Origin of the sequence: Candidatus Accumulibacter phosphatis (assembly GCF_000024165.1) — a bacterium.
In the GTDB taxonomy this organism is placed as follows: domain Bacteria; phylum Pseudomonadota; class Gammaproteobacteria; order Burkholderiales; family Rhodocyclaceae; genus Accumulibacter; species Accumulibacter phosphatis.
Genome location: NC_013194.1, coordinates 1602284 through 1717626, shown reverse-complemented (window position 1 = coordinate 1717626; position 115343 = coordinate 1602284). Strand labels below are relative to the sequence as shown.

The following is a 115343-nucleotide window of genomic DNA, read 5'->3' as shown; positions in this document are numbered from 1 at the left end:
CTTCGACGACCGCGAAGGACGACATCTACGCCTTCATCTTCAGTCAGAAGGGGCTGATGGCTGGCCTTGGCCTGCAGGGGAACAAGATCACCCGACTCAACGACTAGAACCATCGCGTCTTCCCGGGGATGTGCCGAGCGGGCTGGCGAGCCGGCCCGCCGTACGACGCCGCGCAGCGCGACGAACGGCGGCCCTTGCCGCCGGCCACCCCGGCCCGTATCACCCTGAACGGGTCGGTTGAACCGATCCGCCGCCGCGTCGGAAGAGATGACTGGCCTGCCACCCTCGCACGGTTCGCTGGCCGCAGCGAACCCCGCTCAGACAGGGACGCGCGACGAGAATCGACCGACAGCACCCATTGCCGACTCCTCGCCAGGGCGGCGGGCCTGCGGACCGCCGCCCGCAGTCGTCCGCCCCCGGCCCGGGACTTGCCGCCGCCAGGCAGACGGATCCAGCCAGCGCGGCGCGTTTCGCGACGGCCAAATGCAGGTTAGCATTACGGTTTTTCCTGGCCCGCCAGCGGCCGATCACCCGGATCAACACAAAGGACCAGCATGACTTCACTTCCCCGCCAGAGCGGCATTCTCCTTCACCCCACTTCACTCCCCGGTCCGCATGGCTCGGGCGACCTCGGCCCGGCCGCCTACCACTTTGTCGACTGGCTGGTCGCCGCCGGCCAATCGCTCTGGCAGGTGCTGCCACTCGGCAGCGTCGGACCGGGCAACTCCCCCTACATCAGCCCGTCGGCTTTCGCCGGCAACGAACTGTTGATCGACCTGTCGCAACTGCGCGACGCCGGTTGGCTGACCGACGTCGACCTGGCGTCGGTCCCCGAATTCCCTGAAACCCGGGTCGATTATGCGAGCGTGCGGGACTTTCGCGTCGCGCGCTTGCGGCGCGCGGCCAAGCGGTTCTTCGGCCGCAAGAACACGCCGGAACAGAGCGCCTTCGAAGCTTTCTGCAGCGCGGCCAGGGACTGGCTCGACGACTACGCCCTGTTCATGGCGCTCGACATCGCCCATGGCGGCAATGGCAGGATGTGGCAGGACTGGCCCGCGCCGCTGGCCCAGCGGCAGCCCGTTGCGCTCAAGGAAGCCCTCCTCAAGTACGCCGACGAAATGAAGTTCTGGAAATTCTGCCAGTGGCGCTTCCACGACCAATGGGCGAAGCTGAAGGACTACGCCAACGCTCGGCACATCGAGATCGTCGGCGACCTGCCGATTTTCGTCGCCGCACACAGCGCCGATGTCTGGTCGAATCCAGGACTGTTCGATCTCGACAAGAAGGGCCGGCCGCGCGTGGTCGCCGGCGTACCGCCGGATTACTTCAGTGCCACCGGCCAGCGCTGGGGCAACCCGCTGTACCGCTGGCCCGCACACGCTGCCGAGGGCTATCGCTGGTGGATCGAGCGAATGCGGCAGACGATGAAACTCTGCGATGTCGTCCGCATCGACCACTTTCGTGGCTTCGAGTCGTTCTGGGAGATTCCGGCCACCGCCAAGACGGCAATCGACGGCAAATGGCGGCCCGGGCCGGGAGAAGCCGTGTTTGCGGCCATGCGCCGCGAACTGGGTGATGCGCAGGGCAGGCTGCGCATCATCGCCGAGGATCTCGGCATTATCACTCCCGAGGTCAACGCGCTGCGCGAGGCGATCGGTTTGCCGGGCATGCGCATCCTGCAGTTCGCCTTCGACGGTGACGCCAACAACCTCTACCTGCCGCACAACTACGACGCCAACACCGTCGTGTATACCGGAACCCATGACAACGACACGACCCTTGGCTGGTGGAAGTCACTGAGGCCGTCGGAGCGCGACCACATAATCAACTACCTCGGCGGCGGCGCCGAGGCCCGGGCAGAGCCACAGTGGCATCTGATCCGCCTTGCCAATTCCTCGGTGGCCGCACTCTGCGTCATCCCGATGCAGGACGTGCTCGGACTCGACTCGACGCACCGCATGAATCAACCGAGCCTCAGCGAAGGCTCGTGGGAGTGGCGCTTCACGTGGAAGTGGGTGGACGCATCGCACGCGCATCGGCTTGCGGAACTGGCGCGCCTGTACGGCCGCCATCGCGCCTGAGCGAAAGCGCTACCGGAGATCGGCGAACGGCGACTGCCGTTCGCGCCAAGATTCTCGGCCGCGGCGGCCGCGGCGGCCGAGAATACGCCAGCATCAAGTGGGGATGGCGCGAGCCCAGCAGGCAGGTCATTCGCGAAGCTGGCGAGCGCGGAATCCCGGACCAGTTGGCGATGACGGCCTCGAGCGCGAGGCCCCGACATGGGAGTCGGTGTAGCCCTCGCCGACGCGATCATGCACGGCGGGACCCTGGCGGTCGTTTGTAGCGCTGGCCGCTATGAGCGGCAACCGGCGGCCTAGCTCGCCTCGATCTTCGGGTCGCGGCTCAGCAGCGTCTCGACCGCCAGTGCCGCTGGTTCATCGCGATAGAGGATGGCGTCGACAGCCCGGGTGATGGGCATGTCGATCCCCATCTGCGCCGACAGGCGCGCAACTTCGCGTGTCGTGCTGACGCCCTCGGCGACATGACCGAGATCATCGAGAATCTGCGCCAGCGTCTTGCCCACACCCAGGGCAAGACCAACGCGCCGATTGCGCGACAGGTCGCCGGTGCAGGTGAGGATCAGATCGCCCATGCCGGCCAGCCCCATGAAGGTTTGTGGATGACCGCCAAGGGCGACTCCAAAACGGGCAATCTCGGCCAGACCGCGCGTGATGAGGGCCGCGCGCGCATTGAGACCGAGCCCAAGACCATCGCAGACCCCAGTGGCGATCGCCATGATGTTCTTCACGCCACCGCCGACTTCAACGCCGGGCAAGTCATCGTTGGCATAGATCCGGAAATGCGGGCTGTGCAACGCACGCGCGGTCCGATGGCCGAACTCGGCGTCGTTGGCGGCCAGCGCCACCGCCGCCGGCAGGCCGCGCGCGACTTCCTCGGCGAAACTGGGCCCGGAGAGTGCGCCGCAAAGCGCCTGCGCACCGAGTTCTTCAGCGACGATCTGGTGCGGCAGTTTTGCCGTTTCGGCCTCCAGGCCCTTGCACGCCCAGAGTAGCGGTTTGACGACGCCGGCATCGCGCAGGCGAGCGACGGTAGCGCGCAGGCCGGAAACGGGGGTAGCCACCAGCAGCAGATCGGCATCGGCGGCAGCCCGCTCGAAATCATCGCCGATCAGCAACGCGTCGGGGAAGCGATGCCCTGGAAGAAAGCGGCGATTCTCCCGATCGTCGCGCAGGACGCCTCTCACCTCGGCCCGGCGCGCCCAGAGCGTCACCGCGTGCCGCGCACTGAAGGCGATGGCCAGCGCGGTTCCCCAGGCGCCGGCTCCCAGCACGGCCAGTTTCATCGGCGCTCAGAGACCCCAGATCTGGTTGATGCGGACGAAGCCGGACTGTCCGTCACGATGGCGCACCTTGACCCAACCACCCGGCACCACTTCGACGAAATCCAGCGACACGTTCTTCTCGGCTTCGAAGCTGACTGGTGCCGAATCGTCGGCGTTCTGCCTGATCTGGCCGCGCGCCGTGGTCACGATCAGCGTCCGCCGCTTGCCGAGATACTTGCTCTCGATCCAGGCGAGACTGCCATCGGCATCGCGCACCTTCGACCATCCCTCAAGAACCACCACCAGTTCGACCGGTGTCCCGCGCTTGATGACGAACAGCTTGCTGCCTTTCTGGGACGGGGCATCGTAGAGAACGGTCGCCGCGTCGACGGTACGGTACTCGATGGCCAGCGCGGGCCCGGCAAGACCCGCGGTAAGCAGCAGCGTCAATAGTCGCTTCATCGACGGCTTTCTGCCGACTACTGAATCGTTGCCTCGCCCGCTGCTGCCTTGGCGGCCTCCTGCTGTTGCTGACGCGCCATGTACAGTGCTTCAAAATTGACCGGTTGCAGCATTACCGGTTGGAAACCGGCACGTGTAACGGCATCCGAAACGACTTCGCGAGAGTAGGGAAAGAGAATGTTGGGACAGGCGATCGACAGCAACGGCTCCATGTTCTCGCTGGGCACGTTCTGGATGCGGAAGATGCCGGCCTGACCGACCTCGACCAGGAACACCGTCTTGTCTTCGAGTTTCGAGGTCACCGTGGTCGTCAAGGTCACCTCGAAAACTCCCTCGCCAACACCTTGGGCATTGGTCTGCAACTGGATGCTGATCTGCGGAGTTTCACGCTCCAGAAAGATCTGCGGGGCATTGGGCACTTCGACGGAGAGGTCCTTGACGTAGATCTTCTCGATCGCAAAAACGGGGGCTTCTTGTTCGCTCATTGTCGGCTCATGGAGTGTGGAGAGGTTGGTAACGGCTCGGGGGGCAGGTGTCAGGTGGACTCACCCGCCAGCAGGGGCAGCAGCTTGCCGGCACGATCGAGGGCCATCAGTTCATCGCACCCACCGATGTGCGCCTCGCCGATAAAGATCTGTGGAACGGTGCGCCTGGCGGTCTTTTCGACCATCTCGAGGCGGCGCTGGGGATCGAGGTCGATGCGCACCTTCTCGATCGCGGCAACGCCACGCGCGCGCAGCAGTTGCTCGGCGCGCACGCAGAAAGGGCAGACGGCGGTGGAGTACATCAGAACGCGCGGTTCGACACTCATCTGCGCGCGCCTTTCTTGAGCGGCAGACCTGCCTCGGCCCAGCCCACCACCCCACCTTCGAGCGTGTGCACCCGCGAGAAACCAAGCTTGCCCAAAGTGGCGCAGGCCTCGGATGAACGGGCACCCGACTGGCAGACGAGAATCACCGGTTTGTCCTTCAACGGCTCCAGTTCGCCGGCACGCTCGGCGAGCGACCCGACAGGAATGTTGCGTGAGTCCGCAACGTGGCCATTGACGTACTCGTTGGGTTCGCGAACATCGATCAACTGCGCATTCTCGCGATTGATCAGCATCGTTGCCTGGGTCGCGGTCAGCGATTTCGCGCCGCCGGGACGACGTACCGAAAGGGTCAGGAGCATCGTGCCACTGACCACGGCGACGGCTACCAGAAGAAGGTTTTGCTGTATGAATTCCAATCGAAGCTCCACAAACCAACGCGGCCAAGAAACGAGATTCGCCGAGACCTGCCGGGCGCCGGACGGCTCGCGCGGGCGCGGCGCCACCACCGCCAACACTCCACCGCGACCGCTAGCCGCCGCAGAACACCTCGCGCATCATGCCAATCAACTGCAAGGTGCGGGCATCGCCGACCCGATAGTAGACACGGTTGGCGTCCTTGCGCGCGAGCAGCACACCCTTCTCGCGAAGGATGGCAAGATGCTGGGAAATGTTGCTCTGCGATGTACCCACCGCGTCCACGATCTCCTGCACGCAAGCGTCCTGATCGCCGATCACGCACAGGATCTTGAGGCGCAGGGGGTGCGATATCGACTTCAGCGCGCGTGCCGCCTGTTCGATATGCTCCTGCTTGTCGATGAGACTGGTCCGGACAGGCACGTTCGCCAAGACAATTGATTATAATGTAATCTATCATTATAGAACAAAGCCTTTGACAATGGGTGTGCCACACAGCCCGACGCCGCCCGACGCCAGGGGCGCCGGCACCCGGGGTTGCCTCCCGTTGCGCATTACCCGCCTGGCTTGCGCACTGACCTTGACGCTGGCGTTCGTCGGGCCGACCCTGGCCACGAGCAGCAAGCCCGGCGGCAAGGACGCGACCGCCGCCTCGGCCGGCGAAGTGGCCGAACGGCAAGGCGATCTTAGGTCGCTGCGCGCCCAGATCGAGACTCTGCGCCGGGACATGGCCGCCGCCGAGGGATCGCGCAAGGATGTGGCGGATCAGTTGCAGGACGCCGAACGGGCTATCTCGTCGACGCAGCGTGAACTGCACGGCCTGACGACGCAGATCGGCAAGCTGCAGGCCACGCTCAGGAATCTCGACGCCGAGTCGCGCGAACTCGAGAAGGGACTGCGCGCGCAACAGGGTCAACTCGAGAAGCTGCTCTATAGGCAGTACTTGCGTGGCAATCCGGATCCCCTGCGCCTGCTGCTCAACGGCGAAGACCCGAATCAGTCGGCTCGCGATCTCCGGTACCTCGAGGCGATCGGCCGGACACGCCGCCAGTTGCTGATCGACATCGAATCGACGCTGCAACGCAAGCAGGCGCTGGCCAGCGAGACTCGCCAGCAGGCCGAACAACTGTCCGCGGCGGAACTGAGGCAGCAGGAAGACCACGCCCGTCTGCTGGCGCAGCGGGAACAGCGGCAGGCGATGCTGAACAAGGTGGCGGACCAGATCCTGACGCAACGACGCGAGATCGGTAACCTGCAGCGCGATGAGAAGCGCCTGACAGAACTGATCGACCGCCTGGCGAGAATCATCGCCGCCCGGCTAGCCGACGCGCGAGCCAACGAAATTCGCGAAACCGCGCGCCGGGAAAGCGCACACCGGGAAGCGCAGCGCCGGGAAATGGCGAGACCCGAGTTGCGCCAGGAAAGGCTGCCACGCTCCGCCGCCCCGCCACTCGAGACGGACCCGGCGGCGAAGGCTCCGGCAGCCGCCGAAGGTCGTAGTGAGCCAGCGCCGCCGGTGGCGCCTTCGGCGGGAGGCCTGGCACGCCAGCGGGGAGAACTGCGCCTGCCGACAAGGGGCGCCGTTGCCAATCGATTCGGCAGCGCACGCCAGGAGGGAAGTACCTGGAAGGGCATCTTCATTCGCGCGAACGCCGGCTCCGATGTCAGAAGCATCGCCGGCGGGCGCGTCGTGTTTGCCGAATGGATGCGCGGTTTCGGCAATCTGATGATCGTCGACCATGGCAGCAGCTACCTGTCGATCTATGCCAACAATGACGCGCTGCTGAAACAGGTCGGCGACGACGTGCATGGCGGCGACATGATAGCCACCGTCGGCAACAGCGGTGGCAACCCGGAATCCGGTTTATACTTTGAAATTCGTCATCAGGGAAAGCCGATCGACCCGCTGGCCTGGCTCAACCTGAAATGAGATGCGCACTGGAGCGAGACAAATGGGCAAGTTGAAACAGGCCGGGCTGGTTTGCGCCGGCATGCTGGGGGGCGTTCTGCTCAGCCTGCAGTTTTCGGCAATCGCCGACAAGGAGACCCGAGCAAGCCTGCCGGTCGAAGAGCTGCGAACCTTCGCCGAGGTGTTCAACGCCATCAAGCAGGGCTATGTCGAGCCGGTCGAGGACAAGAAACTGATCACGCACGCGATCAGCGGCATGCTTTCGAACCTGGACCCGCACTCCAGCTACCTCGACGCCGACGCCTTCAAGGACCTGCAGGTCGGCACGCAAGGCGAGTTCGGCGGAATCGGTATCGAAGTCGGCATGGAAGACGGACTGGTCAAGGTCGTCTCGCCGATCGAGGACACTCCCGCCGACCGTGCCGGCGTCAAACCTGGCGACATGATCTTCAAGATCGACGACACGCTCGTCAAGGGCCTGACACTGAACGAAGCCGTCAAACGCATGCGCGGCAAGCCGAAGTCGCAGATCAGACTGTCCATCCTCCGCAAAGGCGAAACCAAACCTCTGGAAGTAACGCTCACGCGCGAAGTCATCAAGGTGCAGAGCGTCAAGTCGAAGCTTCTTGACGGCGGCTACGGCTACCTGCGCATCACTTCCTTCCAGGAGAATACCGGCGCTGCCGTGGTCAAGCATCTCAACGACCTGACCAAACCCGGCCCGCTCAAGGGACTGGTTCTCGATCTGCGCAACGATCCGGGCGGCTTGCTGAACAGCGCCGTGGGTGTTTCGGCGGCCTTCCTGCCACCCGACACGCTGGTCACCTCGACCGATGGGCGTACTGCCGATGCCAAGCACCGCTTCTCGGCATCCCCCGCCGATTACCTGCGCGGCAGCCGCGACGATTACCTCAGGAATCTGCCACCCCAGGCGCGCAAAGTGCCAATGGTGGTACTGGTAAACGGGGGTTCCGCTTCGGCGTCCGAAATCGTTGCCGGCGCGCTGCAGGACCACAAGCGAGCCCTCGTCCTCGGCACGACGACCTTCGGCAAGGGCTCCGTGCAAACCGTACTGCCCTTGCCGGGAAACACCGCGATCAAGCTGACCACGGCACGCTACTTCACGCCGTCGGGCCGCTCCATTCAGGCCAAGGGCATCGTTCCCGACATCGTTGTCGAGGAAAGCGCCAACGGCAGCTCGGCACAGCGTTTGCGCGAAGCCAACCTCGACCATCACCTCGACGGCAGCAAGGACGGCACGCCACCGGCCAAGGAGACGCCGGCCAAGCCGGCCGCCAAGGCCGCACCGGCCAAGCCGAAGAGTGGCGCGCCGCGGGAAGAGGCCGACGAGTCATCCGAGTTGCCAAGCCGCGAACTTGCGTCGCCCAAGGACTACCAACTCACCCAGGCGCTGAATCTGCTCAAGGGGATGCAGATCATGCAGGCCATCCAGTGAGCTCGGCTCCCGGAGGAGAAATGTGAAACGACCGGTCGCCACGCCGCAACGGCCGATCCGCAAGGAGCGGAACATCCTGTTCGCCAAGTTTCCGCCCGGACAGGTGCGCGAGGCCTCCGACTTTCTCTCCCGGGTCGACCAACTGGAAGTGGAACGGCGTGAGCAGGCGAGAGTGGTCGGCGTTGCCTACGATCTGCATCACCACTCCCTGCAGGAACTCGAGGGGACGCTCGAAGACAAGGGCTATCACCTCGACAACACGCTGATGAGCAAGATGATGCGGGCGCTGATCTATTACGTCGAGGAAACACAGCTGCACAACCTCGACGCTCCTCATCGGCCACTCAAGCGCTCGCAGTCGGAAGCCTACACGCACGCCTGGGAGCGCCACCCACACGGCGACCACGACGACACCCCACCGGAGTGGCGCGAATACAAATAGTGCCGACCCGATGAACGACGGACAGTTGCTGCGCTACAGCCGCCACATCCTGCTCGACGAAGTCGGTATCGAAGGACAGGAGAGGCTGGGTCAAGCCAGAGTGCTGATCGTCGGTGCCGGCGGCCTGGGGTCGCCGGCGGCGCTCTATCTCGCTTCTGCCGGGGTCGGGAGAATCACGCTGGCGGACGGTGACACGGTGGACCTCACCAACCTGCAGCGCCAGATCCTGCACACGCTGGAGCGCGTCGGCCAGCCCAAGGCCGTGTCCGGACAGACGGCATTACGGGGCATCAACCCCGAAGTGACAGTCGCAGCGATCACCACCCGGCTGGCCGGCGACGCGCTGGCGGCGCAGGTCGCCGAGGCGGACGTCGTTCTCGATTGCTGCGACAACTTTGCAACGCGGCACGCGGTCAATCGCGCCTGCGTCAGGCACCACACTCCGCTCGTTTCGGGCGCCGCGATCCGCTTTGCCGGGCAACTGGCGGTGTTCGACAGCCGACGCGATCACACGCCCTGTTACAACTGCCTGTTTCCGGAAGGTGATGATGTCGAGGAGGTGCGCTGTGCGGTGATGGGAGTCTTCGCGCCGCTTACCGGGATCATCGGCGCCATGCAGGCCGCCGAAGCGCTGAAACTGATCATCGGTGTCGGCGAGGTGGCCGTCGGCCGCCTGTGGTTGCTCGACGGACTATCTATGGAATGGCGCAGCGTCAGGTTCGGCAGGGATCCGGAGTGTCCGGTCTGCGCCTGCGACAGCCTCAGTTGAAGCGCGCCAGCAGACGCAGGTCGGGGCCCACCGAACGCAGGTCGCGGATCGACAGTCGGCGGCGACCGGCAAGCGACGCGAGCGGTGGCAGGTCGAACATCCCGCGTGCCGCGTCGCCCACCAGGCAGGGCGCCAGGTAGAGCAGCAGCTCGTCGACCAGGCCGGCATCGAGCAGCGAACCACCGAGTGCGAAACCCGCCTCGCCGTGCACTTCATTGATACCGCGCCTGGCGAGTTCATCGAGCAGCGCCGCCAGATCGACCCGGCCGGCCGGCCCGGGCAGCAGCAGCACCTCGGCACCACGCTGCGCAAGCGCGTCGACCTTCGCCCGGTCGACAAGCGCGGCGGCGACCAGGACCTGGCCATCACGCAGCAGTCTGGCGTCCGGCGACAGCTCGAGCCGACTGTCCACGACGACCTTCAAGGGTTGGCGGAGCTCGCCGGCGAATCCCTCGACCCCACGCACGTTGAGCTGCGGATCGTCGTGGCGGACCGTGCCGATGCCGGTGAGGATGGCGCAGGCACGGGCTCGCCAGCGGTGCCCGTCCTGCCTGGCCGCCGGGCCGGTCAGCCACTGGCTGGCGCCATTGCGCAGCGCCGTCTTGCCGTCGAGGCTGGCTGCCAGCTTCAGGCGCAGCCATGGCCGGCAACGCGTCATGCGGGCGACGAAGCCGATGTTGATTTCCCCCGCCTCGGCCGCCAGCAAGCCACACTCGGCGCGCACGCCAGCGGCCTGCAAGCTGGCCAGCCCGCTTCCCGCCACCTGCGGATTGGGATCCTGCATCGCCGCGACGACACGCGCCACCCCCGCCGCAAGCAAGGCCTCGACGCAAGGTGGGGTGCGACCATGGTGACTGCACGGCTCGAGCGTGACGTAGGCGGTGGCACCGGCGGCTTTTTCGCCCGCCGCCTGCAGGGCGTGCACTTCGGCGTGCCGCCCGCCCGCCCGCACGTGCCAGCCTTCGCCGACGACTTCACCGTCGGCGACGATGACGCAGCCGACGCGTGGATTGGGTGTCGTCGTATACAGCCCGCGTTCGGCAAGCCGAAGCGCACGCGCCATGAAGTCGTGATCGGCGGCGCTGAACACCGGCTCTCTCAACGACCGAGCGGCTGCGGCGAGCGGGAGACTTCGCGAATGACCTTCGAGAACTCGTCGACGTCCTCGAAATTGCGGTAGACCGAAGCGAAGCGAACATAGGCCACCTTGTCGAGCTTCTTCAGCTCGCGCATGACCATTTCACCGATCTTTTCCGAGGAGACTTCACGCTCGCCGAGCGCCAGCAGTTTCTCTTCGATGCGGACGATCGCCGCATCGACCGCTTCGCTGCTCACCGGTCGCTTGCGCAATGCCAGCCAAAGACTGGCGCCGAGCTTCTCGCGTTCGAAGTCGACACGCGAGCCATTCTTCTTGATGACCTGCGGCATGCGCAGTTCTGCCCGCTCGTAAGTGGTAAAGCGCTTGTCACAGGTGAGGCAGCGCCGCCGGCGCCTGACTATGTCGCCGTCGTCATTGATGCGTGTGTCGGCGACCGCCGTCTCGTCGGCGCCGCAGAACGGACACTTCATCCCGCCGGCGCACCATACACCGGGAATTTCCGGCACAGCGTCGAAACGTCGGCGCGAACGCGTTGCAGAACGTCCTGGTCACCGGGCGCGTCGAGCACATCAGCGATGAGGTGCCCGACCAGTTCCGACTCGATCTCGGTGAAGCCGCGAGTCGTCATCGCCGGCGAGCCGATACGAATCCCCGAGGTAACGAAGGGTTTCTGCGGATCGTTCGGAATCGCGTTCTTGTTCACCGTGATATGCGCGGCCCCCAAGGCCGCCTCGGCTTCCTTGCCGGTGATGTTCTTGGCCCGCAGATCGACCAGGAAGACGTGCGACTCGGTACGGCCGGAAACGATGCGCAGGCCGCGTTCTTCCGACAACACGCGTGACAGGACACGCGCATTGGCGACGACCTGCTCCTGGTAGGCGCGGAAACCGTGCGTCAGCGCCTCCTTGAAGGCCACCGCCTTGGCCGCGATCACGTGCATCAGCGGCCCGCCCTGCAGACCCGGGAACACCGCCGAGTTGATCGCCTTTTCGTGCTCGGCCTTCATCAGGATGACGCCACCGCGCGGACCGCGCAGCGTCTTGTGCGTCGTCGACGTCACGACATCCGCATGCGGCACCGGGTTCGGGTAACAACCGGCGGCAATCAGGCCGGCGTAGTGCGCCATATCGACCATGAAGATCGCGCCGATCTCCCTGGCCACGTTGGCGAACCGTTCGAAGTCGATATGCAGCGAATACGCCGAGGCGCCGGCGATCAGGATGCGCGGCTTGTGCTCGCGCGCCAGCGCTTCCATCTTCTCGTAATCGATGGCCTCATGCGCGTCGAGACCATAGGCAACGACCTTGAACCACTTGCCGGACATGTTCAGGGGCATGCCATGGGTCAGGTGCCCGCCTTCGGCCAGGCTCATGCCCATGATCGTGTCGCCCGGCTTGGCAAAGGCCATCAGCACGGCCTGATTGGCCTGCGACCCCGAGTTTGGCTGCACGTTCGCGGCCTCGGCATTGAACAGTTTCTTCAGTCGCTCGATGGCCAGCTGTTCCGCGACATCGACATGCTCGCAGCCTCCGTAGTAGCGCTTGCCCGGGTAGCCTTCGGCATACTTGTTGGTCAGCTGCGAGCCTTGTGCCGCCATCACGGCATGGCTCACGTAGTTCTCGGAAGCGATCAGCTCGATGTGCTCTTCCTGACGGCGATTCTCGTTCTCGATCGCCTGCCAGATCTCGGGATCCACTTTCGCCAGGGTGTCTTTCGCGGAAAACATCGTGTGCCTCGCAAGCCTTGAAAAGATTTCGATTGTAGCATGCGGGCGCTTGCCCGGTCGGCGCCACGCCTGCTATCTTCGACAGCAAACGAATGGAGGCCCATCGATGACCAGCAAGCTGATCACCACCTGGAGCGAGCACGATAGCGCGGTACAGGAAATCCTCGACCTGTCGCCGACGACACTCCTCGTTTTTGACGAGAACCTGTCGCCGCTCAAGCTCGAACGCCCCGCGCGGATCGCCGCGCTGCGCCGCTTGCTGAGCGCGCGGCAGCCCACCACACGACTGACGATCGTCGTCCAGAAGGCGGACTTCGTCAGGCAGTACAGCCCCCAACTGATGGACCTCCTGGCCGTCCATTCGCCGGCGCTGACGATCATCCAGTCGCCGCCGCATCTCGCTAGGCTCAAGGATTCGCTGCTCATCGCCGACGGCCGGAACGCACTCGTTCGCTTCCACCAGGAACAGCCGCGGTCCCGACTGATCATCGACGACAGCGAGGAATGCGCCCCCTACCAGCAGCGCTTCGACGAGATTCTCGGCGAAGGCGGCGATCCGCTGAGCCCGATGACCCTGGGTCTTTGAGCCGGCGGAAAAGCACCGCGGGGCGCTGACCGGCCGGGTTCGGACAAGCTCGGCAATAGACGCTTGACGCTCCACTTTCTGTCATGATACTGTTTTTTCGTACAGCTCTTGCGAGAGCCGTGGAGGCGATGTGGGGCCCCTCCTCCCGGGCTAGCGACAGCATCTGGCCTGCGGCCTCTCGAACGCGAAGAAATCGAGCGTTCTGCCGGCGCCTGTGACAACGAAGGGAGGATACGCACATGACAGGGACACGACGATCGTTGCTGTATGGCGTGCTGTTGCTTCTGATGCTGTGGGCAGCCTTCCCCGGCCGCTGGGCGTGGAACGAGCATCTACTGGCCAAGGCGGAAGAAGAAAAGAAGGCGGCCCTCGCCCGGAAGGCCAGGGCGCTTTACGAAGAGAAGTGCAGAACCGTCGCCGGCGAGAAAATCTACCGCACCGTGCTGGACGTGGAAGGGATCGTCCTCTTGAAGGTGCGCCCGCAGGCCGGCGGTCGCGAGTGGGCGGACCTGATGTGGCCGGGCGCGGCGTTTGCCCTGGAAAGCCGGGCTGACGAGTACATCACGACCTTCCTGGGCTACGAGCAGTCTTCGCGAGAAGGCGTGCCGGTAACGCCCGATCGTCGTGGCTACATCAACACCAATTACGTCCCGGAAAATGCATCCAATCTTCCGGGCTATCGCTACGTGGATGTCATCGACGAGAAGGACGGCCAACGGTATCGCTATACGGGTTCAAACAAGGTGGTAGGCAAGAAGGACATCACAGCCCCTAACGTTCAACTAGGAATCAAGAACGACCCCACGTACGATCTCAATGTTTACCAGTGGACACTGGTAAAGAGCCTTGCCCCCGATCCTTCTCCCCGCTACGGTGTTACGTTCGAGGACCATGTCATTCCCGACGAGCGCGCTTTGGGCGTTGCCAGCAGCACGGTCAGGGTCCTAGACATCAAGACGGGTGAAGTACTGGGCGAGATGACGCGATTTGCTTGGGGATCAACCAAGCCCAGTGGTTTCAATCCGACCCCTTGGCTGACTGCCTGGAAATGTCCCGCACATGGTGTGGGAGCCAACGCGGCAACACGGAAGTTTGTTGACCAAGTCCTTGTTCCAAGGAGTAACCACTGATCATGCCCACCATCGCCGACACCCTAGAGCACGCCAGTCTTCAGATGGCTGCCGAAGCACTTTACGACTTCGACGCAAATGTGACTCCTTCACAAACGCCAGGGGAGAAGGCACTAAACATCCCACTCACCGTCGAGAACCTCACCACGGGCAACCGCCACGCCAGCAAGTTCCCACAACTCGAAGCGGAGAAGTTCGCAACCCGGTGGACGGTGGTCGAACACCTGTCAAACACCACGACGGGCTTCAGCGGCACGCTGTTCAAGGAAAAAGGTACCGACAAGCTCGTCCTCAGCTTCCGCAGCACCGAGTTCGTGGACGACGCCGCGCGCGACAATCAGGCCACCAACAAGATGGAAATTGCCGAAGGCGGCTGGGCCATGGGGCAGATCGCCGACATGGACGACTGGTACGCCAGCCTCAAGAGCAGCGGCAAGATCCCCGCCGGTTCCAGCCTGACGGTTACCGGTTACAGCCTGGGTGGCCATCTGGCGACGGCGTTCAACCTCTTGCACCCCGGCGAAGCGGGGTCCACCTACACCTTCAATGGCGCGGGCGTCGGGAAGATCAACGCCGGCCAATCGCTGCGCGACATCGTGGATCGCTTTAACCTCCAACGCAAGAATACGGACGGACTCCAGATCGTATTCACCGATGGCAACATGAAGTTGTTCTACGACGGTGTCAGGAGCCGGCTCAACAGCGGTAGCCGACCTACGCATGCGGATTTTGTCCGGCTGGAAAGCACGAGCACGGCATCCCCAGCGGAGAAGCTCCTGCTCCGTCAGGCTCTGGCAAATCTCAGCGAGGTTTACGACGAAGTCATCCGCCTTGCCACGCTCACCAGTGGCTCCACGAGCCCAGGAGAGCCGACCTTTCCCGCGCCCATCCCGGTTGTCCACATCGAAGCCACTCGCCTGGATTACCAGCTTGCCGTAGCTATCGCCCAGCGCGACACCCAGGCCTACAGCAAGGTGCGTGAAGCCTGGAACATCGCCACGGATGGGCGCAACACCGTCTCTCCACCAGAGCCCAATGTCTTCGACATCTTCGGCGCCACCTACCCGTCGGTCGTCTCCAGCTCCCAACTGCACTACGGAGCTCCGACGCCGGTCTTCGTCGAAGACCAGCCTTTGTACCGTGGCAGCGTCATCAAGGAGGTGATCAGGGCGAGCCTGGACGCCTACGGCCTCAAGTTCCTGGTTGACCGCTACGCGCACAACGACTTCGGGGACACCCACAGTCTCGTGTTGCTGGTCGACTCACTCAATCTGCAGAACACTCTGGCGACTCTCGACCCGCTGGTCACGACGGACACGCTCAACGCGATTCTCCAGGCGGCCTCCAACGCCAGGAGCAAGTCCGTGGCGGGTGACCAAGGCAAGGCGGAAGGCGACGTACTGGAGAATGTCCTCAACAGTCTCTCCCGGATGATCCTGGGCAGCGCGGCCCCTGCGCTGCCTGCGCGACTCGATGGCAACACCTGGGCCGACATCACGGACCGCAATGCATTCTACAAGAACCTCAACGCGCTGACGGGTGGCAAGCGCTTCACCGATCTCATCGGCAAAGTCACCGTTACCCTCCCGGGCGCGGACCTAGGCAACGCCGCCCGCACCGACTTCGCCAGTCTGTTGACTCTCCTCACGCTTTCCCCCGTCGCCCTCAGAGCCACAGTCGGCAACGCAACGGCCGTCGCAGAGACGCTCAGAGCCCAGTGGGACAGCGAATACAATGATTGGAAGGCCGATGGGGACTTGACGCCCCAGGAACGGGCCGACGGGCGAGGAAACTACACTGATCGATACCTCGCGGATCGGGCCGCTTTCCTAACCCGCATCGTCGCCGCCAACCTGGCCAATACGGGTACCGGCAAGGATTTGCGCGTCGACGTGCTGTCAACCGACACGCTCTATTTCGAAGACAGGGCCACCGGCATGACCCTACAGGAAGTCAATAGCCTGACCGCCACGAGCGATGGTTCGCGCTACCTGTTCGGCGGCGACGGCAACGACAGCTTCTTCGGCGGCGATGAAGCAGACCACCTCTACGGTGGCGCCGGCATGGACCGCCTTGACGGCGGCAAGGGTGACGACCATCTCGAAGGCAACGCCGGCAGCGACATTCTCAGCGGCGGGGAGGGCCAGGACACGTTGCTGGGCGGCTCCGGAATGGACCGCCTGGAAGGCGGAAAAGGTAACGACCTCCTCGACGGGGGCGCCGGCGACGACACCTACGTCCTCGATGTCGGTGGCGGTTTTGACACCATCCGCGACAGCGACGGCATCGGCCACATCCGCATCGGCGACCAAACGCTCTCGCTTGCCGACTGGGTCGCCGACGGCTTCTGGCAGAAGGACGGTATCAGCTACCGTTTCAAACCCGACGACAGCGGCCGTGGCGACCTCGTCATCACCTCGCCGGCCGGCATCACCACCGTCAAGGATTACCGAAAGGGCCAGCTCGGCCTCACCTTGGCCGACGCCTCAACAACAGGCGCAGTGCGGCCTACGACCCGCGACATCCTCGGCGATTTCCAACCGCTCGACCACGACCCGGTGACGCCGGGCGTACAGTCCTTGCGCGACGACCTCGGCAACGTCATCGGCGACCCCGACCAGCCGGACCCCGCCTACGCCGACACCCTCAAGGACAGCACCGGCAACGACCACATCCAGTCGGGTGGTGGGCGTGACCTGATCGATGCCCGGCGCGGCGGCGCCGACTGGATCGAAGCGGGCACCGGCGACGACTGGGTCGATGGCGGGGCGGGCGCCGACCGCATCCAGGGTGGCGACGGGCGCGACATTCTCGAGGCCAGCGACGACGCTGACACCGTCGAAGGCGGCACCGGCTACGACCTGATCACCGGAGGGAGCGGTGGCGACCACCTCTTCGCACGCGACAAGGTCGAACTGCGGGCAGCGTTCGCCAACAACGATGTGCAGATGGCCAGTGGCGCACCCGGCGAGTCGGGCGACCTGCTCGACGGTGGCGAGGACGACGACACGCTGGTCGGCGATGCCGGCAACGATTTCCTGGCCGGCGGTGCCGGCGATGACCTGACGATCGGTGGTGGTGGCGACGACAACCTGTCGGGCGACGCCGTCGTTCTCACGGCTACCCGCGACTGGCAAGTAATCCGCCTTGTCGAGACCCGTGGCGACGTAACGACCTTCCGACAGGACTTCCGCTCCCTGGAGATCACTCGCCGCGACGGGGGTGCCGACCTGATGTTCGGCGGAGCCGGCAACGACTGGCTGTTCGCCGGCCCCGGCGACGACTTCGTCGACGGCGGCGCCGACGACGACGTGGCCTTTGGCGGAGAGGGCAACGACCAGATCTACGGCGGCCGCGGTGTCGACATCCTCTCGGGCGACGAGCCGGCTGACCCGGACGATCCGACACGTGGCCTGCCCGGCATCCTGCATGGCAGCGACTACCTGGACGGCGGCGACGGCAATGACCATCTGTCGGGCAACGGCAACGGCGACCGGCTGTTCGGCGGCGCGGGCAACGACCAGATCAGCGGTGACGACGGCCTGACACCAGGCGAGTACCACGGGCGCGACTATCTGGATGGCGGTGACGGCGACGACAGACTGTGGGGGGACGGCAACGACGACGGGCTGTTCGGTGGCGCGGGTAACGACCGCCTCAAAGGTGACAACAGGGTAACGGCGGGCGAGTACCACGGCCGCGACACCCTCGATGGCGGCGATGGCGACGATAGTCTGTGGGGTGACGGCGCAGACGACGAACTGATTGGCGGCGTCGGCAACGATTACCTCGACGGCGACGACCCTACTCTCGACAGTCGCTATCACGGCCGGGACACGCTCGACGGCGGCGCCGGCAAAGACAGCCTGATTGGCGGTGGTGGCAACGACGAACTCTACGGCGGTCAGGGCGACGACGTCCTCGCTGGCGACGATACGCCGGACACCCCGCTCGCCACGTCGGCGCACGGCGACGACCTTCTCGACGGCGGCAGCGGCAACGACGGCCTGCGCGGAGGCGGCGGAGCCGATACGCTGATCGGCGGCACCGGCACCGACTACCTGGAAGGTGGCGCCGGCGATGACATCTATCTCTTCGCCGCCGGCGACAGCCCGCGCGATGCGGACGACTTCGTCGAACACGTCGTCGATGCCGACGGCGACAACACCATCGTCTTCAGCCAGGCCACGCCGACCGACCTACGCATCGCCAAATCCGATGATTCGCTCCTCATCACCTACGGCACCAGCGATCAACTGCTGATCAAGGATGGCCTGGCGGGCAGCATTGGCCACTACCGGTTCGCCAACGGCGAAACCCTCAGCTACAGCGAACTCATCGGTCGCCTCGTCGATACGCCGATGGGCGCGGCAAGCGGTGGGCGAAGATTCTGGTTCGGCGGCAGCCTCGGCGACTACCTCACCGCCACGGACGGCCACACCACGTTCTCGGGCGGCCGGGGCGACGATACCCTCATCGGCTACGGCGGCCGCAACACCTATCTCTACAGCCGCGGCGACGGCACCGACCGGATCATCGACACCAGCGCCAAGACCGATGCCGACGGCACCGCCCTCCCCAACACCCTGCGCTTCGGCGCCGGCATCACCGCGGACGACATCCGGCTGGCGATCGGCTCGCTCAAGATCCTGGTCGGCAGCAACCCCGACGACGCCATCCACATCGACGGATTCGACCCCGACGACGCCCTCGGCACCAAGAAGCCACCGGCGATCGACCGTTTCGAGTTCGCCGACGGCACGGCACTGAGCTACGGCGAGCTGCTCGCCAGAGGCTTCGACCTCACCGGCACGACCGGCAACGACACGCTGACCGGCACCAGCGTCAACGACCGCCTCGACGGCGGCGCCGGCAACGACAGCCTGCGTGGCGGTGCCGGTTCCGACACCTACGCCTGGGGGATCGGCAGCGGCCAGGACAGCATCGACAACACCGACACCTCGGCCGGCAAGACCGACACTCTGGTGATCGGCAGCGGCCTGCTGCCCGCAGACCTCCTCTGCGGACGCAGCGGCGACGATCTGATCGTCCGCGTGCGCACCACCCGCGAGCAGGTCACCGTCCTCAAACACTATGCCGGCGCGCCGATCGACCGCATCCGCTTCAGCGACGGCAGCCAATGGCAGGCCAGCGAGATCGACGCGCACCTCGACAACCGGCCGACCGACGGGGACGACATCCACGCCGGCACCTCCGGCAGCGACCGCCTCGACACCCTCGCCGGCAACGATGTCGTCAGCGGCCTCGCCGGTGACGACGAAATCGCCGGCGGACCGGGCGACGACACGCTGTACGGCGGTGAGGGCAACGATCGGCTCAGCGGTGGCGACGGCGACGACGATCTCACCGGTGGTGCCGGTGACGACAGCCTCGACGGCGGCGCCGGGGCAGACCGTCTCGCCGGCGGCAGCGGTGGCGACACCTACCTGTTTGGCCGCGGCGACGGCAGCGACCGCATCGTCGAGGGCGGCGATCGGACATCGACCGACGTGATCCGGCTGTCGGCGGGCGTACTGCCGAGTGACCTCAAGCTCAGTCGGCAAGGCAACGATCTCGTCATCGACATCCTCGGCACGACCGACCGGCTGACCGTTGCCGACGCCTACGCACCCGGCGGCGGGCCGACTGCCGGGATAGAGCGCATCGACTTCGAGGCAACGGCCACGTCGTGGACGGCCAAGGACATCCTCGCGCGACTCCTGGCCGATGCGGCAACCGCGGGCAACGACGTGATCGTCGGCGTGCCGGATGCCGCGAACCGCATTTATGGCCTGGACGGCAACGACCGGCTGACCGGCGGCGGACTCGCCGACACCCTCGACGGCGGCGCCGGCGCTGATTCGCTGGTTGGCGCGGACGGCGATGATCTCCTGCTCGGCGGCAGCGGCGACGACTTTGTCAACGGCGGTGCCGGTTCCGATACCTATTTCTGGGGGCTCGGCAGTGGCAACGACACTGTCGACAACAGCGATTCCTCGCTCGACACCGACCGCCTGATCATCGGCAACGGCCTGCTTGCGGACGATCTGATTTTCGCACGCAGCCACGACGACCTCGTCATCCGCGTGCGGACGAGCGGCGAACACGTTCTCGTCCTCCGGCACTTCGCGGGCGCACCGATCGACCGCGTCCGCTTCGCTGACGGCAGCGAGTGGAACGGCGCCGAGATCGCCACACACTTGAGTACCGAACTCAGCGAAGGCGCCGACATATACACCGCCACCCTGGCCTCCGACACGATCGACGCACTGGGTGGTGACGACCTCGTAGACGGTCTGGCCGGCGACGACGTGATCACCGGTGGGCGTGGCAACGACACGCTGCGGGGTGGGGCGGGTAGCGACCACTATCGTTTCGCCGTCGGCGACGGCAGCGATCTCATTGTCGACGATGACGTCACCGCCGACCACGCCGACGTCGTCGAGTTCTTGGATGTCGCTTCCTCGGTAGTCACCGTCACGCGTCCGCATAACGGCAATGACCTGGTATTGGCCTACGGCGGTTCGGATCGGCTGACGATTCAAGCGTATTTTGCCGGTGCCAGCCACCAGATCGAGGAGTTTCGCTTCGCCGACAGCGTGCGCTGGAACGTGGGCGACCTCCAGGAGCGCGTACTCGTTACCGGTACTGCCGGCAAGGACGTGATCAACGGTCAGGCGGGGACCGACAACCGTCTTTACGGCTTCGACGGCGACGACAGCCTCAATGGCGCGGAAGTGGCCGATACGTTGGCCGGCGGTCGCGGCAACGACCGGCTGGCTGGCGGATTCGGTGCCGACATCTACCTCTTTGCCAACGGCGACGGCGCCGATGTGATCAACGAAACCAACGACACGAACGGTACCGTCGATACCCTGCGCCTGACCGACCTCGCTGCCGCCGCAGTCAGCGAACTCGCGCGCGTCGGTAGCGACCTGATCGTCAGGCTCGGCGGCAGCGATCAAGTGACCGTCAGACAGCAATACAACGCGGCAACATCCGCCGGCATCGAGCAGATCACTTTCGCCGATGGTCTCACGTGGACCGCTGACGACATCAAGGCACGCCTGTCGACGCTCGGCACGTCAGCGGCGGACTCACTGACCGGCTTTGACGGCGTCGGCAATCGACTGTTCGGTTTCGACGGCTCCGACACGCTGAGCGGTGGCGATCGCGGCGACCTGCTCGACGGCGGCAACGGCAATGACTGGCTCGAAGGACTGGCCGGTGCAGACACGCTGGTCGGCGGCGCCGGCAACGATGTCTACGATATCGATGACGCCAACGACCTCATCATCGAGCACGCTGGCGAAGGCCGAGACACCGCCTACAGCTGGGTGTCGTTCGATCTGGCCAGCCAGGGTAGCGGCGTCGAGGTCCTGACCTTGCTCGGGTCGAACCCGCTCGGCGCTGCCGGCAATGAACTGGACAACGTGATCAACGGCAACGCGGCAGCGAACGTGCTCAAAGGCGGCGCCGGCAACGACACCCTCAGGGCTTATGGGGGCAGTGACAACCTCGACGGCGGCAGCGGCCGCGATGACCTTTGGGGTGGTGAGGGCGACGACACGCTCGACGGCGGAACCGGCGACGATACACTGAGTGGTGTCTTCGGCGCCGACACCTATCTCTTTCGCCGCGGTTCGGGTACGGACCGTATCATTGACGACCGGCGCCTCGGCGCGCCCGTCGACCGGGACAATATCCGGTTCGACGAAGGGATCCGCATGCAGGATCTGACCATCGCCGTGTTGTCTGACGAGAGTTGGCAACTGACGCTGGCAGGAAGCAGCGACAGCCTCGTTTTCGTCAAGGACGCGGGCTCGCGCTTTGCCGATGGGCAACCGGTGATCCCGATCGAGTCCTTGCAGTTTGCCGACGGCACGCGCGTCGACCTCACCGGTGCACTGGTGGGAACCGCGGGAGCCGACAGACTGGCGGCTTCCTTCTTCGCCATACCGACGTTTGGTCCGGTGACCACAGCGACCATCAACGTCAGGATTGACGCCCAGGCCGGTAACGATACGGTCACCGGCGGTGGTGGCAACGACTCCTTACGCGGCGGCGACGGCGATGACGTCCTCTACGGGGACAGCGGCAGCAGGTCCAGCAGCGACGACCAGCTTTACGGCGATGCCGGCGACGATACCCTCTACGGCGGCAGTTCCATGTCTGCGCGGGAGGGTGCGGACCTCCTCGATGGCGGCGCCGGCAACGACCTTCTTTACCATGCCAGCACGGTACGCTACGGGCGAGGATACGGCCAGGATCGCGTCATCGGCAAAGTGGAGCGGATCGACCTTTTCGACCTCCTGCCCAGCGACGTCACGCTTCAGTACCAGCCCGACGGACTGTATTTCCGTGTCAAGGACAGTGCGGATTGGTTGAAGCTCGAAGCTGACGGGCGCCGCATCACGGTCGAGCAGGTGAATTTCGCCAACGGTTCGTCGTGGGACCGTCGAGCCATCGAGGCCATGGCCGCCACCCAGGGCAACCTGGCTCCGCAAGCCGACGTGCCGCTGTTGCCGGTCTCGGCGCGCGAGGGCGAGGCGTTCACCGTCGTGCTGCCCGAAATCGCCTTCCGCGACCCCAACCCAGGCGATTTGCTGACCTGGTCGGTGAACCTGCCGGACGAACCCGCCTGGCTTCGCTTCGACCCGCTCACGCGCACGCTCAGCGGCACCCCCACCAATGCGGATGTCGGGAGCCACGACCTGTTCGTCACCGCCGCTGATCGGAGCGGCGCGTCGGCCTCTCAGGCCCTGAAAGTGATCGTCGCTGACGTCAATCAGGCACCCGTCGTCAACGCGCCTATCGAGACGCTGACCTTTCGCGAAGGCATGCCGATCCGCTGGACGATACCTTCCGACACCTTCGCGGACGAGGACCCGGGCGAGGTGCTGACGCTGCATGCCGCGCTGACCACTGGCGACCCCCTGCCGTCATGGCTGGCGATCGACGCCCGCACCGGGGACATCAGCGGCATCGCACCGGTCGGCGCCAGAGGCAACCTCAATCTACGCATCACGGCCACCGACCGAGCCGGTGCTTCCGTCGCCACACCATTGACGCTCCAGATTGCCGCCGCGTCTCCCGCCGCGCTTCTCGGAACCGCCAACAAGGACGTACTCGTGGGCACCTCGGGGAACGACTTGCTCAACGGTGCCGCTGGCGCCGACACGATGCGCGGCGGTGACGGCGACGACACCTATGTCGTCGATGAGCGCGGCGATACCGTTGTCGAACTGGCGAATCAGGGGAGTGACACCGTCTGGAGTCTGGTCAGCCACACCCTCGCCGACAACGTCGAGAACCTCGTCCTGGCGGCAGGCGCCTCGATCAACGGCACCGGCAACGCACTGCGCAACCGGCTGACCGGCAACAGCGGCAACAACGTGCTCGATGGCGGTGCCGAAGCCGACACGCTGGAAGGCGGCACAGGGAACGACACCTATTACGTCGGCGACAAAGACACCGTGATCGAGGCGGCCGACGCCGGCAAGGACACGATCGTCTCGGGCATCCGGTGGACACTCGGCGCCAACGTCGAGAACCTCACTCTCACCGGAACGGCGGCGATCAACGGCTATGGCAATGATCTCGCCAACACGCTGCGTGGCGACACCAACAGCGCCGCCAACGTCCTCACCGGCGGCCTCGGCGACGACATCTACTACCTCGGCGCCGGCGACCGGGTGGTCGAAGACGCCGACCAGGGCAACGACAGCGTCTATGGCTACGCCACTGAGCACACGCTCGCCGCCAACGTCGAACACCTCTTCCTCGCCGTCGCCACGGCCGCGACGCTCACCGGCAACGACCTCGCCAACCGCCTGCGCGGCAACGCCGGCGACGACCGGCTCGCCGGCCTCGCCGGCAACGACACGCTCGATGGCGGGCTCGGCGCCGACACCCTCATCGGCGGCACGGGCGACGACAGCTACACCGTCGACAACCTCGCCGACGCGATCCACGAAGACGCCGACGCCGGCTTCGACACCGTCTACAGCAGCGTCACCTGGACCCTCGGCGAGCACCTCGAACGCCTCTACCTGACCGGCGGCACCGCCATCGACGCCACCGGCAACGCCCGCGCCAACACCCTCTACGGGCACGCCAACAGTGCCGTCAACATCCTCTCCGGCGGCCTCGGCGACGACATCTACTACCTCGGCGCCGGCGACCGGGTGGTCGAAGACGCCGACCAGGGCAACGACAGCGTCTATGGCTACGCCACCGAGCACACGCTCGCCACCAACGTCGAACACCTCTTCCTCGCCGTCGCCACGGCCGCGACGCTCACCGGCAACGACCTCGCCAACCGCCTGCGCGGCAACGCCGGCGACGACCGCCTCGTCGGCCTCGCCGGCAACGACACGCTCGATGGCGGGCTCGGCGCCGACACCCTCATCGGCGGCACGGGCGACGACAGCTACACCGTCGACAACCTCGCCGACGCGATCCACGAAGACGCCGACGCCGGCTTCGACACCGTCTACAGCAGCGTCACCTGGACCCTCGGCGAGCACCTCGAACGCCTCTACCTGACCGGCGGCACCGCCATCGACGCCACCGGCAACGCCCGCGCCAACACCCTCTACGGGCACGCCAACAGCGCCGTCAACATCCTCACCGGTGGCCTCGGCGACGACATCTACTACCTCGGCGCCGGCGACCGGGCGGTCGAAGACGCCGACCAGGGCAACGACAGCGTCTATGGCTACGGCAGCGAGCACACGCTCGCCGCCAACGTCGAACACCTCTTCCTCGCCGTCGCCACGGCCGCGACGCTCACCGGCAACGACCTCGCCAACCGCCTGCGCGGCAACGCCGGCGACGACCGGCTCGCCGGACTCGCCGGCAACGACACGCTCGATGGCGGGCTCGGCGCCGACACCCTCATCGGCGGCACGGGCGACGACAGCTACACCGTCGACAACCTCGCCGACGCGATCCACGAAGACGCCGACGCCGGCTTCGACACCGTCTACAGCAGCGTCACCTGGACCCTCGGCGAGCACCTCGAACGCCTCTACCTGACCGGCGGCACCGCCATCGACGCCACCGGCAACGCCCGCGCCAACACCCTCTACGGGCACGCCAACAGCGCCGTCAACATCCTCACCGGTGGCCTCGGCGACGACATCTACTACCTCGGCGCCGGCGACCGGGCGGTCGAAGACGCCGACCAGGGCAACGACAGCGTCTATGGCTACGGCAGCGAGCACACGCTCGCCGCCAACGTCGAACACCTCTTCCTCGCCGTCGCCACGGCCGCGACGCTCACCGGCAACGACCTCGCCAACCGCCTGCGCGGCAACGCCGGCGACGACCGGCTCGCCGGACTCGCCGGCAACGACACGCTCGATGGCGGTGCGGGCAACGATGTTCTCGAAGGCGGGGCCGGCAACGACACGCTCCAGGACAGCAGCGGCAGCGCGCTATTCACTGGGGGCGCCGGCAACAACACGCTCAGCGGTGGCGCCGGCTCACAGATCTATCTGGGTGGCACCGGCAACGACACGCTGCGCACCGGTCCCGGCAACGACATCATCGCTTTCAACCGGGGCGACGGTCAGGACACGCTCGCGGCGGGGGACTCCGGCCAGGATGTTCTGTCGCTCGGCGGCGTCGTCGCCTACACGGATCTGTCGCTTGACAAGGTCGATCGCGACCTCGTCGTGACGATCGCTACGGGCGACCAGATCACGTTCACGGATTGGTATGCGTCGGCTCCCGGCGCGGCCAGCCGCAGCGTGCTCCGACTGCAGGTGATCGCCGAGGCGATGGCCGATTTCGACGCCGGCGGCAGCGATCCGCTGCGCGACGAGAAGGTGGAGAGCTTCGACTTCGGCGGCCTGGTCGATGCCTTCGACGCGGCCCGCGCGGCTACTCCGACGCTCACTCACTGGGCCCTGGCCGATGCGCTGAGCCGCCACCAGCTCGCCGGCTCGGACAGCGCGGCATTCGGTGGCGATCTGGCCTACCAGTACGGCAGAAGCGGCAGCCTGGCGGGTATCGGCGTGACGCCGGCGATCGGCATTCTCGCCGATCCGGCATTCGGCAGTGCAGCGCAGGCATTGACACCGCTCGCTGGGCTGCAGTCTGGCGCGCAGCGGCTCGCGTGATGATCATCGCCACCGCGCAGCCGCTCAGGCTCGACGCTTCCACCTCCCCCTGATCGCGTCACCGCCATGCCGACCCCGTTCACCCGGAAACCGCCCAACCCCGACGCGCTCGACTTCTCGCCGCCCTTGCTGCGCCTCACCGACTCGCCCCCGAACCCGCTCGGTCGCCAGGTGTTGTGGACCTTGCTGGCCCTGCTGGCGGCGCTGCTGGGCTGGGGCCTGATCGGCGAACTCGACATCGTCGCCGTCGCCGACGGCAAACTGATCCCGCAAAGCTACCTGAAGATCGTCCAGCCGGCTGAATCCGGGATCGTCAAGGAAATCCTGGTCAGTGAAGGCCAGTCCGTCGCGGCGGGGCAGGTGCTGATGCGCATGGATACTCTGATAAGCGACGCGGACTTCAACGCACTGACCACCGACCACCTGCGGAAGCGTGCGACGCTGGCGCGCATCGACGCCGAGCTGGCGAACCGGCCGTATGCCCCGCCCCGCGGCGATGCCCCCGAACTCGCCCGTGAAATGGCCGCCCAGTACCATGCCAATCGTGCCGCTCTCGCGGCCGCGCTCGCCGAAGAGGAAAGCCATCTGCTCAAGGCTCGCCACGACCTGGCATCGGCCCAGCAGATTCGCCGCAAACTGGCCGACACGCTGCCGCACTACCGCGCGCAGGACGAAGCCTTCGAGGGACTCGCCCGCGACGGCTTTGCCGGTGCGCTGCTGGCCAGCGACAAGAAGCGGGAACGCATCGAGAAGGAGCAGGAACTCAAGACACAGGATCACCTGATCGAGTCTGCCCGGGCCGCCATCTCCCAGTCCGAGCGCAAGCTCGCGCAGATCGCCAGCGAGTATCGGCGCCAGCTGCACAGCGAGCGCAACGAAATCCAGGGGCACACCGACAGGCTGGCGCAGGAACTTGCCAAGCAAAGCCACCGCCAGACGTTGCTCGAACTGAAGGCCAGCCAGGAGAGCGTCGTCAAGGACCTGGCGACGCACAGCCCGGGCACCGTGGTTCAGCCGGGCACGGTCCTGCTGACGCTGGTGCCGAAGGACGACATCCTGCGCGCGGAAGTGTGGGTGTCGAACGAAGACATCGGTTTCGTTCGCCAGAGACAGCCGGTCAAGCTCAAGTTCGCCGCCTTCCCGTTCCAGAAGTACGGCATGGTCGAGGGAACGGTCGAACACATCGGCGCCGACTCGGCGGACGGCCCGGGCAGCGGCGCATCGGAAGCGGGCAGGAATGACTCGCCAGCCAGGAGCCGGCCGTTGGTCTACAAGGCGCTGGTTGCGCTCAAGCAGCCGCATCTGGAGATCGACGGCCAGCGTTTCGCGCTCAGCGCCGGCATGCAGACCCATGCCGAGATCCTCCTGGGTCGGCGCACGGTGGCCGAATATTTGCTCTCACCGGTGCGCAAGGCCTGGCATGAGGCGGCCAGGGAACGCTGAGTCCGTGCCCTGGTGGACGCTTTCGGCGTGGCGCGCACGTTCCGGAAGAAGCAGCAAGCGTCCAGCGGATGCCCAAGAGCGGCGACCGCCGATGGCTTTCCAGCGGCCAGGAGACTAGACTCAGGGGTTTATCGAGGAACGCGTCTTGAAGCGCTCGCACGCCAACCTGCTGCTGCTCGTCGTCGCCGTGATCTGGGGCTCGGCCTTTGTCGCCCAGGTCGTGGGCATGACGGGTGTCGAACCACTGACGTTCACCGGCATTCGCTTTCTGCTCGGAGCGGCGATCGTCTGCCCTTTCGCGTGGCGTGAATGGAGGGCGCTGTCTGCGCACGGCGCGCAGCCGCTGCCTGGTGACGCCCTCAGCGTCGCCACCCTGGGCGTGCTGCTGATGCTCGGCGCCGCTTTCCAGCAGATCGGCATGACCAGCACGACCGTGACCAACGCCGGCTTCCTGACCGCCCTCTACGTGCCGCTGGTGCCGCTCCTTGCCTGGCTGATCCTGCGCACGCGGCCACATTGGTCGGTCTGGCCGACATCGATCGGCTGCCTGGGCGGCACCTGGCTGCTGTCCGGCGCGCAGGCGCTCGATCCCGTCGTCGGCGATGCCTGGGTGATCGCCAGCAGCCTTTTCTGGGCCCTGCACGTGCTGCTGGTCGGACGCATCGCCGAGCGCATGGCGGCGCCTTTCGTGGTCGCCTGCGGGCAGTTCCTGGTCTGCGGACTGATCAGCCTGCTCTGGGCCGGACTCAATGAAACGATCACGCTTGCCGGAATTCGCCAGGCGTCACTGGCCATCGCCTACGCTGGTGTCGTTTCGGTGGGCATCGGCTTTACCGCGCAGGTGATCGGACAGCGCTATGCCCAGCCCGCCGATGCTGCGATCATCCTGTCCGCCGAAACCGTGTTCGCTGCCCTCTTCGGCTTCCTGCTCATGGGCGATCGCCTGAACGCCAGCGGCATCGCCGGCTGCGCGCTGATTCTGGTCTGCATCATCGCCGTTCAGCTTGCACCCTTGACGATGGCCGGCAGGCGCTCGGCCAGCAGATCAGATACGGCGGAAGCCGGCCGTTGACCTGGCCGGCGGGAAACTGCCGGATCGACGCTCAATAGCCATGCCGCACTTGGGACAGGAAGGCCTTGGCACGGTCGTGTTCCGGGTTTGAGAAGAAACGCTCGGGAGTCGTGTCTTCGAGAATGACGCCTTCGTCGAAAAAGATGATCCGGTCGGCAACTTCCCGGGCAAACCCCATCTCATGCGTGACGACGAGCATCGTGATACCGCTATAGGCCAGTTCGCGCATCACCGCCAGGACTTCGTTGACCATTTCCGGGTCGAGTGCCGAGGTCGGCTCATCGAACAGCAGGACCTTGGGGTCCATCGCCAGGGCGCGCGCGATCGCCACCCGTTGCTGCTGGCCGCCCGAGAGTTGCACCGGGTATTTCGCCGCCTGACTCTTCAGCCCAACCCTCTCGAGCAGGTTCATCGCCTTGGTCTCGGCATCCACCCTGCTCATCTTGCGGACGCGCATCGGCGCCAGCGAGACATTGCGCAGAATGGTCAGATGCGAAAACAGGTTGAAACTCTGGAACACCATCCCAACCTCGCGGCGGATGGCATCCAGGTTCTTGAGATTGTCGTTCAGCACGATGCCGTCGATGACGATCTCGCCCGAGTCATGGGCTTCCAGGCGATTCAGGGTACGCAGGAAGGTCGATTTCCCGGAACCCGACGGCCCGACGATCGCCGTCACCTGCCCCTCGTAGAAGGTTGCCGAGACGTCCTTCAGCGCATGAAAAGTGCCAAAGCGCTTGTCAACCCGGCGCGCCGCGATGATCGGCCGGAGTTCGCTGTTCATCTCGCGACTCCTGTCAACGCTTCTGACCGACGTCGAGCTGAGACTCGAGCGCCGCCGTCAGCGTCGTGAAGGCGGTGGTCAGGATCAGGTAAATAGCCGCCACCGTGATGAAAACGGGGATGGGCTGATAGCTTTCGGCCTGCACCCGGTAGCCGACCATCGTCAGCTCGACAACGCTGATCGCGTAGGCGAGCGACGAGTCCTTGACCAGCGAGGCCAGATTGTTGGCCAGCGCCGGCAGGGCGACGCGCATGCTTTGCGGCAGAACGATGTCCATGAACGTCTGCATCGGCGTCAGGCCGAGGGCGCGCGCGGCTTCCACCTGGCCGTGCGGAACCGCGAGAATTCCCGCGCGCACGCATTCGGTGTTGTAGGCCCCGACATTCAGCGAAAGAGCGATCGCCGCACAGGCAAAATCCGAGAGTTCGACACCCTCGGGCATGAGCAGCGGAAAAGCCAGCCAGACAAACAGAATCTGCAGCAACAAGGGGGTGCCGCGAATCAGCCAGACGTAGCTATCGCAGAGCCAGCGCAGCGGCCAGAACCGCGACAGCTTGCCGAGCCCGGCCAGGACGCCGATGACCACGCCGACGGAGCCGGCGATCAGTGTCAGCCCGACGGTGATTCTCGCCCCGTCGGCGAACTGCTCGGCGGCCGGTCCGATCGGCGCCGGTGCCGCCGCGAGCGGCACCGCCATCCCCCAAAGAAAGACGAGCAGGCCGACCATCGCGGCGAACATCGCCCACCCCGGGTGTTGCCTGGTCCAGTCCATGTGGCAGGATCAGCGTCAGGAACGGCAGGAAACGTCTTCCTTGAAGTACTTCTCCGACAGCGCCTTGTAGGTACCGTCCTTCATCACCTCGGCCAGCGCCTGATTCAGCTTGTCGGCGAGCTCCTTGTTGTTCTTGCGCAGGATCATCGAGACGCGCTCGACGAAGACCAGCTCACCGCCAGTGATGCCGGCATCCGGGTTCTTGTCGAGAGTCGCCTTGACCGTGAACTTGTCGGAAATCCACGCATCAACCTTGTTGGCACGCAACGCGGCGAAAGCCTCCGGGTCGCCCTTGTAGGTCTTGATGGTCTTGATTCCCTTGACCTTCTTGGCCGCATCCGCGTAGCTGGTGGCCAACTGGACGCCGACCGTCTTGCCGTTGAGCGCCACGACGGTCAACGGCCCGTCCTTGTGAGCGGCGATCTGACCACCGGTGCAGTAATGAGGATTGGCGAAATCGACCGACTTGGCGCGCTCCTCCGTATAGCCATGCGAGGCAATGGCGAAATCGAAGCGATCCTGCTTGAGCGCCGCAATCTGCCCATCAAAGGGAACCACGCGCCACTCCAGCTTCAAGCCGAGCTTCTTGGCAATGGCTTCGGCGAGATCGACCTCAAAACCGGTCAGCTTGGGGCCGTCATAGTAATTGAAAGGCTGAAACCCGCCTTCGGTTGCGGCGACAAGGGTACCGGACTGCTTGATCGCGTTCCACTCGCGGGCCTCTGACGGACCGGCAATCATCAGCGAAAGAGGAATGACCGCACTCAACAACCTGGCTAGAAATCGCATGACAACTCCTGTTGATAAAGATCAGACGTGGCAGACGTGGGGTCGCCGTGGCGCCACGAATTCGCGTGCACGCGGGCGAGAGGGCAAAGACGGCGCACAGAGTACAACAAACCGCCACCCAGGGGAGCAAGAAAAACGACTGCAGAATGGCACGGACTCGCCGAGATGCCGATCGAGAGCTGATTTAATGAGTTGTCACAGGGTTCCCGGCGTTGCCGGTGGCACCCCGGCGTGAGCGCCGCCAGCGTCCCAGCAAACCGGCTGGCGCTGGCCAGTCGATCTACTGCGGGCGTTCGACCGCTGATGCGACGGCGAGAAGGCCAGCCTGGCGACGTTCCGTGCGGCGAACCAAATCCTGTCCGCCGAGGCTGCTCCTGTCGCGTTGCGAGTAGCCGGCGAAGCGCAGAACACGCCGCACGTATTGCTGCGTTTCGGGGTAAGGGGGAATTCCGGCGTAACGGTCGACAGTTCCTTCGCCCGAGTTATAGGCCGCGGCAATCAGCCGCCAATCGCCGGCAAAGCGCTTGCTCAACCACTTCAGATAGGCCAGCGCACCGCGGACATTGTGCTCGGGATCGAAAGGCCGGGTCACCCCGAAGCGCTCCTGAGTTGCCGGAATCAGTTGCATCACGCCCTGCGCGTTCTGTGGAGAGACCGCTCCGGGATCGAGATTCGACTCCACCATCGCGATGGCCAGTGCGAGGCGTGAATCGATGCCGTGCTGACGCGCCATATGCCGGATCAAGAGGGCAATCTTCTGCTTTGCCGGCGACTGTCGCGCCAGGTAGCCGTCGAGGTCGAAATGATCGACCGCCGCGCCGTCAACGTCAGCACCACACTCCTCGCCGAGGATCGCGTTGGCGACCTGTGGATCATAGTACCTGAGCGCCTCGTGGTTGCCGAGACGGGCAGCCAGCGCGAGATAGGCGTTCGCCAAGGCCGGATTGCGCAGCGCTCGCGGAGCCGTCGCAAGCACGCGTCCTACGCGAAAGAATCCCTCCGGACTGCCCATCGTGCCGGCGTCACAGTAAAGCGCAACCGCCAGCAGGAGATTCTTCCTGATACCTATCCCCAACTCGGCCGCACGCCCCTGTTCCAGAGCCGCGGCTACACGCGGCGCCTCGATGTAGCTATCGGCTCGCGCCGCCTGGCCAGCCAGACCCATCGCCAGAGCAACCAACATCAGAGCGGTACGCACCATCTTCCTGCCTTGGATCCCTGTCGTCACTTTGCGGCTCGCTGGTCACGCCCGCTTCGACCGACGGCGGGTTGGCCGCGCCAGCGTGTCGCGCCGCCCGCAAGGGTCGCCCGAGAATGGCGACAGGAACGTGAATTAATTCACACTTTCGACGATTCTCCGGCTCCGGGATGGCTTTCCCGACAGGCCGAGGAAAGGCCGGCAGCGAATACTAGACCGTCGGGTACCCGGCCTCCTCGATGATCTGGCGAATGTCGCCCTCGGAAACCATCGTCGTGTGCTCGATGCTGGCTTCGCCGGTCTCCAGCGAAACCTCGACGTAGCCGATGCAGGGCAGATCCTGGATCGCATTCATGACGCTACGCAGGCAATCGTCGGATCGCATTCCGGTGATCATGAGAGTGGTGATAGGCATGATTTCCTCCTCGCCTCATTGTTCGTGTAATCGGTATAGCGGCTTGCGAAGACGCCACTGCCCGGCACGCGCCGCGCGAGCCCATCGGCGCGTCGCGCCAGCAAGGCTCACGGCGTCCGCAGCATGCGCGCCGGAACGACTCCCCGCTTGCCGTTCTCCAGGCTGACATCGTAGTCAAACCGTGGTCCGCCCGGGCCATTGCTGTGCTGAACCCGGTTCACGCGCGCACGCACCCAGTCGCTCCCGTAGCGGGCGAGAACCACCTGGCCGACCGCAAACTCACTCTTCGACGAACTCTGACTCGCGTTGGCAGCAGCGCCCGCCGTCGTGACAGGCGCTGGCGACGCCGGCGCGCCTCTGGCAGACGCGGGGCAGAGGACTTCCCACTGCTGCGAAATCGCCAGTCCACCACTGGCGTTGTCGCGTCCGACGATCTTGCCGGAAGCATCGCGCCACCTGCTGCGGCCGCCGCCGATGTCGCTCTGGTCCCACACGCCAGCGAAACTGTAGCTCCTGCCGTCGATCGGCATGATTCGCCCGGCCGGGCAGTCGGCAGTCGCCCGATAGACCTTGTTCAGATCCTCGGCGGCAAGCTGCTGCTTGACACAACTCCTGTCGCCGGGCTGCCAGTTCGCGCACCAGGCTTCGACCTCGGCACGCGTGATCCTGGCCTCGGCGACGGCCTGCGCCGTGCCGATCCCGGACTTGGAAAAGATCGTCGGGCTGATGCACTTGCTGCACACCGCAAGCCACTCGTTCGCCGCAGCGGCCGCGGGCGCCGCCCCGAGGGTCACCAGAGCCACAAGGAAGGCCCCGACAACCGGGACCGGGTAAGAAATCGTCTCGCGCATTCATCACCTCCAGCACGCATGGGAGAATCGTGGACCGGCAGGCCAGAGTCGGCAGCCGCGCCGTTCCGGCTCCGGGAAGTGCCGCAAACGGAAATTGGACACGACCAGCCACGAAGAGTTGTGCGTATCCGCGGCGCAATGCACCACCGATCCAGCCCCGAACCCCTGCCCTGCGAGCCACACGATGGCGCAAGGGACCGCCCACCCGGTCTTTACCGATCTTTTCGGCCTGCAGCCGTCTGGGCACATTCTGCCATGCTCTGCCGGATGCCGCGCTGCTCAAAGGCCGAAGGCCCGGCGCGCGAGGCGAGCCGGCAAGGCCGAGGCTGGCGGCCTCGGCAACATGATGTCCGAAAACGGCGAGCAAAGCTCGCCGGGCGGCGCATAATCCGTCCCATGCTTACCGACGCCGCTTCCCTCTATGCCGCGCTGCTGGCCCACGATCATCGTTTCGACGGCCGCTTCTACGTCGGCGTGACGTCAACCGGAGTGTACTGCCGGCCGGTCTGCCGGGTACGCACACCGCGAGCGGAGAACTGCCGATTCTTCGGCAACGCGGCGGCAGCCGAGGCGGCCGGCTTCCGGCCTTGCCTGCGCTGTCGCCCCGAGCTGGCACCGGGACAGGGGGCAATCGACGCCTCGACGCGCCTTGCCTGGGCGGCGGCGCAGCGGATCGAGGCCGGACAACTGGCCGAGTTCGGACTGAACGGGTTGGCCGACCGCCTTGGGGTCAGCGACCGCCACCTCCGACGGGTCTTCGCGGAGGCCTTCGGCGTGACACCGGTCGCCTACACGCAGACGCAGCGTCTGCTGCTCGCCAAACGCCTGCTCACCGACACCACCCTGCCGGTGACCGAGGTGGCCATGGCCGCCGGCTTTGGCAGCCTACGTCGCTTCAATGCCCTCTTCCAGAGCCGCTACGGCCTCTCACCCAGCGGCCTGCGTCAGGCAAACCCGTCGTCGGCCGCTGGGGATGGCTTGCGCTTCGAGCTCGCTTTCCGCCCGCCCTTCGATTGGCCCCGCCTGCTGGCATTCCTCGCCGGGCGCTGTGTCGCGGGTGTCGAGGAAGTCGCTTCAGGGTGTTACCGGCGCAGCGTCTGCTGCCGATCGGTCGGCGTCGTGCATACCGGCTGGCTTTCGATCAGCCTGGGCAACCGGCATCCGGCCATCGCGGTCAGCGTGTCGCCAAGCCTGGTGCGCGTGCTGCCGATGGTGCTCGCCGGCGCGCGACGACTGTGCGACCTTGACTGCGAGCCGCAGGCAGTGGCCCAGGCGCTCGGCCCGCTGGCCGCCGGCGCACCTGGACTGCGCGTGCCCGGCGCTTTCGACGGTTTCGAGATGGCGGTACGTGCGGTGCTCGGCCAGCAGGTCACCGTCAAGGCGGCACATACGCTCGCCGGACGCCTGGCCGCAGCCTTTGGCGAGTCGATCGAGACGCCGTTTGCGGCGATCGGCCGCTTGTTCCCGACCGCGGAGCGCCTCGCTCAGGTCGCCAGTGAAGAGATCTGCTCGCTGGGAATCGTCCGCCAGCGGGCGATAGCCGTTCTCGCACTGGCCAAGGCGGTGGCCAGTGGGCGGCTCGATCTCGGACCTGCCGCCGACGTACCGGCGACGCTGGCGCAACTCGAAGCCTTGCCCGGCATCGGCCGCTGGACGGCGCAGTACGTCGCCTTGCGCGCCCTTGGCTGGCCGGACGCCTGGCCGAGCGGCGACAGGGCGCTGATCACCTCGCTCGGTGCTGCCAGCGCGGCCGACGCCGACGCCACCGCCGACGCCTGGCGGCCATGGCGCAGCTACGCCACACTGCACCTGTGGCGACGTCTTTCAGAAAGCACGGCAAAACAAGGAGAGCACGCATGAGCACGATCTGGCGGCAACACGCAACACCCCTTGGTCCGATGGTCCTGGCGGCGGCACCCGAGGGTCTGCTCGGTGCCTGGTTCGTGGATCAGGCGTACTTCGCCGGCGTCGCCGCCGGCTGGTACGAGGAGGCGGCGAATTCCCTGCTGAGCGAGGCGGCGGCGCAACTCGACGCCTGGTTCGCCGGCCGGCAGTGCCGCTTCGACCTGCCACTGGCGCCGCGCGGCACGCCCTTCCAGCGCGCCGTGTGGGAACAGATCGCGGGCATCGGCCACGGCCAGACGCGCGCCTACGGAACAGTCGCCGCCGCTCTCGGCAAGTCGGGTGCCGCGCGTGCCGTCGGCGCAGCGACCGGCCGCAATCCGCTGTCGATCATCGTGCCTTGCCACCGCCTGCTTGGCCACCGCGGCGCGCTCGCCGGCTACGCCGGCGGGCTGCACCGCAAGCGTGCCTTGCTGGCCTTCGAGGCGGGAAACGCGCCTCTGGCGCTGGCCGGCTGACCGCGTGAGCAAGCGTCGATTCACCCGAACGCCGCACAGCCCCGCCGGGCGGAGCACAGGAAGGCAAAATCGTGCGCGCGCGTGACCTCACCGATCTGATCCTGCTGGCCGCACTCTGGGGCGGCTCGTTCCTGTTCATGCGCTACGCGGCGCCGGCCTTCGGCCCGGTGCCGCTGATCTGGTTGCGGGTCGCGGTGGCCGCGCTTTGCCTCGCACCCTTGCTGATCCTGCGCGGGCAACAAGGGGTGCTGCGCCAGCACGCCACCGGCATCGCACTGATGGGTGTGTTCAGCTCGGCGCTTCCCTTCGTGCTGATCGCCTGGGCCATGCTGTCGATCACGGCGGGACTGGCATCCATCCTCAATGCCACGGTGCCGATCTTCACGGCGTTGATCGGCGCCCTGTGGCTGGGCGAGAGGCTCGGCGCCTGGCGAACCTCGGGGCTGGCCGTGGGTCTCGGCGGCGTGCTGCTGCTCGCCGCCGACAAGGCGGACTTCAAGCCCGGCGGCAGCGGCTGGGCGATCGCTGCGATGCTCCTCGCCACGCTGTCCTATGGCTTCGCGGCCAACCTCGCGAGACGCCGGCTCACCGGCGTTCCCGCACTCGTTAACGCCGCCGGCTCGCAAATCGTCTCCGCCATCGTCCTGTTGCCCTTTGCCGTATGGTCCTGGCCACCCACGACGCCAGGCTGGATGGCCTGGTCGGCGGCCGTCGTCCTCGGCGTCGGCTGCACGGCGCTGGCCTTCCTGCTCTTCTTCCGCCTGATTGCCAACGTCGGCGCTTCGCGAGCGGTGACGGTGACCTTCCTGATCCCCCTGTTCGGCGTGCTGTGGGGCAACCTGTTCCTCGGCGAAACGCTCAACGCCGGGATGCTCGTCGGCGGCTCGGTGGTGGTCCTGGGAACCGCGCTGGCTACCGGCGTACTCCATCTGCCCGTGCGCGCCTGACCGGCCAGCGCTCGCCGGCCTCACGCGCGCGCCCGCTTACCGGAACACGCCCAGTGGCTGCATGGCGCCAATCGCCGCGCTCGCCGCGGCGTCGGCAGTCGCCGGGCTGAGGCCGGGGCCATGAATCTTGCCCACGCAGACGACGGCAGGGTCCTTCAGGCGTACCAGTTGCGCTTGCACCGTCGCGTCGGTGATCGTCGGTGAGCTGCCGTTCATCGCCTGCGTCGACTGCGGCTCCATCATGTTCACCTGGCTTTGCCGGATCGTCGGACTGTAGAGCCGATCTGCATCCTGGTGCGTGACCAGCACCAGGATCGCGCCATCGGCCCCCGACGCGAGCAGCGACTGCAGCAAGGCATCGCTCGACAGATCGTTCGCATTCGGCACCACCACGTAGCTCGGCCGCGCCTCCGAGCCGCTGACCTGCTTCACCTGGGCGACGAAGGCGTCTTCGACGGCGCGGCGCGTGCGCGGATCAAGCTCGGTGGCAACAACCACCAGCCGCCTGAAAGGCGTGCCGCCGAACTGCGGATTCACCCACATGCCGGAATCTCCCAGCACATAGGGTGGCGCGAGGATCTGTCCCGCGTCCGGGCCACCAGCAACCACGGTGACGCAGTTGCTCCCCTGGTAGGAATCGATGTCGGCAGCGCATTCCGTGAGCAGCGCATTGCCTCCCGATCCCGCGCAAGCGCCGAGGGCGAGGGCAAGCACCAGCGCGCAGTGCAGACCGTGGTACTGCGGGGCGGCACATTTCATCTCTTGTCTCTCCGCGAATTGGCGACACGCGGACAGGCCACGCGTCCGGTGCGCGGGCGGTCCCGCCACACCACTGTCGCTGACGCATGACCAGGCCGTGCCTGTCAATGGAGTATCGGCGGCCCCGCCGTCCCTGTCAAACAAGCGCAGCCATCGTCAGGATCCCGCACCTGCCGCCGGCGAGCCCGGGCGACAAGCTGCGGCCTGCGCCGCCAGCGACAACGGCACCGGTTGCGGCAGCGAAGCGGTGGCGCGCCTGCGGCGGCCGTGCATCAGCGTCCAGGCAAGCACCGTCAACAGCTGATCGCGCAGCCGCACCCAGACCGGCACCTTCGCGCCGCAGATCAGCGGTGGCCAGTCGATTGCGGAGCGGCGGCTCATCGGATTCCCCGGTCAGGACTGTTCCAGGCGCCGCGTGCCTGCTTCGAGCGCATCAGCGCCAGCGGCAGACCGACCACGGCAGTGAGGGTCTGCAGTAGCCAGCACAGCGCCTTGGCTTCGAAAGCCACCTGCCAGCCGGCGAGCTGAATCCGCCAGGTGACTTCGACATCATCGGTGAGCGCTGCCGGCGACCACCAACCAGCAGCGGCCAAAGCCCGCTTGCGAAACGCGCAAACGACCCCGGAGACGGTGAACACCCTGCCATAAACCGTCTGTGCGCGCTTGATCAGACCGACGATCGACGAGAATTCGCCTACCTGCAGACGACCGAGCAGCGCCGCGCGCTTACGGATGCGCGGGTTGCCGGTGAGCGCGCCGAGCAGGTCGCCGACGAGAAAGCGGCGCGCAGGGGCCACCGCCAGCGCTCCAGGGTCGTCAGCGCGCGCTCGGCCAGCGCATCGCCGGGAAATGCCGGCAGCCGAACGCCGGCGAATTTGACGAAACGCGCCAGGTCGGCCAGCAACGCGCTCTGCGCCCGCCACCCCATCACCCTTTCGCTGTCGGCCACGCCACTGGCTCGGCAAGCGACAAGTGCTCGAACGCGCCGATCATGGCCTCTTGCGCGCGAGCAGATCGTCCGGCAGGCGGAACTGTATCGCCGAGGCACGGGGTGGTCAATCGCACCGCACGCGTCGGCGACTCACCGCCAGCCTTGGCACCACAAGTCTCGCGGGAACCCGCATGCGCGCCAAACGCCGTGGTGGCGTCGTACAGCGCAGGAGCGATCTTCGGTCGCGTGGGAAAACCCGGCAGCGCAAAACCTCATCGTGTTAGCATCGTTGATTCCCGACCGTCCAGGTCGGGAATCAACGCCTGCACGAGAGGGGTAGCGCGAGGATCGCGCCGGGAGGCTTCGTTTGATCGTAACAGTCTGGATGGAGGGCCTGCGCTGTGGAACTATCGATCCGATTCAAGAATGACAAGCTGGTTGGTGATTTCTGGGGAGGGCTTGCGGCGATGCTGGTCGCCCTGCCGTCGGCGATCGCTTTCGGCGTTACGATCTACGCCTCAATCGGCCCCGCTTATGCGGGTCTCGGCGCGCTCGCCGGCATTCTCGGGGCAACCGCTCTGGGACTGGTGGCACCGAGTCTCGGCGGTACCAATCGTCTGATCACCGCACCCTGTGCACCGGCAGCCGCCGTGCTCTCGGCGTTTGCCATCGAACTGGTGCAGCATGACGTCGACCCGATGTTCATCGTCCTGATGCTGACCGCGCTCGGCCTGGTTGCCGGGTTGATCCAGTTGCTGCTCGGCTTCATGGGGATCGGCAGCCTGATCAAGTACATCCCGTTTCCGGTGGTCAGCGGCTACCTTACCGGGGTCGGCCTGATCATCATCGGTAGCCAGATCCCGAAATTGCTCGGTGCTTTCGGCGGTCAGTCCTTGTGGCGGACGCTCATCTCGCCGGAAACCTGGCAGTGGCAGAGCGCACTGATCGGCGTCGTTACCGCGTCCGTCATGCTGGGCGCACCGCTGCTCACGCGTGCCGTACCGGCGGCCATACTCGGCCTGCTGGCGGGAGTGCTTACCTATTTCGGACTCGCTCACTTCGTGGACCCGTCGATGCTGGTCCTCGAAGGCAACAAGTTGATCATCGGTCCACTCGGGGGTTCCGCGTCGAGCATGTTCGAGGCGATCACCGGCCGTTGGCGGGACATCGGTGAACTCAAGCTCAGCCAGATCGGCAGCCTGATGGGAACGGCGCTCACCCTTGCCGTGCTGCTGTCGATCGACACGCTCAAGACGGCCGTCGTTCTCGACGCGCTGACGCGCAGTCGCCACGATTCGAACCGCGAGCTGGTGGCGCAGGGTCTCGGCAACGTCGCCTCGGCCTGCGCCGGCGGTATGCCGGGTGCAGGCCAGATGGGAGCGACGCTCGTCAATCTGGCGAGTGGCGGCCAGACCCGTGTCTCCGGCGTCGTCGAAGGCGTGCTGTCGCTGATCGCCTTCCTTGCCCTCGGCGCCTTCATCGCCTGGATTCCGGTGGCTGCCCTGGCCGGCATCCTGATCGTCGTCGGCATCCGGATGATCGACAGCCACAGTCTGCATCTGCTGCAGTCGCAATGGACGATGCTGGACTTTGCCGTGATCGTCGTGGTGGTCGGCGTGGCGCTCGGCTACAGCCTGATCGCCGCCTCGGCGGTGGGTATCGCGCTGGCCATGCTCCTGTTCATTCGCGAGCAGTTGGGCAGCACGATCATTCGCAACAAGGTCGATGGCGGCAACCGGTTCTCGAAACGGATTCGCCTCGGCCACGAGATGGATCTCCTCGAGCGACGCGGCGACCGCACGGTCATCGTCGAACTACAGGGCAGCCTGTTCTTCGGCACCAAGGACCAGCTGTACAGCAGCCTCGAACCTGAACTGGGCAAACGCACCTACATCGTTCTCGACATGCGCCGCGTGCAGTCGGTCGACGTCACGGCGGTGCACTTGTTGACCCAGATCAGGGACTCGCTGATCGAACGTGGCGCCTTCCTGATCTTCAGCGACCTCACCCATACCCTGCCCAACGGCCGGAACATCGCCGATCTCTTCGACCAGATGGGCTTGACCACCACGACCGACCACGTGAAGGTCTTTCCGGTGCTCGACGACGCCGTCGAATGGGTGGAAGACCAGCTGCTGGGCGACAATCTGCTCCAGGCAGCCGAGCTTCCGCCACTCGAAATCTACGAACTGGAAGTCTTCAGCGACGCCAAGGAGGAGGCGCTGATCGCGCTGGTCGAGTGTCTCCAGCGGCGCTCGGTGGCCAAGGACGACCGAGTGTTCTCCTCGGGAGACCCGGCGGATCAGCTCTACCTGATCCGCAAGGGTGCCGTCCGTATCACGGTACCGGTTCCCGGCAAGGATATCAGCCGTCACCGTCTGACTTACGGGCGTGGCGACTTTTTCGGCGGCCTGTCCTTCATTTCCCGGGCGTCGCATTTCAGCAGCGATGCCACGGCAGTAGAAGATACCGAGCTCTACGTGTTGCGGCGGGAAGACTTCGAGATGCTTCGCGAGCAGCACAGGCGGCTCGCCTTCCACCTGATCGAGGCCCTGGCGCGCGTGCTGGCGATGCGCTTGAGCTACGCGGACAAGGAACTCCTGGCCATGCAGGATTAGTGGAAGGTCGACCGTTCGCTGGAATTGCCACCGTGGCCCGGGCACGGCGGTGCATTCCGCCGCCTTCCCGGGGCAGCTAGCCGCCAGCCGGCAGGCTGCCGTCTCCTGGCCAGGCAGCGGATTGCTCTCGCATCCCGGTGGTCCCGCGAGCGGCGCTCGACGCGTCGTCCCGGCGCTCGGGAACGGGCGCCGTCAAGGGAATGTCGATCGTGAAGCGTGTGCCGCGGCCGGGAGTACTGTCGGCGGCAAGCGTCCCGCCCAGCACACTGACGACGATGTTGTGCGCAATATGCAGGCCGAGGCCCGTTCCGCCACGCCCCATGCGCGTGGTCACGAAGGGGTCGAAGATGCGTGGCAGGAGAGACGTCGCGATACCCTTGCCGTTGTCGGCGACTTCGACGACGACGCGACCTCGCACGCTGTTGTCGGCCGAGATGGCCACCTCAGCCTTCTGGTCGTCCGCAAAGGCATGCACGACGGCATTGTCGATGAGATTGGTGATGACCTGCCCCAAGGGGCCAGGGTAGCTGTCGAGAACGATGCCGGCGGCAATCGACACTTTCACCGTAACGGCGCGGTGCTTGAGGACCGGTTGCAGCGTCAGCAGGATCTCGCGGGCGACTTCGCCAAGATCGAACGGGCGGCGTTGCGAGCTGGCTTGATCGACCGCGACCTGCTTGAAACTGGTGACGAGATCGGCAGCTCGTCCAAGGTTGCGCACGGCGATGTCGGTCCCGGTGTCGACCGCCGCCAGCAGACGGTCGAGATCCGAGCGGCGCACTCCCGCGCGCGTCTGCTCCTCGAAATCCGTCAGTCTGGCGCGCATGGTGGTGACCGCCATCACGCCATTGCCGATCGGGGTGTTGAGTTCATGGGCGATACCGGCGACCAGCGAGCCGAGCGAGGCGAGCTTCTCCGTACGTACCAGTTCGTCACGCGCGAGCTGCAGTTGTTCGACGGTGGCCGCAAGCTCGGCGTTGGCAAAGCGCAGTTCTTCCGTGCGCTGGCGCACCCGCTCCTCGAGTTCGGCGTTGAGGGTACGGACTTCGTCCTCGATTCGGCGGATGTGGGTGATGTCCTTGGCGACCCAGATCGTTTGCGGCCGGTTGCCGATCACGAGGGTCCGGGCGCTGATGGCGGCGAGGACGATGCTACCGTCGCGACGCTTCAGCCAGCCCTCGACTTCCCCATAGCCCTCCGCCTGCAGCAGGTCGTAGAGACTCCGCCGCACGCTGAGGTCACACCAGAGACCGAGGTCGAGCCCGTTTCTCCCCAGCAACTGTTCACGTTGATAGCCCAGCAACTGCAGGAGTGCATCGTTGACGCGGACGAAACTGAAATTACTTGCCGGCTCCAGCAGGCCGATGCCGACTGGTGACGCGTCGAAGATAACTCCGAGCGCCCGCTCTCGGTCGCGCACGGCCTCGGCCATCCGTTCGAGGTCGGCCGACAGTTGATTGAGCTCGATGGTCCTGCTGCGCGGCCACGGACCAAGCGTCGTCCCGGCAGCGATCCACCGGGCACGTTCGGTGATACTGCTGATCGGGCGCGCCAGATAGGTCGCCCAGAGCGGAGACAGGACGAGCCCGAAGACGATGGAACTGACCAGCGCGGCCACACCGAACTCGATGGTCGCGGCAATCTGCGGGTTCTTCAGCCCGCTCGGGCTGCGTACGACGAAGTACCAGTCGAGCAGGCGCGAGTGGGCGACTGCGGCGTCGAATACCTCGCCTTCGAAGCTGACCTGCCCGATGCCACCGGCGCTGTCGCCGAGGCTGGCAAGCAACGGCTGATTGGCGAGATTGGCGACGCCGACCCGCGCCGAGTCCTCATCGTCGGCGAGGATCTCGCCGCGCTGGTCGATCACCCAGACGCGCGCATGCCGCTTGCCGCCGGCGATGCGTAGCGACTTGAGCACCTGGGCGAGTGGCATTTCGCCGACGATGACGCTGTCGCCCGACGGCACGCCGACGGCGACGCTGATCACCCCGGAAATCGGCGAATGGTGTTTGTCGCTCCACACCGGTGCACCGGTCTCTCGGACACGCTGAACGAGGAAATGGCGCGACAGATCGTTGCCGAGCAGTTCGGCGCGACGGCCGACGCCAACACGCGAATTGACGGCGGCGCGCAGAACCGTGCCATCGGCGGACACCTGGTAGATCGCCTGGAAAGCGCTGGTGTCCGCGACGGCGTGTTCGATAACCGCCTGCAGTCCGCTGTACGGCACCAGAGCAAGCGTGGACGCTATCAGCTCGATCTGCGTCTGCAGGGCAGCGAGGAGCGCTTCGGTACCCTGCGCAAGGTCGGCGCTTTCCGTCTGCAAAAGCTTGCGGGTTTCCAGATCGATCTGCGGTGCTCTGACCAGGAAGAGGACAGACCCGACGGCGACGAAACTGACCGAGAAGATCGCCGTCAATACCCATGCCAGAGACGTTCGCAGTCGCCAGGCTTTCGGCGCAGTCATTTGTCGCGCACGAAACGACCGTCGCGAACGACCATGAAGTGGGCCGTACGTTGCGCATCGCCATTGGCGTCGAAGAGGACCTCCTGCTGCAGGCCCTGGTAGGGGCCGAACTTGAGCACCGCATCCTTTACTGTCATGTCGTTCGGGCGACGCGCGAGCGCGCCCATGACCACGCTGGCGGCGTCGTGACCCAGGACGCTGGCGAACACCGGGGGCTTGCCGAAGCGCTTCGCATACGCATCGCGGAAGGCCACATAGCGTGGCGAGGTATCGTCCTGGTCGTAGTTCTGAACGAGCATCAGACCTTCCACGGAACGTCCTCCGAGTTCGATCAGTTGCGACGTCGCAGCCCACTCGGCGGCGATCATCGGGATCCCGGGGCGGAACTTGTAGGCCTGCTGGGCAAGGCGTGGGACATCGACCGAGTTACCGATGAGCAGGAGGCCGTCGGGTTGTGGCGCGAGCAGGCGGTCGACAAGGTCGCGATAGTTCTCGGCAGCTGAGTCGAAATAGTGGCTGGCGCTGATGGTCCCACCGAGCGACTCGAAGACAACGCGAAACTCGGCCAGCCAACTGTCGGCAAAGACCCGGTTGTTCTCATTCACGGCGACACTGAGACGGCGCAGGCCCTTGGCGTGGTAGTGCCGCGCATAGTTGCTGCCGTTGTCGCGAGTGGTCCAGTTGATGCGAACGAGCAGATCGTCCTTTCCGTAGAACTGAGTGGCCGTCGCGCTCGGCGATACGAGCAGTATCCCGGCGTTCTCGGTGACCGACTGCACGGGGGGCACCATGCCACTGGTCATCGGCCCAATGATCACGTCCACACCGGCAGCAACCAGATCTTCCGCGGCCTTTTGTGCGGATGAGGCGTCGGCGCCGGTGTCTCGAATCAGGACATCGACGCGCCGACCCTTGAGCAGTTTGCTATCGCGGGCGCTCTCGATGGACATCAGCACGCCGTTGCGACCGGCCTCGGCAAGATCCGATGAGCGCCCGGTCAGTTCCGCGAGGAAGCCGACGCGCAATGGCGGCTGCTCATCGCAGCCGGCGAGTGCCAGGGCACCCGCGCACAACAGACCGACAAGCGCCCAGCATCGACTCATCCGGCGGCACACCCGCCAGCGGCGAGCCAGGCGACGAAATCGGCCTCGACCATCGGTCGTGCGAAGTGGTAACCCTGCGCTTCGTGGCAACCGAGCGCGCGGACGGCAAGTGCGACGGATTCATTTTCTACGCCTTCGGCGATGACGCGCAGACCCAGTTCGCGACCGAGGGCGATGATGGTCCGGGGGATGCGCGCCGCGCCTTGGCCACGCTCGAGCCCCTGGACGAAACTGCGGTCGATCTTGAGGCGATCGGCGGGCAGGCGCTCGAGATAGGAGAGCGACGAGTAGCCCGTCCCGAAGTCGTCGATGGCAACCGTGATGCCGCTATCGCGCAAGGGCGCGAGCGTTTCGATGGCCGCCGCCAGGCCGCCGACGGCAACCGATTCGGTGATCTCGAGTTCGACGGCGTCGGCCGGCGTCGCTGTCTCGCCGAGGATCTGCAAGACGCTGTCGGCGAAATCGGGACGACGCAATTCGATCGGCGAGACATTGACCGCCATGCGCAGATTCGGCGCGCCTGCCGCACGCAAACGATGCAGAGCCAACATCGCTTCGCGCAGGAGCCAATGGCCGATGTCGATGATCAGACCTGATTGTTCGGCCAGCGGAATGAAGCGGTCCGGGGGAATCATCGTGCCGTCAGGCAAGCGCCAGCGCAACAGTGCTTCGGCGCCGATCACCCGGCTGGTAGCGAGATCGATCTGCGGCTGGTACACGAGATGCAGGCGATGGCCTTCGAAGGCGCGGCGAAGGTCGTCGAGAAGACGGGCGCGCGAACGAACTTCGTTGGCGAGATCGGCCGTATAGGTGACGATCTGGGCAAGTCCGGCGGCCTTTGCGCGCTTGAGCGCCAGGTAGGCGTCCTGGACGTATTCCGCGCCGGGGCGAAAGCCGGCGTTCAGGAAGACGATTCCGGCGGAAGCGGACACGGACTGCCGGATCCCCATCAGCGAGAACGGTTCGGCGAAGCAGAGACCGATTGCCTCGGCAGTGACTACCTCACGCTGCCCGACCACAGCAAAGGCATCGCCGGAAAGACGTGCGATGTAGGCCACCGGACCAAAAAACTCGCGCAGACGCGCACCAGTCATCTTCAGTACCAGGTCGCCGTAGTGTTGTCCGAGGATGTCGTTGACGGTGGCGAATTGATCGACATCGACGACCGCCAGGACGCCGTCACCGTTCGGAGCGATCTGGGCTCGCTGATTCAGTTCGACGATCAGTGCGTTACGATTGGGCAAACCAAGCTGACGGTCGAAGAAGGCGTCCCGCCGCAACTCCGCGACGAGGTCGACGTTCTTTGCACACAGGGCAATGTTGCTGCAGAAGACCTCGATCAGATGCTGGTCGAGCGGCGGTATGGGACGGGCGGCGTCGATGAAGGCGGCAAAACCCTCCTGCTCGGACTTCGCGAAGTAGAGTGTCGCGCTGTGGCGTCCGATACTGCTGACCCGACTCTCCAGGGCAGCGGTCAGAGCAGCAACGATGCGCAAGTCGTCGATCTCTTTCAGCCGGTGGTGGATGAGCGAACGGAAGCTTCCAGCTGCAGCAATCACCTGATAATCATTGGGTCCGGCATCGCCGGCGCGGGTCTCGGCAACGGCGCAGACCAAGCCTTCCGGCGGTACTCTGACGAGCGCCGCGATCTGCGTGATCAAGCCTTCAGCGAAAGCCTGCACGCCATGCTTGGCATTGAGCTGGTTGCTCGCCGCGACGATCATTTCCAGGCCCCGCCTGTTGGCCTCGAGACGCTGCAACTGATCGTAGGAGCGGATGGCCATGGTCAGACTGGTGAACAGCTTGCTTTCGCTCAGTTCGGCCTTGGTCTTGTAGTCGTTGATGTCGTAACGGGAGATCGTCTCGGCCTCCGGAGCATGGCCCGGTTGCCCCGTGCGCAGGATAATGCGCGTATTCGCCAACGCCTCATCGCTGCGGATGGTCTCGACCAGACGAAGGCCCGCGTCATCGCTTTCCATGACCACATCGAGCAAGACGACGGCGATGTCGGGCTGCGCGCGCAGCACGGCCAGCGCCTCGGCACCCGAGTGCGCGTGCAGCAATGCCAGAGGTCGGTCGAGGATGGTCATCGTCGCCAGCGCAAAGCCCGTCACCTCGTGCACACCGTCGTCGTCGTCGGCGACGAGAACGAGCCAAGGTCTCCGGCCGTCGGGATCTTCGCCACGCGGCTGCCCATCCTCGATGAACAGAATGTGATCGTCGCTTACAGACATCTTCTACCTCACCTACCACAGTGGATTTGTCCGCGTCCGTCGGCGCGAGCGAAGCGGACCCGATCGCTCGAGCCTGGGGCCTGCAAGGGCAAACACCCACTTTGCAAGTATAGGCTAAAACCAATCAGACCCTGACAGCCTGATGCGGGAGTGATGGAGTACGCGGGTCTGCCGGCGAAAGAAGGGAAGCGCGAAGCGGCCAGACGCCGCACGCGTGCGCTAACGTGCCGAGCTTTGCTCCGGCACCTGGTCGATCCTGAGCATCGCCACCAGTGCCAGCAGACCCAGAGCAACGGCGAACCAAAGGGTTGTCAGGCGGATGATCACGGTAGCCGCCAGCGCCAATGGCTGAGTTGACCCGATCAGGATCAACAGCCCGACCATGGTCGCTTCAACGCCTCCCAAGCCACCTGGCAAGAAGCTGATGGCGCCGACGAGCATTGCAAACGCATAGATGAAGACGGCAGCCTGCCAGCCTATGGGCGCTTCCATCCACTGCAGGACAAGATAGAAGGCATAGGCCTCGGCGCCCCAGGCAGCGATTGAAAGCACCAGTCCGAGCAAGAGATGGCGGCCGTGCAAACACGTCTGAACGTGTCCGAAGACCCCGCCGACAGCTTCCAGCCCCGCATGAAAGCGGCCTGGAACAAGCCGCGTAACCCACACGCCCACGCGGGCACGCCAAGTGGGAAGACGCAGGACCAGGAGCACCGTCAGGACGACGAGGCCCAGGCCAACCAGCACGGGGCGCGCCGAGTCGAAGGCCCAGAAGCCGATGGAAGCGAGGATGAGCACGCCGAGCAGGTCGGACAGCCTCTCTGCGAGAAAGGCCCCCAGGCTGCTCCGGTAACTCATTCCGCGGCTACTCAGGAACAGGCTGCGCACGGCTTCGCCGGCCTTCCCGGGAACGATCGTCAGACCGAATCCGGCCAGGTAGATCACCAGGCTCTCCCCACTCGGGATGCCGCACCCCAAAAGCCGCAGGAAGTATTGCCAGCGCACGAACCGCAACAGGTAATTGACCAGCGACAACACCAGGGCGATCGCCACGCCGCCGGCGCCCACCAATCCAAAGGCATGCGAGACCTCATGCCAGCCCCCCGATACCGACACGCCGAGATAGGCCAGGCCGCTCAGCACGGAGGTCCAGACCAGCCAGTGCTGATTGCGGCCGGACAGGAAAGTGGACAGTTTTGAATTCATGGTTGTCAAGAAATCAGCATCAGCGTCGCGGCAAGCCAGCACGCCACGGCGCCCCCCAACCAGGCATCGCGCACGATGTCGTGGGCGGTATCCGTCCCTTTGTGTTGATGATGCAGCAGGTAGATGTAGCGAAACACACCGAAGATAACGAAAGGAACCGTATAGATCAGGTTGGCCGTGTGATGGACGCGAATGGTGTCCGGACTCATGGTGTACAGGCTGTAACTCATGATGACGCCCGACGCGGTGATGCCGATCATCTTGTCCAGCAGCACCGGGCTGTAGTGCTCGAGAACGCGACGATGTGCAGAGTGTCCATCACCGAGCGTCAGCACTTCGGCTCGGCGCTTGGAAAACCCCAGAAAGAGGGTGATCATCACGCCACAGAGCACCAGCCATTGCGATGGCGGAATGCCCACACCCACCGTCCCCACCAGGATTCGCAGCATGAAGCCAGTGGCGATGATGAACACATCGATCAGGACCACATGCTTGAGATGCACCGAGTAGGCGATGTTCAGCACGCCATAGCCGAAAAGCATCGCCAGGGCCGCGGGCGACACCCACCAACCGAGACCGAGGCCAAGCGCCATGAGCACTATCCCGAGCGCCGCCGCCGCCGTCACACTGACCCGCCCCGCAGCCAGCGGCCGGTTCCGCTTGGTGGGATGCGCGGCATCGGCAGCGCGATCCAGGATGTCGTTGAGGGTGTAGACGCTGCTCGAAACCAGGCTGAAGCCAAGCGCCGCGCCAATGACCTTCAGGACGAGGTCCGAATCGCCCCATAGATGTCCAAAGATCAGGCCGGTAAACACGAAGGAGTTCTTCACCCATTGATGCGGGCGCATCAGCTTGATCAGGTCCAGCAGCTTTTTCAATTTCGTTCACCTTTCGGCATGGTGCGGTAATACGGATGGTCCGCCATCGCCAGCATTTCCCGGTCACCCCGGCTATCGCCGTAGGCATGAATGATTGCCTCCCTGGCCCCCAGCCACGCACGCAGTCGGCTGGCCTTCTGTTCGCCGTAGCAATTCCCGCCGTCCAACCGGCCCGACACCAGTCCATTGTCGTCACTGGCCAGTTGCGAACCGATCACGTGGTCGAAACCAACCGACTTCGCCCACGGTTCCAGGTAGTGGACCAAGGAGGCACTCACCAGAACGCAGACATGCTCTTGCCGCTTGTGCCAGAGGAAGCGGGCGTAGGCATCGTCCAGCAGCATGGCGGGCACGCGCTCTCGGGCGAAGCGTGTGCCGATGGCCTCGATGTCCGCCAGTGGGCGCTGGTGAAGGAAGGTGCGCAACAGCTTTTCCTTGGCCGCGTCATTACGCATCAGGCGGGCCGCGTAAGCGAGCAGGGCCGGTGAAGCCCTGGTCATCTTGATGGCGAAATTGACCGGCCCTGCGGCGTAGAGGAGAAACGGCAGGAGGCTGTCTCGCCGGGTGAGTGTGCCATCGAAGTCGAAGGCGGCAACGGTAATCTTCCCGGTATCCATTCAGAGTTTCAGTCGCTTGAAGAGCTTCTCTGGAATGTGGCGAATGATCAACATGATGTAGCGCCAGAACCAGGGAACATAGACGACGTCGCGTCGCGCCAGGACGGCGCGAACAATGCGCTCGCCGACGTAAGCCGGGCTGGCAACGAGGAACATCCCGGGAAGTCCGTAGGTCATCGGCGTATCGACAAACCCCGGCTTCACATCGACCACGGTCACCCCAGAAGTGAAGAGGCGGTTGCGCAGTCCTTGCAGATAGATGCTGAAACCGCCTTTGGCGGCCCCATAGACATAATTGCTTTGCCTGCCCCGGTCACCCGCCACGGAGGAAATGCCGACGATGAATCCCGCTCGCCGTTCCTCCAGGTAATCCGCACATAGAGCGAGAATCGCCGCGGGACCGACGAAATTGGTCAGCAACACGCGCTGCAGTTGTGGTTGATGGCGTGACGACGGAGAATCGCCAAGGTAGCCCACGGCAACCACCACGCCGTCGATCCCGCCGGGGAGGGACTGTACCTCGGAGAAGAATACGCCGTGCGTCTCCAGACGGTCGACATCGAACTCGCGGTGGCAGGTCTGATTGCCGAAACGGATAGCCAGATTGGTGGCGTCCCGTTGCAGTTCGTCGATGTCACGGCCCGCCAGGCACAGATGGTAACCTGCCGCCGCCAGGGTGCTTGCCGTCGCCCGCGCAATGGCGGACGTTGCCCCCAGAATCAAGACCCACCCTTTCATGCGGCGCCCCCAATCTCCAGGCGTCGGGCCAGACTCGAGGTGATCCGGTGCTGCGGATCCAGTTTGTTCTTGACGGTCAGCCATTCCTCGTAACGTGGATACATCCTCCGGAACGACGCCGCGCTCAGGCGGGCATCCTTCGCCAGATACACGCGCCCGCCGTGTTGAATGACCAGTTCATCCAGCGCATCGAGCAGCTTGAATAGATCGGGATCCCGCAAACTGAGGTCCAGTGCGAGAGTGTAACCGGGCATCGGGAACGAGAGCATCCCGTTTCCTGCCGGCCCCATGCGCTTCAGCACGGCCAGGAAGGACGCGTGCCGACTGCTGGCAATCCGCTCGAGCAGCTTGCGCATGGCATCGAAGGCGCCGGCTTCGGGGATGACGCACTGGTACTGAACGAACCCCCTCGTCCCATACATCCGGTTCCAATGGGAGATGTTGTCCAGCGGGTAGAAGAAGGAACGATAATCGGCAATGAAAGGGGCACGCTTGCGCGCTTGCGCAGCGAAGTAGGCCCCGTTGAACAGGCTGACACACGTCGGGTTGAGCACCCAGGCCGGCAGGTTGACCGGCACGGACAAGGCCCTGCCTGCTGGCAAGTCGTAAGGTTTGGCGCGGGCCTCGACCGGCAGTTCGTCGCACGCGGCATGATGCCCGGCCATGAGTACGCCGCGACCCAATCGCTTGCCAGCGGACAGACAATCGATCCAGGCGACGGTGTAGGGGGCATCGCGGTCCGGGTCGGAAAAGTGACGGAACAGTTCTTCGAGATTCGTCGCCGCGTAGTGCCTGGCTTGCACGTAAGCGCTGGAAATCGGGCGCAACTGCAATTCCACTTCGCCGATGAACCCGGTCAGACCCATTCCACCCACGGTTGCCCAGAACGTCTCCGGATTCGCGGTCGGCGAACAATCGATCGGGCCAGCCCCCGGTATCGCCAGGTGGATGGAATTGACGTAGTTGCCGAAGGAGCCATCGCAATGGTGATTCTTGCCATGAACGTCGGACGCCACCGCACCGCCGAGGGAAACGAAGCGTGTCCCCGGAGTCACCGGGAGAAACCACCCACGCGGCACAATGACGCGCAGCAGATCGTCCAGGCTGACGCCCGCCTCGGCGCGCAGCACCCCACGCTCCGGATCGAAGACCGAGATTCGGTTCAGCCTTTCGCTGAGAAACACATGCCCACCCTCGTTGAGGGCGGCGTCGCCGTAACTCCGTCCCAGACCGCGGGCGATGCCCGATTCCACGTCCGGCGAGAACTGCCGATAGCGCTCCGGTCGATGCAGGGTGCAGACCTGTCGTGGATAATTGTTCCACGAGGCCACGGGTGCAATCATTGTCGTCAAAGCGCATCTCTCCCAAGCGAACACCCAAAACCTCGTTGCCCCCGTGTCGCCAACCAGACCATGACGCAAATCGCGCCGCCGCGGATGTCACAAAGCGCGGCCCGATTGTGCCGGGCCTGACGTCAGCAGCGGTCCGTACCTCCGTGACCTCCTGTTGACCGACCATGCGTCTGGATCCCCTGTCTTCTTGTCTAGTGGGCTACCGAGGAGCAACAAGAGGACGCTCGCCGACAGCGCCGGTGCTTGGCGGACTACGTGCTCGTGCCCTGCGGCAGTTACTCGTCCGGAGAATCGCTGTCGATCGGCACTTCGTCGGTCTCGGCGTTCTGGTCGGTTGTTGCCCGCTGTTGATCGGCCGCCTTACCGGGGACCAAGTTCTTGACCACCGGCACGATCTCCGAATGCCTACCCCCGAGCAGGCGATATAGCTCCACTAGCATCTTCGCATGCGGGGCATGCTCCAGGCCAGTCTTCACCAATTGCTTGGCCTCCGCCTGTCTGCCGGTTTGCATCAGGTGCTCCGCCCAATGGGAATAAGCGGGCCAGTAGTCCGGTTTGATTGCCCGCGCCCGTGAAAACGCCTTCTCGGCAGCACCTAGATCCGAGGCCAAGAGTCGAGCCTCTCCGATGCGCGTGTAGATCTCCGGCAACAGTATGAAATTGGGGTCTTTGAGATTGTTCAAGACGTAGGTGTATTCACCGGCTGCGCCTTCTAGGAGGACCTTCCGTTCCCTTGGCGGCACTCCCGGCCGAAGTGCCCTGTTGCGATTGACCAGACCGCGACAATAATGATGCATGGCCCAAAACGTCTCACCCATTTGGGCCACCCACTTCTTCGCCAATGGTGATGCATTGCTGCCCCATTTATCGCCGTAGCCGGCGAAGCCCTGAGTATCCTTGCAGTATATTGGGAGCACAGCCCGTTCAGCATCGGTCGTCTCATACATGGCGAAGGCCTGGCCTGATGCCCACATCAGTACTACTCCGGCAACCAGCCGAAGCCGGCTTCCCATGTGGCGTGTCTTCATCGTCTTGCGCTCGTGCATGCCTTGCCTACTCCCTCGTACTTGAATGCAGTGATCAATGCTGGCGGCCCCAAGTCCTTCCACCACCCAAACTCCACAGCTGCCCCCGTCGGCCACGGCCAAACGACCCTCCCGAGGTTGAAAACGCAACCAGCGCAGCGGCGGCACTGGCAACGTCAGAACTGGAGCCGAACGCGATACCACCGGACAGCGTGCGTCGCACGGCCCCTGTCTAACGGTCATTGCAGGACAGGTAGCCACCCCGTATCATGAAATATTCAAAGGCGCGGTCTGCTCGCCAGCCAAAGTTCGAGGCACCAGGGGTGGTGCTGACGGAGGCACCTGAGCGATCCTGCCATGCTCTTTTCTTGGCATCGCGACGTCATCGTCGGCGATGTCTATTGGCGACGGAAAGCAGGGTTGTTTCACATTGAGTGCTCATCGAGTGGATTGGGCTCAAGATCATATTTTGCCAAAATATTCTCCATTGGTCTGTGGGAAATACCACGGATAGGCGCTCAAGCCCGGCATCATGGAGCCACCACCCCCAGCGGCTGACGCTCAGCCCGGCGAAAATTCTCTTGTTTTCAACGAACAGGAGCATTGTTCATGGCGGAGAGCCACGTGGTTACGGCCCTGATCAGCAAGCGCGCCGAACTGGCTGGGCTGATCGAGCATCATCAGAAGGAAATGGATCGTCTGGCGGATGATCTGGCCCACCTTGACGCGACCCTCAAGCTGTTTTCCCCGGAAGTCGACCTGCGGACGATCCGGGCCAAGGCCCACCGGATGCGGAGCCGTTTCTTCCGGCCGGGGGAATGCCAACGCCTGGTTCTGGACATCTTCCGCGAGGCTCAAGGCGCGGCGTTGAGCAGCCGCCAGATCGGCCAAGCGCTGGTGGCACGCCAGGGACTGGAACCGACCACCGTCATGATCGAGCAGATGCGGAAGAACGCCATTGGCGTGGTGCATCGCCTGGAGCGTACCGGCACCCTGATCCCTGCCGGCCGTGACGGGCACGGCGCCACCTGGGCGGTCGCCTGACGCCTTCACACCGCCAGGCTTTCCCCCAGTCGGTGGTTGCCCTGCCAGTACCCGCACCAATCCCGACTCACCAGGGCACGGGTGCGCTTGCCGAGGATGTCCCGGAAGATGTCACCGTTGCTCCAGCGCCGGGTGTCTTCCCGGTAGGCCATCTCGTTGGCGTAGTTGTCGAGGTACTTCGGAGCCGCCTTGTGGATCTGGCCGATGTGGAAACGGCGGAAGCGGGAGAAATACGATTCCGCCAGATTGTTGGTCGTGCCGTCATCGGCGCGGTACTCCTTGCCGTGGTTCACCCGGCGAACCGCGTACTTGGCAGGGAGCCGGTCGTAGGCGTCCGATTCGTCGGCACAGATCACCGAACCTGGCGCGATGTAGACTGGCGCCAGTTTGCCGAGGTCGGCCTGGTTCTCATTCTTGACGATGAAGGTCAGCGTCTTCTTGGCCCCGGCGTTGCCGGCCTCTACCTCCGCCTCGGTGTGCGCCTGACGCCTCACCAGGATGCAGCGCTTGTCCGGGTCTTGATTCTCCGCCAGGCGCCGGTCTACCCGGTCTTCCTTCTTGTTCTCCGGCCGGACCTTCCCGCCGACATACGCGCCATCCACGTGTATCTCGCCCTGCAGGGCGGATTCCTCCCGGTCCACCAGCAGGCTCTCCCGGATCTTGTGCAACAGCACGTAGGCGGTCTTGTGGGACACGCCCAGGTCGCGACCCACCTGCAGCGCGGAAATGCCCTTCACGGCGTTGGTAAACAGGATCACGGCCGCCAGGTACAGGCGCAGCGGCAGCTTGTGGAAGGCAAAAATCGTTCCGGACGTGACCGAAAAATCCTCCTGGCAGCCCGCACAACGCCAAATCTTGCGCGCCGGGCGAAAGTAGTGCCGATGCTCCATGCCGCAGTGTGGGCAGACCACTTTCTCCCCGTCGCCCCAGCGCAAGCCGCGGAACAGCGTAAACGCGTCGTCGTCACTCATCGCCAGGACCTGAACCACGGACAGGGTACGGGCTTTGGCTTTCAGGAGGAAATGTAAACTCATCGCACGGGCTCATGGGGTTGGGTCATGAGCCGCAGTGTAGGGCGCTAGAGGCTCACAGAATGAGCTCGCCAGAAGAACAGGGGCGGCGTCGCCGCCAAGCCCGGCGGACGAGTGGGGTGGCTGCTCCATAATGCCGCGGTTTTCGGCAACTGAGGCGCAGAGAGGTGGCCCCGTTTGTTTGGACAGAAAACGTGCTTTGATAAGTGGAACCTTGCCAGTTGTGGTCGACTGACCGGTGATACGGTTGGTTTTGACCTTCCGGGATTTTATACAAAACGAATAGAGCTCGGTGGAGCTTGTGGGCGAAGGGACGCGCGGTGGGAAAGTCGCCAGACTTTTCCACGGCAAGCGGCCCGGTGCGCGACAGCGCATCGTCCACAAATCCACGGAGTCCCTTCCTCATGCCTTACGCCGCTGGTCGGGTTGCGGACGCGATTGCCGCGAAGTAGGCGACGTTCGGCGTCTTGCCATCCAGGGAGCGATGGGGTCGTCGCTCGTTGTAGAAGCGTAGATACGTGGCCAGGTTGGCCTTCGCATCGGCGACGCCGTCATAGGCCTTGAGATAGACCTCCTCGTACTTGACACTCTTCCACAGACGTTCGACAAAGACGTTGTCCCGCCAGGACCCCTTGCCGTCCATGTTGATCCGGATGTGGTGCATCTTGAGCAACCCCGTGAACTCACCGCTGGTGAATTGACAACCCTGATCGGTGTTGAAGATCGCTGGGCGACCGTAGCGGTGGATGGCTTCTCGCACCGCGTCCAGACAGAAGTCGGTCGTCAAGGTGTTGGAAAGCCGCCAGGCAAGGACCCGCCGCGAGAACCAGTCGATCACGGCGAACAGGTAGAGAAAGCCCCGGCGCATCGGGATGTAGGTGATGTCCGCCGCCCACGCCTGATTGGGCCGCTCGATCGCGAGGCCGCGCAGGAGATACGGATGGATTTCATCACCCCGCTGCCGACGAGAGGTGTTGGGCTTCCGATAGAGGGCTTCGATCTCCATGCGCGCCATCAGGGTGCCGATGTGCTTGCGCCCGGCCTCGAAGCCCTCGGGGCGCAGAAGATCGCGCAACATGCGTGTGCCGGCGAACGGGTGCTCGATATGTAACTCGTCTATCCGCCGCATCAGGGTCAGGTCCGCCGGCGAGACCTCACGTGGCGTGTAGTACGCGCTCGAACGGGCAAGCCCAAGCACGGTGCACTGATGCGATACGGGGAGCTTGTGGTTGCGGTCAATCATCGTCTTGCGCTCAGCAGGCCCGCCTTGGTGAGCGCATGTTCTAAGAAATCGTTTTCCAGCGCTAACTGACCGATCTTGGCGTGCAGTTTCGTCAGGTCCGGATCACTGCTTGCGGGGCTGCTGGCGTCACCAAAAACCTGGACCGCACGCTCCGTCAGTTGCCGCTTCCAGTCCGTGATCTGATTCGGGTGAATGTCATACTGCTGCGCCAGCTCCGCTAGCGTCTTGTCGCTCTTCAGCGCCGCCACTGCCACTTGCGCCTTGAATGCCGGTGTGTGGTTCCGCCTCGTCCTTCTTGCCATGCTCTTGCTCCTGGTGTGGCCGCTTACGCAGCCGTTCGTGGGGGCAAGGCTACCACCTATCCTCCTGTCCGAATTTCCGGGGCCCGCTCTCCCGGCGCTGGAGCAACGGCCACATTCTCCTGGATATCGTCGGCAAGTGCGCCCGTGCCCTGGTCAGCCGGGATTGGTGTGGGTACTGGCAGGGCAACCACCGGCTGGGGGAAAGCCTGGCGCTGTAAGGGTGTCATGCGACTGACCAGGTCGCGCCGTGTCCGTCACGGCCCGCGGGAATCAGAGTGCCGGTGCGCTCCAGGCGATGCACGACGGCAATGGCGTTCTTCCGCATCTGCTCGATCATGACCGTGGTGGATTCCAGGCCTTGGCGTACCGCCAGGGCTTCGCCGATCTGGCGGCTGCTCAGCGCCGCGCCCTGAGCCTCGCGGAAGATGTCCAGAACCATGCGCTGGCATTCCCCCGGCCGGAAGAAGCGGTTCCGCGTCCGGTGCTCCTTGGCGCGGAGCGTCCGCAGGTCGATTTCCGGGGAAAACAGCTTGAGGGTCGCGTCTAGGTGGGCCAGATCAACTGCCAGTCGCCCCATTTCCTTCCTGTGATGCTCGATAAGCCCGGCCATCTCGGCATGCTTGGTTACCAGGGCCGTCACCACGTGGCTCTCTGCCATGAAAAATGCTCCTGTTCGTCGAAAACAAGTGCATTTTGGCTGAGCCGACGGCTACGCGCTGGGGGTGGTTGCTCCATAATGCCGCTAAATCTCAGTCTGTGATAACATCCCGCATCTCTTAGCAGAGCGCCCAGCTTGCGCGGCGCGTCACTACAGGACGTTCGCTTGGGCTCTGTCCGCAAGTCCGTTTACTACTCCCTGGCGCAGAACTATCTTCTCATGGTTCTACAGCTCGCCACCACCATGGTCCTCGCCCGCATCCTGCGGCCCGATGAAGTAGGGATATTTTCGGTCGCAGCATCGCTTGCCGCGCTGGCTTCCGTGGTCAGGGATTTTGGCGTCGCCGAGTACCTTATTCAGGAAGCCAATCTTACGCGCGACAAGATCCGTGCCGCGCTGGCGATCAATATCATGGTCTCGTGGACCATGGCGGCGTTGATGTTTGGGGGCAGTTTCGTGGCCGGGGAATTCTATTCTCAAGCGGGAATCGGCAGCGTCATGCGCGTTCTGGCCTGCAACTTTCTGCTGATTCCCTTCGGCGCCATCACGATGGCCTACTTTCGGAGGCAAATGAACTTCGCTCCGAACTTCCGCATCACCATGGTCGCCGGCGTCGCTTCTTCCATTGCTGCAGTGGCCTTGGGAATGTCGGGTTTCAGTTATATGAGCATGGCTTACTCATCCCTGTTGGGCGTCGCGATCACGGTGGCGATGACTCTCGCCATGCGCCCGCCGGAGTTGCCACGCTGGCCGGGACTCAAGGAAATCCGAGGAGTCCTGGCGTTTGGCGGGTTCGCCAGTGGCATCTACGTCTTTGGCCAACTGGGCAGAAGCGCGCCCGACCTGATCATTGGCCGCACCTCCGGCATGGAGGATGTAGGCTTCTTCAGCCGCGCCAGCGGCTTGCTGGAGTTGTTCGTACGCACGGTCATGTCAGCCGTCCACAGTGTCGCCCTACCCTATTTCGCGGCAACGCGACGAGACGGTGGCAACGTCAGCGAGGGTTTCCTGAAGACCGTCCTGATGACGACCTCGATTGGCTGGCCCTTCTACGCGGTCTGTGCGTGTCTGGCTTTACCGGTGATTCGTGTCCTCTATGGCGACCAATGGGACGCGACGGTGCCCTTGGTGCGTATTCTCTGCTTTGCGATGGCTATCGACCTCGTCCTCCTGATGTCCACGGAGCTGCTTCTGGCCCTCTCGGAGGTCCGGAAAGCCAGCCTGCTGCAGGTGAGCATGCAGGTCTTGCGCACACTGATTATCCTCGCCGCCGCCCCTTTCGGCCTCTCGACAATCTGCTACGGCCTAGTTGTGACAAGCATCTTGAATGTGGTATTGGCATTCTTCTTCTTGGCTGGCTCGATCACCCTGCTCGGTCGCGATGTTGCGAAAGCCTGCCTGCCAGGCTGTGGAATCACGGCTACCGCGGTACTTGGCGCGCTGAGCGGAGTATTCATCGCAGAACAACTGACGGCCCCGTACATCGGCCAACTGGCGGCAGGAGGCGTGCTGGCGTTGACGGCGGCCCTTGCCGCCGTTTGGCTGACTAAGCACCCCTTCGCCAACGAACTCAGGCTATTGCGGAAACGATTGCCGGTCGGCGCTAGGCAGGACCGATCCAAGTGAGAACCTAATTAGCAATGAGCGTCAGCTGAGCGCATCTGGTGAGCCCAGCGGGGCTTAGCCTGGACTCCGTCACTACACGGAGAGCAGCGCCATGGCCATGAATCGAATCCAGTTTCAACCGGGGTTGTCGATGCCGGAGTTCACCCAGCGCTTCGGAAGCGAGTCGCAGTTCGCAGCAGCCTTGGAGGCGGCACGTTGGCCGAACGGGTTTTCCTGTCCGCGCTGCGGTGAGCGGGCGCACTGTGTGCTGCGCGGGGGGTCGTGCAAAGTGTTTCAGTGCAACGCCTGTCGGCATCAAACCTCGCTGATCGCCGGAACGGTGTTTCAGGGCACCAAGCTGCCGCTGACCGTGTGGTTCCTGGCGATCTACCTCATCAGCCAGGCCAAGACGGGTCTGTCGGCGCTGGCTCTGAAGCGGTATCTGGGAGTGAGTTATCCCACTGCCTGGCTTATCCACCACAAGCTGATGCGGGCGATGGAGCAGCGGGAAGAACGCTATGTGCTAAATGGCCAGGTGCAGGTCGATGACGCTTACCTGTGCGGCGAACGAACGGGCGGCAAGGCAGGGCGGGGTTCTGAGGACAAAGTCCCGTTCGTGGCCGCGGTTTCGTTCAGCGATGAAGGCCACCCCCTGCGTGCCAAACTCACGCTGATTCCCGGTTTTACCCTGAAGGCAATTGCCGAGTGGGCCAAGAGCAACCTCGCACCGGGATCGACGGTGCTGTCGGATGGTCTGGCTTGCTTCAACACCGTCACCGACGCCGGCTGCGTTCATCAGCCGACCGTCGTCGCCGGGCGAAAGCCCAAAGACCTGCCAGAGTTCAAGTGGGTCAACACGGTCTTGCGCAACCTCAAGACCAGCCTTTCGGGTTGCTACCACGCGCTTGCCTTTCGCAATCCGTTCGGGTGGGGTAGGTTGCGCCTGCTGCATGAAGAATGACGGGAAATGAGGGAACTCCAGGGCTTCCGTACTCGGATAGCATAGTCTACTTCGTCATATTCAGAGAGGCAAAAATTGCTGACGGCCAGACTTTATGACAATAGCTTGTAAACCCGCGCGAAATCGGGTCTACTCTCGTCTTTTGGACGACAGAAATGACTCTGACGAGGGGGGCAAGCCTGATGTGCTGTTTCCGGGAAGTGGATGACCCGCGTAAACGCAGCAATGGGACACTGCATGACTTCCAGGAAGTTCTTGTGATTGCTATCGCAGCCGTCCTCTCCGATTGTGACACCATCGAAGACATCGCCCTTTGGGGACGTGAGAAGGAAGATTGGTTGCGTCAGTTCCTGGTGCTGCTGAACGGCGTGGCCTCCGAGGAAACGTTTCTGCGCATCTTCCGAGCCCTCGACCCGAAGCAATTTGAGGCGGCGTTCCGCCGTTGGGTGGCTGGGGTGGTCGGTACCCTGACAGGCGGCCTGGGGGTGGATGGCAAGACGGTACGCGGGTCGGGCAGTGGCGGCGAGAGCGCCATTCACATGGTCAGCGCCTTCGCGACGGAACTGGGCGTCGTTCTCGGCCAGGAAAAAGTCGCCAGCAAGAGCAATGAGATTACCGCGATCCCGGAACTCCTGAAGGCACTGTATATCAACGGGTTGCTGCTCACCATCGACGCCATGGGGTGCCAGAAGAACATCGCCCGTCAGATCACGGACCAGGGCGGCGACTACCTGCTGGCGGTCAAAGGCAACCAACCGACGCTGCTGGACGCGATCGAGACGGAATTCATTGACCAGTACCAATCGGACGACGTCGACCGCCACCGCCAGGTGCACCCGTCCCATGGCCGGATCGTCGCTCAAATCGCTTCGGTGCTGCCCGCGGAAGGGATCGTTGATCTGGCCGATTGGCCCGAATGCAAGAAGATCGCTCGGGTCGACTCCCTGCGTAAGGTCGGTAACCACGAGTCGAAGCTCGAGCGGCGCTACTACATCAGCTCTCGTGAACTGACGGCCGAACAACTCGCCGCCGCGGTGCGAGCCCACTGGGGCATCGAGAACCGCCTTCACTGGGTTCTCGATGTCAGCTTTGGCGAGGATGCCAGCACCATACGCAAGGGCAACGCCCCACAGAACCTCTCCCTCCTGAAGAAAATCGTCCTCAACCTGATTCGTCTGGATACCGCCGACAAGACCAAGACCAGCCTGCGCCTGAAGCGCAAGTGCGCCGCTTGGACGGACGACGTCCGGATGAGGATACTGGGTTTCACTTCCCTGGGCTTCACTTCGCAATGACATCCGAGTGAGCAAGCCCTGGGGGGAACTCATGCCGGAAATGAGAAATCCAGCTTCATGGAATATTGGCATTGGCTAATAGGGCACCAACGCCTTAGGGAAACGCTGATTTAATCGCAGCATATCCGCATGGTATAATACGGGCATTGAGCACACGCCGGGTAGCGAGATGAAGCAGATCAGTTTTTCCGAAGTGGAATTTGAAGGCAAGAAGCGGACGACGCGTCGAGAGGTGTTCCTTTCCGAAATGGAGAAGGTAACCCCGTGGGCGGAGGTACTTGAGGTGATCGGGCCGCACTACCCGAAGGGGAAGCGGGATCGCCCGCCGGTGGGTCTGGAGCGGATGTTGCGGGTGTATCTGGTGCAGCAATGGTACGGCCTGTCGGATGAGCAACTGTGTTCCAAGTCAAGCGTTTTTAGGGGCGTTTGGGTGTTCTGGATTCCAGGGGATACCCGATTTGACGATCGCGTTCATAATCGTCAGCATCTTATGCATGCAAGCGACCAAGGCGACCTTTTTGAGCTTGCCTTTGGCGAGCAACCGTTCGTAGAAGATCTTGATCACCGGGTTGTACCGTATGGCGCTCAGGGCCGCCATGTATAAAGTGGTACGCACTGTCGCGCGACCCCCCCAGGTGATGCGCTTGCCCTTGTGGCGACCGCTGTCCGCGTTCAAGGGAGCCACGCCGACCAGCTTGCCAATTTGCGCATGGGTGAGTTGCCCCAACTCAGGCAAGGCGCCCATCAGAGCCGCTTGCATGCAGGGCCCGACTCCTTTGAAATCCTTGAACAACGCGAGCTTCTGAGCAAAATGTCCCTTCAACATGCCATCGATGTTCTTGTCAATCAGCGCAATCTGCCGATCGAGCATCTTGAGTACCAGCTTGATGCTTTTGTGCTGCGACGGATGGCTCGTGGCCAAGCGGTTTGCCTCCGCCACGCGCATGGCGACCAACTGGTTGTGGCGCACCAGCAAGGCTTCCAGTGCCTCCTGGTTGGCGTCGGGCAGTTTCATCAACAGCCGCTCCCGCTGCGCGGACTGGTGCAGCGTTCTCCCAAAGTGCGAGAGCACTCGCGCATCAATGGCGTCCGTCTTGGCGAGGTATCCCATTGATTTCGCGAAATCCCTCGCCTGCCGTGGATTCACCACCATCACCGGCAGACCGGCCGCACAGAGCGCCGCTGCCACTGGGCGCTCATAGCCACCCGTGGCCTCCAACAGGATCACGCCAATTCGCTCCGCAAGCAGCTTCAGCCGGTTCACCAAGGCTCCGATCTCCTTCCCGCTGTTGGCGATGCATTCGGTCTTGGACTGGTCGTCCAGAGCAAGTTCGAGCGTGTCTTTCGCAACATCAATGCCGGGGAAAATCAATTCCGGAACGTTCATCTATAGCCATCCTTGCAAATACGAGGTCACGCTCTTGCGACACGCGCCAACAAGCAACTGTTCGGTATCCAGACAAACGGCTGACCAAGCATGCCAAGTGCTCATCCACGGGCTTGAGGTCCCAGAGGGACAGCGGGCTATGCCTGGCCTTCCGAACTCTCCTCGACAACATTCATGCGGCTCTCCGTCACCCACACCTTGGGGCTCTGCCCCAAACCCCGCACTCGCCGTGAGGCAGGGCTGGGGATGATACACCCCTCCCCAGCCCCTGCCTCCAGCGTACTTGGCTTACAGGGCGTCAAGAGACTTTCGCGGCATAAACGCGAGAGAAAAAACCTCTCTCGCATTTATTCCACGGTTCTCTTGACCCCCTTCCAGCCATTCCTTCCCGCCCTCTCCCAGATGAACCAAAAGCCACGAAAGAAAGCATACAAGGGAGTCGAGGATGCGATCACCGACAGCCAAGCGTTGCGGGCGTTTGTCAGGATCGACCTGTCGCGGGAATCGGCACCGGATGCGACGACGCTGCTGCAGTTCCGGCACCTGCTGGAGAAACATGAACTGACGAAGAAACTGTTCGAGGCGATCAACGGCAAGCTGTCTGCCGCGGGGCTGATGATGCGGGAAGGAACGATCGCGGACGCAACGATTATTGCCGCACCGCCGTCGGTGAAGAACGAAGCCAAGGCGCGCGACCCGGAGATGCACCAGACCAAGAAGGGTAACCAGTGGTACTTCGGCATGAAGGCGCACATTGGTGTCGATGCCGAAAGCGGCTTGGTGCACACGGTGGTGGGCACGGCGGCGAACGTCGGGGATGTGACGCAGACCGCACAGGTACTGCACGGAGACGAGAAGACGGTGTATCTGGATGCGGGCTACACCGGCGTCGAGAAGCGGGAAGACCTGAAGGAGCGGGACATTGACTGGCAGGTCGCGATGAAGCGCGGCCAGCTCAAGGCCGTGCCGGAAGACCGCGTGCTGGGTCAGTTGTTGCGCAAGTTGGAATCGGTGAAGGCCAGCATTCGGTCCAAAGTCGAACACCCTTTCCACATCGTCAAGAACCTGTTCCACTTCAGGAAAGTGCGTTACAAGGGCCTGGCCAAGAACACGGCGCAGCTGCACACCCTGTTCGGCCTGGCCAACCTGATGATCGCCAAGCGGCGCCTGTTGGCGCTCAACGGCCAAGTTGCGCCCTGATGGACGAAGAAGGCCCGGAAACGGGTGGAAAAATGGGGAAAGCCACGTCTGATCGACCGAAACTCATGCCCAAGTCATAACGGGCCAAGTTTGGCACTGCCGCGGCTGGTTTCGCGTCGTCGAGTCTGTCGAAAAAGGGCGTTGATCAGCGTTTCCTTAGCCAGGGCCTGAAAGAAAAAGTTCCAACATTTTGATGAAAGGAAACGCGGTGGACAATCGTGATGTGAAGGGAATGGCCAATGTCAATGACGGTCAGAGGCTGCCTATACCGACAAGTAATCCGCATGCAGCAGCACGATTCATCGGAGAATGGGTTTCCAGCCTCAACCCGTTTTGGTTGCCGGTCGGCCTTTTCCTCACCGTGCTACTCTCTCGAGCGGCTTTTATAACAGACGGTTTCGGCTCGCATCCGGACGAATGGCGAGTAGTTCGCAGCGGGGCAGTTTTCTGGCTCGATGGCATGTACGTACCATCCCGTCTCCCAGGCTACCCTTTCAATGAGCTCCTTATGGGAGGCGCAGCACTGCTCGGAGGGCCAAGACTATGCGCCCTCCTGACGACGCTCGTCTCTGCGGTTACGGCATTGTTGTTTCTGCGCTGGGTACGCCTTAACGCCGTGGAAGGACCAAGCTGGCCCGCGTTCGCACTCGCCTTGCATCCTTGGTTCTGGGCTAGTGGAATCACCGCCCTCGATCCAGCTTGGGGCCTGGGGCTCCTTGTCGCGGCACTTCTCGCGATCGAGACGAGAAATTACTTTTGGGCGGGCTTTGCGAGTGGTCTCGCGATCGGCTTCAGACCGACTGCGGCGCTTTGGGGCGGAGTTCTTCTTCTAAGTACCATCCACAGAAGCAGATCCTTGCATAGTGCCATTGGATTCGTGGTCGGCGCCTCAATTCCCGTTGGACTCCTACTGGCGTTATTGTTTTCTGGCGACAATTACCTCAAGAATACGTCCAGTCTTTTCGATAGCCTCGCGAAAGTTAACGTTAGACAGATAGTGCTTGCCGCCGCTCGTACCGTCGAGTTTCTCGGCGGAATTCCGGGGGCCGTGGCAATCTTGACTATTACCGTCTGGAGGATGGCAAGTGTCCGAGCATTTCTTGGGAAAAACTTCGGCGCCGTCTGGCCTTTGGCAGCTTGCTGCATCCTGTTCTTGATTCAGTATGTAATCATCTCCGATAAGCCGGAATACCTTTTCCCGATAATGCCCTTCATGCTTTTGACCTTGGCGGGTGCGGTTCGTTGGCAGGACTGGACGGCATTGTTAGTAATCTTCATTGTCACTACGTTTGTGGCTCTTGATCTGGGCTCTTGGGGCCATGGGGATAAGCCGGTCTTTGACGTAAGGCTTGTATCGGGGCCTGTCCCGCACTACGTAAGCCGGATACAAAGTCAGACTCAAACGGCGGCGCGCCTTGCTTCACATAGCCGAGAACACGATGCCGTGATTCGCGAAGACGTACCGTCCTATCATGTTTTTGAGCGTGCCTACATAATAGACCTCTTGCGGTACTCATCAGTACGCGGAACGCAAAATGAGCAGATACCCCTCTTGCTAGAGTTTATAAGGAGATCACGAGGTGAGCCTTTGCTGGTCCGCGAATGGAACGAAATCCGGATTTCGGAAGGCAGCCTCGTCGGTTTGTATTATCCGGCCAAGAATACCCTACTTATTGAGTCTGGTAGCCCAGACTCAGATCAGGCGTTACTCATGGCTGCACGAAGTGCGAGCGAGTTCAAGAAATCCAGACAGCGGGAGGGTTCTTGAGAGTTTATGTCCAGGGCCTTTCCACTCGAAAGTCATAATCCCCCAGGACCTCGCCACTCGGACGACATAATCTCCTTCGTCATATAGAGAAAAGGGGGAAGCCGTTAACATTCATAGCTTTATGCCATGGTTGAGTAACTTCTCAAAAACTGGTTTCTCAAAAACTGGTGGTACGGCTCATGCGGCCCGTTGGCGCATGAGGTCGGCGAGGGGTGGCACTTTGCCGGCGTTGGTGAGGCGGTCAGTGAGATAGGCCCAGAAGGAGACGCCGAGCTTTCGGCAGGTTTTCTTCAGACTGGCGAAGGTGTCGCGGCACTGGCGGCCGAGATCGCTGCGGGTGCCGCCGCTGATTTTGCGCACCTTGACGTAGTCCCGGATGTCGGTTTCGCTGGCGTTGGTGTGCAGCGGCATGTCCGGTCGCGCCAGCACCCGGAGCAGGTCGCCTTTGTGCTGTCGGATACGCCGGAGCTGTCAATTTGCGGCACATTAAGGCCAGCGAATCGCGGCGTAATGCGGCCAGCAGAAGTGGCTGTTTTAGCGGTTTCGGACGGGTCGGTTTTACGCCGTTTTCAGGCTTCTTGCAACTTGGCAAGAGGCGACCGGAAGGGTGTCCAGGGGACCGTGGAATAAATGTCGGCTGTTTGGCGTTTATGCCGCGAAAGGGCGTCGGTGTAGTATATTGGCATGATCCCGGGGGTGGCGGGGTGTGGGTGTCCGAGGAGGTTGGCATGGCAATGCGAGTGAAGCCGGAGACAGGCGAGGTGGGCCTCAAGCAGCGGTATCGGGTGACGAACTGGTCGGAGTACGACCGGGCACTGGTCAATCGAGGCAATCTGACGATCTGGTTCGACGAGGCGAGTATCCGGGACAGTTGGACGCCACCGCGTCCGATCGGACGCGGCAAGCCCGGGTGGTACTCGGAAACCGCCATTCAGACGTGCCTGACAATCAAGACCTTGTTCCAGTTGCCGTACCGCGCGACGGAAGGACTGATCAAGTCGCTGATGCGCCTGTGTCACCTGGACCTGCCGGTGCCGGACCACACCCACATGTCGCGACGTGCCGGAGAGCTTTCGGTGAAGATACCGCGCCGCCCGCGTCAGGGGCCGACGCACGTGGTGGTCGATTCGACCGGTCTGAAGATCCTCGGCGAAGGCGAATGGAAAGTGCGTCAGCACGGGGTGGGCAAGCGCCGCACCTGGCGCAAGATCCATCTGGCGGTCGACGAAACCACCAAAGACATCATCGGCATCGAAGTGACCACCACCGCTTACCGTGAAAGAACCCTGTGGAGAGGCCAAGCGAAGGCTTGGCGCCTGATGCCATGAAGGAGCGGCTCGACGGGAGAGATAGTCAGGCGGCGGCGGGGATAAAGCCGTGCTTTCTGAGCATTTTCAACCAGCGAGGGGCGTTACGTGTAACCGACATGGCTTCGAAGTCGACGACCGAGTCCCGGTAATGCGTCTGTCGGCGGATCAACAAGAAGACGGTTTTGAGGACCTTGTGGGCGATGGCGACAATGGCGCGTTTATGGCCTCGTCGCAAGCGTAGGGCCTCGAATTTGGACTTGAAGGCGCATTGGGTACGACTGGCGGCGTGAGCGAACTGGCAGAGCAAGCGACGAACCCAGGGGTTGCCTTTTCGGATGCGCCCGGACTTCCGCTTCCCGGCGGACTCGTTGTTGCCAGGACAGATGCCGGCCCAGGAGGCCAGCCGATCCACCGAGCCGAAGGCATCCATGTCGTTGCCGATCTCGACCAGCAGCAAGGCGGCGCCAATGGCGTCGATGCCGGGGATGGTTTGCATCAGCGCCAGGGTGGTCCGATAGGGCTCTAGTAGTTCGTTTCAACAATAGACATGAAGATTCGGCGATACTGACATGATTTCAAGACGTTTGTGTGTGAGGTGTGGTCATGTCGGGAAAGACGAGTCGGGTGGCACTGGCCTTGACGGCGGCGGAAGAGGAGATGCTCGGGGATCTGGCCCGGTCGAGAACGGCGCCGGTACGTGAAGCCGAGAGGGCGAAGATTCTCCTGGCGTACGTGGAGAACCGGTCGATTACTGAAGTCATGCGTCGAGTGGGAGTCGGACGTTCGACGGTGTACAAGTGTATCGACAAAGCCCTGGCCGATGGTGTGGCGGCTGGCCTGAAGGATGCCTATCATCGCCCGCATGAGCCTGAGATTGGCGAGGAGGCCAAGGCTTGGGTCGTCAGTTTGGCGTGTACCAAACCGAAAGATCATGGACGGGCAGCGGAAGTGTGGTCGATTTCGGCGTTGGCGGAATTTGTCTCGAGCCATGCCGAGGAGGTCGGCCATCCGCGTTTGGCGCAAGCGGGCAAGAGTACCGTCTGGCGGATTCTCAACGAGCGGCAGATCAAGCCGCACAAGATCCGCTATTACCTGGAGCGGCGTGACCCGGATTTCGACCGGAAGATGCAAGAGGTTCTGATGGTTTATCAGGATGTGGCTTTGTACCGGGAGGGGGCTGTTCATGATGCGCGTCCCAATCCGATCTACACCGTGAGCGTCGACGAGAAGCCAGGTGTTCAGGCGCTGGGTCTGACGGCGCCGGACTTGCCCCCGGTGCCTGACAAAGCGGCCACCCTCGGGCGTGATTACGAGTACGTTCGCCATGGCACCGTCTCGATTCTGGCTGGCATCGATCTGCACTCCGGTCATATCTTCGAGCGAGTCGAGGATCGGCACCGTAGCGCCGAGTTCATTGAGTTGCTCAAGGATATCGACGCCCACTATCCTCCAGAGGCGCTTGTTCGTCTCGTCCTCGACAATCATTCGGCACACATCTCGAAGGAAACCCGGGCGTTCCTTGCGACGCGTCCTGGGCGCTTCGAGTATGTCCACACCCCCAAACACGGCTCGTGGCTCAACCTCATCGAGTGCGCCTTCTCGAAGATGGCTCGCACCTTCTTGCGACATATCCGCGTCAGTTCTCTAGACGAACTCAAGACACGCATCCGCCAAGGGGTCGACGAGATGAACGCGGCCCCAGTCGTCTTTCGTTGGAAGAAGTTCGATCTCGCCATAGCCTAATCTGTATAGGTTTTAACGGAACGCACTACTAGTTCGTTGAGGAGATGGCGGTCGAAACGATCGATGCGCTGCTCCAACTCCTGAACATGGGCCATCAACTCACGCAGCACGAAACGGTGTTCGGCCGTGAGGTCGCCATCGAGGGCGTCGAGCAGTTCCCCGCGGTCGGCCTTGAGGCGATTGCCGGCCAGCATCAGCACCTCAGCGGGAGCCTGGCCTTCGATCAGCGCCTTGACCATCGCTCGCCCGGCGACCCCATGGATGTCACTGACGACGACCGACAGACGAATGCCACCATCGGAAAGCACCTTGTGCACGCGGTTCTTCTCGCCCGAGAGGATGCCGACCAGTTGCTGGCGTTGCCGCGCCACATGGCGCAGCTCCCGCAACTTCGCGGGCGGCACGAACGAGGCACGCAGCAGTCCGGATCTCGCCAGCGTTGCCAGCCACTGCGCATCCGCCCAGTCGGTCTTGCGACCCGGAACGGTCTTCACACGCCGAGCATTGACCACCGTCGACACGATGCCGACCTTCTCCAGCGCGGCATAGGGGCTTTTCCAGTAGATGCCCGTGCTCTCCATGACCACGACTTCCGGGCCACGGGTGGCCACCCACTCGGCCAGCGCCTGCCGGTCACGCTTGAACCCGCCGAACTCGGCCAATCCTTGGCGCTCACGAAACCTGACCCTTTTTTGCTCACGAGAATTGAGCCAGCGGTAGCGCAGGCCTAGGTGGTGAGCGCGGCTGTGTGCAAGGGTTGAAGCGGTTGAAGAAGCGGCCTTCGCCAAGCCGTGCGGAGGGTTTTTCTCGTGGCTGGCGGAAGCCTTGGGGGGAGAGGCGCCCTGGAGCTGGGTCAAGGGCAGGCTGCGGCTTTTCGCAGCCTGGCGAAGCGTCCCTTGACGCAGCGGAGGGGCGATACGCTGGGGCGTGGCAGTAAGGGCGGCAGTATCGCGCTTACTGCCATGCAGACCAGCGTTTTAGGCGTCGGAGCCGCGCGGCGGTCATCGAGGAGAAACGGTGATGCTGGGCGAGCAAGCCGCCGCCGTTCACTGATGCCTTCAAGCGCTACGCGGAGTCATCTGGCGAGGTCTTTTTGCGAGACGTCGCGCGGCTGGAGGCAGCTGTCGGGGCCGTCGTTTGGGTTGCCTGGGAGCCAGCCGGCTCGCTGCGCAAACTCGCACCACTCAAGCGCAGGAGGGTGCAGCGATGCTGCAGGCGGTCGAGCAGCGCATCGACCAGCGGTTTCTTCTGAAACAACTCGTACCAATCGGGCAGGTCGACATTCGTTGTGACAATCGTCGACAGACGCAGATTGTAGCGCTGGTCCATCAGGCGGAAGAACGCGTTGACCTGCTCGGGCTTTAGGTTGAGGTAGCCGAGTTCGTCGATGACGATCAACGGCAGGCGGCACAACTGATTGAGAAGCCCAATCGTCGAGCGGTCAGCGAGCGAAGCATACAGTTCGTCGAGCAAGGCCTGTGCGTTATAGAAACGGGCGCGGTAGCCATTCAGACACGCTTCGCGCAGGAGCCCGATGGCGATTCCCGACTTGCCGGTGCCGGGCGGGCCGATCAGCAGGAGGTTCTCGCCGCGGCGCAGAAAGTCGAGCCCCGCGAGGGTCAGGACCTGCGCCTTGTTCACGCTCGGCTGACGGGCGAAGGGGAACGACTGCAAGGTCCACGGCCAGGGTAGATGGGCCTGGGCCAGACGATAGGCCAGGCTCTTCTCGCGCCGCGCCGCTTCTTCGGCGCGAAGCAGGCGAAAGAGCACCTCGGGGACCGGCGTCCCCTGCCGTTCGGCGAGGTCGAGTTCCTCGTCGAGGACGCGCTCCATTCCGGACCAGCGCATCTGCGCAATCAGCGCCTTGAGCGGCTCACGCATCGTCGTCTCCGCGGTCGAGGCGGAAGAAGTCCCCGGCCACCTGCTGCAGGATCATCGCCTCCAGGCGGCCGAGGTCGAAGAGACCAAACTTCAGCGCCTGCGCGACCGCCGCGAGGAAGGGACTTTCCGGGTAGCTTCGCCGGAACCCCAGCAAGCGGCGTAGGGGCCGCACCCCGCGCCCGTGCGCCTGCTTGACGAGCGCCGCGACGTACGCGTCGAGCACAGGGTGGTGGCCCTGCAGCAAGGTGGCTTCAGGCGGCGGGGTACGATCCTGACGCTGCGGCGTCGGGTGATGCCCGGGCAGCTTCTGCTTGGCATCGCGTACGCCGATCAGCCGCGGGTGGACCGCGACCAGTTGCTCGCGGGCACAGATCCTGAGTTCGCTGGCGTACAGATAAACCGTCAGCGTCTTGCCCACCCAACGTTCGGGCACCGAGTAGCGATTGGTCTCGATCGACACGAAGCCGTACAGATCGACCACCCGCTCGGCCACCTGATAGACCGGCGGCAACACCGCCGGCAGCGGCTGCAGACAGGACCTCTCCATCGCGTAGGCCGCGCTTGGCGCCATCCCCAGGACACGCTTCGGCTTGGCATTCGCCACCTTCTCGCACCAGGCTCGCGCCTGCTGGTTCAGGTCGGCGAAATCGGCGAACGTCCGCCCGGCCAGGAAATTGCCTTCGACCCAGGCAAAAGGTCTTTCGACGCGCCCCTTGCGGTCGGGTTGGTTCACCGGGTGGGCACGGAAGGCGAATCCCAGCGTGCGCGCGAACGCCACCATCTCGGGCGCGAACACGGCATCGTCGCCGGCGCCGTCGACGACGATCACGCTGGTGTTGTCGATGACGCAGGTCGGGCAGCAGCCGGCCAGGAAGCGCACGGCCTCGAGCAGGAACTGCTTGGCTTCAAAGCGCGTAAAGCGCGGGTAGTACTGGAGGAACAGGCAGCGCGAATAGGCCAGGATCAGCGACGCGCATTGCGCCGTCAGCGTCTTGCCGGCCAGGATCACGCGATGGGGCGAGGTATCGTGCTGCATCTCCTGGCCGGGCGCGAAGACATACTCGCCAGCGCGTTTGGGCGGCGAGCGCAGACCGGCTTCCCGGATCCATCGGGTGAGCGTGCTGTAGCCGGGATGGAGGCCCAGTTCCGCCTGCAGCATCTCCTGTAGGCGGACCCCATAGCCGCGCACGCGCGCAAAAGCGGCAGGGAGCCAGAGGCGTACCGGCGCCGGGCACGCGGGCTCGCGCGCGTCGGCAAGAACCGGCATTCGCAGGATGCGGCGAATCGTATTACGCGACAGCTTCAAGAGCCGGCTGATCTCGCGAACAGCCAGGCCTTGCTGATGCAGCGTCTGGACGGATTGACGAATCTCGGGGGATATCATGCGGGCAAATCCTGGTCAGATGGCGCTGAAGCGACGCGAGCGCCGGTTGCAAAGAAGCCACCGCCGCCGTGACGGCGGGCGGCATAGCGGTCGATGGCGAACTCAAGGCGGACAAACGCCGCTTCAGACGGGCACCGACGGCTTCCAGGATGCGCAGGTCGGCGAGCACCTCGCCTTCCGGCCCCTCGCGCAGACGTTCGGCAACCTTCTCTTCCTGCCGAGCGGCGACGGCTTCGAGCAACAGCTGCGGCGACTCGACCATGCGCTCGCGCACCGGTCGCGCAGCGCGTTGATACTGCGCAAACCAGTTGGCCAATTGCCGAGTTGACAGGGGCGTCGTGCGCAGGGTCGCGAGCAGTTGTTCGGCGTGCGCGCTATTGGCGCGCGCCAACGGTCCGAGGATGCGGACCGCCGCCCAGGTCGACACCTGCCCCTGGCGTACGGCCTCGAGCAAGGCGTCCGACAGCCCCCCGAGCAGTTGCAGACGGCGACTGACCCAGCTCACATCGCGCCCGCAACGCCGGGCGACTTCGTGTTGACTCAACTGCCCGCCCGAAATCAACTCGCGCAACAGGAAGGCTTCTTCGATCGGCGCAAACGATCGGCTGCGCGTCCGCGCCAACACGCCCAACAGCGCCTGCGCGAGATCCGCCTGCCAGCATTCGACCTCGGCCGTATCGCGCCCGAGGTGACGCAACGCGGCGATGCGTCGATAGCCGTCGACCAGGATGAACGCCTCGCCCTCCCCGGCGACCGCAATGCAGGGAACCAATTGACCATCGGCCGCGATTGACCTGGCCAGACGCGTGATCGCCGGAGGGTCCGGCAAGCGAAGCGATGCGTAGCGCAAATCGAGGCGGTGCAAGTCGAGGGTAAGAACCCCCGCAGCAGCCAATTGATCCATGCGAGATACCTCCTGTCGGACCTAGCGTACCGGCCTGGTGCCGCCAGGGCGAGCAAGTCGTCTTTTGCAATTCGTAAGTATTCGGTGAACCCGTAGTCGGAGGCGGCGGCCGATAGTCGGCGACTGAGCAGATGGCGGAGGGCTGGACACAGAAGCCGAGTTTGGGTAGACTTCGGCGTATGGGCTCTGGATCGGACATCTCGTACGCAGGACCATCGACAAGCAACGGCAAGCCGACGCCGTTTGCCCAGGTGATGGTGACGCTGAGCAAGGAAGCGGAGATCAAGCTCCGTTCCGAGGCCAATTACTGGAAGAGTCAACATCAACAAGCGCTTGCCCGTTTGGCGCAACGGGAGGCTGATCATCGCCTGGCGATGGCGCAAGCGGCGGCGCGTGAGGCGGCTTTGCGCAGCGAGTTGGAGAAGGCCGAGGGCAAGCTCCGGGATTTGCAAAAGCGCCTGTTTGGCCGCAAGTCCGAGCGTCGTTCGAGGACGGAAAAGGACGCCGCATCGAATGACCAGAAGTCGGCAAGGCCGCGAGGCCAGCGGCCGGGAGTCGCCGGTCACGGACGGAGGCTCGAAAGCCACTTGCCGGCACAGGTCGAAACCATCGAACTCGACTGCCCCCATTGCCCGGAGTGTGGTCTCGGCTATGCCGACTTTCCCGGCACGGAAGACAGTGAAATTCTCGAAATAGACGTCAAGCCGTACCGGCGAGTAATCCGCCGGCGGCGCTACCGGCGGACCTGTCGGTGCCCCGGGACGCCGGGCATCCTGAGCGCACCCCCCCCCGGCGCGGTTGATCACCCGCGGCAAGTACGGGGTGTCGATCTGGGTGCACCTTCTGCTCGCCAAGTTCTCGTACGGCCAGCCGACTCATCGCCTGCTCCGAGACTGGTCTGACTACGATCTGACGCTCTCGCCCGGAACCCTTACTGGCGGACTACGCACCTTGGCCCCGCTGTTCGAGCCGCTGGAAGACGCGCTGCGTTGCCGACTGCAGAGCGAGAATCGCTGGCACGCGGATGAAACCCGCTGGATGGTGTTTGCCGAGACCGAAGGGAAGATCGGTCATCGCTGGTACCTGTGGGTGTTTCACTCCGAATCGGTGATTCACTTTGTGCTTGACCCGACGCGATCGGCGCCGGTGCCGATCGCAGAACTGTCCGCCAGCCAAGGAGGGATCGTCATCTGTGATCGCTACTCGGGCTACAAGAAGCTCGCGAGAATCCTTGGGACGATCCTTCTGGCCTTCTGCTGGGCCCATCAACGGCGTGATTTCATCGAGTTGGCCAACGCCCATCCGGAGCTCTCGGAATGGGCCCTGTCCTGGGTCGAACGGATTGGCGAGCTCTACCTCTTGAACGACGCGCGCCTTGCCGTGCGCGCCGATCCGGTTCAGTGGGCCGCACGTGACGACGGCTTGCGGCAAAGGGTCGCGCAAATGGCGAACCAACGCGAGGCCGAACGGGCGAACCCGGCGCTCAAGGCCCCGGCCAGGAAGGTGCTGCAGAGCATGCAGAAGCATTGGTCCGGCTTGACGGTGTTTGTCGACCACCCCGAGGTGCCGATGGACAACAACGTCGCCGAGCGGGACCAACGCACGCCCGTCGTCGCGCGCAAGAACTTCTACGGTTCCGGCAGTCCGTGGTCGGGCGCCCTCGCGGCCACGATGTTCAGCTTGCTGATGACGATGCGCCTGTGGGGGATCAATCCCCGCACCTGGCTGACGGCGTATCTGGACGCCTGTGCGGCGAATGGCAGCCAGCCGCCGGCGGACCTGAGTGTCTTTCTGCCCTGGGCGATGGACGCTGACCTGCTGGCACAGAGGCGTCGTGCCGCGATGGACCCGGCCGACCCCATCGACAGCTCATGAAGCCTTATTGCGGGCGTCAGTTCACCCTTGACGAACTGCAGACCCTCCGCCACCTGATCGAGGCCAACCCCAGTGCCAGCCGCGCGCAGCTCTCGCGTCAGGTGTGCGCGCTCCTCGACTGGTTCAAGCCGAATGGCGAGCTGAAGGACATGACCTGCCGAGTCGCCATGCTACGCATGCAAGCGGACGGCCTGCTCACCCTGCCGGCGGCACAACGGTGCGCCCCTCGCCAACCCGAGTATCTCGCCACCGCCGCTACCGATCCCCAATCGCTGCTCGTGCGGCCAGTGCATGAGCTGCCGCCGCTCCACTTGCGCCAAGTCTCCGGTTCGGCCCACTCCCGACTGTGGAACGAGTACATCGCCCGTTACCACTATCTCGGCTACACGCCCATGGCCGGTAGTCAGAGCCGCTACTTCGTCTTCGCCGGTGAGCATCGGGTTGCCTTGTTGAGCTTCGGCGCCAGTGCCTGGAAGCTTGCCGCACGCGAGCGCTTCATCGGCTGGCAGGAGGACGAGCGGCAAAGAAACCTGCCGCTCGTGGTCAACAATGCCCGCTTTCTGATCTTGCCCTGGATCCAGTCCAAGGGCTTGGCCTCGAAGATCCTCGCGATCATCCACAGGCAACTGCCCAACGACTGGCTGGCGCGCTACGGCTACCGCCCCGTGCTCCTCGAAACCTTTGTCGAGACTCCCCGTCATCGCGGCACCTGTTACCAGGCCGCCAACTGGATCAAGGTCGGTCAAACCACCGGACGCGGCAAGAAATGCCCCACGTCCAAGCCTATCCTGCCGATCAAGGATATCTGGCTCTATCCCCTGCACAGGAGCTTCCGCTCAATTCTGTGTCGCTAGCGCCGATCGTCAAGGTCAGACTTGGCCCACGGGTTCACCGAATACTTACTGCAATTCCCTCAGGGCGAGGCACAAGCCGCTGTAATCACGGTGATTTCGACCATCCACGCGTCACTCTTTGCAAGCGACGCGTCCACTACCGGGGACAAACGGTAAGTGCCTGAAGGAATTGGCATTTCAACCTTTGACGCGTTCATCTTTGCAATCTGCCCGGCCGCCTCGTCCTTTGCGCGTTGCCGCTGCCGGACGCGGTTGCGCTCGGCGTACTCCGGGTGTTGGCGTCGATAGTCCCGCCAATAGTTCGGGTGGCGCTCCGCCCAAGCCTGTTGTACCCGCTTCTGGTTCTCGCGATAGTCGGGATCGTTCTGGCGCCTGGTCGCCTGCCAACGCCGTCGCCGTTCGCGTTGGCAGGCCGCAGCGGAACAAAAGCGTTGCTCTGCAATTTGCGGGCGTGGCCGAAAGGGGGCCTGGCACGCCTGACATTGCCGGAATTCCATAGTGGGTTCTCCCCGCACGAGGTCGTGATGTCGTGCGGGAAGATACGGCGGCCGGAGGTGATTCCTGGCTGTCGGCGGGCTGATGAGGTCCGGGAGGGATTTGTTGGGGACAGCGGGCGCCGCGAGGGGCTTCTCTGCCGCACCGTCAGGAAGACGCGCCTTCGGACTGAGGCGCTATCGCTCCGGATAACAGACGAGGAACACCGACCGCCATCGGTAGCCGTTGCGCATCAACGGGGCCACCCACGTCTCTCGCCATCTCACCAGCTCAGACAGTCCTACCTGGGGCAGGACTTCTTCTCTCCTTCACATGCCACGCGGCAAGCCCGAGCAGTGGGTCCGGTCTGGTGAGCAGAAACGGGTCAATTCTGGTGAGCGCCAAGGGCCAATTCAACCGTCACCTCTCCCGACTCATCCTCGAGAATCGCACAGGCCGTGATCTTCGCTTGATGCACGTCCAGCCCAACCACCCGCTTGTAAAGTGTAACCAGCTCCATCGTGGACTCCTTTCCCATAAGCTCCGCAATGGGTAGAAGACGGGGCTGAACCGAAACAACCTGCAGGGTCGCCCCTGCGGTCCTATTACCGTGCGCTCTGAACGAGGCAATCCGGGGTACGAGTCGGTTCGGCGGGTCACGTTGGGGATCAGGGTGCTACCGCCATGTCATTGCTCGACCTCTCCCGCTTCTGCCCACTTGCATTCTCTTTCATCCTCCGGGGTGGCGCGACTCAGATCTCGCAATGATCGTTGGGGCGACAGCGAAATCTTGCCCGGCCTGCTCGACCAAGTCGAAGGCGAGATCGCCCAAGTCTCGGCCGATGGCGCCTACGACAGCCACGGCTGCCATGCGGCAATCGCCGAGCGGGACGCGCGTGCCACCATTCCGCCACGCGACGGCGCGGTCACGTGGGGAGGCGACCACGCTCGCGACGCCATCATTCAGGAAATTGGAGCCAAGGGACTCGACGGCTGGAAGAACGATAGCGGCTACCACCGGCGCAGCATTGCCGAGAACATGATGTACCGGTTCAAGCAACTGGGGGACAGCCTGTTCTCCCGGCGTTTCGAGCGACAAGTGAACGAAGCCCACGTTCGAGCCGCCATCATCAACACCTTCACCTACCTGGGCATGCCGCAATCCGTCCGGGTAGGGCAAGTTGCGCCTGCGGCATGACGAAGGACGGGAAATGGGGGAACTCGTGCCGGAAACGAGGAATCCAGGCTCATGGAATATCAGCAATTACTAATAGTGCACCAACGCCCCGCGAAAGCCCCTTGACGCCCTGGAGGTCGCAGACGCTGACGGCAGTTGTCGGGGATGTTTTTTCATCCCCGGCGGCTGCCTCACGGCGAGTGCGGGGTCTGGGGCGGCGCCCCAGGGTTTGCTCGCCGCTGAGGGTCTAACGTGCGGCCGGGGGAGGCTTGGAAGCGTCCCTGGCCGCCGTGGCCTGGACGGGCGACCGGGCTTCCGGCAGGGGCCGCGGTTTGCGCCGGGTCTCGCCGTCGAGAATGATCTGATAAGCACGGTCGCGCAAACGGTCGAGCGTCGCCGCCCCCATCAACTTGTTGGGAAACGCCGCGCCCCACTCGTCGAAGTGCAAATTGCTGGTCAGCAAGGTGGTCGCGCGCTCATAACGGGCATCAATCAGATCGTGGAAATCCTCATCCTGCGGCGAGCGCATAGGACGCAGCGCGAAGTCATCAATGGCCAGCACATCGACGCGGGCCAACTGACGCAGCTTGCGCTCAAAGGAATCGGTCGCCCGCGCCGCGTGCAGCTGAGCCAGTAGCTTGGCGTGCGAAATGAACAGGACCTCATGGCCGGCGCGCAGTGCGCAATGGCAGAGCGACTGGACCAGGTGAGACTTGCCCGTACCGGTCGGACCGGCGATCAGAACCGGCGCCTGTTCGAGGACGAATCGGCAGGTTGCCAGCTCGGCAATCAAGGCGTGATTGACCGACGGACTGTGGCTGCAATCGAAACGTTCCAGAGTCTTGTCGCCGACCACCTGCGCCTTGCGCAGGCGCTGGGCAAACTGACGCTGATCACGACGGGCGACTTCGTCCTCGACCAGCAACGCCAGGAAGTCGGTGTAGGCCAGCTTGGCCTCGATCGCCTGACGGTTTCTCGCCTCGAGCGAGTCGAGGATGCCGGACAGGCGCAGTTGCATGAGCAGGGGTTCAAGTGGGAGCATGGGATTCATGAGAGGATTCCAGATAGATAAGGGATGAGCAAGGAGCGGCGCGCCGTGCGGCGGCTCAATGCAACAGATCGGAGGGTTGGCGGCGGAAGTGGCCGCCACTCAGATAGGGCGCTTCCAGCGTCGGCGCGTCGATCAACTCCGGCTGCTGGTCGAGTCCGGTCTGGAGGATCTGCTTGATCGTGCGATAGCTCGGCGTACCAAAGTTCAGCGCGCGGCTACACGCCGCGTCGAGTCGGTTGCGACCGAACTGATCGGCCAAGCGCAGCAAGCCCTGGACGGCGCGCAGCTGATCGAGCACACGCTTCGCGAACAAGCTCTCGACGACCGCCCGACAAGCCGGCCCGACCGCCGTGGCCTGGGTCAAGCACCACTGCGGATCGCGCATGAAGTAAGCCTGGGCGTCGGGTGGCAGATGATCCGCGACGGTCGACCGCGTACCCGCTTTGAACAGGCGCGGATGGATCGCCACCAGCTCGTGCTCGTGATAGAGGCGTACGACATCCGGCGTGATTTCCAACCACAGCGTCTGGTGGATCAGGCGAAACGGCGCTGAGTAGTGGCAATACGCATGCTGGACGTGGCCGTTGCCGTGCAGCTTGGCCTTAGCCCAGGTTGGGCACGTTGGCGCGACGGCGGGCAGCGGCTGCAGCAGCGCTTGCTCGGTTTCGTTGAAGCGCATGAGCGGCCGCTCACGCGTACTGCCGTGGAGGCGATTGCCTGCCTCGCCCTGAATCCACGCCTCTAATTGCGCATTCGCGTGCGCCAGGCTATGAAACTCGCGCAGCGGCATGAAGTTGCCCTTGACATATTTGACTCCCGACTCCACGCGGCCTTTCTTGGCCGGGTCCGCGACCGGACAGGGGTCGATTACAAAGGCATAGCCGAGCGCGAGTTCGGCGTAGGCGCGCTGCACCGTCGGCTCGTAGTAGCAGGCGCGCGTGATCGCGCACTTCGGGTTGTCTATCCGTACCTTGCGCGGGACGCCGTTGAACCACTCGAAGGCGTGCCGGTGGCAGGCCAGCCAGGTCTCGACGCTCTGGTTGCGCACCACTTCGGCGTACTGGTGCCGACTCCACGACAAGGTCATGACGAAGAACCAGGTCTTGAACACCTCGCCGGAATGGCGGTCGGTGATCAGCGGTCCCGAACCGAAGTCGACCTGCGCTTGTTCGCCGACGGCAAAGTCGAGCATCACGGTCGCCACCGGGGCGGGGGCCGCTTCGCTACGCAGGAAGCGATAGACGGCATGCACGCTGCCGCCGTAGCCGTACCGGCGGGCCAGCGCCTGGCGGATGCTGCTCACGGCAATGCCCTGACGGTGCCACTCGAGAACGTTCTCGCGAAAGGGCTCCACAGTGGACAGGTGGCTCGCGTTCTTGACCGCCCCGCCGCCCGCCGTCTGGTAGTAACGCGCCATCGTCGCGTCGTCCGGCAGCGGGCTCGTCGCCTCCAGCCAGTTCTGCGCGGCGGCGATGTCTCGCACACGTGCGACGGTGTCGCGCCCGACCCCCTGTGCTCGGGCGACCGCCCGATTGCTTTCGCCCAGTCGCAGGCGTTGAATCATTTGTCGTATTTCGTACATTTCGAACTTCCTGTTAGCCATTGCGCCTGCCCCCGACAAAATTGCCAGAGGTTACACAATCGGAAGTCCGAAACCGTCTCTACTTGCCTTCTACGTGGCCTTATTGCGCCGCGATTGCTCTGGCCTCATTGCGCCGCGAGTCCAGTGGCCTCATTACGCCGCCACCGAAATGGCCTTATAGCGGCGCGAATTAACAGGAGCAGACGGTCGAGCGTTGCCCAGCCGGTGCGCTGGCCGAACAGGGATTCGAATCGCGCGGTCAGCGCCTCTGTGTCCGCCGGCGCTGGCGCGGCCCGGTAGACCTTGAGATCGGCGTAGTAGGCCCAGATTTCCCCGCGCACGCGTTCTTGCTCGCCGCGCTGGACCGCGTTGGACGGAATCAGCTTGTGTACCAAGCGCTCGGTATGCACCCAGCAGAGGCCGTGCTCCAGGAGGTCGAACTGCCCCCGGCGCCATCGCTGACGATGGCCAGCATCGGATGGATGCCTTTGGCCACGAGACCGCCCAACAAGCCGGCCTCGGTGGCGATGCGGCGGTGGCGCTCATCGCAGATGCCGAGGCGGTTGAGATACGCCGCCCAATCGTCACCGGCAAACAGGTTCGTCTGCAGCCGCTCGACCAGAGCCGCCTTCAACCCCTGCTTCTGCAGGTGGCGCAGGGCGATGTCGTTCAGCGCATAGGACGGCTGGCCGTCATGCAGGTGGGTCAGGAAGCCAATACGGCTCTTGTTGTCGGCGCTGCCGAACCAGGCGAAGGTCGGGCCGCTGACGACGGTGACGTAGCCATTCTGGCCTCGGTGGCGCGCACCGGAGTCGTCGACCGTGACGGCCGAACTGACTGCCAGGCCCGTTTTGAGCAGACCGGACTTCTCGGCCGAGAAGGCCTCCTGGCCGGACGCCAGCAAGGCGTCGATCTGGCCGACGGAGAGGTCGAGGCCCCATTCGCGCAGTTGCTCGTGCAGCTTCGGCTGCGTGACGTGGCAGTGGTGTCAGCAACGGAAGTAAATTGATACAGCGCAACGATTGAAAGTTGATACACCGAACTGAGAAGATCGGCGATTTTTTTTGGGCGCCGATGATTACGAAGGAGGTGTATGTGGAAATTGAAGTATTGAGGAAGCATGGATTCAGTCTGCGCAAGATTGCGGCCGAAGTGGGCTGCGCGGTGAATACGGTTCGCAGCCACTTGGCGCAGGGCAAACAGCCCCGCTACCAGCGTCAGAAGAAGCGGGCCACCAAACTCTCGACCCATGAAACGTACCTGTGCGAGCGACAGGCTGCAGCGCAGCCGCAGTGGATCCCGGCCACGGTTCTGTTCAGGGAGATTAGGGCCCTGGGCTACGCCGGCGGCGTCAGCCAATTGCGCGCCTTCATGCGTACGATCCGGCCGCAGGGGGCTGCTGATCCGGTGGTGCGTTTCGAAACGGCACCGGGCGAACAGTTGCAAATCGACTGGGTCGAGTTTCGTAAAGGTGCTGATCCGCTGTACGCCTTCTGCGCGACCCTTGGGTACAGCCGGGCGAGTTACGTCGAATTCGTCACCGACATGAAAGTCAGTACGCTGATCGACTGCCACCAGCATGCCTTTGAGGCGCTCGGTGGCGTGGCCCGGCGCCTGCTCTACGACAACATGAAGACCGTTGTTCTCGAACGCGACGTCGACGGCCCAGGCGAACACCGCTATCACGCGGGCTTTCTCGACTACGCCAAGCACTGTGGCTTCGTCATCAACCTGTGCCGTCCCTATCGCGCCCGGACCAAAGGCAAGGTCGAGCGCTTCAACGGCTACCTTCGCCGCTCCTTCTACGTTCCCCTGATCAGTCGGCTCAAGCAGGCCGGCCTGCCACTGGACGCCGTGACCGCCAATGCCGAGGTCAGGCGCTGGCTCAAGGAAGTGGCCAACGTGCGTATCCACGCCAGCACGCAAGTACAGCCCGCACAACGCCTGCAGGAAGAGCAGGCGCATCTGCAAGGCATTCCCCCGCCATGGCGCGGCGATATCGCCGCCGCTCGTCCCCTGGACGCCCCGCCGCCGGTCGAGGGGGCCACTGTCCGCCCGACGGTTGCCGAGAGAATCGCCTTGCCCACGCCGGAGCAGCATCCGCTCGCCGTCTACGCGCAACTGCTGACCCAACTGCAGGCCGCTGCAGAGATGCAGCCATGAACCTCCAGTACGAACGAATGCTCGCCTTGTGCGACAGTCTGAACCTGCCGTTCGTGGCGCAGAACTACGTCGGCGCCGCCCAGGAAGCCGCTGCGCAGGAAAGCGCCTACAGCGACTTTCTGGAAGCACTGCTGAAAGCGGAAGTCGCGGGACGCCAGGTGCGCAAGCAAAGCATGTTGACGCGTCTGGCGGGATTCCCGGCGATCAAGACGCTGGAGGAATTCGATTACGCCTTCGCCGCCGGCGTCAAAAGGAGCCAGATCGACGAACTGGCCGGTCTGGCCTTTGTCGAGCGCAACGAAAACGTCGTCCTGGTCGGCCCCTCCGGGGTGGGCAAGACCCATCTCGCGATCGCCCTGGGCTATCGCGCCGCGCAAGCCGGCATCAAGACCCGTTTCACGACCGCCGCCGATCTCTTGCTGACCCTCTCGGCCGCGCACGCACAGAACCAGTTGAAAGCGGTCATGCACCGGGCGATCGCCGCTTACCGTCTGCTGATCATCGACGAAATCGGCTATCTGCCGATGAGCCGCGAGCAGGCCAACCTCTTTTTCCAGGTGATTGCCGCGCGCTACGAGAAGGGCAGCCTGATCGTCACCAGCAACCTGTCGTTTGGCCAATGGGATGCCACCTTTGCGCAGGATGCCACGCTGACGGCGGCATTGCTGGATCGTTTGCTGCACCACGCACAGATCGTACCGATCGCCGGGGAAAGCTACCGGCTCAAACGTCAGCGGCAGACGGGAATGGTTCAGGCCAGGAAGGCGATCGCCGGAGGGTAGGCGCCGCCGCGGTGGTGGGGCCTCCTTCCGGTTGGGCCTACGGCCCGCCCTCCAGGAGGCCCCACCACCGCCATCAAGCAGCATTGGGGGTGTATCAGTTTTCAATCGGTGACAAAGGAAAAACTGTGTCAGTTTTCAATCGGTGTTGACAAGTGGTGATGCTGGTACAGAATGAAGGCACGCAGGTGTTACGTCCGCCCCTAAACGGGATTGAAGGGCTTTGAATATCGCGCGTACTTTGAGCAGGAAGATCGAAGGATCTCCTGAGCGAAGGCGGAATGAAGAAGGACGGAGAAGGGCTGGAACACCTCTGCTATCGTGGGAAGTTATCGAGACGACCGAGATAGAAAAGAGCCCAGCCCATGCAACGAATTGTAGCCGGCATCACCACGCTTGAGCAGCACGTTGAGACGACTCAAAAGGCCGCTGAAGTGTATCGACCGAAGTCGTGCCCGCACTGCGGGCTGGGAGTGGTCCATCAGCATGGTCACTATGAGCGAAAGGCCGACCGCCGAGCCGTGCCGCCACGGCTCAACCCGATCCCCATCCTTCGCTACCGTTGTGCCGGATGCCGACGCACGTGTTCGCGCCTGCCGGAATGTATCGCACCGCGACGCTGGTATGACTGGTCGGTGCAACAGCAAGTCCTGCAGCAGCGGCTGAACGGCGCGGCAGAGCACCCCGGCGGTCCACCTGACCGGCACACGGGCGCGCGCTGGTGGAACTGGTTGCAGGAGCGGGGAAAGGACTTTGTGTTTCACCTGCGCGTGCGCTTTGCCGAACTCGGCCGGGCCGTTGACACGCACGGCTTTTGGCACCAGGTGTTCAACAGCCTGGGTCTGCCGCGGGCCATGTTCTGGCTCGATCAAGAGATGAGCGTCCCATGATTTCCTGACACCGAGCGAGTGGCGGACGGTGGGGACCCCGCCCGGGCGGGGTCCCCACACAGTTTGCTCGTGGCATTATTTCGGCCCTTTTGTTTTGATGACGACTCCCATTCACCCCGAGGAGTCGTCATGAATCGAATCAATCCGATCGCCTTGTTTCGCCTGTCCGTCCTGGGTTCGCTGACCAGCCGGGAACGGCTGGATCACGGCGAATTGCAGCAGACCATCCGCGCCCTGGCCGAGCGCGAATACACCATTCCCGGCACGCGTCGGCGCCATGTTGCCGAGAAGACGATTCAGGGCTGGTATTACACTTACCTTGCCCAGGGCATCGATGGCCTGACACCCAAGACCCGTATCGACCGCGGGCAATCGAAGCTATCGCAAGCCATTCAGACCGCGATCCTTGCCGCGAAGCGCGACAACCCGCGCCGCTCGATCCGTCAGATTCGCCAGTTGCTCGAAGCCACCGGAACGGTGGCTCGCGGCAGCCTGTCGCGCTCGACGGTCCACCGGCTGCTGCAACAGCACGGCCTGTCGCGGATCAGCGGCTCGGCCAGCCTGCCCGAGGAGAAGCGCAGCTTCGTCGCCGCTTCCGCGGGCGCCATCTGGTATGGCGATGTGATGCACGGTCCCCGCGTGCCTCACGAGGGCAAGCTCGTCAAGGGGTATCTCGTCTCGCTGTTCGACGATGCCTCACGTCTGGTGGCTCACAGCGCTTTCTGCCCCGGCGAAACGGCGCTCGACATCGAAGGGGTGCTCAAGCAGGCGCTGCTGAAGCGAGGCATCCCGATCAAGCTCGTCGTCGATAACGGCGCGGCCTACCGCGCTGAGACCCTGCAGGGGATCTGCGCCCGCCTGGGCATTCACCTGATCTATTGCCGGCCCTATGCGCCCGAGGGCAAGGGCAAGTTGGAGCGCTGGCACCGGACCTGCCGCGACCAGTTCCTGTCGGAACTCGACGAGCGCCACATCAACAGTTTCGAGGACCTCAATGCGCGTCTCTGGGCCTGGCTGGAGCGGGTCTATCACCATACGCCGCATGCCGGCCTCGACGGGATGACGCCGCTCGCGCGCTACCAGCAGGATTTGTCGAAGATTCGTTCGCTGGGAGCGCTGGCCGCGCAGCTCGATGCCTTGTTCCGGTATCGCGTCAGCCGTCGAGTCAGGAAGGATGGCACGGTGTCGTATCAGGGGGCGCGCTTCGAAGTGCCTTTCGAACTCTCCGGCAAGACGGTGTGTCTGGTCGTCGATCCGCATAGCGGGGCGGTCATCGAGGTCGAGGACGAGCACGGCAAGGGGATCGGCGCCGCGACCCCGCTCGATGCCCTGGGCAATCTCGATCGCCAACGAAATAAATCCGACCCGACAGACGCCGCTCCCGCCTCGCCGTCTGGCCCGAATCTGATCGAACTCACCTATCGTCAGTATTACGACCGCAAAGGAGACTGAAGATGTATCTGCAACACTTTGGTCTGCGCCATCCGCCTCTGGGCAAGGACGCCGCCGAGCTGTGGGATGACGGTGCGCTGGCGCAACTCGCCGAGCGCTTCCAGTGGCTTCTGCAATCGCCGGGCCTCGGCCTGCTGACCGGCGAGGCCGGCGTGGGCAAGACGGCCGCCTTGCGCCTCGTGACCGCCAAGCTCAATCCGCATCGCTACCAAGTCATCTACCATGCCGAGACCGATTTCGGACGGGCAGACCTTTACCGGTGCCTGGCCCAATCCCTCGGCCTTCAGCCGAGTTATCGTCGCGCCCAACTGTGGCGCGACATCAAGGCGCATATCCATCATCTGGCCGACGCCAAGCAACTTCTGCCGGTCTGGATCCTCGACGAGGCGCAGAATCTGCCACCCGAATTCTTCCGCGATTTCCCCGCTTTTCTCAACTTCGCCTTCGATTCGCGCGATCTCATCACTGTCTGGCTGGTCGGTCACCCGATCCTCGCCCAAACCCTCGAACGGGCGTCTTACGCCGCACTCGCCGGCCGCATCCAGGCACGCGTGCATCTGCGACCGGTGCTCGAACGCGAGCGCTTTGCGCAACTCGTCGGCCATGCCCTCAAGAGCGCCGGGTGTGCGCATACCCTGCTCACCGATTCCGGCCTGGAACTCCTGCGCCAAGCCAGCAAGGGCCTGCCGCGCCACGCCGGGCGCATCCTGCGCACCGCCATGCGTCTGGCGGTGCCGCGCGCACTCAATCATTTGCCCGACGATCTGCTGCAAGCGGCTATCGAGGAGTTGCGATGAAACGCCGCCCTCACTCCCTCTTCCCCGACGGCCTCTCCGACGAAAGTGCGGCGGCGATCAGCGAGTTCCTTCACCAACTCGCCGCTGCTTGTGAGGCCCGCTACCTCGTCCAGCTTCGCCGCCACCGCAGCCGTCAGATGAACCTCTACGATCCCGAAGCCCCTTGGAGAATACCTCCAGGCGAGCCCTTCTAGCCCTCTCGTCCCACGCTGACGCCGGAACCTCTTCTTCCGGCGTCAGCGTGGGACTTTGCCATCATCTCAACCTCGAATGGCTCGGGTTGAAGAGTTCCAGATATCGCGGGACGTAACACAGGCCCGGACCGAAATGCAGTCCGCCCAGATCCGGCGGGCAGGCCGCCGTGAGTACCCGGCCGTCCGGGGTCGCCCACCGTTCGAGCAGGAAGCGGGTGTTGTGCGGCCCGATCCTCAGGTCCTGCACCGTGAAGGCGCGGTGGCCGAGAAAGCGCGAACCTTCCGGCACGTCGTTGACTGCCATCGTGCGCTCTTCATGAATGTCGAGGCGGGCGGTCTTCGCCGGCTGACCAGAATTACGGTATTTGCCACGCCCTCTGCCGCCGGTCGGGTTATTCTTGTCCTTGTCCATCTCCTCGTCCATCCGGCTCGGCTTCATCGCTGGCCGACCCATCTGACCCTTGAGCACGGCAATCTCGTCCCGCAACTCCCGAATCGTTTCGGCCTGCTGCAACACCCGTTCCTTCAGTTCGGCATTCTCGCCAGCAAGCTGGTCGAGACGCGCGACCAGTGACCGCAACCACGGCAAGCCGTCCTCCGGCAGCGGCGAGGGCAACTCAAATGGGAATCTGGCTGGCGGCGAAAGCATCCAGCGCATTTAAGCACAGTTAACAGCTACATGCACGGGAAAGTTCCACCACTTTCTGAGAAGTTACATGGTTGACAACCGGCTACGCATGAAGCGCAAGAGAGCGGCTTGGGATGACGACATCCGGGCAAGGATCCTGGGCTCACGCCACTTTGACATCCGAGTGGCGAGACCCTGGCTCTCTTCGTCCTCCGGCGTAAGGAATGAGCGGGTTTAGTCCGTTTCGTGTGGAACGGGGCCCCGGCACCCCAAGCTGAGCCCTTCGGGCGCCCCACCCCTTGTATCTTTCGTTTTGTGGTTTGTCGTTCATTGGAGGAGGGTGTGAATTGATGGCTGGAAGGATGTCAAGAGGACCGTGGAATATATGCGAGAGAGGTTTTTTTCTCTCGCGTTTATGCCGCGAAAGCCTCTTGACATCCTGGAGGCCAATGACACTCGAGGGAGTGGTCGGGGAGGGTTTATCATCCCCGGCCGCTGCCTCACGGCGAGTGCGGGGTTTGGGGCGGAGCCCCAAGGTGTGCATCGCCGATTGCTGCATGGATGTTGCGGGAAGGAGTTCGGAAGGCCAGGCATAGCCCGACGCCCCTCTGGGACCTCAAGCCCGTGGGTTAGCACTTGGCATGCCTGGTTGCCCGTTTGTCTGAATACCGAACAGTTGCTGGTTGGCGCGTGTCGCAAGGCCGTGACCTCGTATTTGCAAGGATGGCCTGAGATGAACGCTTCTGAATTGATTTTTGTTGGTATTGACGTTGCCAAAGAGACGCTGGAGGTGGCGGTAGACGACAAATCCAAGACCCGATGTATCGCTAACGCCGGCCGAGAGATCGAGGCCTTGGTCAAGGAGTTCATCCCGCTTTCCGAGCGCATTGGTGTGGTGCTCCTGGAAGCCACGGGAGGCTTCGAACGGCAGGCCGCCGCCGCGCTATGTGCGGCCGGGCTGGCGGTGATGGTGGTCAACCCCAGGCAGGCGCGAGACTTCGCAAAATCCATGGGATACCTGTCCAAGACGGACGCCATTGACGCGCGGGTGCTATCGCACTTTGCACGAACGCTGCACCAGTCAGCGCAGCGGGAGCGGCTGTTGATGAAGCTGCCCGATGCCAACCAGGAGGCGCTGGAAGCCTTGCTCATACGCCACCACCAGTTGGTCGGCATGCGCGTGGCGGAAGGAAACCGCTTGGCCCAAAGCCATCCCTCGCAGCATAAAAGTATCAAGGCGGTACTGAAGATGCTGGACCGCCAGATTGCATCGGTTGATAACGACATGAGCGGCATGCTGAAAGCACATTTTGCCGACAAGCTCGCTTTGCTCAAAGACTTCAAAGGGATTGGGCCCTGCACGCAAGCGAGTTTGATGGGGGCGTTGCCCGAATTGGGACAACTCTCGCATGCGCAAATTGGCAAGCTGGTCGGTGTCGCACCATTGAACGCGGAAGCGGTCGCCACAAGGGCAAACGCATCACCTGGGGTGGTCGAACAGCCGTACGTAGCGCGCTATACATGGCCGCCTTCAGTGCCGTCCGTTACAACCCCGTGATCAAGGCGTTTCATCAGCGCCTGATCGCCAAGGGAAAGCCCAAAAAAGTGGCGCTGGTCGCTTGCATGCACAAAGTCCTCACGATCTTGAATGCCATAGTCAAATCGGGTATCCCTTGGAACCCAGGGCATCACAAATGCGCCTGAAAACGCTTGACACCGAACACAGTTGCTAACCCCGCCCCAAGGGCGGGGAAGTCCTCGCCGCCGGACGGGCTCGGGATCTGGCCGCGAGAAGCCGCAACCAGCCCCAGGCCCTTGAGCGTATTAGCGTTTCTGACGCAGTAAAGGGTTCGCTTCGCCGGGCTGCGCCCGCCCTTGACAGCGCCATCAACGCGCGCGGCAATGCGGCTTGGGGTTGCCCTGCATCGGTGGCAATCGAGGGCGGCTGGAGGCCCGTTCCACACGAAACGGCATAGACCCGAATGAGCTTGCCGGTTCACGCGGGCTTGGATCGCTGTCCGTTCGCGCAGGGAGGGGCCAACTGGAAATCCCGACGCCTTTGATGCGCCAGCAAGCGCATCGACCACACTGGCAGAGCGTTACCCCAAGGCGTATAGCGCGGCAGCTGGAACAAGTCATCGCCAGTTTGCGCGACTCCTCTGGAGGTAGTCACAGCACCGCGAAACCCTACCTTTTCTACCAGCTTGACGTGCTCCGCTTGGTAGTCCTGACCCGGCTTGCCATTCGGGTAGGCAAAGACGTCGACCGGCGCGTCGACCATCGCTTCGAGGCAGCGCTTGCCCTCAACGATCTCGATTTCCGCTTCCGCCAGGGTCAGGGACGCAAGGATGGGATGCCTGACCGTATGCGCGCCGATTTCCATGCCCGCCGAATGCAGCGCCCGGATCTGGTCGGTGCGCATCATCAGGTCGGCAGGCAAGGCGGCGACCCCGGTTATCGCCTGCAATTGAACAACGGCCTCCTCCCGCTGCGCAAGCGTCAAGTACTTGATGCGCGGTAGAAGTTGCTCGATAGCTGCCCGGCGGTCGCTGAGCTCGGGCAGCGGCAACCGCCCCAGGCCAAACGCCTCAAGGTCAAGCGCTGGCTTGGTGCTGGTACGCAAGCACTCGATGACGGAATCGTTCCACATGCGGCCGCCGTCGAGAAAGCCGGTGGCCACGAAAAAGGTCGCTGTCAGCCCGTGGCGACGGAGAATCGGCAATGCCACTTCAGCGTTGTCCGCGTAGCCATCGTCGAAAGTGATCGCCAGCGCCCGAGGTGGCAAGGTACCCGCAGCCAGATGATGGACGGCCTCTCCCAGGGACAGGACATTGAAACTCCGGGCGACGAAGCGCATGCGCTGATCGAAGCTCCTGGTATCGGGCTCGTGCGGAAATAGGGAGTCCGGCCGGGCATGCACGCGGTGATAGATGAGGATCGACAATCGGCGCGGGGTGATGACATCCAGAGCGCCGAGGGTTGCCTTCGCCAGTGTTGCGGTCAAGAGTTCCACAGTCCCTCTATTTCACAAAAAGTGTCTCGGATCAGTTGCCGGAGGACGCGCCGTCAACAATAGTGCGGACGAACCGCAGCAGGTTGGCGGTGGTGCACTATTAGCCAATGCCAATATTCCATGAAACGGGATTTCTCATTTCCGGCATGAGTTCCCCCATTTCCCGTCATTCGTCATGCAGCAGGCGCAACTTGCCCTACCCGGACGGATTGCGGCATGCCCAGGTAGGTGAAGGTGTTGATGATGGCGGCTCGAACGTGGGCTTCGTTCACTTGTCGCTCGAAACGCCGGGAGAACAGGCTGTCCCCCAGTTGCTTGAACCAGTACATCATGTTCTCCGCAATGCTGCGCCGGTGGAAGCCGCTATCGTTCTTCCGGCCGTCGAGTCCCTTGGTTTCAATTTCCTGGAGGATGACGTCGCGAGCGTGGTCGCCTCCCCACGTGACCGCCCCGTCGCGTGGCGGGATGGTGGCACGCGCGTCCAGCTCGGCAATCGCCGCATGGCAGCCGTGGCTGTGGTAGGCGCCATCGGCCGAGACTTGGGCGATCTCGCCTTCAATCTGGTCAAGCAGGCCGGGCAAGATTTCGCTGTCGCCCCAAGCGGTGGTGGTCACTTCGATGCCGATGATGTCCTTGGTGGTTTCGTCGACTGCCAGATGGATCTTGCGCCAAGTGCGGCGCTCGCCGACACCGTGCTGACGCACTTTCCATTCGCCTTCGCCGAAGATCTTCAGACCGGTCGAATCGACCACCACGTGCGTCGGCCCCTGACGCGGGCGGCGCGGTATCTTCACCGAAAGCTCTCCGGCACGTCGCGACATGTGGGTGTGGTCCGGCACCGGCAGGTCCAGGTGACACAGGCGCATCAGCGACTTGATCAGTCCTTCCGTCGCGCGGTACGGCAACTGGAACAAGGTCTTGATTGTCAGGCACGTCTGAATGCCGGTCTCCGAGTACCACCCGGGCTTGCCGCGCCCGATCGGACGCGGCGGCGTCCAACTGCCCCGGATACTCGCCTCGTCGAACCAGATCGTCAGATTGCCTCGATTGACCAGCGCCCGGTCGTACTCCGACCAGTTCGTCACCCGATACCGTTGTCTGAGGCCCACCTCGCCTGTCTCTAGCTTCACTCGCATTGCCATGCCAACCTCCTCGGACACCCACACCCCGCCACACCCGGGATCATGCCAATATACTACATCAACGACCAGCAGGTCCGTATTGATCGAGAGCGATCGATCCTGCCGACGGCTAGCGGTGGAAGCACGCGGGATCGGCGACTCAGGAGGTCGGTCTGGGTACTGCCTCCTGAACTTCTCTTGTGCTGGCGGACTTGCGCCTTTCATTGATCGTCGCGTCAACCAGAACCACGAAACCGACCATGTAGTACGGAAGGTCGAAATGGACCAACGACAGGAAGGCACCACCGACTGCAAACCCCGCCAGGCTGGCTTGCGACATTCGCATCAACAGGGGCGCCCACGCGGCAAATTCCGGTTCGTGCCGCGCCTTCGCCGCCACCTCGTTAGCCTTTCGCCACGCCAGAATCCCGATGAGCACGTAGAGAAGCAGGCCGGGGAAGCCGTGCTCACCCAGCGCCTGGAAATAGATGCTATGGGCTACGTAGACCTGGCCTTGCCAATCGAAACTCATGTCTCTCGGAGCATACATGGCGAAGACTGTGGGGATATCCGCGTTAAAGCCGGCACCAACCAGAGGTCTGTCCAGCGCCAATGTCCAGAGGGTCTTCCAGGTATAGATTCGCGACATCGCCGACGAGTCCTGATCGAAGGATTCAATGGTACTCATGCGGCCAGTCCATGTTTCTGGCATAAAAAGAATCCCTAGCAGGAGCACACCGCCGAGGATCAGTGTCGTCAACACCGGTTTCTTGCTCTTCATGGCCACGAAAAAAGTCATCCCCACCACCGCCAGGAGGGCACCCCGCGACTGGGTGCCCAGAATGCCCAGGAAGTTCGTCGCGATCAGAAAGACCATCCCGTAACGCACATAGCGGTGCGTGGCTGTCTGAAAAAGGTAGTACATGAATGGGACGACCATGACCAAAGCGACTCCCAGCTCATTGTTCCCCGCGATCACCCCGCCTCCGGGCCCCCATACGCGCCCGCCTCCGCCGGTAGTAACGGTCCAAAGGCCTCCCTTCATTCCATAGAAACCGATTGATAGCGTAATCACCCAGAGCAGAGCCTCAATCTGCTCACGTCCACGTATCAGCATCACAGTGAGAAAAATAAAGAAATGAATCTTTACGACAAAAACCCACCGGTCGAATATGGCAGCCCCGCTATCAATGGCAAAGAAACTGGTCACCGTCATCCATAGCAGAAACAGCAGGTAGGTCGTGGTGATGGACGACGAGGGAAACGGGTGTCGGTCGCGCGAAAAGAGGAAGCCGGCGAGAGTGGCCAATGCCACCATGTGGGAAAACGGCATGGTCTGAGCAAACCCGAAGGCCATTCGATGCGGAACCATCATCGCCAGCCAGGCCCAGACGTAGACACCGACCCTCGGCTTGCCCAGAATGAAGGGAATGAGACCGAGGATGATCAACGTAATCAGAATGTCACGCATGGTCGTCGGTCAGTTGCGAGTTGCTTGGGATGTGGCGGCCGACACACGGCTGACGACGTAGCGGAACTTGCCGGACGCCTCGCTGGCAATCGCGGCAACCCTATCGACCCGAACATCAACCGTTTCACCCAGGCGCGCTTTGAAGTCGCGCACGATCCGCTCCTCCGACGCCCGCTCAAATGCCGGCCCGGCAACCACCTGGACAAGCGTCTGGTCGATCGATACCTGCTCGATCCTGAAACGCTCGACACCCGGTAGATCGCGCAGCGTGTAGATCAGCGCGAGGCCGTGCATCACGGTCCCATCACGCGCAACGACGAAATCTGTGGTACGTCCCTGGACGTCTTCCAGAACCGGCAAACCGCGACCACAGGCACAGGTCTTGTCGCTCAGCAGACCTATATCTCCCGTACGGTAGCGAACAAACGGAAAGTCTCCTGTCGCCATGTGCGTGACGACGATCTCACCGGGTTCCCCAGGCGCTGCCGGCTTGCCATCGGGACGTACGGTCTCGACAACGATGTCCTCGGCGCTGAGATGCAGGCTGCCGGCAGGGCACTCGTGGGCGATGAAGCCAGCATCGCGCGCCCCGTAGCCATTGGCCACTGGGCAGCCGAACACCTGACTGATCACGGCGCGTTGTTGATCGTACAGCTTCTCTGAAGTCACGAAAACCACCTTGATTCCAAGGCCACGCATATCCAGATTCCTCTGCTGCGCACGCTGGGCGATCAACGAGAGGCTCGAAGGATAGCCGAAGAGCATTGCTGGACGTCTGTCGCGGATGGCGTCGACGAAGTGGTCGAGGTTCGCAGCTGACATTTCGAAAGCTGGCAACAGGTGGCTTCTCATGATTCCGTCACGCAGGCGCCGAAGCCGATCCTGGGCACCGAGTTCAATCGGACTGCCCCAGACCACCAGTTCACGATCGCCAATGTCCACATCCCACCACCGTGTAGCGCGCCACTTCGCCGCAACGTCGTGGCTCTTTCGTCCCTTTCCCATGTAGAAGATCAGTGGCTCGCCCGACGATCCACCGGTGTTGTAGCGCGTCAGCGGTCCATGGCCATCCGCCTTCAGCCGCTCGACATGGGCCCGTATATCCGGCTTGTCGAGCAGCGGCAACAGCGACAGCTCGGCCGTTGTACGGACGCTTGCAGGATCGAAGCCCAGGCGGCGGAACAAGTCCCGGTAGTACGGGACTCGCGCCCCGATGGCCACCAGGAAGTCGCGCAAGCGCAGAGCCTGCTCCTCGGCTACGCGATCCACGGGCCACCACTGGCTCTTCTCCAGCCGCTGCCGCCTCGCCACCGAATCGTGGCCTTTGAGGCGTTCATGCAGCGGGAACAGAAGACGCGAACAAATCCCGGTATACAGACTCAAGCACTTCTCCTTGTGCAATAGACACTGCTCGCGTGTTGGTTGGCGGGTCGCGATCTCCGGCTGACCGTCCCACCAGCAATACCGATCAACGCACCACGCCAGGTTTGCGCAGCGTTACCAGGATCCAGCCGCGCAGAAAGCCAAGACTGTCGAAACGACTGATCAGTTTCTCGTAGCAGGTCCCCAGGAAGAAAAGACCAGCATTGAACATCAGATAGTTCGGATACTGGCTCAGATACTCGAAGGACTCTACTGTGAGCCGTGCCGACGCTGCCAGCCGTTCGACGTCGGCGCGTGTATTGGTCCGATAGGCTGTTGGAAAGGTATCCTCCTCGGCCCTTCCTTCCACCTTGCTGACGATTCGGGCATGAAAGCGATTGGGAACCAGACGCGCCACCAGCGTACCGTAGTCCCACATGTTGGCGGTCAGGAAAAGCACTGCCCCCCCGGGGCGCAAGACGCGCGAGAGTTCCTTGTACACCGCTTCCGGGTCCGTCAAATGCTCGAACACGCTGCGCGAGATGATGAGGTCGACACTCGCGTCAGGCAACGGCATCGCCGAAAGATCAGCGTTATAGGCGTCGATTCCAGGAGGAACATCGGTGAAACTCACCAGTTCCACGCCGATGAGGCCGCGTGCTCGTCCCAGATACTTTCTGAGGACCGGAACGGTGCGACCGCAGCCGGCGTCAAGCAACACGCTGTCGGGTGTCAGCAAGGACTCGACGCGCTCCTCATACACCCGATAGGGATGCGGGCTGTTGGCGTAGTATTTCCGCAGCAGTGTTTCGGAAAGGGCAGTCATGGCAGTTTTCCAAAGGACAGGTCACAGCGTTCCAGCGCTCTCGGGCACGACGATTTCCGCATGGACGGTGACCGAAACCACGTAATACTCAGGATTCTCTTCGTTCGGCAGCAACCCGACGATACGCGTCAAGCCACTGCCTCCGTACTCGGGGCCAGGCGTACGTGTGTGCCTGTTCCAGGCCGGCCTGCCTGAGAGCCGCAGCCAGGCCGGCATCCCGCAAGACGCGAAGGGCTTCAGTGGCCATCGTTGCATGGTCGCCGACCGGCACCAGCAGGCCACTGACGCCCTGCTCGACCAAGTCAGGAATGCCACCCGCACAGGTACTGACAACCGGCACACCACTGGCAAACGCCTCGAGTATCGACACCGGCATGTTGTCGACTGTGCTCGGGTTGAGCAGGCAGTCCGCCGATGCGTAAAGCGCCGGTATATCCGCGTTGGCAATGCGTCCAGTGAAGCTCACCGCGGTCTGGAGACCAAGGTCGGCAACCAGAGCCTCCAGGCGCGAAAGCTCCGGCCCAGTACCGGCAATGGTCAAGCGCGCACATCGGAAACCATCCCGGATTCGCGCGAAAGCGCGGATCGCTGTCGGAATGTCGTAGATAGGCTCCAGGTTACGCGTAACCACGAGATGCGGCGCATCGCCAAACATTCGCGCGCGCCCCGGTACGAAACGAGACAGATCGATAATGTTGGGAACCACTTCGGCCGACAGGCCATAGCGGGAGAAAACCCTGAAGAGGAACTTCGAAGGGGTCACTCGCAGCGATGCGCCGGCAAGCATGCGGAGCACATGGCGAGGTGCCGACGCAAAGAATGCATCGGCGTTCCCGCCTCGGTAGTTGATGATCACCGGAGTCCCTCGGAGTCGGGCAATGAGCAGTGCGGGTGCAGCACACAAGTGCCAGCTCCAGCCCGAGTTGGCAAGGACGTGCATCACCTGCGCCCGCCCCGCGGCCTGCCAGAGGCGCAGCAAGTAGGGCAGCAAGCGAAAACCTGCACGCAAGAAAGGCAGTCTGCCTGCCCATGCCGGTCGATACGACGCGTTGGTACACACCAACTCGGCCTCGACGCCTTCATCGCGCAGGAGGCGAACGAGTTGCTCACATTGGTTCGCCATACCACCAGACGGCGGTGGGAGTGGCCCGACAACGCAAACGGCCGGCCACAGATCGGCGTCCGCGAGGATCGGTCGTGCTGCGTCGACCAAAGTGCTCACCGTGCGCCTCGCGCCGCCAAGCGCCGCCCTGCCGTCCACCAGGCGACCAGACAGACCAACAGCACCAGCAGGGCAGCAGCACCCGTAGCGCCGACCCACAACAGGTGGCTGCGCACCGACTGAATGGCCTCGACCTGCCGTCGATTGTTCGGCTCTTCAAGAATCCTCACGCCCGGATATACGCCTTGAACGATACCGCCGAGTTGTTCGAGCGCACGCGACACCGAGCCAAAGGTGCGCACGAGTTGCGCCTGGTCATAGGAGAAGACATTGTTGCCCCACACGGCATACCACTCATCCAGGCCACGGCGGTAGTATTCCCACGCCCGCTCCGGCGTCGCAGCGCCGGAGCGGGCCGTCGGATGGAGTGGCAGCAGACGCACGGTAGTGGCGTTGGCGCGCATGGACGCATGGACCTCGAGCGCCGACATGGGCACGCCGTCGACACCGACGAAGTAGTTGTTTTCGAACACGTCAAGGAGCTGCCAACGCCCAATGTCGCGGTTCCATACTTCGACCCAGACGTGCCCATGACCGCCGAACCCATCAAACGAGAAAGCCCAGCTCCGCACCGGGATACCGGCCGCTAGCGCCAAGCCCGAAAAAACGCGGGCGAAATCGCCGCAGTAGCCTTCGCCGGTACCAACGATGCGCCGATAGCTGTCAAGCAGGTCGGACTGGATTGCGCCGCCCAACAACACCGGACTTGAACCGAGCAGATGTTGACTGATGGCGACCGCTCGTTCCCAGTCGGACGGCATCCCGTCCAACCCGAGGCGACTGACTGCATCGACGAACTCCGGATAGGGCGCGCCACGCTCAAGCAAGAAGTCAGCCGGCACGTTGGCCGGCGTCCAAGCAAGATCGCCTTCGTTGCCGGCAACCAAGACCAGAGCGTTGCGCATGCGAACCATCTCGGTCGAACTGCTCAGGTATGGCGCCAGAGAGAGCAGCGCTCCCACCAGCACCAGCAAGCTGATCCAGACACCTCGGCGCCAGAAACGGACAGCTGCCGACACGCTACATCATCCTACCAGCACAGTCCGTGGACCGCCGCCGGGATTGCCGCCGGGTTCGGTAGCCGGACCAGATCAAGGAGTACCTGCTCGGCCCGGCACGACCTCGCGAGCGTCTCGGCGATCGCCTGCCCCGATAGCCCGATCACCAGCACTTCCGACTCATTGATGACCTCCGCCAAGTCCGCCCGCATCATTTGTCCGATGTGCGGCAGATGCTTCTCGATGAAGTTGCGGTTGGCGCCAAGCAAGCTTGCCAGGTGAACCTCGGGATCGTAGATGGCAAGCTGCATGCCTTTGCCGATGAGTTGTTCGGCAAGGGTCACCAGTGGGCTCTCGCGCAGGTCGTCGGTGCCGGTCTTGAACGACAGCCCGACGAAACCGATCTTGCGCTTGCCGAAGGCCAGCAGTTTGTTCAGCGCCAGATCGAGATGATTGCGGTTCGACTGCATGATGCCACCAAGCATCGGGATGTCGACGTCGTGGATCTTGGCCAGGTAGGTAGTCGCCCGCAGATCCTTGGGCAGGCAGGAACCGCCGAAGGCATACCCGGGCCTCAGATAGGCCGTCGAAATGTTGAGCTGTGTGTCCTGACAGACCAGATCCATCACCTCGAAGGCATCCACGCCGAGTGCCGCGCACAGGCGTGCCGTCTCATTGGCAAACGTGATCTTGAGCGCATGGAAGTTGTTGCAACAATATTTCATCATCTCGGCCGAGCGAACCGATGTCTCGATGAAGCGGCATGGCAGATTGCCGAACAGTTCGCGCAGGCGCTCGACCGGGTAGGCATGGTTGGCGCCAACGACCGTGAAGGGGGGCTTGTCATAATCACGGATCGACGAGCCTTCGCGCAGGAACTCCGGCTGGAAGCAGAGGAAAAAGTCCACGCCGTCCTTCTTGCCGGACTCGTCTTCGATGATCGGCCGCAGCACGTCCTCAACCGTGCCCGGCACCAGGGTCGAGCGAAAGACGACGATGTGCGGCGCGCTCTTGCCGGCGATTGCGCGCCCCATCTCTGCCGCCAGACGCAGGATCGCACCCTGATCCTGGCTGCCGTTGGCCGCGGATGGCGTTCCTACGCAAACCAGGGAAATTTCGCTGTCGAGCACCGCCTGCTGGGCGTCCGTGGTTACTGCGACGCGGCCACTGGCTGCAGCGAAGGCCATCAGATCGACCATTCCCTCCTCGACCACCGGCGTCTTGCCGGCCATGATCAGGTCGAGCTTGGTGGCGTCGATGTCGACCCCGATAACCTCGTGACCATCACGCGAAAGGCAGGCCAGCGACACGGCACCAACGTAGCCCAAACCGAAGATACTGATTTTCATGCGAGTTTCCCTTTGCTTTGCGAGAAGTTCCTGATGCAGCGGTCGATGATCTCGTCCAGCCTTGCCATCGAATGCGGCCAGGCATGATTGCTGAGCATGCGTTGCCGTCCGGCCACCGCCAGTCGCTGCCGCTCGGTTGGCTTGTCCAGAGCCTGTAGGATGGCATCAGAATATTCTTCTGCGCTGTCGACAACAAGGAAATGTGTCACAGGTTCAGCGTCGACACCACCGGGAGCGATCCGGCTGGTCACCACCGGCACACCCATAGCCATTGCCTCGAGGATCTCGTTCTGCGTCCCCCGGGCGATGTTGAGGGCGCCACCATCAGTGCCGACTGGCGGACGAACGGACGGACATCGGGCACCGACCCGGTGCCGGTAACGCCCCGCAGGTCGCCCAGCTTGCGCATCGCAGGCGAGGGATCGGCACCAATGATCAACCTAATTCTACTTTGTCAGATTGCCTTTCAATCTGATGCTGAGAGCATGGCAGATTGCATTCGATAGGCAGATTCCATGGCTTGGCGCCGCCGTCGATGCCTATCGATGATGGATGCCGCGAGGTCTTCGTCGGTGACGATCTTGGTGGGCAACCGATGGCGCATGATCTCCACCAAGTCGCGGCAGGAGAGAAGTTCGGCCGTATCGCGATGGGCTATGCGCTCCTTGGCCAGGAACATGGTCGCGATCATGACCAGGGCCATGTGATGGTGCCACGCCTGCCAGCGGCGGACCTGATACTCGGCCATGCCGCAGGCGCTCTTGGCCTCCCGGAAGGACTGCTCGACGAAATGGAGCGCTCCCCGCATTTCCGCCAGACGGCGCAAGGAAGCGCTGGGTTTGGCATTGGACAGGCCGAACTTGAGTTTCGTCCCATCGAGTTCCCGTCGTGCCAGGAGATGCCAGCGGCTCGCCGACGGCGCGCCGACGGCGCCTCGCCGTCCCAGACCCATACCCGCTGGGTGAGATGGTCGGCCATCACCTCGCCCTTCTCGCCGTCATTTCAGTTGTCGATCTTAGTACGGGCACCGCAGCTCGTCTCCGTCAGCGACGTGATTGGAATCCGCGGCTCGCTCTGGATGTCGAAGTGCAGCCAAGACAACGTCAACTGGGTGCCCAGGATTGCCGGCAAAGCTGCAAGCATCACCGTACCTGCGGTCGCCGGCGCACCCATGCGGGTCGACGTGATCCACTCGCTTACCCCGAATGCGATACTAAACAAAATCAGTAGCAGCCCAATGACTAACTCGACCGAGGCCAGCGAGAACCCCCGAACAAAGTATGTGTAGAGGACGCGCCTTGCGAAGTTCACCAAGTGTCCCCTGAGAAAAGTGCCAACGACTCGCATTGGCCTCAGGCTCGACTGCTCATCCGCGTAAACGGCTTTCATCGGAAAGTCGGCGACCACCGCACGCGCTAGCGCAAGCTGAAACAGCATGTCCGACTCGAAGAAGTAACGCTTGCTGACCCTAGCCAGGTCACAGCGCTGGAGCGCCTGTCGCGACACCGCCGTAAACCCATTCGTTGGGTCGAACACCTGCCAGTAGCCGGTCGACAATTTGGTCAAGAACGAAAGCACCGCATTACCTACCAGCCTGACCGCAGGCATCTGCCGAACGCCGCCTAGGAAGAAGAAACGATTGCCCTTAATGTAGTCCGCGTGCCCAGCTAGAATCGGCGAGATCAGTTCTGGTACAAGTTCGGGCGCCATTTGACCATCCCCGTCGATCTTCACCACGATCTGGGCTCCGTCGCGTAACGCACAACGGTAACCTTCGCTTACAGCCCCGCCAACACCCTGGTTTACCGCCAGACGAATGACGTCGACCCGAGGGTCCCGGCAGACGCTCTGCACAAGGTCTGCAGTGCCTTCTGGGCACGCGTCGTCAACGACATAGATACGCTCCACCTCCGGCCCGATCCTTTCGATGACTCCCACGATCTTGTCGCGCACCCTGAAGCATGGGACTACCACGGCAATGCGGACTTTCGGCGTAGGTACGGGCTGCAAGGCCGCTGTCTCGAAGGAGCAGGCACGCACGGTTTCACTGTCCATAAACCACCACCATCAGACCGGCCATTACCAGTGCCGTTCCTACCATCACGCTGCCGGAAATGCGCTCGCCGAGCAACCAATTCGCGAGGATTGGTGTGACGACGAACGCGAGCGCGACGAAAGGGTAAGCACGGGAAAGAGGCACTTTCGACAGAATCCACGTCCACAGGAGCGTCAGTGCCCCGTAAAGCGCAAGCGCAAGGATGAACCGGGGTTGAAGAAACAGTGCCACGACGAAGCTTCCCCCTCGTTCGCGCGCGTCCTCGGCCGCCATCTTAAATAGGATCTGACCCGACGCTAGCATCAGCGAATAGGCCATGAGCATCGCTACAAGCCACGGCCTCACTGGGGCCCCTCTCTGGTGGTACGAGGCGCCACAGCACGGACAACAAGCAAGTTACCGCGCGGGGCTGCCAGCTTAGCGCGCAGCCACTCCGGGATGAAGGTGGTACCGCGTATCGCCGGCACGAGGAACGCCGGCAACGCCGTTGGGCCTTCGATTCTGCGCACTACCGCCCACTCCGGTCTGACCTGGAGTGCGGGTAGCATCGACTCCGGCGTTAGGCGGTTGGGAGCACCGATGCGCGATGGCACGACGAAGTAAAGCGCACCGTCAGTCGGGGGGGCGCCCACGACCTGTTCCGGCGGGACCCCGGCCCAGTGGAGGAACTCCGACGCATAGCGTGCGGTGTACGGATCAGTGAACACCGGCTCGTGGGAACTTGCCGCGAATGCGGCGAGTTCCCGCTCTTCCAAGCGCGGGTTGTTGTTCTGCAACCCTATCCCCGCGAAGTTGGCTGCGACGACACAACTCACCGCAAACCAGAGCCGGCGGGGGTGGGTCACTGCGGTCTGATGCACGCACAGGAATGCCGCCGAGCCGACGGTAAAGAGCCACGCCGGCGCGATGTAGTACCGCCCAAGTAACTTGATTCGCCACAGGGTTGCGACCACGAAAAGAAACCAGATCATCCCTGCGGAGAGCGCAAGTCTCTGCAATTCGCGCGCCGCCGGGCGGTCATGGGCAGCCACCGATGGTCGCCCGCTCACCGCAACCAACAAGACCGCGAAGAAGACCCAGTAACCCAGTCCGAAGAATTGGCGGGCAAGCACGAGCAGCAACGGATCAAGCAGCGGATGCACACGAAGCGACCCGCTACTGTCGACGCTGAAAGCCGGCGCCACTGGACGGTCGTTCGACGAGGATATACCGTTCAGTAGGAGGGAGAACCGTAACAGCGGATCACCACCTGCAAGAGCATAATACAGGGCCTCGGATCCGAGCACGGCCAAGCCCCCCACCACAACCCAAACAATCTGCCCACGACCGATCCGGTGACCCAGAAGAATCGCCCCGGCGACGAAGATTCCCAACGCCATGACCGTCTCGCGGCCACTGAACGCCAGTGCTAGCGCTACACCGCAACCGAAAAGCGCCTCCGCACGCAGGCGGCCACCTTGCCAAGAGTAGAAAAACAACCAGAACGCAACCGAGGCCCAGAAGAGCTCAGCGATATCGGCCGTTGCGTTCGTGGCAGCGGTAACGACCACAGGAAAGGTGGCGAAAACCGCGCACGCGAGAAACGCGACCGTCCGATCGGCGCTCCGACTAACGCACACAAAGGTCAGCCCAATCGTCGCGAAGTAGTAGACGGTACTCGGCAAGATCACAGCGAGCTCACGGTCACCGAACAAACTGATTGACAACGCAATCGGCAAGGAGATCGAGTGGCGAACGCGGCCAAAGTGGTCTGGCAAGTACCATTCCTCCTCGAGCCACTTCAACGCGGCCGAGTAGTAGTATTGGTCGTCACTCGCGGTGAAACCCACCCAACCAATGGTAACCGCGATCACCGCAATCAACGACACGAACGCGAATTCGCGCGAAAAAACATCGACGAACAAGCCGCGTTTCATCGCCGTGCCGAGCGAAAGCGGTAGGCGCTACCGCATGCACACATGTAGTTCATGAGAGCACATGACCAGTTCATGATCTATAACCCTTTGAATTCTATAATTCTTCTGGAGTCCTGCGCGGTCAGTCGAATGCGGGCTCTTGGTGGGCCACCACCTGATGAACTCCGAGAATCGCTGCCGGACTACACTCGCCTGCGTGACAGAGCTTCGTCGATGACACCCGTGTCATCCCAGCCACCAGCCATCCCCGCAGAAGGCTGCGCATCCTACTCTCGGACCTGCCTGACGATTTGTAGATGGGATTCACCGTATCGGAACCGCCCAAACCGAAGATACTGATTTTCATGCGAGTTTCCCTTTGCTTTGCGAGAAGTTCCTGATGCAGCGGTCGATGATCTCGTCCAGCCTTGCCATCGAATGCGGCCAGGCATGATTGCTGAGCATGCGTTGCCGTCCGGCCACCGCCAGTCGCTGCCGTTCCGCCGGATCATCCAGGATCCGCAGAATCGCTGCAGAATATTCTTCGCACGTGTCGGCCACAAGGAAATGCTTCACGGACTCAGCGTCGACGCCGCCCGCCGCAACCCGGCTGGTCACTACCGGGACGCCCATCGCCATCGCCTCGAGAATCTTGTTCTGCGTACCACGGGCGATATTGAGCGGCGCCACCATCACCGCCGACTGACGAACGAAGGGACGCACGTCGGGGACCGAGCCGGTGACGGTCACGCCGGGCAGATCGCCCAGCTTGCGCATCTCCGGCGAGGGGTCGGCACCAATGATCAGCAGCTTGACATTCGGCCGACGCGACCTGAGCACGGGCCAGATCTGCTCGCAGAAGCGCGCCATGCACTCCTGATTCGGGTAGTAGTCCATGCGGCCGATGAAGCTGATCGTATCCGCGTCATACGGCTCACCCGAGGGACAGAAGAACTCCGCATCGACGCCGTTCGGAAACCAGTCCGTCGCGACACCCGTACCATAACCCTCGAGCGTCTCCCACTCGGCCCGCGTAGTCGCCGTGCACAGGTCGAACAGCTTGGCCAGACGCTTCTCGGCCGCCAGCATCTTTTTGCCTTCCAGCCGATAACCGAGAGACAGCGGAAAGGGCTTGTAGTTGGCGTATTCGAGCCATTTCTGCGAATCCATGTCACCGAAGTCGAGGATCTTCGGGACATCGCGGACCTGTTCGACGTACTGAGCGACCGACGAACAGTGGACAAAGATGAGATCCCACCGCTGCGCGCTCAGCAGTCGGCGCACGCGTTGCCGCAGCGACGCCGAATAGAAGTAGCCCATCGACGAAGGCTTCGCCAAGGGCAGGCGAGCGACCATGCGCAGCGTCTGCACTGGGTCGGAAACCTGCGCCATTTCAAACGCCGCACAATGCGGTGCGATGCCGCGCCCTTCTTCGGCTTCCTCGGGTGAGCGGGCCAGCGAACAGACAGTCACCTGGTGGCCGCTGGCCGACAGATGGCGGATCATGTTGAATGGCCTGATCTTGCCACCGCGCTTGGGCGGAAAGGGAAAACGGTGGCAAACGTAGAGAATGTTCATGCCACGTAACCCTTCAGTTCGTCGGCAACGTCGCCGGGATCGCGACGATCGAGATAGATCCGGCTCCAGATCTCGAGGTTCATCAAGGCCAGCAGGATGTCGGTGCCGTCTATCCGGTTGGCTTCGTGATCGGATATCAATTGCTCGACCATCGACTGCCGGAACAGACCGCGCGTGCTCACCACCTCGGCCGCCAGCAGTCGTCTTAGCAAGGGTGCGAGTTCGCGTTTGAGCCAGGCGCCCATCGGCGTGCCGAAGCCGCGCTTCTTGCGGTTGAGAATGTCATCGGGCAGCAGGTCGGCAAGCGACGCCTTGAACAGATGTTTGAGCCGACCATCACGTACCTTGATCTGCGCCGGCATCCCAGCGGCCAGTTCGACCAGTTCGTGATCGAGCAGCGGCACTCGACATTCGAGCGAGACGGCCATGCTCATCTTGTCGGTAAGCAGGAGCAGATCATCCGGCAACTGCGTCTCGGCATCTACCGCAAACATCCGGTTCAATTCGTCCTCGTTGCCGGCCGCCGCAAAGGCGCGCGCCAACGGATCGGTGGCGACGGCCCCGGGCTCCAGCAGCAGCGCCGCTACGCCCTGGCGATCGAGCACCTGCAGGTAGCTGCGATAGCGCTCATCAGCGGTCATTTCCGCTGATGCCAGAAAGCCCTTGGCCAGACGCAGGGTGTTGAGGAAACCTGTATGACGGTCGGCCGGCAGGCGCCCGGCAGCAAAGCTCGCAGAACGACGCAGCCATTCCGGCAGGCGGCTATAACGCCTGCCATAGTGACCGCCAAGGTAGCGGCGGTAGCCGCCGAACAGCTCGTCGCCACCGACCCCCGAAAGGATGACCTTGACGTCCTGGCGCGCGAACTCGGAAACCAGGAAGGTGGTGATGAAGGCTGTATCCGACAAGGGCTCGTCCATGTGCCACAGCAGCTTCGGGAGTAGCGCGACAACATCGGGACGAACGAGAATCTCGCGGTGCCGGGTCGAAAACAGCTCGGCGACGCGGCGCGCATAGGGTAGCTCGTTGTACAGCGCCTCCGCTTCGCCACCCGCGAAGCCGATGGCGTAGGTGCGAATCGGCTGCTCCGAATGCCTGGCCATGCAAGCGACGACCGCGCTCGAATCGACACCGCCAGACAGGAAGGCACCGATCGGCACGTCACTGACCATCTGCATGCGAACCGACTCCTCGAGCTGGCTCCGCACTCGCCCGGCCCACTCACCCTCGGAGAGCCCCTGGGTAAGACGTTCCGGCAGACGCCAGTAGCGCCACTCGCGCACCTGACCGCTTTCCACGGCCAGCAGGGTCGCAGGCGGCAGCTTGCGAATCCCCTTGAAGATGCAGCCCGGCGCAGCCACGTAACCAAGATGCAGGTAGTCGGCGATGACGCCGCGGTCGAGTTCGGCGCTGACCCCCGGCAAGCCCAGCAAGGCTTTGGCCTCGGTGGCGAAAGCCAGCCGCCGCGAGTCCTGCAGCACGTAGAGCGGTTTCACGCCGAGTCGGTCGCGCCCGATCAACAAACGGCGCCGACGCGCATCCCAGAGAGCGAAGTCGAACATGCCGTTCAGCCGGAGAACGAAGTCGTCGCCCTCGGCGTCATAGAGGTGCAGCAGTACCTCACAATCCGAGCCGGTCTTGAAATGGTAACCCTTGCCCTGCAGTTCTTGACGTAGCTCGCGAAAATTGTAGATCTCGCCGTTGCACACCAGCCACAAGGTTTCGTCGACGTTGGATAGCGGTTGATGACCTCCGGCCAGATCGATGATCGACAAACGGCGCATGCCGATCCCGCACGGGCCGTCAAGATGGCTACCCTCGTCGTCCGGGCCGCGATGACGCGTCCGATCGCCCATGGCGGTCAAGGTTCCAGGCTCGACGCTGAGCCCGTCAAAACGATAGATGCCGTGAATACCGCACACGATGGGGCCTCGGAGTCAGATGGATGGATTGCTGCGGTCGTAGCGGGCCAACGCCCGCCGGTAGACATCGCGGTAGCAGGCCACGCTGGCTGCCCAGGTCCGCTCTACCTCGACAAAACGGCGTGCCTGCATACGAACTTGCGACCACAGCGAGCGCCTGACCAAGATATCTTCGATCGCTGCCGCGAGAGCGGCAGGGTCGCCGGCACGGAAGAGGAATCCGGTCTCGCCGTGGCGAATCAACTCGCGATGCCCGCCGACATCGGAGGCCACCAGCATCCTTCCCTGTGCCATCGCCTCGAGTGGCTTGAGCGGCGTTACCAGTTCGGTCAGCCGGATGGGCAGGCGCGGATAGGCGAGTACGTCGATCAGTTCGTAATAGCGTTGTACGTCTGCGTGTGGAACACGGCCGGTGAAGATGACGCGATCCTGCATACCGGCAGCCGCCGCCTGGGCCTTGAGATTGCTTTCCTGCGGCCCGCCGCCGACCAGCAACAGACGTAGCCGTGGATGCCGGGGCAGCATTTGCCGGGCTGCCTCGATCAGGAGGTCAAGGCCTTCATAGCCGTAGAACGATCCGGCGAAACCGACGACGGTCGCACCCTCTAGCCCGAGCGATCGGCGAAGATCAGCGTCCGGCTCGGCGCCGAACTTGAACAGGCTCACGTCTACCGCGTTCCGAATGACGGTGATACGCTCCGGCCGGACGCCGCGGACGGCAATGTCGGCGCGAAGCCCGTCACAGATCGTCGTCACCTGGTCCGCCGCACGCAGTGCCACGCTCTCCAGCGCGCGTGATACACGGTAGCGGAGACTACCTTCTACCGTCGTGCCATGATCGACGGCCGCGTCCTCCCAAGAGGCACGCATCTCATAGACCACCGGCAAGCGCCGGCGGCGCCCGACCCACAGACTCGGCAACGCGTTGAGGACCGGCGAATGCGCATGAATGAGGTCCGGCTGCGTGTCGCGGATGACATCTTCCAGGCGAGCAGCGGTCAAGCGCATCTGGGCGAGCAGGCCTGTGCCTTCCGGACTCGGTGTGCGGTGGAAGAGCCAGCCATCGACCTCGTCCCGTAGCGCGGTCGCCACCCCCTGCTTTGGCGTCGTCAGATGTACCGTCTGCCAGCCAAGGGCGCGCTGCTCACGCAGGATCGCCAGCGTCCGAAAGCTGTAGCCGCTGTGCAGTGGTAGCGAGTGGTCAAGGACATGCAGAATGCGCAGGCTCATTTCGCTGCGGGCCAGTCGGTGATGATGGCGGGCTGGTTTATCGGCGCATCGAGAACATTGCGCAGGAACGCCTCAAACATCAGGAGGGTCCACAGCGGCGAACTGTAGTCGCGCGCACCCGACTGATGCGCATCAAGGAGGTGTCGCAGATAGTCCTGATTGAACCACCCCGTAGCTGCCAGACGCGGCCCAAGCACCGCCTCCCGGACACGTTCTCTGAGCGGACCGCGGAACCATCGGGCGAGCGGTACGGCGAAGCCCATCTTCGGGCGATACAGGATGTCGTTCGACAGGCTGGGCTCCATCGCCTTCTTCAACAGGAACTTGCCTTCCTGGCCATTCACCTTGAGTGAAGAGGGTAGCGTCGCCATCCATTCGACCAGTTCGTGGTCCATCAAGGGCTCGCGCACCTCCAGTGAGTGCGCCATGCTGGCGCGGTCAACCTTGGTATTGATATCGCCTACCAGGTAAGTCTTGAGATCGAGATACTGAATCAGCGCCAAGGGATCGTCGGTTGCCGCCCGCCCCGCGTGAAAGCGAAAGACCTCCTCGGCGCTGTATCCCGCGATCTCACTCCGGAACCGCGGGCTGAAGAGCTCGGTGCGCATCGGACCACGCAGGATGGAGACGGAATGGAAGTAAGCTTCCACCGATGTGCGTGCCATGCCTTCAAAGGTTGTCTTGGCGCGGAAAATGCGCGGCGCCCAGTCCGCTTTCGGATACACGCGGCCGAGCACGCCAAACACTCGCCGGCGGACGCTCTGCGGCAGCGCCGAGCGCATGCGCTCTTCCATCAGGTGCAGGCGGTAGCGACGATAGCCACCAAAGGTCTCGTCACCGCCATCGCCCGAGAGCGCGACCGTCACGTGTCTGCGCGCCAACTGGCACACCCGGTAGGTGGGAATGGCCGAGCTGTCGGCGTAGGGCTCATCGTAGAGCCTGGCCAGGGTGTCGATCAGGTCGAAGTCATCGCTGGCAACCAGGTCGCAGTGATGGTTGGTACGATAGCGGTCGGCAACCTTCTGAGCAAAACTGGCTTCGTTGAAAGCGGGATCGTCGAAGGCGATCGAACAGGTGTTTACCGGGTCGGCCGAGAGACCGGCCATCAGTGCGACGACGGCACTCGAGTCGACACCGCCGGACAGAAAAGCCCCGAGGGGTACTTCCGAAATCATGCGCAGGCGAATCGACTCGGTCAGCTTGTCGTTGAGTTGAGCACAGGCCTCCTCGACAGTGCACGCACTGCCCAGACTGAAGCGAACGTCCCAATACTCCTTGGGCTCCCCGACCGGCTCGCCGCGCCGCAGGGTCAGCGTGTGGGCAGGTGGCAGCTTCTTCGCCTGCCGAAAGATCGTTCGCGGTTCGGCCACGTAACCCAGAGCAAAGTACTCTTCGACGGCCAGCGGATCAATGTCGCGCACCAGCCCACCGTGGGCGAGCAGAGACTTGAGTTCCGAGCCAAAGACGAAGAAACCATCGGCCAGGAGGGCGTAGTAGAGCGGCTTGACGGCAAGCCGATCACGCGCGAGAAACAGCGTGTCGCGGTTGCGGTCCCAGAGGGCAAAGGCGAACATGCCGCGAAAACGGCGAACGCATGCCTCACCCCAGGCCTCCCAGGCGTGCACGATGACCTCCGTGTCACTGCGGGTATGAAAGATGTGGCCGAGCGCCTGCAACTCGGGAATCAGTTCCTGATAGTTGTAGATCTCGCCGTTGAAAACCACGCAGACGGTCTGATCCTCGTTGTAGAGCGGCTGCTGGCCAGTCGACAGGTCGATGATTGACAGCCTTCGGTGCCCCAGGCCGACACCTGCTTCCAGATGAAGACCGCCTTCATCGGGGCCACGATGGTGCTGCGATTCGTTCATGCGCGTGAGCACTGCACGATCTATCTCACGTCGGCCACGAGTGTCGAAAATTCCGGTAATGCCGCACATGGTTGCTGCCCGTCTTCTTGTAGTCTGTTGAAAGTCGACGACTAGATGGAAACATCAGCCGCCCGAATGTTGGCGATGGTCAAACCCAAGCGTGGCATTGACCGAGCCAGGGTGACTGCGCACTACCCAGCCGCCGATAGCTGATCGCAGAATTCCTCATACACGGCTTGGTAAGCGGCCAGCATCGTCGCCAGGCTGAAGTGTCGGACAGCCAGTTCCCGCGCGTTCTCGCCGTGCATCCGCAGCAGTGCCCGGTCGCCGATATACTCGGTCAACAACCGGGTCAGTGCTGCAACGTCACCCGGCACAAACAACCGGCCGTTGACACCCTCGGAAACCAGTTCGACGTTGCCGCCGGTCGCAGTTGCCACCAATGGCAGGCCCGTGGCCATGGCCTCCAGGAGTGTGTTCGAGATCCCCTCGGCCAGCGAAGGCAGGACAAAGATATCAAAGGCGCGTAGAAGCGCGTCGACGTGACTGACGTTTCCTGGAAACCACGTCAGCGCGGCTATGCCCAGTGCGTCGGCAAGCTGCATCAGCGCACCTCGCAAGGGCCCATCGCCGACTATCACCAGTCTGGTCGTCGTCGCCACTTCGCCACCGTTATGCACCAAGGCTGCAAACGCCCGGACTAACGTTTCCTGATCCTTTACTGCCTGTATCCGACCGACGGTAGCGACAACGATCGAATCCGGGGCGAGGAATCCGTCCGGAAAGAACTCGTGCGAGCGCATCGATGGCGGCGAGAAACGCACCGTATCGACACCATTCACGATCCTGGTCACCCGTGCCGAGGGAATGCGTACCCGTTGCACCAGATAGTTCCTCAAATCGCTCGACACCGTGATGTAGCGGTCGACCAGCGGCGAGTGCAGCCGCCGAAGCACGGCCGGCTTGATCCTTTGTCCGTTGAGGTCGCTGACATCCCAGCCGTGCTCGCCGTGGATACAGTGTGGGACCCCGGCAAGTCGGGCCGGCAACAGGGCATCTAAACCGGACTGGTTGCGCGAATGCACAATGGTTGGCTTCATCTGACGGCACAGGCGGTAAAGCCCTTGCCTGAGCCGCCAGATCCCGGTGCGCGAGCGGTGAAAGGCCACGACCGGCGTATCTGCGCGAGTCAAGCGCAGGCGGAAATCCGAAAAATCCTCGACGCACGCCACCGCGTGCCGGAAGCGTGATTCTGGCAGATGGTTGATTAGGTTGACCAAGCCGTTCTCCATTCCTCCCGTAACCAAGTGATGGATGACATGCAGGATAAGGGGTCGGACCTCGTGACTCATACGAGTCCAACGCACTCGAACAGAAACGCCTGGTCCGAGAATGCCCAGTTGATACCGCGGCGGAGGACATTGAATCGCTCCACACCACGAAGGTTGGTCCCTCCATACGCGGCAAGGCAGCCCGAATAGCCTGCGCGCTTGACCATCTCGAGACGCTCCGGGGTCATGTGCTGCTTGCCGCCGTAGGGATACGCAAAAATGCACTCCTTCACCCCCAATTCACGCCGCAGATCAGCCAGCGACCGATCGAGTTCATCGCTGACCACATCCACGGGCTCCAACGCGCAGTCGATGTGATTGACCGTATGCGAGCCGATGGTAAACCCCGCGGAATGCATCTCTCTCAGATGCTCCCACTGCATCATCGGAATGACCGGATTGCCGCGACGTATGTCGTGAGGGAAGCGATTGTTGCTGTTGACGATGCCGGTCGACACGAAAAAGGCAGCAGGTATTTCGTGCCGCAGGAGGCTGGGTACGGCGTTGATGTAGTTGTCGAGGTAGCCATCGTCGAAGGTCACGCAGACAAGGGGTCTTGACGATCGTTCAATGGTCTGGGAAGCGAGCACCTCTTCGATCGAAAGCACACGGCAATGCCGCCGCAACAGGGCCATCTGCCGCTCGAATTGTTCAGTTCCGACGGTAAGGTTATCGCGGACGGCATCGCTGACCCGATGGTACAGCAGCACGGTGATTCTTGGTCCCACGAGTGCGTGCACCCCGGCGCGCCAGATCAGGCGGGAGCCAATACTCAGTACCGACTTCGCAACACGCCTAGCAAGCGCCGCGCGCTCCGGCTGCAGCGCGAGAAGCTTGTCGTTCAAGGCGGCCATCTGCGCCAACGTGGGCTTGCGATAAGTCCGGCCACCTGGGCGCTGTGGTGTCGCGGGACGCATTCCCTTGAAGATCTCGCCGATTACGTGCCGCATCAGTTCGACCCCGATCTCATCGAGACGTAACTGCAACCCTCGGAAGGTCGAGTACTTCTCGCGCTCGACAACCGTCTCGGCCGCCACCTCGCCCGTATCGAGCCGGTCGTCCACCCAATGCACCGTGCACCCGACTGACTCTTCGTCATTCCACAGTTCCCAGAATGCAGGCGGCATCCCCCGGTAGTCCGGCACCTTGCCCTTGTGCAAGTTGACTGTACCCACGGCCGGAATGGCGAAGAGCTCGCGCCGAAGAATCGGGGCGGCAAGCGACAGGCCGACGTGCGGCTGGAAGGCACGCACGTCGTCAATCGTTTCCCTCGCGTGAATGTCCACAACCTTGAGCACACGCAGGTTGGGACGGGCTGCCAAGGCCGCCATCGAGAATTCGGCACCCGGGCCGCAACTCTCGCCCGCGTGCGTAGAAGGCGTAAAGACCCGTTGCCACAGATCAGCCAACTGGTATGGAATCCAGCGCCAGCCGTTGCGGCGCATGTTTCGCCACTGGTTACGCAATAGCTGAGCAGGCGTCCTGCGTGGCGAGTGCAAGACTACGAGCCACGACAGGCCCGGGATCGACCGGTCAATCTCGACAATGCCTTTCCGCACAGAAAAAGCCAAGTTGCCAGTAAAGACAACTATCCTTCTATTCATCGCAGGTACTGCCTCCGCTGCATTCCTTGGCACGGTGAGAACCCGGCTCCTCGACGAGCACATTCCTCAGGGACAAGCCCGGGAATCGAGGTCGCGAAGCGCCAACGGCTCCCCGAGAGGGCAGCAGTGTCGGAGAGACAAAGACTGACAACCGCCCGGCAAGAGAATCATCCACTACACGGCGCGCCTGTGCCATGTCATTCGTCACGAACGAGCGTCTTCGAATGGATCCACCTCGCTGGCGAGGCCTCGGCGCTGCCAGGACCAGAACCGCCGTTCGCAGCTAACGACCTGCCAGAGCGAATCACCTCCCCAGTCATCGGCCCGCCATCGTCTGCCGCAGTGAAGTGTCGATCGCCGGCCCCGCCGCACGGACAAAGTCCTCGAGCACGGCCCCCCCTTCCCGCGCTTGGTTCTGCGCTATGTGGAGAATGATCACTGCCGAATCGTCGCCCTTGCCCGTCAACCGCGACAGCGCTGTGTACACCTTGGCCACGAAGTCGCTGGACGTCCACTGTCCGTTGACCCAGTACCACTGCCAGACGACCAGCCGCCCACCATCAAGCGCACGCAACTCGGCCTCGCGTATCCTGACTACCTGCTGGTTGAACTCGAGGTCGCGCGTCCCAGCAGCCGTTCTTGTCCACACGGGGTCGTCGTTGCTGACCAGAACGTTCGCCGAACTGACCAGTTTGTGCTGCTGATCCTGGTTGCGGTAATAGGCAAGAAACACTCCGACCACACGCCCATCGCGCTCAAAGGCTTCCTGGCGACTGGCCGCCGGGTTCTCGAACTTTGGCCGCCAATCATCGTTGCCGCCGGGGACTGTCTGCCAGCCGTGGATCGGTCCGAGCGGGGCAAGCTGGCTGACGGGCGGAGCCACATGATGCTCGAGCTGCCACTGGGCCAGCGGCCAGACGGCCGCCACGAGGACCGTCGCCACCGCCGCACCCAGGGAGTACGACCGGGCCGCGACCCCAGTCGTCGGCTGCGGTGTTGGCGCCGCTGCCGGCAGTTCGTCCTCGCGCCAGCGCGCACCAATCCAGAACATCGCCATGATCACGATGCCGAAGAAGACCCAGCCATAGACCAGATGGTCAACGCCGACGGCCAGCTTGTTCCCCGACAGGTGACCGAGCATGACGATCATGTAGGCGCGCGCCCAGTTGGCGACGATCGGCACAGCGACGGAAACACAGATGAAGATCGCTCGCCGGCGCGCCGAGTGATAGGTGAGATAGGCAAAGAGGGTTCCGACCGTTACCGAAGCGATGAGATAACGAACACCACTGCACGCCTCGACCACCGACCAGCTGCCAGTGGGAATCACGAAGCGCAGGCCTTCGGCGTGCACGGGTATGCCGGAAAGCCGCAAGCCGAGGATGGTGACCTGCGCCGTCCAGTCCATCAGCTTGGGCATTGCAAAGTCGCCGAAGGGAACGGCAAAGAACAGGAAGAGCAGCGGAAAGGTGACCGCTCGCGCAACCTCCCAGCCGAGCACCGCAGGCACCGCCAGAACCAGCATGAAGGTCAGGGCGAACTGCGAGACTACATTGGCTGCCGAGAGCTCGCCGAGAAGCCAGGCGCAGCCGGCACCGGCAAACAGGGCGACCGCCAGATAGCTGTGTCCGGGCGCCAGGACGGCGATGCTGGAACGTTTCCGCCAGATCAGCCACAAGGCAATCGGCGGGACAATGAAGCCGTGCGCATAGGTGTCCGAACGCAGCCAGATAGCGGCCATCGCCAGGACGGTTTCACGACAAAGCACCAGGATCAGTACCAAGGTGCATACCAGGGCCGGCAAAGCCACTCGCCACCCCGGATGCGTGGCAGACGATGTCGGTCTCGGTGCTGACGTATTCATGGTGTCGCTTTCAGCAGGGAAGTGCAATCGGAGGTCATCGATTCGGCACGATCACCGTGGCAACAAACTACCACCGCCGGGGTCAGGCCAGATTGCGTACGATGAAGGGCCCGAGCCAATTGGCCAGTCCGACCGGCAGCCTCCGCCAGGTGTCGATCAGCAGACGGTACTTGGCGTTCGCCGGATTGTTCTGCGGCACGGAATCGCGCCGGTAAAGGCAGTACTCGTAGAACAGGGGCTGCGGCTCGAAGCCCCAGTTCTTCTTGAAGGCATAGGAACCGGTGCCCTGCTTGCTGCGGCCATAATCGAAAACCTTCAGCCCGCGCTCGCAGGAACGGCGCATCAGCTCCCAGTACTTGAAATCGTTTGCCGCGAGTTCACGGGCCGAGATTTCGTCGCCTGCGTAATAGGGCAGGACTTCGTCGCGAAAATAGAAGCTGAGGACGCTGCTCAACGGACGCCCGCTTCCCTCGACGACGGTAAGGATCTCGCAATCGGCGCCGAACACCTGCTGCAGCGCCTCGAAGTAGCGTCTGGAAAAGGCAGGCGTTCCGTGGCGATGAACGTTGTCGGCATAGAGGGCGAAGAAGCGCCGGCAATCACTATCGATCTCGCTGCTCAAGCCGTTCTTGATGCCCTTGCGGACCATCGCACGTTGCTTCCGCGGAATCGCCTGCATGTTGGCTTCGACATCCGGTGCAAGGTCTTTGCGAAACCTGACATAGAGATCCTGTAGCGGCCACTCGGCGTGGCGTCGCCGGACGTTGCGCAGCTCCAGGTGGGCGACTCCCAGTTGCCTGGCGAGGGCCTGCGCCTCCCGTTCCAGCGCCTCCACCGCCGCCGCGCTGGCTGCTGCCACGCCGCCATAGACGGCGAACGGCAACGAGGTCAGCGAGTTTCCGAACAGGAGACTCTTCACTTGCGCCAGCGGCAGAACACCCTCGATAAGGCCGGCGCGCTCCGCATAGAGGAAGTAGGTGCGATGACGAAAGACCTCGCTGACAATCCTCTGCCATCCGGCCTTGTGGAAGAAGCTGGCTTCCGGGCACGCGTCAACAAAAGCATCCCAACGTGCCACCGCAACGCGGTCGTCAGAACTCAGGTGGCGGATGGCCAGTGGCGCACTCGCCGCCGTCAGCCCGACAGCATCTTCGCCGGTCGTTCTCATACGCTCCCCACCGGCACCTGGGCATGATCAACAAGAAACACTTCGTCCATTCGGCCCCACTTGAAGTCCGCGAGCAATCGCCGGAGTCGGCCTTCGGTGTGCTGCAGGTTGACGTAATGGCGAAAGCGCGTCTTGGCACTGATGCCGGGAATCCGCGGCTGTCCGGCGTCGATCTCCCAGGGATGGAAATAGAAGATCGCCGCCTGCCGATCCAGTTCATTGACTTTTTGCAGCAGCCACCGCGACAGTGGATACGGCAGCAGCCGGAAGTAGCCGCCACCGCTGGCCGGCCAGTTGCGGTTGAAGAAGCGAGCCGTGGTCACCGGCAGTTCGAGCAGGCCGGAGCGCACCCGGTGCGCGAAACGCGGTGCGTCCGGCATGCCGTAGTGATCATGGCGGATGGGGTAAATGCTCGAACTGTAGCGATAACCCGCTCGCTCCAGGCAATCGAAGGCCCACAGATTGCCCGCACCGATCGAGAAACTCGGTGCCCGGTAGCCCTTGACTTCATGGCCGGAGATGTCTTCGAGCATTTTCTTCGCGCGCCCGACGTCAGCGGAGAAATCCGCAGCATTCAGATCGCTCGCGCGCTCGTGGCCGTAGCCGTGACTGGCCACTTCATGACCGCCGTGAACGATACGGCGCACGAGATGTGGGTAACGCTCGGCGATCCAGCCAAGCGTGAAGAACGTCGCCCTCGTCTGCCGCTCATCGAGCATTTGGAGAATCCGGTCGACATTTCGCTCGACCCGGCACTCGCGACTATCCCATTGATCGCGCGGGATATAGGGAGCAAGCGCGGAGACCTGGAAGTAGTCTTCGACGTCGATCGTCAGTGCATTGGTGATCGGCTGTCTGGGCATTTCTCGCGTCACTCGTCAAATTCTTGGCAACGCTGGGCATGGCGAGCAAGCAGCCACTGCGACAGGTCAGCGGCGATTCTCTCTGCTGCCCGACCATCCCAGAACTCCGGGATCCGACCCGTCTTGCCGGCGCCACTCA

Annotated in this window: 94 protein-coding genes and 9 pseudogenes (2 of these 103 running past the window's edge); 36 read left to right on the top strand and 67 right to left on the bottom strand. The window is 63.3% G+C overall.

Features of this window, described 5'->3' with window-relative positions; genetic code table 11:
- Positions 1-107: the final stretch of a lipid-binding SYLF domain-containing protein gene (locus tag CAP2UW1_RS07540; RefSeq protein WP_015766049.1), read on the top strand. Its footprint begins 475 nt before the window's first position; only the last 107 of its 582 coding nucleotides appear in the window; its start codon lies beyond the left edge, outside the window; its stop codon occupies positions 105-107.
- Positions 108-554: 447 nt separating this feature from the next.
- Positions 555-2081, top strand: coding sequence for a 4-alpha-glucanotransferase (malQ, locus tag CAP2UW1_RS07535; protein WP_015766048.1), 1527 nt, complete (start codon positions 555-557; stop codon positions 2079-2081).
- A 293-nt stretch (positions 2082-2374) separates the two neighbouring features.
- Here the strand turns inward: malQ and CAP2UW1_RS07530 are convergent, their stop codons facing one another.
- The 6 genes from CAP2UW1_RS07530 to CAP2UW1_RS07505 are packed head-to-tail and all read right to left on the bottom strand — an operon-like array spanning position 2375 to position 5453.
- Complete coding sequence (locus tag CAP2UW1_RS07530; RefSeq protein ID WP_015766046.1) at positions 2375-3364, bottom strand: NAD(P)H-dependent glycerol-3-phosphate dehydrogenase; 990 nt, start codon at positions 3362-3364, stop codon at positions 2375-2377.
- 6 nt (positions 3365-3370) lie between these two features.
- Positions 3371-3805, bottom strand: a complete 435-nt coding sequence (locus tag CAP2UW1_RS07525; RefSeq protein ID WP_015766045.1) for an SH3 domain-containing protein — start codon at positions 3803-3805, stop codon at positions 3371-3373.
- Between the two features lie 17 nt (positions 3806-3822).
- A complete protein-coding gene (gene secB, locus CAP2UW1_RS07520; RefSeq protein WP_015766044.1) occupies positions 3823-4290 on the bottom strand; it encodes a protein-export chaperone SecB in 468 nt (155 codons plus the stop codon).
- 50 nt (positions 4291-4340) lie between these two features.
- On the bottom strand, positions 4341-4616 hold the full coding sequence (gene grxC, locus CAP2UW1_RS07515; protein WP_015766043.1) for a glutaredoxin 3: 276 nt from the start codon (positions 4614-4616) through the stop codon (positions 4341-4343).
- On the bottom strand, positions 4613-5119 hold the full coding sequence (locus CAP2UW1_RS07510) for a rhodanese-like domain-containing protein (RefSeq protein ID WP_412566861.1): 507 nt from the start codon (positions 5117-5119) through the stop codon (positions 4613-4615). The genes grxC and CAP2UW1_RS07510 overlap by 4 nt, the downstream gene beginning before the upstream one ends.
- A gap of 25 nt (positions 5120-5144) precedes the next feature.
- Positions 5145-5453, bottom strand: coding sequence for an ArsR/SmtB family transcription factor (locus CAP2UW1_RS07505; protein ID WP_015766041.1), 309 nt, complete (start codon positions 5451-5453; stop codon positions 5145-5147).
- A gap of 58 nt (positions 5454-5511) precedes the next feature.
- Between CAP2UW1_RS07505 and CAP2UW1_RS07500 the strand changes: the two genes are divergently transcribed.
- From CAP2UW1_RS07500 to CAP2UW1_RS07485, 4 genes are read left to right on the top strand one after another with little or no spacing between them, the layout of a single operon-like run.
- Positions 5512-6960: a murein hydrolase activator EnvC family protein gene (locus tag CAP2UW1_RS07500; RefSeq protein WP_015766040.1), complete on the top strand. Its 1449-nt coding sequence runs from the start codon at positions 5512-5514 to the stop codon at positions 6958-6960.
- 22 nt (positions 6961-6982) lie between these two features.
- Positions 6983-8395, top strand: coding sequence for a S41 family peptidase (locus CAP2UW1_RS07495; RefSeq protein WP_015766039.1), 1413 nt, complete (start codon positions 6983-6985; stop codon positions 8393-8395).
- Positions 8396-8417: 22 nt separating this feature from the next.
- On the top strand, positions 8418-8837 hold the full coding sequence (locus CAP2UW1_RS07490; RefSeq protein ID WP_015766038.1) for a hypothetical protein: 420 nt from the start codon (positions 8418-8420) through the stop codon (positions 8835-8837).
- Between the two features lie 10 nt (positions 8838-8847).
- Positions 8848-9606 (top strand): HesA/MoeB/ThiF family protein, encoded by a 759-nt coding sequence (locus CAP2UW1_RS07485; RefSeq protein ID WP_015766037.1) that lies wholly within the window; start codon positions 8848-8850, stop codon positions 9604-9606.
- On the opposite strand, the gene ribD is transcribed toward CAP2UW1_RS07485, so the two are convergent.
- From ribD to glyA, 3 genes are read right to left on the bottom strand one after another with little or no spacing between them, the layout of a single operon-like run.
- On the bottom strand, positions 9599-10669 hold the full coding sequence (ribD, locus tag CAP2UW1_RS07480; protein ID WP_041568242.1) for a bifunctional diaminohydroxyphosphoribosylaminopyrimidine deaminase/5-amino-6-(5-phosphoribosylamino)uracil reductase RibD: 1071 nt from the start codon (positions 10667-10669) through the stop codon (positions 9599-9601). The genes CAP2UW1_RS07485 and ribD overlap by 8 nt on opposite strands.
- Positions 10670-10704: 35 nt before the next feature.
- A complete protein-coding gene (gene nrdR / locus CAP2UW1_RS07475) occupies positions 10705-11175 on the bottom strand; it encodes a transcriptional regulator NrdR (protein ID WP_015766035.1) in 471 nt (156 codons plus the stop codon).
- On the bottom strand, positions 11172-12431 hold the full coding sequence (glyA, locus tag CAP2UW1_RS07470; RefSeq protein WP_015766034.1) for a serine hydroxymethyltransferase: 1260 nt from the start codon (positions 12429-12431) through the stop codon (positions 11172-11174). Before glyA ends, nrdR begins: the two co-directional genes overlap by 4 nt.
- Before the next feature lie 106 nt (positions 12432-12537).
- Here glyA and CAP2UW1_RS07465 point away from each other — a divergent pair, with 106 nt between their 5' ends.
- The 5 genes from CAP2UW1_RS07465 to CAP2UW1_RS07445 all read left to right on the top strand — a co-directional run bounded on the left by CAP2UW1_RS07465 (position 12538) and on the right by CAP2UW1_RS07445 (position 28790).
- Positions 12538-13017, top strand: coding sequence for a DUF7931 domain-containing protein (locus tag CAP2UW1_RS07465; RefSeq protein ID WP_015766033.1), 480 nt, complete (start codon positions 12538-12540; stop codon positions 13015-13017).
- Between the two features lie 239 nt (positions 13018-13256).
- Entirely contained in the window at positions 13257-14147 is an 891-nt protein-coding gene (locus CAP2UW1_RS07460) for a hypothetical protein (RefSeq protein ID WP_015766032.1), read from the top strand.
- A 2-nt stretch (positions 14148-14149) separates the two neighbouring features.
- The gene (locus CAP2UW1_RS26030) at positions 14150-26275 is read left to right on the top strand and encodes a calcium-binding protein (RefSeq protein WP_015766031.1); all 12126 of its coding nucleotides are present in this window, start codon (positions 14150-14152) and stop codon (positions 26273-26275) included.
- 66 nt (positions 26276-26341) lie between these two features.
- Complete coding sequence (locus CAP2UW1_RS07450; RefSeq protein ID WP_015766030.1) at positions 26342-27718, top strand: HlyD family type I secretion periplasmic adaptor subunit; 1377 nt, start codon at positions 26342-26344, stop codon at positions 27716-27718.
- A 145-nt stretch (positions 27719-27863) separates the two neighbouring features.
- Positions 27864-28790, top strand: coding sequence for a DMT family transporter (locus CAP2UW1_RS07445; RefSeq protein ID WP_015766029.1), 927 nt, complete (start codon positions 27864-27866; stop codon positions 28788-28790).
- 31 nt (positions 28791-28821) lie between these two features.
- Here CAP2UW1_RS07445 and CAP2UW1_RS07440 read toward each other — a convergent pair whose 3' ends face one another.
- The 6 genes from CAP2UW1_RS07440 to CAP2UW1_RS07415 all read right to left on the bottom strand — a co-directional run bounded on the left by CAP2UW1_RS07440 (position 28822) and on the right by CAP2UW1_RS07415 (position 33599).
- Positions 28822-29574 (bottom strand): amino acid ABC transporter ATP-binding protein, encoded by a 753-nt coding sequence (locus CAP2UW1_RS07440; RefSeq protein WP_015766028.1) that lies wholly within the window; start codon positions 29572-29574, stop codon positions 28822-28824.
- Positions 29575-29587: 13 nt separating this feature from the next.
- Entirely contained in the window at positions 29588-30346 is a 759-nt protein-coding gene (locus CAP2UW1_RS07435) for an amino acid ABC transporter permease (protein ID WP_015766027.1), read from the bottom strand.
- A gap of 15 nt (positions 30347-30361) precedes the next feature.
- On the bottom strand, positions 30362-31135 hold the full coding sequence (locus CAP2UW1_RS07430) for an ABC transporter substrate-binding protein (RefSeq protein WP_015766026.1): 774 nt from the start codon (positions 31133-31135) through the stop codon (positions 30362-30364).
- 280 nt (positions 31136-31415) lie between these two features.
- On the bottom strand, positions 31416-32336 hold the full coding sequence (locus CAP2UW1_RS07425) for a lytic transglycosylase domain-containing protein (RefSeq protein ID WP_015766025.1): 921 nt from the start codon (positions 32334-32336) through the stop codon (positions 31416-31418).
- Positions 32337-32544: 208 nt separating this feature from the next.
- Positions 32545-32748, bottom strand: a complete 204-nt coding sequence (locus tag CAP2UW1_RS07420; RefSeq protein WP_015766024.1) for a heavy-metal-associated domain-containing protein — start codon at positions 32746-32748, stop codon at positions 32545-32547.
- 107 nt (positions 32749-32855) lie between these two features.
- Positions 32856-33599, bottom strand: coding sequence for a hypothetical protein (locus CAP2UW1_RS07415; RefSeq protein WP_015766023.1), 744 nt, complete (start codon positions 33597-33599; stop codon positions 32856-32858).
- A 396-nt stretch (positions 33600-33995) separates the two neighbouring features.
- Here CAP2UW1_RS07415 and CAP2UW1_RS07410 point away from each other — a divergent pair, with 396 nt between their 5' ends.
- The 3 genes from CAP2UW1_RS07410 to CAP2UW1_RS07400 all read left to right on the top strand — a co-directional run bounded on the left by CAP2UW1_RS07410 (position 33996) and on the right by CAP2UW1_RS07400 (position 36906).
- On the top strand, positions 33996-35459 hold the full coding sequence (locus tag CAP2UW1_RS07410) for an AlkA N-terminal domain-containing protein (protein WP_015766022.1): 1464 nt from the start codon (positions 33996-33998) through the stop codon (positions 35457-35459).
- Positions 35456-35959, top strand: a complete 504-nt coding sequence (locus CAP2UW1_RS07405; protein ID WP_015766021.1) for a methylated-DNA--[protein]-cysteine S-methyltransferase — start codon at positions 35456-35458, stop codon at positions 35957-35959. The genes CAP2UW1_RS07410 and CAP2UW1_RS07405 overlap by 4 nt, the downstream gene beginning before the upstream one ends.
- 71 nt (positions 35960-36030) lie before the next feature.
- Positions 36031-36906: a DMT family transporter gene (locus CAP2UW1_RS07400; protein ID WP_015766020.1), complete on the top strand. Its 876-nt coding sequence runs from the start codon at positions 36031-36033 to the stop codon at positions 36904-36906.
- Between the two features lie 36 nt (positions 36907-36942).
- On the opposite strand, the gene CAP2UW1_RS07395 is transcribed toward CAP2UW1_RS07400, so the two are convergent.
- The 3 genes from CAP2UW1_RS07395 to CAP2UW1_RS07385 all read right to left on the bottom strand — a co-directional run bounded on the left by CAP2UW1_RS07395 (position 36943) and on the right by CAP2UW1_RS07385 (position 38462).
- Positions 36943-37665, bottom strand: a complete 723-nt coding sequence (locus CAP2UW1_RS07395; protein WP_015766019.1) for a hypothetical protein — start codon at positions 37663-37665, stop codon at positions 36943-36945.
- A gap of 156 nt (positions 37666-37821) precedes the next feature.
- Positions 37822-38046 (bottom strand): hypothetical protein, encoded by a 225-nt coding sequence (locus CAP2UW1_RS07390; RefSeq protein ID WP_015766018.1) that lies wholly within the window; start codon positions 38044-38046, stop codon positions 37822-37824.
- Positions 38043-38462, bottom strand: coding sequence for a glycosyltransferase (locus CAP2UW1_RS07385; RefSeq protein WP_015766017.1), 420 nt, complete (start codon positions 38460-38462; stop codon positions 38043-38045). Before CAP2UW1_RS07385 ends, CAP2UW1_RS07390 begins: the two co-directional genes overlap by 4 nt.
- Positions 38463-38997: 535 nt before the next feature.
- Between CAP2UW1_RS07385 and CAP2UW1_RS07380 the strand changes: the two genes are divergently transcribed.
- Positions 38998-41214: a SulP family inorganic anion transporter gene (locus CAP2UW1_RS07380; RefSeq protein ID WP_291913652.1), complete on the top strand. Its 2217-nt coding sequence runs from the start codon at positions 38998-39000 to the stop codon at positions 41212-41214.
- Positions 41215-41290: 76 nt separating this feature from the next.
- Here the strand turns inward: CAP2UW1_RS07380 and CAP2UW1_RS23605 are convergent, their stop codons facing one another.
- The 9 genes from CAP2UW1_RS23605 to CAP2UW1_RS07335 all read right to left on the bottom strand — a co-directional run bounded on the left by CAP2UW1_RS23605 (position 41291) and on the right by CAP2UW1_RS07335 (position 52852).
- Complete coding sequence (locus CAP2UW1_RS23605; RefSeq protein WP_015766015.1) at positions 41291-43681, bottom strand: sensor histidine kinase; 2391 nt, start codon at positions 43679-43681, stop codon at positions 41291-41293.
- Positions 43678-44784 carry an ABC transporter substrate-binding protein gene (locus CAP2UW1_RS07370; protein WP_015766014.1) on the bottom strand — a complete coding sequence of 369 codons (1107 nt, stop codon included), beginning with the start codon at positions 44782-44784 and terminating at the stop codon, positions 43678-43680. Before CAP2UW1_RS07370 ends, CAP2UW1_RS23605 begins: the two co-directional genes overlap by 4 nt.
- Positions 44781-47018: a GGDEF/EAL domain-containing response regulator gene (locus CAP2UW1_RS07365; RefSeq protein WP_015766013.1), complete on the bottom strand. Its 2238-nt coding sequence runs from the start codon at positions 47016-47018 to the stop codon at positions 44781-44783. The genes CAP2UW1_RS07370 and CAP2UW1_RS07365 overlap by 4 nt, the downstream gene beginning before the upstream one ends.
- Before the next feature lie 219 nt (positions 47019-47237).
- A complete protein-coding gene (locus tag CAP2UW1_RS07360) occupies positions 47238-48221 on the bottom strand; it encodes a lysylphosphatidylglycerol synthase transmembrane domain-containing protein (RefSeq protein ID WP_015766012.1) in 984 nt (327 codons plus the stop codon).
- 5 nt (positions 48222-48226) lie between these two features.
- Positions 48227-49099, bottom strand: a complete 873-nt coding sequence (locus CAP2UW1_RS07355; RefSeq protein ID WP_015766011.1) for a decaprenyl-phosphate phosphoribosyltransferase — start codon at positions 49097-49099, stop codon at positions 48227-48229.
- Positions 49096-49716, bottom strand: coding sequence for an HAD-IB family hydrolase (locus tag CAP2UW1_RS07350; RefSeq protein WP_015766010.1), 621 nt, complete (start codon positions 49714-49716; stop codon positions 49096-49098). The genes CAP2UW1_RS07355 and CAP2UW1_RS07350 overlap by 4 nt, the downstream gene beginning before the upstream one ends.
- Positions 49717-50454 (bottom strand): SDR family oxidoreductase, encoded by a 738-nt coding sequence (locus tag CAP2UW1_RS07345; RefSeq protein ID WP_015766009.1) that lies wholly within the window; start codon positions 50452-50454, stop codon positions 49717-49719.
- Positions 50451-51797, bottom strand: a complete 1347-nt coding sequence (locus tag CAP2UW1_RS07340) for an FAD-binding protein (RefSeq protein ID WP_015766008.1) — start codon at positions 51795-51797, stop codon at positions 50451-50453. The genes CAP2UW1_RS07345 and CAP2UW1_RS07340 overlap by 4 nt, the downstream gene beginning before the upstream one ends.
- A gap of 284 nt (positions 51798-52081) precedes the next feature.
- A complete protein-coding gene (locus tag CAP2UW1_RS07335; protein WP_015766007.1) occupies positions 52082-52852 on the bottom strand; it encodes a tetratricopeptide repeat protein in 771 nt (256 codons plus the stop codon).
- Positions 52853-53440: 588 nt separating this feature from the next.
- Here CAP2UW1_RS07335 and CAP2UW1_RS07330 point away from each other — a divergent pair.
- Positions 53441-53875: a hypothetical protein gene (locus CAP2UW1_RS07330; RefSeq protein WP_015766006.1), complete on the top strand. Its 435-nt coding sequence runs from the start codon at positions 53441-53443 to the stop codon at positions 53873-53875.
- Between the two features lie 5 nt (positions 53876-53880).
- Here the strand turns inward: CAP2UW1_RS07330 and CAP2UW1_RS07325 are convergent, their stop codons facing one another.
- Both CAP2UW1_RS07325 and CAP2UW1_RS07320 read right to left on the bottom strand, forming a co-directional pair.
- A complete protein-coding gene (locus CAP2UW1_RS07325; RefSeq protein ID WP_015766005.1) occupies positions 53881-54909 on the bottom strand; it encodes an IS1595 family transposase in 1029 nt (342 codons plus the stop codon).
- 406 nt (positions 54910-55315) lie between these two features.
- Positions 55316-56451, bottom strand: a protein-coding gene (locus CAP2UW1_RS07320) for an IS3 family transposase (RefSeq protein ID WP_085953040.1) whose coding sequence is annotated in 2 segments (ribosomal slippage) — positions 55316-56193 and positions 56193-56451 — 1137 coding nt in all. Because the reading frame shifts where the segments join, the coding sequence is not laid out codon by codon here.
- A gap of 89 nt (positions 56452-56540) precedes the next feature.
- Here CAP2UW1_RS07320 and CAP2UW1_RS26345 point away from each other — a divergent pair.
- Positions 56541-56669: pseudogene (locus tag CAP2UW1_RS26345) on the top strand (IS1595 family transposase); the annotation flags it as partial.
- A 5-nt stretch (positions 56670-56674) separates the two neighbouring features.
- Here the strand turns inward: CAP2UW1_RS26345 and CAP2UW1_RS07310 are convergent.
- Entirely contained in the window at positions 56675-57109 is a 435-nt protein-coding gene (locus CAP2UW1_RS07310; protein WP_015766002.1) for a hypothetical protein, read from the bottom strand.
- Between the two features lie 165 nt (positions 57110-57274).
- Here CAP2UW1_RS07310 and CAP2UW1_RS07305 point away from each other — a divergent pair, with 165 nt between their 5' ends.
- The 4 genes and pseudogenes from CAP2UW1_RS07305 to CAP2UW1_RS26025 form a co-directional block, all read left to right on the top strand.
- The gene (locus CAP2UW1_RS07305) at positions 57275-58735 is read left to right on the top strand and encodes a lipopolysaccharide biosynthesis protein (RefSeq protein WP_015766001.1); all 1461 of its coding nucleotides are present in this window, start codon (positions 57275-57277) and stop codon (positions 58733-58735) included.
- A 91-nt stretch (positions 58736-58826) separates the two neighbouring features.
- Positions 58827-59630: pseudogene (locus CAP2UW1_RS07300) on the top strand (IS1595 family transposase); the annotation flags it as partial.
- Between the two features lie 227 nt (positions 59631-59857).
- Positions 59858-60970, top strand: a complete 1113-nt coding sequence (locus tag CAP2UW1_RS07295; RefSeq protein WP_041567752.1) for an ISAs1 family transposase — start codon at positions 59858-59860, stop codon at positions 60968-60970.
- A gap of 169 nt (positions 60971-61139) precedes the next feature.
- Positions 61140-61367 (top strand): annotated as a pseudogene (locus tag CAP2UW1_RS26025) (transposase); the annotation flags it as partial.
- Between the two features lie 9 nt (positions 61368-61376).
- On the opposite strand, the gene CAP2UW1_RS07290 reads toward CAP2UW1_RS26025, so the two are convergent.
- The gene (locus tag CAP2UW1_RS07290) at positions 61377-62357 is read right to left on the bottom strand and encodes an IS110 family transposase (RefSeq protein ID WP_012806694.1); all 981 of its coding nucleotides are present in this window, start codon (positions 62355-62357) and stop codon (positions 61377-61379) included.
- A 246-nt stretch (positions 62358-62603) separates the two neighbouring features.
- On the opposite strand from CAP2UW1_RS07290, the gene CAP2UW1_RS07285 reads away from it, so the two are divergent.
- Together CAP2UW1_RS07285 and CAP2UW1_RS07280 are read left to right on the top strand one after the other, a co-directional pair.
- Positions 62604-63557: an IS5 family transposase gene (locus CAP2UW1_RS07285; RefSeq protein ID WP_412566869.1), complete on the top strand. Its 954-nt coding sequence runs from the start codon at positions 62604-62606 to the stop codon at positions 63555-63557.
- A gap of 208 nt (positions 63558-63765) precedes the next feature.
- Positions 63766-65325, top strand: coding sequence for a hypothetical protein (locus CAP2UW1_RS07280; protein ID WP_015765998.1), 1560 nt, complete (start codon positions 63766-63768; stop codon positions 65323-65325).
- Positions 65326-65502: 177 nt separating this feature from the next.
- Here the strand turns inward: CAP2UW1_RS07280 and CAP2UW1_RS07275 are convergent.
- Positions 65503-65793 (bottom strand): annotated as a pseudogene (locus CAP2UW1_RS07275) (IS66 family transposase); the annotation flags it as partial.
- Positions 65794-66053: 260 nt separating this feature from the next.
- Between CAP2UW1_RS07275 and CAP2UW1_RS07270 the strand changes: the two are divergent.
- Positions 66054-66623 (top strand): annotated as a pseudogene (locus CAP2UW1_RS07270) (IS5 family transposase); the annotation flags it as partial.
- 55 nt (positions 66624-66678) lie between these two features.
- Here CAP2UW1_RS07270 and CAP2UW1_RS07265 read toward each other — a convergent pair.
- Positions 66679-67161 (bottom strand): annotated as a pseudogene (locus CAP2UW1_RS07265) (transposase); the annotation flags it as partial.
- A 77-nt stretch (positions 67162-67238) separates the two neighbouring features.
- On the opposite strand from CAP2UW1_RS07265, the gene CAP2UW1_RS07260 reads away from it, so the two are divergent.
- Positions 67239-68378 carry an IS630 family transposase gene (locus CAP2UW1_RS07260; protein WP_015765997.1) on the top strand — a complete coding sequence of 380 codons (1140 nt, stop codon included), beginning with the start codon at positions 67239-67241 and terminating at the stop codon, positions 68376-68378.
- Between the two features lie 29 nt (positions 68379-68407).
- Here CAP2UW1_RS07260 and CAP2UW1_RS07255 read toward each other — a convergent pair.
- The 4 genes and pseudogenes from CAP2UW1_RS07255 to CAP2UW1_RS07240 all read right to left on the bottom strand — a co-directional run.
- A pseudogene (locus CAP2UW1_RS07255) lies at positions 68408-69049 on the bottom strand (IS110 family RNA-guided transposase); the annotation flags it as partial.
- A 394-nt stretch (positions 69050-69443) separates the two neighbouring features.
- A complete protein-coding gene (istB, locus tag CAP2UW1_RS07250; protein WP_015765996.1) occupies positions 69444-70259 on the bottom strand; it encodes an IS21-like element helper ATPase IstB in 816 nt (271 codons plus the stop codon).
- On the bottom strand, positions 70252-71643 hold the full coding sequence (locus tag CAP2UW1_RS07245) for a Mu transposase domain-containing protein (RefSeq protein WP_041567750.1): 1392 nt from the start codon (positions 71641-71643) through the stop codon (positions 70252-70254). The genes istB (CAP2UW1_RS07250) and CAP2UW1_RS07245 overlap by 8 nt, the downstream gene beginning before the upstream one ends.
- Positions 71549-72547 (bottom strand): ParB/RepB/Spo0J family partition protein, encoded by a 999-nt coding sequence (locus CAP2UW1_RS07240; protein ID WP_015765994.1) that lies wholly within the window; start codon positions 72545-72547, stop codon positions 71549-71551. The genes CAP2UW1_RS07245 and CAP2UW1_RS07240 overlap by 95 nt, the downstream gene beginning before the upstream one ends.
- A gap of 179 nt (positions 72548-72726) precedes the next feature.
- Between CAP2UW1_RS07240 and CAP2UW1_RS26020 the strand changes: the two genes are divergently transcribed.
- From CAP2UW1_RS26020 to CAP2UW1_RS07230, 3 genes are read left to right on the top strand one after another with little or no spacing between them, the layout of a single operon-like run.
- Complete coding sequence (locus tag CAP2UW1_RS26020; protein ID WP_041567670.1) at positions 72727-73449, top strand: hypothetical protein; 723 nt, start codon at positions 72727-72729, stop codon at positions 73447-73449.
- On the top strand, positions 73370-74422 hold the full coding sequence (gene tnpC / locus CAP2UW1_RS26015; RefSeq protein WP_412566860.1) for an IS66 family transposase: 1053 nt from the start codon (positions 73370-73372) through the stop codon (positions 74420-74422). The genes CAP2UW1_RS26020 and tnpC overlap by 80 nt, the downstream gene beginning before the upstream one ends.
- Positions 74419-75276: a DUF4338 domain-containing protein gene (locus CAP2UW1_RS07230; protein ID WP_015765993.1), complete on the top strand. Its 858-nt coding sequence runs from the start codon at positions 74419-74421 to the stop codon at positions 75274-75276. Before tnpC ends, CAP2UW1_RS07230 begins: the two co-directional genes overlap by 4 nt.
- Positions 75277-75335: 59 nt before the next feature.
- On the opposite strand, the gene CAP2UW1_RS24400 is transcribed toward CAP2UW1_RS07230, so the two are convergent.
- Positions 75336-75773, bottom strand: coding sequence for a hypothetical protein (locus CAP2UW1_RS24400; protein WP_015765992.1), 438 nt, complete (start codon positions 75771-75773; stop codon positions 75336-75338).
- 362 nt (positions 75774-76135) lie between these two features.
- Positions 76136-76270, bottom strand: coding sequence for a hypothetical protein (locus CAP2UW1_RS26010; protein WP_291914487.1), 135 nt, complete (start codon positions 76268-76270; stop codon positions 76136-76138).
- A 249-nt stretch (positions 76271-76519) separates the two neighbouring features.
- Here CAP2UW1_RS26010 and CAP2UW1_RS07225 point away from each other — a divergent pair.
- A pseudogene (locus CAP2UW1_RS07225) lies at positions 76520-76948 on the top strand (transposase); the annotation flags it as partial.
- Between the two features lie 226 nt (positions 76949-77174).
- Here the strand turns inward: CAP2UW1_RS07225 and istB (CAP2UW1_RS07220) are convergent.
- The 4 genes from istB (CAP2UW1_RS07220) to CAP2UW1_RS23600 all read right to left on the bottom strand — a co-directional run bounded on the left by istB (CAP2UW1_RS07220) (position 77175) and on the right by CAP2UW1_RS23600 (position 80464).
- Positions 77175-77978, bottom strand: a complete 804-nt coding sequence (gene istB / locus CAP2UW1_RS07220) for an IS21-like element helper ATPase IstB (RefSeq protein ID WP_015765991.1) — start codon at positions 77976-77978, stop codon at positions 77175-77177.
- Positions 77979-78033: 55 nt separating this feature from the next.
- Entirely contained in the window at positions 78034-79560 is a 1527-nt protein-coding gene (gene istA, locus CAP2UW1_RS07215; protein ID WP_012806915.1) for an IS21 family transposase, read from the bottom strand.
- 125 nt (positions 79561-79685) lie between these two features.
- Positions 79686-79955, bottom strand: a complete 270-nt coding sequence (locus CAP2UW1_RS07210) for a hypothetical protein (RefSeq protein ID WP_049778534.1) — start codon at positions 79953-79955, stop codon at positions 79686-79688.
- Positions 79940-80464, bottom strand: a complete 525-nt coding sequence (locus CAP2UW1_RS23600) for a hypothetical protein (protein WP_049778533.1) — start codon at positions 80462-80464, stop codon at positions 79940-79942. Before CAP2UW1_RS23600 ends, CAP2UW1_RS07210 begins: the two co-directional genes overlap by 16 nt.
- 170 nt (positions 80465-80634) lie before the next feature.
- Here CAP2UW1_RS23600 and istA (CAP2UW1_RS07205) point away from each other — a divergent pair, with 170 nt between their 5' ends.
- The 6 genes from istA (CAP2UW1_RS07205) (at position 80635) to CAP2UW1_RS07180 (ending at position 85835) form a co-directional block, all read left to right on the top strand.
- Positions 80635-81723, top strand: coding sequence for an IS21 family transposase (gene istA / locus CAP2UW1_RS07205; RefSeq protein ID WP_012806910.1), 1089 nt, complete (start codon positions 80635-80637; stop codon positions 81721-81723).
- Positions 81720-82505, top strand: coding sequence for an IS21-like element helper ATPase IstB (istB, locus tag CAP2UW1_RS07200; RefSeq protein WP_012806911.1), 786 nt, complete (start codon positions 81720-81722; stop codon positions 82503-82505). Before istA (CAP2UW1_RS07205) ends, istB (CAP2UW1_RS07200) begins: the two co-directional genes overlap by 4 nt.
- A 362-nt stretch (positions 82506-82867) precedes the next feature.
- Entirely contained in the window at positions 82868-83392 is a 525-nt protein-coding gene (locus tag CAP2UW1_RS07195; RefSeq protein WP_012806124.1) for a DUF6431 domain-containing protein, read from the top strand.
- A 129-nt stretch (positions 83393-83521) separates the two neighbouring features.
- Positions 83522-84844, top strand: coding sequence for a DDE-type integrase/transposase/recombinase (locus tag CAP2UW1_RS07190; protein ID WP_012806985.1), 1323 nt, complete (start codon positions 83522-83524; stop codon positions 84842-84844).
- A gap of 2 nt (positions 84845-84846) precedes the next feature.
- Positions 84847-85641, top strand: coding sequence for an ExeA family protein (locus tag CAP2UW1_RS07185; RefSeq protein ID WP_012806122.1), 795 nt, complete (start codon positions 84847-84849; stop codon positions 85639-85641).
- Positions 85638-85835 carry a hypothetical protein gene (locus CAP2UW1_RS07180; RefSeq protein ID WP_012806121.1) on the top strand — a complete coding sequence of 66 codons (198 nt, stop codon included), beginning with the start codon at positions 85638-85640 and terminating at the stop codon, positions 85833-85835. Before CAP2UW1_RS07185 ends, CAP2UW1_RS07180 begins: the two co-directional genes overlap by 4 nt.
- Before the next feature lie 61 nt (positions 85836-85896).
- Here CAP2UW1_RS07180 and CAP2UW1_RS25055 read toward each other — a convergent pair whose 3' ends face one another.
- Positions 85897-86493: a hypothetical protein gene (locus CAP2UW1_RS25055; protein ID WP_041567748.1), complete on the bottom strand. Its 597-nt coding sequence runs from the start codon at positions 86491-86493 to the stop codon at positions 85897-85899.
- Between the two features lie 703 nt (positions 86494-87196).
- Between CAP2UW1_RS25055 and CAP2UW1_RS07170 the strand changes: the two are divergent.
- A pseudogene (locus CAP2UW1_RS07170) lies at positions 87197-88167 on the top strand (IS110 family RNA-guided transposase).
- Positions 88168-88459: 292 nt separating this feature from the next.
- Here CAP2UW1_RS07170 and CAP2UW1_RS07165 read toward each other — a convergent pair.
- The 23 genes from CAP2UW1_RS07165 to wecB form a co-directional block, all read right to left on the bottom strand.
- Positions 88460-89476 carry a polysaccharide deacetylase family protein gene (locus CAP2UW1_RS07165; RefSeq protein WP_015765990.1) on the bottom strand — a complete coding sequence of 339 codons (1017 nt, stop codon included), beginning with the start codon at positions 89474-89476 and terminating at the stop codon, positions 88460-88462.
- Between the two features lie 173 nt (positions 89477-89649).
- Complete coding sequence (locus tag CAP2UW1_RS07160) at positions 89650-90618, bottom strand: IS5 family transposase (RefSeq protein ID WP_015765989.1); 969 nt, start codon at positions 90616-90618, stop codon at positions 89650-89652.
- Between the two features lie 139 nt (positions 90619-90757).
- Positions 90758-92068 (bottom strand): putative O-glycosylation ligase, exosortase A system-associated, encoded by a 1311-nt coding sequence (locus CAP2UW1_RS07155; RefSeq protein ID WP_015765988.1) that lies wholly within the window; start codon positions 92066-92068, stop codon positions 90758-90760.
- A 9-nt stretch (positions 92069-92077) separates the two neighbouring features.
- Positions 92078-93451, bottom strand: a complete 1374-nt coding sequence (locus CAP2UW1_RS07150; protein ID WP_015765987.1) for a phenylacetate--CoA ligase family protein — start codon at positions 93449-93451, stop codon at positions 92078-92080.
- Between the two features lie 85 nt (positions 93452-93536).
- Positions 93537-94256, bottom strand: a complete 720-nt coding sequence (locus tag CAP2UW1_RS07145) for a class I SAM-dependent methyltransferase (RefSeq protein WP_015765986.1) — start codon at positions 94254-94256, stop codon at positions 93537-93539.
- Positions 94257-94344: 88 nt separating this feature from the next.
- The gene (locus tag CAP2UW1_RS07140; protein ID WP_015765985.1) at positions 94345-95478 is read right to left on the bottom strand and encodes a glycosyltransferase family 4 protein; all 1134 of its coding nucleotides are present in this window, start codon (positions 95476-95478) and stop codon (positions 94345-94347) included.
- Positions 95475-96497: a transglutaminase-like domain-containing protein gene (locus CAP2UW1_RS07135; RefSeq protein ID WP_015765984.1), complete on the bottom strand. Its 1023-nt coding sequence runs from the start codon at positions 96495-96497 to the stop codon at positions 95475-95477. The genes CAP2UW1_RS07140 and CAP2UW1_RS07135 overlap by 4 nt, the downstream gene beginning before the upstream one ends.
- 11 nt (positions 96498-96508) lie before the next feature.
- Entirely contained in the window at positions 96509-97825 is a 1317-nt protein-coding gene (locus CAP2UW1_RS07130) for a nucleotide sugar dehydrogenase (protein WP_015765983.1), read from the bottom strand.
- Entirely contained in the window at positions 97822-98091 is a 270-nt protein-coding gene (locus CAP2UW1_RS26000) for a glycosyltransferase (RefSeq protein WP_291911902.1), read from the bottom strand. Before CAP2UW1_RS26000 ends, CAP2UW1_RS07130 begins: the two co-directional genes overlap by 4 nt.
- 200 nt (positions 98092-98291) lie before the next feature.
- Positions 98292-98651 carry a hypothetical protein gene (locus tag CAP2UW1_RS07120; RefSeq protein ID WP_199931593.1) on the bottom strand — a complete coding sequence of 120 codons (360 nt, stop codon included), beginning with the start codon at positions 98649-98651 and terminating at the stop codon, positions 98292-98294.
- 176 nt (positions 98652-98827) lie between these two features.
- Positions 98828-99880: a glycosyltransferase family 2 protein gene (locus CAP2UW1_RS07115; protein ID WP_015765981.1), complete on the bottom strand. Its 1053-nt coding sequence runs from the start codon at positions 99878-99880 to the stop codon at positions 98828-98830.
- A complete protein-coding gene (locus CAP2UW1_RS07110) occupies positions 99870-100199 on the bottom strand; it encodes an EamA family transporter (RefSeq protein ID WP_199931592.1) in 330 nt (109 codons plus the stop codon). Before CAP2UW1_RS07110 ends, CAP2UW1_RS07115 begins: the two co-directional genes overlap by 11 nt.
- Positions 100200-100222: 23 nt before the next feature.
- The gene (locus tag CAP2UW1_RS07105) at positions 100223-101797 is read right to left on the bottom strand and encodes an ArnT family glycosyltransferase (RefSeq protein WP_015765979.1); all 1575 of its coding nucleotides are present in this window, start codon (positions 101795-101797) and stop codon (positions 100223-100225) included.
- 342 nt (positions 101798-102139) lie between these two features.
- Entirely contained in the window at positions 102140-103354 is a 1215-nt protein-coding gene (locus CAP2UW1_RS07100; protein ID WP_015765978.1) for a TIGR03087 family PEP-CTERM/XrtA system glycosyltransferase, read from the bottom strand.
- Positions 103351-105276, bottom strand: coding sequence for an asparagine synthase (glutamine-hydrolyzing) (gene asnB / locus CAP2UW1_RS07095; RefSeq protein WP_015765977.1), 1926 nt, complete (start codon positions 105274-105276; stop codon positions 103351-103353). Before asnB ends, CAP2UW1_RS07100 begins: the two co-directional genes overlap by 4 nt.
- A gap of 15 nt (positions 105277-105291) precedes the next feature.
- Positions 105292-106506 (bottom strand): TIGR04063 family PEP-CTERM/XrtA system glycosyltransferase, encoded by a 1215-nt coding sequence (locus tag CAP2UW1_RS07090; protein WP_015765976.1) that lies wholly within the window; start codon positions 106504-106506, stop codon positions 105292-105294.
- Positions 106503-108443, bottom strand: a complete 1941-nt coding sequence (locus CAP2UW1_RS07085) for an XrtA/PEP-CTERM system amidotransferase (RefSeq protein ID WP_015765975.1) — start codon at positions 108441-108443, stop codon at positions 106503-106505. Before CAP2UW1_RS07085 ends, CAP2UW1_RS07090 begins: the two co-directional genes overlap by 4 nt.
- Positions 108444-108565: 122 nt before the next feature.
- A complete protein-coding gene (locus CAP2UW1_RS07080) occupies positions 108566-109726 on the bottom strand; it encodes a TIGR03088 family PEP-CTERM/XrtA system glycosyltransferase (RefSeq protein ID WP_015765974.1) in 1161 nt (386 codons plus the stop codon).
- Positions 109723-111150, bottom strand: coding sequence for a polysaccharide deacetylase family protein (locus CAP2UW1_RS23595; protein ID WP_049778532.1), 1428 nt, complete (start codon positions 111148-111150; stop codon positions 109723-109725). The genes CAP2UW1_RS07080 and CAP2UW1_RS23595 overlap by 4 nt, the downstream gene beginning before the upstream one ends.
- A gap of 475 nt (positions 111151-111625) precedes the next feature.
- Positions 111626-113119 carry an exosortase A gene (xrtA, locus tag CAP2UW1_RS07070; RefSeq protein WP_015765972.1) on the bottom strand — a complete coding sequence of 498 codons (1494 nt, stop codon included), beginning with the start codon at positions 113117-113119 and terminating at the stop codon, positions 111626-111628.
- A 136-nt stretch (positions 113120-113255) separates the two neighbouring features.
- Positions 113256-114341, bottom strand: a complete 1086-nt coding sequence (locus CAP2UW1_RS07065) for a FemAB family XrtA/PEP-CTERM system-associated protein (protein ID WP_015765971.1) — start codon at positions 114339-114341, stop codon at positions 113256-113258.
- On the bottom strand, positions 114338-115204 hold the full coding sequence (locus CAP2UW1_RS07060; RefSeq protein ID WP_015765970.1) for an XrtA system polysaccharide deacetylase: 867 nt from the start codon (positions 115202-115204) through the stop codon (positions 114338-114340). Before CAP2UW1_RS07060 ends, CAP2UW1_RS07065 begins: the two co-directional genes overlap by 4 nt.
- 8 nt (positions 115205-115212) lie before the next feature.
- On the bottom strand, positions 115213-115343 hold the 3' end of the coding sequence (gene wecB / locus CAP2UW1_RS07055) for a non-hydrolyzing UDP-N-acetylglucosamine 2-epimerase (RefSeq protein ID WP_199931671.1). It continues 982 nt past the right edge of the window; 131 of the gene's 1113 nt are visible here — the last part of the coding sequence; its start codon lies off the right edge, out of view; its stop codon occupies positions 115213-115215.

Excerpts from the sequence above, each read along its gene's own strand:
- malQ (WP_015766048.1), top strand. The coding sequence starts at position 555 with ATGACTTCACTTCCCCGCCAGAGCGGCATTCTCCTTCACCCCACTTCA.
- CAP2UW1_RS07530 (WP_015766046.1), bottom strand. The coding sequence starts at position 3,364 with ATGAAACTGGCCGTGCTGGGAGCCGGCGCCTGGGGAACCGCGCTGGCC.
- CAP2UW1_RS07525 (WP_015766045.1), bottom strand. The coding sequence starts at position 3,805 with ATGAAGCGACTATTGACGCTGCTGCTTACCGCGGGTCTTGCCGGGCCC.
- secB (WP_015766044.1), bottom strand. The coding sequence starts at position 4,290 with ATGAGCGAACAAGAAGCCCCCGTTTTTGCGATCGAGAAGATCTACGTC.
- grxC (WP_015766043.1), bottom strand. The coding sequence starts at position 4,616 with ATGAGTGTCGAACCGCGCGTTCTGATGTACTCCACCGCCGTCTGCCCT.
- CAP2UW1_RS07500 (WP_015766040.1), top strand. The coding sequence starts at position 5,512 with ATGGGTGTGCCACACAGCCCGACGCCGCCCGACGCCAGGGGCGCCGGC.
- CAP2UW1_RS07495 (WP_015766039.1), top strand. The coding sequence starts at position 6,983 with ATGGGCAAGTTGAAACAGGCCGGGCTGGTTTGCGCCGGCATGCTGGGG.
- CAP2UW1_RS07485 (WP_015766037.1), top strand. The coding sequence starts at position 8,848 with ATGAACGACGGACAGTTGCTGCGCTACAGCCGCCACATCCTGCTCGAC.
- ribD (WP_041568242.1), bottom strand. The coding sequence starts at position 10,669 with ATGGCGCGTGCGCTTCGGCTTGCCGAACGCGGGCTGTATACGACGACA.
- nrdR (WP_015766035.1), bottom strand. The coding sequence starts at position 11,175 with ATGAAGTGTCCGTTCTGCGGCGCCGACGAGACGGCGGTCGCCGACACA.
- glyA (WP_015766034.1), bottom strand. The coding sequence starts at position 12,431 with ATGTTTTCCGCGAAAGACACCCTGGCGAAAGTGGATCCCGAGATCTGG.
- CAP2UW1_RS07465 (WP_015766033.1), top strand. The coding sequence starts at position 12,538 with ATGACCAGCAAGCTGATCACCACCTGGAGCGAGCACGATAGCGCGGTA.
- CAP2UW1_RS07460 (WP_015766032.1), top strand. The coding sequence starts at position 13,257 with ATGACAGGGACACGACGATCGTTGCTGTATGGCGTGCTGTTGCTTCTG.
- CAP2UW1_RS26030 (WP_015766031.1), top strand. The coding sequence starts at position 14,150 with ATGCCCACCATCGCCGACACCCTAGAGCACGCCAGTCTTCAGATGGCT.
- CAP2UW1_RS07450 (WP_015766030.1), top strand. The coding sequence starts at position 26,342 with ATGCCGACCCCGTTCACCCGGAAACCGCCCAACCCCGACGCGCTCGAC.
- CAP2UW1_RS07440 (WP_015766028.1), bottom strand. The coding sequence starts at position 29,574 with ATGAACAGCGAACTCCGGCCGATCATCGCGGCGCGCCGGGTTGACAAG.
- CAP2UW1_RS07435 (WP_015766027.1), bottom strand. The coding sequence starts at position 30,346 with ATGGACTGGACCAGGCAACACCCGGGGTGGGCGATGTTCGCCGCGATG.
- CAP2UW1_RS07430 (WP_015766026.1), bottom strand. The coding sequence starts at position 31,135 with ATGCGATTTCTAGCCAGGTTGTTGAGTGCGGTCATTCCTCTTTCGCTG.
- CAP2UW1_RS07425 (WP_015766025.1), bottom strand. The coding sequence starts at position 32,336 with ATGGTGCGTACCGCTCTGATGTTGGTTGCTCTGGCGATGGGTCTGGCT.
- CAP2UW1_RS07420 (WP_015766024.1), bottom strand. The coding sequence starts at position 32,748 with ATGCCTATCACCACTCTCATGATCACCGGAATGCGATCCGACGATTGC.
- CAP2UW1_RS07415 (WP_015766023.1), bottom strand. The coding sequence starts at position 33,599 with ATGCGCGAGACGATTTCTTACCCGGTCCCGGTTGTCGGGGCCTTCCTT.
- CAP2UW1_RS07410 (WP_015766022.1), top strand. The coding sequence starts at position 33,996 with ATGCTTACCGACGCCGCTTCCCTCTATGCCGCGCTGCTGGCCCACGAT.
- CAP2UW1_RS07405 (WP_015766021.1), top strand. The coding sequence starts at position 35,456 with ATGAGCACGATCTGGCGGCAACACGCAACACCCCTTGGTCCGATGGTC.
- CAP2UW1_RS07395 (WP_015766019.1), bottom strand. The coding sequence starts at position 37,665 with ATGAAATGTGCCGCCCCGCAGTACCACGGTCTGCACTGCGCGCTGGTG.
- CAP2UW1_RS07390 (WP_015766018.1), bottom strand. The coding sequence starts at position 38,046 with ATGAGCCGCCGCTCCGCAATCGACTGGCCACCGCTGATCTGCGGCGCG.
- CAP2UW1_RS23605 (WP_015766015.1), bottom strand. The coding sequence starts at position 43,681 with ATGACTGCGCCGAAAGCCTGGCGACTGCGAACGTCTCTGGCATGGGTA.
- CAP2UW1_RS07370 (WP_015766014.1), bottom strand. The coding sequence starts at position 44,784 with ATGAGTCGATGCTGGGCGCTTGTCGGTCTGTTGTGCGCGGGTGCCCTG.
- CAP2UW1_RS07365 (WP_015766013.1), bottom strand. The coding sequence starts at position 47,018 with ATGTCTGTAAGCGACGATCACATTCTGTTCATCGAGGATGGGCAGCCG.
- CAP2UW1_RS07360 (WP_015766012.1), bottom strand. The coding sequence starts at position 48,221 with ATGAATTCAAAACTGTCCACTTTCCTGTCCGGCCGCAATCAGCACTGG.
- CAP2UW1_RS07350 (WP_015766010.1), bottom strand. The coding sequence starts at position 49,716 with ATGGATACCGGGAAGATTACCGTTGCCGCCTTCGACTTCGATGGCACA.
- CAP2UW1_RS07345 (WP_015766009.1), bottom strand. The coding sequence starts at position 50,454 with ATGAAAGGGTGGGTCTTGATTCTGGGGGCAACGTCCGCCATTGCGCGG.
- CAP2UW1_RS07340 (WP_015766008.1), bottom strand. The coding sequence starts at position 51,797 with ATGATTGCACCCGTGGCCTCGTGGAACAATTATCCACGACAGGTCTGC.
- CAP2UW1_RS07335 (WP_015766007.1), bottom strand. The coding sequence starts at position 52,852 with ATGCACGAGCGCAAGACGATGAAGACACGCCACATGGGAAGCCGGCTT.
- CAP2UW1_RS07330 (WP_015766006.1), top strand. The coding sequence starts at position 53,441 with ATGGCGGAGAGCCACGTGGTTACGGCCCTGATCAGCAAGCGCGCCGAA.
- CAP2UW1_RS07325 (WP_015766005.1), bottom strand. The coding sequence starts at position 54,909 with ATGAGTTTACATTTCCTCCTGAAAGCCAAAGCCCGTACCCTGTCCGTG.
- CAP2UW1_RS07310 (WP_015766002.1), bottom strand. The coding sequence starts at position 57,109 with ATGGCAGAGAGCCACGTGGTGACGGCCCTGGTAACCAAGCATGCCGAG.
- CAP2UW1_RS07295 (WP_041567752.1), top strand. The coding sequence starts at position 59,858 with ATGTGCTGTTTCCGGGAAGTGGATGACCCGCGTAAACGCAGCAATGGG.
- CAP2UW1_RS07290 (WP_012806694.1), bottom strand. The coding sequence starts at position 62,357 with ATGAACGTTCCGGAATTGATTTTCCCCGGCATTGATGTTGCGAAAGAC.
- CAP2UW1_RS07285 (WP_412566869.1), top strand. The coding sequence starts at position 62,604 with ATGATACACCCCTCCCCAGCCCCTGCCTCCAGCGTACTTGGCTTACAG.
- CAP2UW1_RS07260 (WP_015765997.1), top strand. The coding sequence starts at position 67,239 with ATGTCGGGAAAGACGAGTCGGGTGGCACTGGCCTTGACGGCGGCGGAA.
- istB (WP_015765996.1), bottom strand. The coding sequence starts at position 70,259 with ATGCGTGAGCCGCTCAAGGCGCTGATTGCGCAGATGCGCTGGTCCGGA.
- CAP2UW1_RS07245 (WP_041567750.1), bottom strand. The coding sequence starts at position 71,643 with ATGATATCCCCCGAGATTCGTCAATCCGTCCAGACGCTGCATCAGCAA.
- CAP2UW1_RS07240 (WP_015765994.1), bottom strand. The coding sequence starts at position 72,547 with ATGGATCAATTGGCTGCTGCGGGGGTTCTTACCCTCGACTTGCACCGC.
- CAP2UW1_RS26020 (WP_041567670.1), top strand. The coding sequence starts at position 72,727 with ATGGGCTCTGGATCGGACATCTCGTACGCAGGACCATCGACAAGCAAC.
- CAP2UW1_RS07230 (WP_015765993.1), top strand. The coding sequence starts at position 74,419 with ATGAAGCCTTATTGCGGGCGTCAGTTCACCCTTGACGAACTGCAGACC.
- CAP2UW1_RS24400 (WP_015765992.1), bottom strand. The coding sequence starts at position 75,773 with ATGGAATTCCGGCAATGTCAGGCGTGCCAGGCCCCCTTTCGGCCACGC.
- CAP2UW1_RS26010 (WP_291914487.1), bottom strand. The coding sequence starts at position 76,270 with ATGGAGCTGGTTACACTTTACAAGCGGGTGGTTGGGCTGGACGTGCAT.
- istB (WP_015765991.1), bottom strand. The coding sequence starts at position 77,978 with ATGAATCCCATGCTCCCACTTGAACCCCTGCTCATGCAACTGCGCCTG.
- istA (WP_012806915.1), bottom strand. The coding sequence starts at position 79,560 with ATGTACGAAATACGACAAATGATTCAACGCCTGCGACTGGGCGAAAGC.
- istA (WP_012806910.1), top strand. The coding sequence starts at position 80,635 with ATGATTACGAAGGAGGTGTATGTGGAAATTGAAGTATTGAGGAAGCAT.
- istB (WP_012806911.1), top strand. The coding sequence starts at position 81,720 with ATGAACCTCCAGTACGAACGAATGCTCGCCTTGTGCGACAGTCTGAAC.
- CAP2UW1_RS07195 (WP_012806124.1), top strand. The coding sequence starts at position 82,868 with ATGCAACGAATTGTAGCCGGCATCACCACGCTTGAGCAGCACGTTGAG.
- CAP2UW1_RS07190 (WP_012806985.1), top strand. The coding sequence starts at position 83,522 with ATGAATCGAATCAATCCGATCGCCTTGTTTCGCCTGTCCGTCCTGGGT.
- CAP2UW1_RS07185 (WP_012806122.1), top strand. The coding sequence starts at position 84,847 with ATGTATCTGCAACACTTTGGTCTGCGCCATCCGCCTCTGGGCAAGGAC.
- CAP2UW1_RS07180 (WP_012806121.1), top strand. The coding sequence starts at position 85,638 with ATGAAACGCCGCCCTCACTCCCTCTTCCCCGACGGCCTCTCCGACGAA.
- CAP2UW1_RS25055 (WP_041567748.1), bottom strand. The coding sequence starts at position 86,493 with ATGCGCTGGATGCTTTCGCCGCCAGCCAGATTCCCATTTGAGTTGCCC.
- CAP2UW1_RS07160 (WP_015765989.1), bottom strand. The coding sequence starts at position 90,618 with ATGGCAATGCGAGTGAAGCTAGAGACAGGCGAGGTGGGCCTCAGACAA.
- CAP2UW1_RS07155 (WP_015765988.1), bottom strand. The coding sequence starts at position 92,068 with ATGCGTGACATTCTGATTACGTTGATCATCCTCGGTCTCATTCCCTTC.
- CAP2UW1_RS07145 (WP_015765986.1), bottom strand. The coding sequence starts at position 94,256 with ATGACTGCCCTTTCCGAAACACTGCTGCGGAAATACTACGCCAACAGC.
- CAP2UW1_RS07130 (WP_015765983.1), bottom strand. The coding sequence starts at position 97,825 with ATGAAAATCAGTATCTTCGGTTTGGGCTACGTTGGTGCCGTGTCGCTG.
- CAP2UW1_RS26000 (WP_291911902.1), bottom strand. The coding sequence starts at position 98,091 with ATGGGTGTGCCGGTGGTGACCAGCCGGATCGCTCCCGGTGGTGTCGAC.
- CAP2UW1_RS07115 (WP_015765981.1), bottom strand. The coding sequence starts at position 99,880 with ATGGACAGTGAAACCGTGCGTGCCTGCTCCTTCGAGACAGCGGCCTTG.
- CAP2UW1_RS07110 (WP_199931592.1), bottom strand. The coding sequence starts at position 100,199 with ATGGCCTATTCGCTGATGCTAGCGTCGGGTCAGATCCTATTTAAGATG.
- CAP2UW1_RS07105 (WP_015765979.1), bottom strand. The coding sequence starts at position 101,797 with ATGAAACGCGGCTTGTTCGTCGATGTTTTTTCGCGCGAATTCGCGTTC.
- CAP2UW1_RS07100 (WP_015765978.1), bottom strand. The coding sequence starts at position 103,354 with ATGAACATTCTCTACGTTTGCCACCGTTTTCCCTTTCCGCCCAAGCGC.
- CAP2UW1_RS07090 (WP_015765976.1), bottom strand. The coding sequence starts at position 106,506 with ATGAGCCTGCGCATTCTGCATGTCCTTGACCACTCGCTACCACTGCAC.
- CAP2UW1_RS07085 (WP_015765975.1), bottom strand. The coding sequence starts at position 108,443 with ATGTGCGGCATTACCGGAATTTTCGACACTCGTGGCCGACGTGAGATA.
- CAP2UW1_RS07080 (WP_015765974.1), bottom strand. The coding sequence starts at position 109,726 with ATGAGTCACGAGGTCCGACCCCTTATCCTGCATGTCATCCATCACTTG.
- CAP2UW1_RS23595 (WP_049778532.1), bottom strand. The coding sequence starts at position 111,150 with ATGCGCCGCAACGGCTGGCGCTGGATTCCATACCAGTTGGCTGATCTG.
- CAP2UW1_RS07065 (WP_015765971.1), bottom strand. The coding sequence starts at position 114,341 with ATGAGAACGACCGGCGAAGATGCTGTCGGGCTGACGGCGGCGAGTGCG.
- CAP2UW1_RS07060 (WP_015765970.1), bottom strand. The coding sequence starts at position 115,204 with ATGCCCAGACAGCCGATCACCAATGCACTGACGATCGACGTCGAAGAC.